The sequence below is a fragment of the Pedobacter sp. UYP1 genome, from assembly GCF_040547305.1.
In the GTDB taxonomy this organism is placed as follows: Bacteria; Bacteroidota; Bacteroidia; order Sphingobacteriales; family Sphingobacteriaceae; genus Pedobacter.
In genome coordinates, this window is record NZ_JBEPPL010000005.1 from 57,672 (window position 1) to 173,014 (window position 115,343).

At 40.1% G+C, this 115,343-nt stretch carries 83 protein-coding genes, 2 tRNA genes and 2 pseudogenes (2 of these 87 cut by a window edge); 39 read left to right on the forward strand and 48 right to left on the reverse strand.

Annotation, left to right across the window (positions count from 1 at the left end):
* On the reverse strand, positions 1-623 hold the 5' portion of the coding sequence (fmt, locus tag ABIB30_RS12320) for a methionyl-tRNA formyltransferase (RefSeq protein WP_354302417.1). Its footprint begins 286 nt before the window's first position; 623 of the gene's 909 nt are visible here — the first part of the coding sequence; the start codon lies at positions 621-623; its stop codon lies off the left edge, out of view.
* A 114-nt stretch (positions 624-737) separates the two neighbouring features.
* Between fmt and ABIB30_RS12325 the strand changes: the two genes are divergently transcribed.
* A complete protein-coding gene (locus ABIB30_RS12325) occupies positions 738-1,787 on the forward strand; it encodes a DNA topoisomerase IB (RefSeq protein ID WP_354302419.1) in 1,050 nt (349 codons plus the stop codon).
* 7 nt (positions 1,788-1,794) lie between these two features.
* Here ABIB30_RS12325 and ABIB30_RS12330 read toward each other — a convergent pair whose 3' ends face one another.
* On the reverse strand, positions 1,795-2,544 hold the full coding sequence (locus ABIB30_RS12330; RefSeq protein WP_354302421.1) for a DeoR/GlpR family DNA-binding transcription regulator: 750 nt from the start codon (positions 2,542-2,544) through the stop codon (positions 1,795-1,797).
* Between the two features lie 88 nt (positions 2,545-2,632).
* Here ABIB30_RS12330 and ABIB30_RS12335 point away from each other — a divergent pair, with 88 nt between their 5' ends.
* Positions 2,633-3,184 carry a 5' nucleotidase, NT5C type gene (locus ABIB30_RS12335; RefSeq protein ID WP_354302422.1) on the forward strand — a complete coding sequence of 184 codons (552 nt, stop codon included), beginning with the start codon at positions 2,633-2,635 and terminating at the stop codon, positions 3,182-3,184.
* A gap of 58 nt (positions 3,185-3,242) precedes the next feature.
* On the opposite strand, the gene ABIB30_RS12340 is transcribed toward ABIB30_RS12335, so the two are convergent.
* Both ABIB30_RS12340 and ABIB30_RS12345 read right to left on the reverse strand, forming a co-directional pair.
* Positions 3,243-3,455: a hypothetical protein gene (locus tag ABIB30_RS12340; RefSeq protein ID WP_068402877.1), complete on the reverse strand. Its 213-nt coding sequence runs from the start codon at positions 3,453-3,455 to the stop codon at positions 3,243-3,245.
* 17 nt (positions 3,456-3,472) lie between these two features.
* A complete protein-coding gene (locus tag ABIB30_RS12345) occupies positions 3,473-4,729 on the reverse strand; it encodes an exo-beta-N-acetylmuramidase NamZ family protein (RefSeq protein WP_354302424.1) in 1,257 nt (418 codons plus the stop codon).
* A gap of 105 nt (positions 4,730-4,834) precedes the next feature.
* Between ABIB30_RS12345 and ABIB30_RS12350 the strand changes: the two genes are divergently transcribed.
* Positions 4,835-6,055 (forward strand): ABC transporter permease, encoded by a 1,221-nt coding sequence (locus ABIB30_RS12350; RefSeq protein WP_354302426.1) that lies wholly within the window; start codon positions 4,835-4,837, stop codon positions 6,053-6,055.
* 75 nt (positions 6,056-6,130) lie between these two features.
* Here the strand turns inward: ABIB30_RS12350 and ABIB30_RS12355 are convergent, their stop codons facing one another.
* Positions 6,131-8,539 (reverse strand): alpha/beta hydrolase family protein, encoded by a 2,409-nt coding sequence (locus ABIB30_RS12355; protein ID WP_354302429.1) that lies wholly within the window; start codon positions 8,537-8,539, stop codon positions 6,131-6,133.
* A 183-nt stretch (positions 8,540-8,722) separates the two neighbouring features.
* Here ABIB30_RS12355 and ABIB30_RS12360 point away from each other — a divergent pair, with 183 nt between their 5' ends.
* The gene (locus ABIB30_RS12360) at positions 8,723-10,027 is read left to right on the forward strand and encodes a DEAD/DEAH box helicase (protein ID WP_354302431.1); all 1,305 of its coding nucleotides are present in this window, start codon (positions 8,723-8,725) and stop codon (positions 10,025-10,027) included.
* 67 nt (positions 10,028-10,094) lie between these two features.
* Here ABIB30_RS12360 and mazG read toward each other — a convergent pair whose 3' ends face one another.
* The 4 genes from mazG to mnmC2 all read right to left on the reverse strand — a co-directional run bounded on the left by mazG (position 10,095) and on the right by mnmC2 (position 13,937).
* The gene (mazG, locus tag ABIB30_RS12365; protein ID WP_354302433.1) at positions 10,095-10,901 is read right to left on the reverse strand and encodes a nucleoside triphosphate pyrophosphohydrolase; all 807 of its coding nucleotides are present in this window, start codon (positions 10,899-10,901) and stop codon (positions 10,095-10,097) included.
* Between the two features lie 86 nt (positions 10,902-10,987).
* Positions 10,988-12,100: an AI-2E family transporter gene (locus ABIB30_RS12370; protein WP_354302435.1), complete on the reverse strand. Its 1,113-nt coding sequence runs from the start codon at positions 12,098-12,100 to the stop codon at positions 10,988-10,990.
* Positions 12,101-12,192: 92 nt separating this feature from the next.
* Entirely contained in the window at positions 12,193-13,149 is a 957-nt protein-coding gene (locus ABIB30_RS12375) for an aldo/keto reductase (protein ID WP_354302437.1), read from the reverse strand.
* 98 nt (positions 13,150-13,247) lie between these two features.
* Positions 13,248-13,937, reverse strand: a complete 690-nt coding sequence (mnmC2, locus tag ABIB30_RS12380; RefSeq protein ID WP_354302439.1) for a tRNA (5-methylaminomethyl-2-thiouridine)(34)-methyltransferase MnmC2 — start codon at positions 13,935-13,937, stop codon at positions 13,248-13,250.
* Positions 13,938-14,012: 75 nt separating this feature from the next.
* On the opposite strand from mnmC2, the gene ABIB30_RS12385 reads away from it, so the two are divergent.
* Positions 14,013-15,029 (forward strand): lipid A deacylase, encoded by a 1,017-nt coding sequence (locus tag ABIB30_RS12385; protein WP_354302441.1) that lies wholly within the window; start codon positions 14,013-14,015, stop codon positions 15,027-15,029.
* A 51-nt stretch (positions 15,030-15,080) separates the two neighbouring features.
* Here the strand turns inward: ABIB30_RS12385 and ABIB30_RS12390 are convergent, their stop codons facing one another.
* Complete coding sequence (locus tag ABIB30_RS12390; RefSeq protein ID WP_354302443.1) at positions 15,081-17,120, reverse strand: M13 family metallopeptidase; 2,040 nt, start codon at positions 17,118-17,120, stop codon at positions 15,081-15,083.
* Between the two features lie 347 nt (positions 17,121-17,467).
* On the opposite strand from ABIB30_RS12390, the gene ABIB30_RS12395 reads away from it, so the two are divergent.
* The 3 genes from ABIB30_RS12395 to ABIB30_RS12405 are packed head-to-tail and all read left to right on the forward strand — an operon-like array spanning position 17,468 to position 22,895.
* The gene (locus tag ABIB30_RS12395; protein WP_354302445.1) at positions 17,468-19,621 is read left to right on the forward strand and encodes a S9 family peptidase; all 2,154 of its coding nucleotides are present in this window, start codon (positions 17,468-17,470) and stop codon (positions 19,619-19,621) included.
* 4 nt (positions 19,622-19,625) lie between these two features.
* Positions 19,626-20,171, forward strand: coding sequence for a GNAT family N-acetyltransferase (locus ABIB30_RS12400; RefSeq protein WP_354302447.1), 546 nt, complete (start codon positions 19,626-19,628; stop codon positions 20,169-20,171).
* A gap of 51 nt (positions 20,172-20,222) precedes the next feature.
* Positions 20,223-22,895, forward strand: coding sequence for a valine--tRNA ligase (locus ABIB30_RS12405; RefSeq protein WP_354302449.1), 2,673 nt, complete (start codon positions 20,223-20,225; stop codon positions 22,893-22,895).
* Positions 22,896-23,481: 586 nt separating this feature from the next.
* Here ABIB30_RS12405 and ABIB30_RS12410 read toward each other — a convergent pair.
* Positions 23,482-23,943 (reverse strand): type I restriction enzyme HsdR N-terminal domain-containing protein, encoded by a 462-nt coding sequence (locus ABIB30_RS12410; RefSeq protein ID WP_354302451.1) that lies wholly within the window; start codon positions 23,941-23,943, stop codon positions 23,482-23,484.
* Between the two features lie 54 nt (positions 23,944-23,997).
* On the opposite strand from ABIB30_RS12410, the gene holA reads away from it, so the two are divergent.
* From holA to ABIB30_RS12425, 3 genes are all read left to right on the forward strand, one after another.
* Positions 23,998-25,023 carry a DNA polymerase III subunit delta gene (gene holA, locus ABIB30_RS12415; protein WP_354302453.1) on the forward strand — a complete coding sequence of 342 codons (1,026 nt, stop codon included), beginning with the start codon at positions 23,998-24,000 and terminating at the stop codon, positions 25,021-25,023.
* Positions 25,024-25,276: 253 nt separating this feature from the next.
* Positions 25,277-25,468 (forward strand): hypothetical protein, encoded by a 192-nt coding sequence (locus tag ABIB30_RS12420; protein ID WP_354302455.1) that lies wholly within the window; start codon positions 25,277-25,279, stop codon positions 25,466-25,468.
* A 145-nt stretch (positions 25,469-25,613) separates the two neighbouring features.
* Positions 25,614-26,018 (forward strand): EVE domain-containing protein, encoded by a 405-nt coding sequence (locus ABIB30_RS12425; protein WP_068402848.1) that lies wholly within the window; start codon positions 25,614-25,616, stop codon positions 26,016-26,018.
* On the opposite strand, the gene ABIB30_RS12430 is transcribed toward ABIB30_RS12425, so the two are convergent.
* Entirely contained in the window at positions 26,015-27,205 is a 1,191-nt protein-coding gene (locus tag ABIB30_RS12430; protein WP_354302457.1) for a cation:proton antiporter, read from the reverse strand. The genes ABIB30_RS12425 and ABIB30_RS12430 overlap by 4 nt on opposite strands.
* Before the next feature lie 23 nt (positions 27,206-27,228).
* Positions 27,229-27,750 carry an acyl-CoA thioesterase gene (locus tag ABIB30_RS12435; RefSeq protein ID WP_111635595.1) on the reverse strand — a complete coding sequence of 174 codons (522 nt, stop codon included), beginning with the start codon at positions 27,748-27,750 and terminating at the stop codon, positions 27,229-27,231.
* Between the two features lie 76 nt (positions 27,751-27,826).
* Here ABIB30_RS12435 and amyA point away from each other — a divergent pair, with 76 nt between their 5' ends.
* Positions 27,827-29,317, forward strand: a complete 1,491-nt coding sequence (amyA, locus tag ABIB30_RS12440; protein ID WP_354302459.1) for an alpha-amylase — start codon at positions 27,827-27,829, stop codon at positions 29,315-29,317.
* 53 nt (positions 29,318-29,370) lie between these two features.
* Here the strand turns inward: amyA and ABIB30_RS12445 are convergent, their stop codons facing one another.
* Positions 29,371-30,639, reverse strand: coding sequence for a type IX secretion system plug protein (locus tag ABIB30_RS12445; protein WP_354302461.1), 1,269 nt, complete (start codon positions 30,637-30,639; stop codon positions 29,371-29,373).
* Positions 30,640-30,644: 5 nt separating this feature from the next.
* Complete coding sequence (locus tag ABIB30_RS12450) at positions 30,645-32,555, reverse strand: ABC-F family ATP-binding cassette domain-containing protein (protein ID WP_354302463.1); 1,911 nt, start codon at positions 32,553-32,555, stop codon at positions 30,645-30,647.
* 157 nt (positions 32,556-32,712) lie between these two features.
* Here ABIB30_RS12450 and ABIB30_RS12455 point away from each other — a divergent pair, with 157 nt between their 5' ends.
* Positions 32,713-33,741 (forward strand): quinone-dependent dihydroorotate dehydrogenase, encoded by a 1,029-nt coding sequence (locus tag ABIB30_RS12455; RefSeq protein ID WP_354302465.1) that lies wholly within the window; start codon positions 32,713-32,715, stop codon positions 33,739-33,741.
* A 104-nt stretch (positions 33,742-33,845) separates the two neighbouring features.
* On the opposite strand, the gene ABIB30_RS12460 is transcribed toward ABIB30_RS12455, so the two are convergent.
* The 3 genes from ABIB30_RS12460 to ABIB30_RS12470 form a co-directional block, all read right to left on the reverse strand.
* The gene (locus ABIB30_RS12460; protein ID WP_068402833.1) at positions 33,846-34,028 is read right to left on the reverse strand and encodes a spore protein; all 183 of its coding nucleotides are present in this window, start codon (positions 34,026-34,028) and stop codon (positions 33,846-33,848) included.
* 38 nt (positions 34,029-34,066) lie between these two features.
* Positions 34,067-34,137 (reverse strand) — tRNA-Cys (locus ABIB30_RS12465).
* Between the two features lie 49 nt (positions 34,138-34,186).
* Positions 34,187-34,936: a TrmH family RNA methyltransferase gene (locus ABIB30_RS12470; RefSeq protein ID WP_354302467.1), complete on the reverse strand. Its 750-nt coding sequence runs from the start codon at positions 34,934-34,936 to the stop codon at positions 34,187-34,189.
* Between ABIB30_RS12470 and tamL the strand changes: the two genes are divergently transcribed.
* Positions 34,927-37,302, forward strand: coding sequence for a translocation and assembly module lipoprotein TamL (tamL, locus tag ABIB30_RS12475; protein WP_354302469.1), 2,376 nt, complete (start codon positions 34,927-34,929; stop codon positions 37,300-37,302). The genes ABIB30_RS12470 and tamL overlap by 10 nt on opposite strands.
* Before the next feature lie 64 nt (positions 37,303-37,366).
* On the opposite strand, the gene ABIB30_RS12480 is transcribed toward tamL, so the two are convergent.
* The 3 genes from ABIB30_RS12480 to ABIB30_RS12490 all read right to left on the reverse strand — a co-directional run bounded on the left by ABIB30_RS12480 (position 37,367) and on the right by ABIB30_RS12490 (position 40,867).
* The gene (locus ABIB30_RS12480; RefSeq protein WP_354302471.1) at positions 37,367-37,897 is read right to left on the reverse strand and encodes a hypothetical protein; all 531 of its coding nucleotides are present in this window, start codon (positions 37,895-37,897) and stop codon (positions 37,367-37,369) included.
* 42 nt (positions 37,898-37,939) lie between these two features.
* Positions 37,940-40,258, reverse strand: a complete 2,319-nt coding sequence (locus tag ABIB30_RS12485) for a patatin-like phospholipase family protein (protein ID WP_354302473.1) — start codon at positions 40,256-40,258, stop codon at positions 37,940-37,942.
* 84 nt (positions 40,259-40,342) lie between these two features.
* Complete coding sequence (locus tag ABIB30_RS12490) at positions 40,343-40,867, reverse strand: TspO/MBR family protein (protein WP_354302475.1); 525 nt, start codon at positions 40,865-40,867, stop codon at positions 40,343-40,345.
* Between the two features lie 56 nt (positions 40,868-40,923).
* On the opposite strand from ABIB30_RS12490, the gene ABIB30_RS12495 reads away from it, so the two are divergent.
* Positions 40,924-41,478, forward strand: a complete 555-nt coding sequence (locus ABIB30_RS12495; RefSeq protein ID WP_183867317.1) for an acyl-CoA thioesterase — start codon at positions 40,924-40,926, stop codon at positions 41,476-41,478.
* A 13-nt stretch (positions 41,479-41,491) separates the two neighbouring features.
* Here the strand turns inward: ABIB30_RS12495 and ABIB30_RS12500 are convergent, their stop codons facing one another.
* Positions 41,492-42,262, reverse strand: coding sequence for a DeoR/GlpR family DNA-binding transcription regulator (locus tag ABIB30_RS12500; protein WP_354302477.1), 771 nt, complete (start codon positions 42,260-42,262; stop codon positions 41,492-41,494).
* Positions 42,263-42,548: 286 nt separating this feature from the next.
* On the opposite strand from ABIB30_RS12500, the gene ABIB30_RS12505 reads away from it, so the two are divergent.
* Genes ABIB30_RS12505 through ABIB30_RS12520 form a run of 4 tightly spaced genes read left to right on the forward strand, consistent with a single transcriptional unit; the run spans position 42,549 to position 47,261 of the window.
* Positions 42,549-44,135, forward strand: a complete 1,587-nt coding sequence (locus ABIB30_RS12505; RefSeq protein WP_354302479.1) for a glycerol-3-phosphate dehydrogenase/oxidase — start codon at positions 42,549-42,551, stop codon at positions 44,133-44,135.
* A 42-nt stretch (positions 44,136-44,177) separates the two neighbouring features.
* Positions 44,178-45,692 (forward strand): glycerol kinase GlpK, encoded by a 1,515-nt coding sequence (gene glpK, locus ABIB30_RS12510; RefSeq protein WP_354302481.1) that lies wholly within the window; start codon positions 44,178-44,180, stop codon positions 45,690-45,692.
* 24 nt (positions 45,693-45,716) lie between these two features.
* Positions 45,717-46,445 (forward strand): MIP/aquaporin family protein, encoded by a 729-nt coding sequence (locus tag ABIB30_RS12515; RefSeq protein WP_354302482.1) that lies wholly within the window; start codon positions 45,717-45,719, stop codon positions 46,443-46,445.
* A 39-nt stretch (positions 46,446-46,484) separates the two neighbouring features.
* A complete protein-coding gene (locus ABIB30_RS12520; RefSeq protein ID WP_354302484.1) occupies positions 46,485-47,261 on the forward strand; it encodes a hypothetical protein in 777 nt (258 codons plus the stop codon).
* A 442-nt stretch (positions 47,262-47,703) separates the two neighbouring features.
* Here ABIB30_RS12520 and ABIB30_RS12525 read toward each other — a convergent pair.
* Positions 47,704-47,778: transfer RNA gene (locus tag ABIB30_RS12525), tRNA-Arg, on the reverse strand.
* 199 nt (positions 47,779-47,977) lie between these two features.
* Here ABIB30_RS12525 and ABIB30_RS12530 point away from each other — a divergent pair.
* From ABIB30_RS12530 to ABIB30_RS12540, 3 genes are read left to right on the forward strand one after another with little or no spacing between them, the layout of a single operon-like run.
* Complete coding sequence (locus ABIB30_RS12530; protein ID WP_354302485.1) at positions 47,978-48,868, forward strand: UbiA family prenyltransferase; 891 nt, start codon at positions 47,978-47,980, stop codon at positions 48,866-48,868.
* A complete protein-coding gene (locus tag ABIB30_RS12535) occupies positions 48,865-51,417 on the forward strand; it encodes a PEP/pyruvate-binding domain-containing protein (RefSeq protein WP_354302487.1) in 2,553 nt (850 codons plus the stop codon). Before ABIB30_RS12530 ends, ABIB30_RS12535 begins: the two co-directional genes overlap by 4 nt.
* Before the next feature lies 1 nt (position 51,418).
* Entirely contained in the window at positions 51,419-52,489 is a 1,071-nt protein-coding gene (locus ABIB30_RS12540) for a hypothetical protein (protein WP_354302489.1), read from the forward strand.
* Here ABIB30_RS12540 and ABIB30_RS12545 read toward each other — a convergent pair.
* Genes ABIB30_RS12545 through ABIB30_RS12560 form a run of 4 tightly spaced genes read right to left on the reverse strand, consistent with a single transcriptional unit; the run spans position 52,482 to position 57,352 of the window.
* Positions 52,482-53,642 (reverse strand): aminoglycoside phosphotransferase family protein, encoded by a 1,161-nt coding sequence (locus tag ABIB30_RS12545; RefSeq protein WP_354302490.1) that lies wholly within the window; start codon positions 53,640-53,642, stop codon positions 52,482-52,484. The two genes, ABIB30_RS12540 and ABIB30_RS12545, sit on opposite strands and share 8 nt — an antisense overlap.
* A 5-nt stretch (positions 53,643-53,647) precedes the next feature.
* Entirely contained in the window at positions 53,648-54,757 is a 1,110-nt protein-coding gene (locus ABIB30_RS12550) for a DUF3419 family protein (RefSeq protein WP_354302492.1), read from the reverse strand.
* Positions 54,738-56,171 (reverse strand): AMP-binding protein, encoded by a 1,434-nt coding sequence (locus ABIB30_RS12555; RefSeq protein WP_354302494.1) that lies wholly within the window; start codon positions 56,169-56,171, stop codon positions 54,738-54,740. Before ABIB30_RS12555 ends, ABIB30_RS12550 begins: the two co-directional genes overlap by 20 nt.
* A complete protein-coding gene (locus ABIB30_RS12560) occupies positions 56,168-57,352 on the reverse strand; it encodes an SDR family oxidoreductase (RefSeq protein ID WP_354302496.1) in 1,185 nt (394 codons plus the stop codon). The genes ABIB30_RS12555 and ABIB30_RS12560 overlap by 4 nt, the downstream gene beginning before the upstream one ends.
* A 701-nt stretch (positions 57,353-58,053) precedes the next feature.
* On the opposite strand from ABIB30_RS12560, the gene ABIB30_RS12565 reads away from it, so the two are divergent.
* Positions 58,054-58,932: a helix-turn-helix domain-containing protein gene (locus ABIB30_RS12565; RefSeq protein ID WP_354302497.1), complete on the forward strand. Its 879-nt coding sequence runs from the start codon at positions 58,054-58,056 to the stop codon at positions 58,930-58,932.
* Here the strand turns inward: ABIB30_RS12565 and ku are convergent.
* A complete protein-coding gene (gene ku, locus ABIB30_RS12570; RefSeq protein WP_354302499.1) occupies positions 58,929-59,699 on the reverse strand; it encodes a non-homologous end joining protein Ku in 771 nt (256 codons plus the stop codon). The genes ABIB30_RS12565 and ku overlap by 4 nt on opposite strands.
* A 120-nt stretch (positions 59,700-59,819) precedes the next feature.
* Here ku and ABIB30_RS12575 point away from each other — a divergent pair, with 120 nt between their 5' ends.
* The 4 genes and pseudogenes from ABIB30_RS12575 (at position 59,820) to ABIB30_RS12590 (ending at position 60,465) form a co-directional block, all read left to right on the forward strand.
* Positions 59,820-59,975, forward strand: a complete 156-nt coding sequence (locus ABIB30_RS12575; protein WP_354302501.1) for a hypothetical protein — start codon at positions 59,820-59,822, stop codon at positions 59,973-59,975.
* Positions 59,954-60,178 (forward strand): annotated as a pseudogene (locus tag ABIB30_RS12580) (DNA polymerase ligase N-terminal domain-containing protein); the annotation flags it as partial. The gene ABIB30_RS12575 and the pseudogene ABIB30_RS12580, both read left to right, overlap by 22 nt.
* Positions 60,179-60,273: 95 nt before the next feature.
* Positions 60,274-60,342, forward strand: a pseudogene (locus tag ABIB30_RS12585) (hypothetical protein); the annotation flags it as partial.
* Positions 60,343-60,465, forward strand: a complete 123-nt coding sequence (locus ABIB30_RS12590; protein WP_354302881.1) for a hypothetical protein — start codon at positions 60,343-60,345, stop codon at positions 60,463-60,465. It begins immediately after the preceding pseudogene.
* 53 nt (positions 60,466-60,518) lie between these two features.
* On the opposite strand, the gene ABIB30_RS12595 is transcribed toward ABIB30_RS12590, so the two are convergent.
* The 4 genes from ABIB30_RS12595 to ABIB30_RS12610 form a co-directional block, all read right to left on the reverse strand.
* The gene (locus tag ABIB30_RS12595; protein ID WP_354302503.1) at positions 60,519-61,094 is read right to left on the reverse strand and encodes a hypothetical protein; all 576 of its coding nucleotides are present in this window, start codon (positions 61,092-61,094) and stop codon (positions 60,519-60,521) included.
* 163 nt (positions 61,095-61,257) lie between these two features.
* Positions 61,258-64,089 carry a lantibiotic dehydratase gene (locus ABIB30_RS12600; protein WP_354302505.1) on the reverse strand — a complete coding sequence of 944 codons (2,832 nt, stop codon included), beginning with the start codon at positions 64,087-64,089 and terminating at the stop codon, positions 61,258-61,260.
* Between the two features lie 67 nt (positions 64,090-64,156).
* A complete protein-coding gene (locus tag ABIB30_RS12605; protein WP_354302507.1) occupies positions 64,157-64,828 on the reverse strand; it encodes a sensor histidine kinase in 672 nt (223 codons plus the stop codon).
* 620 nt (positions 64,829-65,448) lie between these two features.
* Entirely contained in the window at positions 65,449-66,174 is a 726-nt protein-coding gene (locus tag ABIB30_RS12610) for a LytR/AlgR family response regulator transcription factor (RefSeq protein ID WP_354302510.1), read from the reverse strand.
* A gap of 257 nt (positions 66,175-66,431) precedes the next feature.
* Between ABIB30_RS12610 and ABIB30_RS12615 the strand changes: the two genes are divergently transcribed.
* On the forward strand, positions 66,432-67,124 hold the full coding sequence (locus ABIB30_RS12615; RefSeq protein ID WP_354302512.1) for a TetR/AcrR family transcriptional regulator: 693 nt from the start codon (positions 66,432-66,434) through the stop codon (positions 67,122-67,124).
* A 93-nt stretch (positions 67,125-67,217) separates the two neighbouring features.
* Positions 67,218-68,591: a magnesium transporter gene (gene mgtE / locus ABIB30_RS12620; protein ID WP_354302515.1), complete on the forward strand. Its 1,374-nt coding sequence runs from the start codon at positions 67,218-67,220 to the stop codon at positions 68,589-68,591.
* On the opposite strand, the gene ABIB30_RS12625 is transcribed toward mgtE, so the two are convergent.
* Positions 68,546-69,307, reverse strand: coding sequence for a DUF6266 family protein (locus ABIB30_RS12625; protein ID WP_354302517.1), 762 nt, complete (start codon positions 69,305-69,307; stop codon positions 68,546-68,548). The two genes, mgtE and ABIB30_RS12625, sit on opposite strands and share 46 nt — an antisense overlap.
* A gap of 797 nt (positions 69,308-70,104) precedes the next feature.
* Between ABIB30_RS12625 and ABIB30_RS12630 the strand changes: the two genes are divergently transcribed.
* On the forward strand, positions 70,105-70,434 hold the full coding sequence (locus ABIB30_RS12630) for a DUF1493 family protein (RefSeq protein ID WP_354302519.1): 330 nt from the start codon (positions 70,105-70,107) through the stop codon (positions 70,432-70,434).
* A 104-nt stretch (positions 70,435-70,538) separates the two neighbouring features.
* Here the strand turns inward: ABIB30_RS12630 and ychF are convergent, their stop codons facing one another.
* Complete coding sequence (gene ychF / locus ABIB30_RS12635) at positions 70,539-71,633, reverse strand: redox-regulated ATPase YchF (protein ID WP_183867345.1); 1,095 nt, start codon at positions 71,631-71,633, stop codon at positions 70,539-70,541.
* 132 nt (positions 71,634-71,765) lie between these two features.
* Between ychF and ABIB30_RS12640 the strand changes: the two genes are divergently transcribed.
* Positions 71,766-72,248, forward strand: coding sequence for a DUF5362 family protein (locus tag ABIB30_RS12640; RefSeq protein WP_354302521.1), 483 nt, complete (start codon positions 71,766-71,768; stop codon positions 72,246-72,248).
* Positions 72,249-72,274: 26 nt separating this feature from the next.
* Here ABIB30_RS12640 and ABIB30_RS12645 read toward each other — a convergent pair whose 3' ends face one another.
* The 8 genes from ABIB30_RS12645 to tatA all read right to left on the reverse strand — a co-directional run bounded on the left by ABIB30_RS12645 (position 72,275) and on the right by tatA (position 81,328).
* The gene (locus ABIB30_RS12645) at positions 72,275-72,961 is read right to left on the reverse strand and encodes a YgaP-like transmembrane domain (RefSeq protein ID WP_354302523.1); all 687 of its coding nucleotides are present in this window, start codon (positions 72,959-72,961) and stop codon (positions 72,275-72,277) included.
* Between the two features lie 2 nt (positions 72,962-72,963).
* Entirely contained in the window at positions 72,964-73,209 is a 246-nt protein-coding gene (locus ABIB30_RS12650) for a hypothetical protein (RefSeq protein WP_354302526.1), read from the reverse strand.
* A gap of 206 nt (positions 73,210-73,415) precedes the next feature.
* Complete coding sequence (locus tag ABIB30_RS12655; protein WP_354302528.1) at positions 73,416-76,565, reverse strand: efflux RND transporter permease subunit; 3,150 nt, start codon at positions 76,563-76,565, stop codon at positions 73,416-73,418.
* Positions 76,566-76,595: 30 nt separating this feature from the next.
* Positions 76,596-77,699: an efflux RND transporter periplasmic adaptor subunit gene (locus ABIB30_RS12660; RefSeq protein WP_354302530.1), complete on the reverse strand. Its 1,104-nt coding sequence runs from the start codon at positions 77,697-77,699 to the stop codon at positions 76,596-76,598.
* Between the two features lie 7 nt (positions 77,700-77,706).
* A complete protein-coding gene (locus ABIB30_RS12665; RefSeq protein WP_354302532.1) occupies positions 77,707-78,996 on the reverse strand; it encodes a TolC family protein in 1,290 nt (429 codons plus the stop codon).
* Between the two features lie 69 nt (positions 78,997-79,065).
* Positions 79,066-80,430 (reverse strand): sensor histidine kinase, encoded by a 1,365-nt coding sequence (locus tag ABIB30_RS12670; RefSeq protein ID WP_354302534.1) that lies wholly within the window; start codon positions 80,428-80,430, stop codon positions 79,066-79,068.
* An 8-nt stretch (positions 80,431-80,438) separates the two neighbouring features.
* Positions 80,439-81,116 carry a response regulator transcription factor gene (locus ABIB30_RS12675; RefSeq protein WP_111634355.1) on the reverse strand — a complete coding sequence of 226 codons (678 nt, stop codon included), beginning with the start codon at positions 81,114-81,116 and terminating at the stop codon, positions 80,439-80,441.
* A gap of 50 nt (positions 81,117-81,166) precedes the next feature.
* The gene (gene tatA, locus ABIB30_RS12680; RefSeq protein WP_111634333.1) at positions 81,167-81,328 is read right to left on the reverse strand and encodes a twin-arginine translocase TatA/TatE family subunit; all 162 of its coding nucleotides are present in this window, start codon (positions 81,326-81,328) and stop codon (positions 81,167-81,169) included.
* A gap of 399 nt (positions 81,329-81,727) precedes the next feature.
* On the opposite strand from tatA, the gene ABIB30_RS12685 reads away from it, so the two are divergent.
* From ABIB30_RS12685 to ABIB30_RS12715, 7 genes are all read left to right on the forward strand, one after another.
* Positions 81,728-82,174, forward strand: a complete 447-nt coding sequence (locus ABIB30_RS12685) for a KTSC domain-containing protein (protein WP_068402759.1) — start codon at positions 81,728-81,730, stop codon at positions 82,172-82,174.
* Positions 82,175-82,381: 207 nt separating this feature from the next.
* A complete protein-coding gene (locus tag ABIB30_RS12690; RefSeq protein ID WP_354302537.1) occupies positions 82,382-83,008 on the forward strand; it encodes an alpha-ketoglutarate-dependent dioxygenase AlkB family protein in 627 nt (208 codons plus the stop codon).
* A gap of 146 nt (positions 83,009-83,154) precedes the next feature.
* The gene (locus tag ABIB30_RS12695; RefSeq protein ID WP_354302539.1) at positions 83,155-83,757 is read left to right on the forward strand and encodes a TetR/AcrR family transcriptional regulator; all 603 of its coding nucleotides are present in this window, start codon (positions 83,155-83,157) and stop codon (positions 83,755-83,757) included.
* A gap of 72 nt (positions 83,758-83,829) precedes the next feature.
* A complete protein-coding gene (locus tag ABIB30_RS12700; protein WP_354302541.1) occupies positions 83,830-84,267 on the forward strand; it encodes a DoxX family protein in 438 nt (145 codons plus the stop codon).
* 54 nt (positions 84,268-84,321) lie between these two features.
* Positions 84,322-84,924 (forward strand): hypothetical protein, encoded by a 603-nt coding sequence (locus ABIB30_RS12705; protein ID WP_354302543.1) that lies wholly within the window; start codon positions 84,322-84,324, stop codon positions 84,922-84,924.
* 89 nt (positions 84,925-85,013) lie between these two features.
* A complete protein-coding gene (locus tag ABIB30_RS12710) occupies positions 85,014-87,443 on the forward strand; it encodes a PIG-L family deacetylase (protein WP_354302545.1) in 2,430 nt (809 codons plus the stop codon).
* 139 nt (positions 87,444-87,582) lie between these two features.
* Positions 87,583-89,280, forward strand: coding sequence for a sodium:solute symporter family protein (locus tag ABIB30_RS12715; protein ID WP_354302547.1), 1,698 nt, complete (start codon positions 87,583-87,585; stop codon positions 89,278-89,280).
* On the opposite strand, the gene ABIB30_RS12720 is transcribed toward ABIB30_RS12715, so the two are convergent.
* The 5 genes from ABIB30_RS12720 to ABIB30_RS12740 all read right to left on the reverse strand — a co-directional run bounded on the left by ABIB30_RS12720 (position 89,273) and on the right by ABIB30_RS12740 (position 114,435).
* Positions 89,273-91,321 (reverse strand): tetratricopeptide repeat-containing sensor histidine kinase, encoded by a 2,049-nt coding sequence (locus ABIB30_RS12720; protein ID WP_354302549.1) that lies wholly within the window; start codon positions 91,319-91,321, stop codon positions 89,273-89,275. The two genes, ABIB30_RS12715 and ABIB30_RS12720, sit on opposite strands and share 8 nt — an antisense overlap.
* A gap of 121 nt (positions 91,322-91,442) precedes the next feature.
* Positions 91,443-91,790, reverse strand: a complete 348-nt coding sequence (locus ABIB30_RS12725; RefSeq protein WP_354302551.1) for a hypothetical protein — start codon at positions 91,788-91,790, stop codon at positions 91,443-91,445.
* A 145-nt stretch (positions 91,791-91,935) separates the two neighbouring features.
* Positions 91,936-92,961 (reverse strand): PorP/SprF family type IX secretion system membrane protein, encoded by a 1,026-nt coding sequence (locus tag ABIB30_RS12730; protein WP_354302553.1) that lies wholly within the window; start codon positions 92,959-92,961, stop codon positions 91,936-91,938.
* A gap of 55 nt (positions 92,962-93,016) precedes the next feature.
* Positions 93,017-113,071: a T9SS type B sorting domain-containing protein gene (locus ABIB30_RS12735; protein WP_354302555.1), complete on the reverse strand. Its 20,055-nt coding sequence runs from the start codon at positions 113,069-113,071 to the stop codon at positions 93,017-93,019.
* Positions 113,072-113,583: 512 nt separating this feature from the next.
* On the reverse strand, positions 113,584-114,435 hold the full coding sequence (locus ABIB30_RS12740; protein ID WP_354302557.1) for a DUF2911 domain-containing protein: 852 nt from the start codon (positions 114,433-114,435) through the stop codon (positions 113,584-113,586).
* Positions 114,436-114,548: 113 nt separating this feature from the next.
* On the opposite strand from ABIB30_RS12740, the gene ABIB30_RS12745 reads away from it, so the two are divergent.
* Positions 114,549-115,163: a DUF4142 domain-containing protein gene (locus tag ABIB30_RS12745; protein WP_354302559.1), complete on the forward strand. Its 615-nt coding sequence runs from the start codon at positions 114,549-114,551 to the stop codon at positions 115,161-115,163.
* An 85-nt stretch (positions 115,164-115,248) separates the two neighbouring features.
* Here ABIB30_RS12745 and ABIB30_RS12750 read toward each other — a convergent pair whose 3' ends face one another.
* A protein-coding gene (locus tag ABIB30_RS12750; protein ID WP_354302561.1) for a hypothetical protein crosses the window boundary here: on the reverse strand, positions 115,249-115,343 show its final stretch. 1,714 nt of this gene lie beyond the right edge of the window; only the last 95 of its 1,809 coding nucleotides appear in the window; its start codon lies off the right edge, out of view; it ends in the stop codon at positions 115,249-115,251.

The window sequence follows — 115,343 nt, forward strand, 5'->3', positions numbered from 1 at the left end:
AACTCCTTGAATATTTTAGGCGCATGTTTCAGTTCAGCAGAAAAAATCTGAGGCTGTTCTTTATAGTCATTGGCTTCAATTGCTTTTACTGTTTTAACCAATAAACCAGCACCAGCTTCCATCAGATGATCGTGCAAATCGCCAGCTGTATCGTCTTCAGCGATAGGTACAGTCTCTGAGAAAATAACGTCTCCGGTATCAATTTCATGTTTCAGGAAAAACGTGGTCACTCCACTTTCTTTTTCTCCATTAATGATTGCATGATTAATTGGCGCGGCACCGCGGTACTGTGGTAAAAGAGAACCGTGCAAATTAATTGTTCCTTTAGCAGGCATATTCCATACTACTTCAGGTAACATACGGAAAGCAACGACAACGTGCAGATCTGCATTTAAAGCTTTCAGCTCTTCGATGAAATCAGGATCTTTTAATTTTAGTGGCTGCAATACTTTTAAACCTTTTTCTACAGCATATTTTTTAACCGCACTTTCCTGTAATTTCTGTCCTCTTCCTGCTGGTTTATCCGCTGCGGTAACGACTCCCACGATATCAAATCCGGCTTCTGCTAAAGCATTTAAAGAAGCAACGGCAAAATCGGGCGTTCCCATGAAAACTATTTTCATATGTGTTTGTTTGGTTTATTCGTGATCAAATTATTGTAAGGCCAGGATGGTTAAGCATCCTAGCTTTCTTTAGCAAAATAACTAAAAATTTAACGCATATTTTGTTTAATCTATATGGTTCAGACTTCAGAAGAAATTAAAGAAATTGGTTTGGTATATGTTACTGACAGTATGCCTGGTCTTTACCGTAAAGGAAAACCTGGAAAGTTTTATTACGAAGACCATAGCGGTCAGCGGGTAAAAGATGAAGCGCAGCTGGAAAGAATTAAAGCATTGGTATTACCACCTGCCTGGACTGAGGTCTGGATTGCAGCAAAAAAGAATGCTTATTTGCAAGCAACCGGAATGGATGTCGCAAAACGAAAACAATACCGTTACCATACCAAATGGACTTCCCGCAGATCTGATCTCAAATATTACCGGTTACTGGAGTTCGGGAAAGCTTTGCCACAAGCCAGGAAGAGAATCGCAAAAGACCTGAAGAGACCTGTGTACGATGAACAGAAGGTTTTGGCTATCTGTGTACAACTCATGCAAAAGACACTCATTCGCGTTGGCAATGAGGCTTACGCGCAACTTTATGGGAGCTATGGTTTGTCTACACTAAGAAATAAACACGCTAAAATAAATGGAAATGTGCTCCAATTGAAATTTGTAGGTAAAAAAGGGGTAAAGCAAGAAGTTGCCCTTAATGATAAAAACCTCGCCAAAATGGTCAAAAGCTGTATGGAGATTCCTGGACAAGACTTGTTCCAATATTATACAGCTGATTCAGAACGCAGGGCGATAGATTCAGGAATGATTAACAATTATATCAAAGAGATTACCGGAAGTGATTTTACAGCTAAAGATTTTCGTACCTGGGGTGGAACACTAGAAGCTTTAAGGCAGCTGGCCATTTGTACAGGCAATGTGGAAGAAGAACGGCCTAAGAAAAAGATTATTACCGAAGTTATGAAGTGTGTAGCCAGTAAATTAGGCAATACGCCTGCTGTCTGCAAAAGTTCCTACGTATATCCTCTGCTGATCGAAGCTTTTGAACAGGATCAGTTGTTAAAATATATGAAGAAAATACATACAACCAGGCCTGATACTATTCAGGCTATGGAAAATGATGAAAAAGTCCTGATGCGGTTCCTCAAAGCAGTTCAAAAGAAATTATAGCTGGATTTTATTCTAATCTGATGCCCAGATCACGATAGCTTTTAAGGTTTTCATGGTCAGGATCCGTGTCTGTAATAATGATGTCAAGGTCACTTGTACTAGTGATATAATAGGGCTCTGTGGTATCTAGCTTTTCAAATGTAGCAATCGCGATCACTTGTTTGGAAGTTTCCACCATGGCCTTTTTAATCTGGCAGTCTTCATAACTTATGCCTGTAACTCCTGAAATCAGGTCAATACTGCATATTCCAAGAAAACAGATGTCCGGGCGAATACCCCGGATAGTTTGTATGACTTCAAAACCTGTGGTAGAAAAAGATGATTTATTTAATCGGCCACCTAGAAAAATAACTTCAATAAAAGGGTGATCTTCCAGTACAGTAGCTACTGGAAAGCTATTGGTGACTACTGTAATTTGCAGGTCTCTGGGTAAATGTGTTGCAATAGCCAGTACAGAAGTACCTGAATCAAATAAAACAACCTGTCCATTTTTGATTAGTTTTATTGCTTTTTGTGCGATGATTTCTTTATGAGATACGTCATAATGTTCTCTTTCCCTGAAATGCTGGGGTATAGGAGAACGGGAAATAGCTCCGCCACGTACTGCTTTTAATAGTCCCTGATCTGATAATTCTTTAATATCGCGTCTTACGGTATCTTCAGATACCTCTAATAGCGTACTTAAATCCCCTAAAAGTACTTTTCGTTCTTTACGGATATGCTCAATAATAAGTTGTAATCTTTCGGCCTTAATCATCTTAGTTGCAAAGATACAAATAAAAACTATTGTATTGTTGCAATATATTGCAACTTATTGCTATATTTGTTGCAATATATTACGAACTATGAATAGAGACAGAAAAACAATAGCCATCGATATGGATGGAGTAATTGCCGATACAGAAGCACAGTTTATGGATTGGTATGAAAAGGAACACGGGATACGGGTTCCACGAGAAGAAAGACTAGGTGTGCCGGAGCCGGATGGATTTCCTGATAAGACTGCTATCAGAAGATATGTTTATACTCCGGGATTTTTCAGGACGATTCCCGTAATGCCAGGAGCAATTGAGGCAGTGAAAACTTTAATGGAAGCTTATGAGGTTTTCATTGTATCTGCTGCAACAGAATTTCCGCAATGTTTATCAGAGAAGCTGGAATGGTTAAATGAATATTTTCCTTTTATCAGCTGGACAAACATCGTTTTGTGTGGTGACAAGAGTATTATTGATACAGATTACCTGATTGATGATCATTGTAAGAATCTTGACTTTTGTAAAGGAAAGCCTATCATGTTTAACGGATCACATAATGTAAATCAGTTACACCATACACGGGTAATGAATTGGGATGAAGTATTGGATTTGTTTGCGCAAGAAAAGCTATCAGCAGTATAAATCCATTTGATGTACCAGAATAAAGATAAACCTCCTCCCAATTTGGGAAGAGATTTCTTTATGCGTCTTTTTTAGGGGCCTTCTTTATAGATTCAACAGGTTGTTCTTCCCGCTCTCTCTTTTTTGCTGGATTTTTAAACTGAGGTTCATCTTTAGTATAATCTTCGTCCTCTGGTTTTTTTACCGCTTTATTTCCTTCATCAACCTCAGGAATAGGTTCCTGAAAGTTGCTGCTTGGTTTTTCGTTTTTTCTTTTGGGGTCCTTGTTCATCGCTGATCAGTTTAAGGTTAAGGATACAGCAAGTATTTCTTGCGCATCTTTTTATACTGACTTAATCCTGGTTCCCAGCTTGCCCTGATTTCTTTTTCAGATTTGCCTGCAATAATTTGCTCCTTTAAGCTATAAACACCAGCGAGCTTATCAAAATTATTCATTTGCTTGCTGAGCTTGAAGTTGAAAAAATCTGCTTTATCCGGATAAGCCTGGTACAATTCAATAAGCCACTTTAGGTTTAACACCTTATCCTTCCTAAGGTTTGAAATATTATAATTTCTCAGGTCCAGACCGTAGCATTCCTGGTTTTGATGTAAAGGAGTTTCTGCCATTCCTTTGATACTTTTCGGCGTGAAAGAAAAGCTATATTTTCCTTTCAGTGCCGGCGCACCTAAAACTGTAAACGGAAACAGTGTACCACGGCCCTGGCTCAAGTATGTTCCTTCAAAAAGGCATAACGTAGGGTAAAGTAGAATAGATTGCTGTGTATTTAGATTAGGAGAAGGCTTAACAGGTAAATCATAAGGCATATCGTGGTTGTAATTGGCGACTTTAATAATCGTGATTTTACATTGCACTTTATTTTTCAGCCAGGCTTCCCCATTTAACATTTGTGCATATTCTCCAACGGTCAGTCCATGAACAATTGGAATTGGTTTTAATCCGATACCAGATATCAGTCTGGAATCCAGAATCGGGCCGTCAATATAAAAACCATTGGGATTTGGCCTGTCCAGAATGAGCAGTTCTTTTTTATTTTCTGCGCAAGACTGCATCACATATTGCAAGGTATTGATATAAGTATAGAAACGTACACCTACATCCTGAATATCAAATACCATGATATCAACATCGGCTAAATCGGCCGGGGTAGGAATTTCATGTTTACCATATAAGGAGATTGCTTTAATTCCTGTTTTCTGATCTATTGCATCATCTACTTTGATTCCTGCACTGGCATCGCCTCTGAAACCGTGCTCAGGCCCAAAGATTTTGACAATATTTACACCACGTTTTAAGAGACTGTCTACAGATGTAATCTCATTAATGACGGAAGTTGGGTTAACTACCATTCCAACTCGTTTTCCTTTAAGCAGTGGCAAGTATTTTTCAGTTTGTGCAGCTCCGGTCAGGATTTCATGGCTTTCAGTTTTCCGTACTACTGACTTCAGGCTGGAACTATCGCTCTCTGTCACTTTAGCATTAGCACAGGCTTGCAGGCTAAGCATAGCCAGGCAAACCGGGAGTATTATTGAGGAAGTTAGTTTCATAAGACCTTTTTTTACTTATTATGGTTGAATTCAAAATCAAATAACCATTTTTGCTATTGTCTGTTTTTGTTTAACCAGGCCCTAAGTTACAGTTTATTAAAAATTTTGAATACAGAATATTTCATAGCCAGGCGAATTGCCATTAAATCAGAACGTACATTTTCTAAGCTAATCGTCCGTATTGCTATTGCGGGGGTTATGCTGAGTCTTGCCGTTATGATGTTGTCGGTTGCCATTATTAAAGGCTTTAAAACAGAAATACAAGAAAAAGTAAGAGGATTTGTTGGGGACGTAAGGATTTTTAAACTCGATTTAAACAATTCCTTTGAACTCACGCCTTTTGTCCCTACGGCCAAAACTTTAACCGATCTGGAACAAAATAAGGATATTGCTTATTTTCAGTCTTATGCTACAAAACCAGCTATCATTTCGGCGAACGATGAAGTAGAAGGGATTAACTTTAAAGGGATAGAGCGTAATTTTAACTGGGATTATATCAAGAAACATTTGGTTAGCGGCAGGATCATGGACTTTTCCGACAGTACTAAAGCGACTAAAGAAATCCTGATCTCTTCTTTCACTGCCAACCGGCTTAAACTTAAAACCGGAGATAGCTTTATCATGTATTTCGTGCAAAATCCTCCGCGTAAGCGTCCATTTAAGATTGTCGGGATTTATGATATCGGAGTAGAGGAGATTGATAAAAGTTTTGTGCTGGGTGACATTAATATAATCAGGCGTTTAAATAACTGGCAGCCTAATGAGATTGGCGCGATTGAAATCAAGCTTAAAGACTTCTCTCGTCTGCAGCCTGCCTCAGATAAGATTTATTCTTCTATGGAGATTAATCTTAAATCGGAATCCGTCAAAGAATACTTTCCGAATATCTTCACGTGGTTATCGTTATTGGATGTGAATACCAGGGTATTACTTGTTTTAATGATGATTGTTGGAGTAATTAATATGATTACAGCCCTGCTGATCATGATTTTGGAAAGAACTAATATGATTGGGATGTTAAAAGCTTTTGGAATGACTGATTATAGTGTAATGAAGGTCTTTTTATACAATGCTTTATACCTGGTTGGAGTAGGCTTGATACTTGGGAACATCCTGGGTTTAGGTTTGGGCTTTTTACAGCAATATACGCATGTATTCAGGCTGAATCAGGGATCTTATTATTTATCTTACGTACCAATAGAATTCCATTTTATTGATGTACTGCTTCTTAATCTCGCTATAATTGTAATTTGTTTCGTGGTATTGATCCTGCCGTCGTTACTGGTTAGCAGAATATCTCCGCTAAAAGCAATACGTTTTAAATAAAAAGCTGCATTTTGATATAAAAAAAAGGTTGCACCGAAAGATGCAACCTTTTTTTTAAAGGGCTATTTATCTGCTTTACTTTGCGTTTTTCACATATTTATCTAACCAGGAATTCATCTCCCACAGGCAGTGCAAAATGTTTTCTTTACCACGATAACCGTGTGCTTCATAAGGTAAGAAGACCAATCTTGTTGTTCCTCCATGACCTTTGATCGCATTAAATAAACGCTCACTGTTAATTGGGAAAGTACCTGTATTATCATCAGAGTCTCCATGAATCAGTAACAGTGGAGTTTTGATCTTATCCGCATAGCTGAAAGGGCTCATTTCATAATATAATTGTGGAACTTGCCAATAAGTACGGTCTTCATTCTGGAATCCAAAAGGAGTCAGCGTTCTGTTATAAGCACCGCTGCGGGCAATACCAGCTTTAAACAGATTGGTATGCGCTAATAGATTTGCAGTCATAAATGCGCCATAACTATGTCCGCCTACTGCCATTCTGTTCCTATCTCCAACACCAAGATCAGCAAGTTTATTGATCGCAGCTTCTGCATTTAATTTTAACTGCTCAACAAATGTATCGTTCGGTTTTTTTCCTTCTCTGGCTACAATTGGCATTTCTGCATTGTCAAGCACTGCATATCCTTGTGTAACCCAGTAAATTGGAGAACCCCAGCTTAACATCGTGAAACGGTCCTTGGAACCTCTGATTTGCGCTGCATCAGCCGCAGAATTAAATTCGCGAGGATAAGCCCAGATCAATGTAGGTAATGGACCATCTTTAGCCTTGTCATAACCTTTTGGTAAATATAAATTACCAGTCAGATCTATACCGTCAGCACGCTTGTATGTGATTTTTTCTTTAGTAGTTCCTTCCAGACCCGGGTATGGATTGGTAAAATCAGTTACCGGTCTGTCTGCTATTCTAAGTACCAGGTTTTTAATGTAATAGTTAGGCACATCTTTTTGCGACTCTTTTCTGGTTAACAACACCAATTTATCGGCGTCCAGGACATCTGCCACATATTCATAAGAACCTTCTGCACTGCGCCAGATAATCTCGTTCTTTTTAGAAGCCAGGTCAAATTTTGCCAGGAAAGGTAAATCTCCTTTTGGAGACGAGCCTGTCATATTGTTCATTAATAACTTGGTCCCGTTATCTACAGTTTGTACAACCTGACGGCCAAGTGTATTCTTTTCTGTAACTGGATTACCAGGATTATTGTAATTATCAGTCTCATTTAATTCATACAAAGTCTCTATTGTTCCAGTTGTTGGGTTATAGCGACTTAGTTTGATGGTTTGTTTACCACGAAGTTCTTCCTTAACCAAGGCAAGAGTCCCATTTCCCCAGATCGTTTCACGGTAACGTGTAACTGTTTTAAAAAGCTCTTTGGCCTCACCAGAGAATGGTGCGCTTAACGCATAGATCGCATCATGAAATGGGACTTGCTTTTTGATCAGTCCGCTGTCTAATGGCTGTGCCCATGTGATCGTTGCTGCCTGGTCTGCTCTCCAATCATAACCGCGGGGAACATTCTGTGTATTGTCATTTCCGGATGGCGTACTCTCTTTAGAAGGTAATTCTGCCAGAACTTTAATCGATTTACCAGACAGGTCCGTGATTTTAACAATAGTAGGGAAACCATAAGCAGGTACCAGGTAAGAGAAAGGCTTGCTGATTGTTTCTTGCAACAGATATTTTTTGTCTGGAGAAACATTGACATCAGCATACATCGCTGGCTGGCCGATTAAAGTTTGTGTGCCATTTTTATATTGAACCAATTGAGAAGTTGCAAAGAACTCGAATAATTGCTCGTCAAATGGAGTTTTAATTAAATCCTGATAGGTTGGGTTTGGTGCAGCCTTGCCAACATTCTGTTGTATAGATGGGCCTTTAGGCAGTAATGGTTTAACCGGAATTGCACTGGCTGGCTTTGTAGCTACCCGGTATAAAACGGTCTGATCATCTACCCAGGTAATTCCACCACCTAAAGTTACATTTAAAGGTTGTTGATTAATTTTAACCGCTTTTAAGGTTGCGATATCAATGATATATAAATCAACGCCTTTTTGAGTGGTCTGTGTGAATGAAATTTTATTTTGTGAAGGATTCCACGCTGCGTTGGCTGCAGCTAATGGAGCAGGAAGGCCATTAATTTTGGCAATTTTCCCTGTTTTAATATTTTTCAGCGTCAAGTCGTTAATAAATGTCTGTCTGCTTGGAGAGAAATTATTAGGGTTGATGCGTAATCCTGCGATGCGGAATTCTGGCATTGCCAATTCTTCTACAGAAGGGTATGAGTTTCTGGTGCTGAGCAGCATCCATTCTGCTTTACTGTCAAGACTCACTGTAGGTGTGGGTTTGGCTAATAAAAGATCGGTAATTGCTTGAGGTGGCAGTTGGTAATTGACCGCATCTTGTGCAAATACGCCTGTGGCAGCCGTAAATAAAAATAAGGTCAGTAATGATTTCTTCATATTGATGGGAATTTGTTAATCTGGTAAAACTACAAAAAGCAGTCACCTGATCCGCTTTTATCGTATCAAAATATTGATACAATAGCAATTTAAATCTGATATTTTACGGTTTCGTACAGATCATAACAGATATTGTGCTTATTTCCGTAAATTTGGCGAAATATCAATTTTAACTGAAATACTGTGTCGTTAGATAAATTAAAACTAAGTAAGCCCCTGATTACAGCAATGACTGATGCAGGGTACTTAACTCCCAAAGAAATCCAGGCGAAAACTATGTCTAGAATTCTGGGTGGACAAGATATACTTGCTGTAGGTCCGGAAGGATCAGGTAAAACAACAGCCTATATCCTTGGCGTTTTAATGCGTTTGAAGTATACGAAAGATGATGCGCCAAAAGTATTAATATTAGTGGCGGATAAGGATCGCGCAATTGCTGTAATTGATCAGTTTATTTCGTTAAGTAAAAACAGAGACCTGAATATTGTTGGTCTTTATGGTACGGGTGGGGTAGAGGCTGAAGTTAATGAGTTGGTTTTAGGGATCGATATTGTTGTCGCTACACCAACCAGAGCAAGAGCTATCTATTTGAAACTGGGTTTGAACTTAAGTAAACTTCAAACTTTCATTGTAGATGATGCCGCATTGATTGTACAACAGGGAATGCAGTTGCCTGTTTGTGAACTAGCAAGAAGTGCTGGTAAATGTCAGCATTTGGTTTTCACAGAGGTTATCCATGAAAAATTAACAAAAATGACGGATCAGTTCCTGAATTTCCCTACAGTAATTGAAGTAGAGGATTTTGGGGATTCAAAAACTGAGACCGTTACACAAGTACTTTACCAGGTCCCGAATTATAAGACTAAGATAAATCTGCTGCGTCATTTATTACGTGATGATGAAGTATTCAATAAGGTAGTAGTTTTTGTGAATTCAAGACTTACTGCACAGAAGGTGGCTATCAGTATCTCTAGCCCTAAAGAAATGGAATTCTCTATGTTCAGGCCATTACATTTTGATGAAAATGGTTTTGACGATTTTGAAGATTTCAAACAGAGTGAAGAAGCAAGGGTACTTGTAGTAGCCAATCAGGGTGAAGGTCCTTTAAATTTAGATGGCATTCCATTTATCTTCCACTTTGACGTACCTGAAGAAAAGGAAACTTTCTTAAGCCGTATTATTAAAAACAAAGAAAATCCTGAAGAGGTAGTCGCTATTACATTTGCGACAGATATGGAGCTTGTTCAAGTGAAAAAGATTGAGCAGTCAATTGGTCAGAAGCTTGAATTAATGGAGTTACCAGAAGAGCTTTTAATAGAAAAAGCACTGAGACCAAAAGGGTTTGATAAAAACCGCGTGGTCAAGGTCAAAGCTGAAGAACCTGCTGGTGGCGGAGCTTACCATGAGAAAAAAGAAAGCAATTCAAAGAATTATAATTATGGTATCGGCCAGAAGGCAAAGATGACCATGAAGAAAAAACATTCTTAATCCTATACAAAATAAGGGGCCTGTTCATGAAAACAGGCCCCTTATTTTTGCAATAATATCAGGTTATTTATAACTTCTTAGCTTCGTTCCAGTACACATCCATTTCTGCTAAAGTCATATCCTGCAGAGCCTGGCCATTATCTTTTGCTTTGCTTTCTATATATTGGAAACGCTTAATGAATTTTCTGTTTGTTTTCTCTAACGCATTTTCAGGATTGATGCCAATAAATCTTGCATAATTGACCAATGAGAAAATAAGGTCCCCAAACTCTGATTCCGCTTTTTCAATATCTATCGCTTCGTTGTCAACGACATTGTATTCATTTTTAAATTCCTGAAGTTCTTCTTCTACCTTTTCCCAAACCTGAGTTTTATTCTCCCAGTCAAAACCGATTCCTCTAGCTTTTTCCTGAATTCTGCTGGCCTTTACCAAAGCAGGAAGCGAAGCGGGAACACCGCCCAATACTGACTTGTTGCCTTCCTTTAACTTAATTTGTTCCCAATTGCGTTTGACATCATTTTCATCCTTTACTTCCACATCACCATAAATATGAGGATGGCGGTTGATCAGTTTATCGCAAACACTATTCAATACATCTACTATGGTGAAATCATTTGTTTCCGAAGCAATTTTTGCGTAGAAAACCAGGTGCATCATTACATCCCCTAACTCCTTTTTAACCTCAGTTAAATCACCATCCAGAATCGCATCAGACAGCTCATAGGTTTCCTCAATTGTGAGGTGACGTAAAGTTTCCATAGTTTGCTTTCTGTCCCATGGACATTCCGTTCTTAAGGTATCAAGTACAGTTAATAACCTTTGAAACGCAGAAGAAGGATCAGCTGCGGTAATAGGAGGGATATTGTTTGGCATAGGATTTTCTTTAATATAAGCGCTAAAATAATAAACCCATTCTATTTAAAAGAATGGGTTTATTTTAAAAAGATGCTGTAATCCTGTTACTCAGGTTCTTCCAATTTTATTTTCTTTGTAATGCGGTATACCTTTCGTTTCCGCTCCGGTTTTTCCTGCTCACCTAATAAAACACCCCATGGCTTTAGCTCTTCTACACGGTCAAAGATGATTTTCAACATAGCCAGGTAAGGAATACATAGAAACATTCCTGAAATGCCCCATAACATTTCGCCAACAACGATTCCGATAAAAGCAAATAAAGCATTGATTTTTACTTTCGAGCCTACTACCAGCGGCATCAGAATATTGCCATCCAATGTATGTATAGCTACATAGGCGATAAGAACAAACAAAACTTTAGCAGCACCAGCTGTTGCAAAAGTAATCAGCACACTGATGAGTAAAGAAGAGAAAATCCCGATATAAGGTACCAGGTTGAAAATACCCGTAATCAAACCTAAAAGGACCGCATACTTTACGCCTAATAATGACAATACGACAATCGTCAATGTCGTCACGATCAGCATTTGAAGGAATAATCCTAAAATATAACGCTTAATAATGTACTGAATTTGCTCCACTATTTGTTTAACCTTCTCTGCATGTTCCTCTTTAAAAACAGTAATCAGGAAAGTAAACAAGATACGACGGTAATTCAAAATGAAGAAAGTGAACAATAAAAGAAAAGCCAGAAACAATAAAGTTGAAGATAGCGTCATTAATGTGGCACCTAAAACAGTAGCACTGGAAGCTAATGCACTGGTTGCACTATCTTTTAAATAATCAATTTGTTTATGTGCATTGACATTAAAAGTATGGGACACCCACACTTGCAAAGATTCAAATGAATGTACCGCTTGTTGCTTCAATAAAGGCCAGTCCTGACCTAAATCGGTGAGCTGGCTCGCCAGGAAGAGCATAATGCAGGTAATAACCGCAATCATGAGGATAACCGATACAATAGAGGCCAGACTTCTTTTAAACCTCCATTTCCGCTCCAGGAAATTTGCCAGTGGTAATAATAAAAGCGCTAATAAAAAAGAAGCCAGTAACGGTGCCAGCAGGCTATGGCCTAAAATAGCCAGATACCCAAGGCAGATAATTGAAAATAAAACCAAAGCAAGTTTGGCGTAAAATGGAGGGGAGATGTTTTTCATGCTTAGGTGAATTTAATAATAAAGTCTGGCTAAAAACAAATGCCCTGCCAAAATAATTAGCAGGGCATGATAAACAGATCGTTATTAGTTTCTTACTCCCATGCACTGGCCTCATCCAATATAGAAATGACTTCTATATCCAGACGTAAAGCTGCTGCCTTGGTCAGATTCTTTAATTGCTCCAGACTGGTTACACTTGCAATCGGTGAAGTTACCGATGGTCTGGCCATTAGCCAGGCCAAAGCAACGCTTGCCACAGAAGAATTGTATTGCTCTGAAACTTCATCCAATGCCTTTAAAATCCTGAAACCTCTTGGGTTCATAAATTCTTTGACCGCACTGCCTCTCTGACTTTTGCCCAGATCTGCCTCTGAACGATACTTTCCGGTTAGAAAACCACTAGCCAGTGAATAATAATTGATTACTCCGACCTGGTGGTCCAGACAAATCTGTTCCAGCTCTTTTTCAAATCCCTCTCTTTTATATAAATTGTATTCAGGCTGGAAACTCTGATACTTTGGCAGGCTCAAACGCGCACTGGTTTCTAAAGACTCCTTAAATCTTTCAGCACTAAAATTTGAGGCGCCTATCCACCGCACTTTTCCTGCTCTGATCAATTGATCATAAGCTTCCAGTGTTTCCTGTACCGGAGTTTCCAGATCATCGTAATGAGACTGATAAAGATCGATATAGTCAGTTTTTAACCTAAGCAGAGAAGCATCAACAGCTTCCAGTATATATTTTTTTGAAAGGCACTTTTTTCCGTCTGGATCCATATTACTACCTACTTTTGTAGCTAATATGATTTGATTGCGGTTATTCCGTGACTTTATCCAATTCCCGATAATAGTTTCAGATTCGCCACCCTTATTGCCCGGTACCCATCTGGAATATACATCAGCAGTATCAATGAAATTAAACCCCGCTGCTATAAAGCCATCAAGAACTTCAAAAGATTTTTTCTCGTCTAATGTCCATCCAAAAACATTTCCCCCAAAAGTTACTGGCGAAACCAGTAAATCTGTATTACCTAATTTTCTTTTATCCATTGTAAATATTTGTTTTTCTTAGTAAGTTGTCTTATCCAAGGTAGCCCTAAAAACAAATCTAAATGGCAAAAGTTCAAGTTTAGTCCGGAATTTGTAAATTAAAACTCTAATGCTTCACCAGGAATTTTAGTTGCACGCAGCATTTCGCGTTTTCCAGGAGCACCAGGAAGCTTTTCAACCTTCATACCGCAACTTTTTAAGGCACGTTTTAGTTTTCCAGTGATGGCATAGGTCACAAAGATTCCATTTGGTTTTAAGAAAGAACAAACATGGCAAATGATTTCATCCGACCACATTTCCGGTTGATGTTGTACAGAGAAAGCATCAAAATAAACCAGATCAAATAGTTTCTCCGCTTTAAAAGCATCCAGCGTAGTGTGTGCTATGGTCAATTCCTGATGTTGATTTAAAGCAGTTGCCGCGCATAATGCAGCTGCATAAACATTCATCAGGCTATCCCAGATCGGCGCAGGCACGTATTGATTATATTGTGTAGAGATTAATTCCTCTTTGCTCAGTGGATAAGCCTCAATTCCAGTGTAACTCAAGGAAAGCCCATGCTCATCTGCATAAGCAGAAGTCAGCAGGAAATTCAGCCCCGTACCGAAACCAATTTCCAGTATAGCTATAGGCTGATTGGGAAAAGTTATTTCAGCCTGTTTTAGTCCTGCATCTATAAATACATGCTTACTTTCCTGTAATGCACCATGTTTAGAATGGTAGTGTTCACCAATGGTTTCGTTATATAAAGTGTTGGAGCCGTCTGCAGTTTGTGTGATGATATTCATTTCTACAAATTTACCACATAAATTCTAAACAAGCTTTGTAGATTAGCGCCAAATTATTAAGATTAAAATACAATTATGAATAAAAAAATCTACCTGATCATTATTGTCTCAATATTTTCAAGTACTATAGCATTCGCACAAGGGAGCCTTGATATCCATTTCAATGGAATGGGCTTTATGGATAACAGGGAGTATAAGGATTACATTTCCAGATCTAATACTTATTCAGGTACCAGGCTCGCGCTTGACCTTGGTTTAAACCTCGACAGTAACAACCACTTTATTGTAGGGGTAAACGGATTACATGAATTCGGTTCCAGCCGCTTTATGAAGGTAGATCCGGTTGCTTACTACAACTATACTAACAAAAACTGGAATTTTAATATTGGTGCATTCTCTAGGGAAGGACTACTTAGTGATTATCCTCGTGCCTTACTAAATGATACTTTGCGCTATTATCGCCCAAATGTACAAGGGATGTTATTAAAATATCAAAATGAGCATTTTACAGAAACCGTATGGATTGACTGGTTAAGTAAACAATCACCAACCGACAGAGAGCAATTTTTGGTAGGATTATCTGGAAAATATCGTCCGGTAACTACAGGGCCTTTTTATGTGACACATTATTTCCAGCTGATGCATAATGCCTATACCTCCAATGAACAAGCTGGTGACCATATAGAAGATAATGGTGGTTTACAAGTTAAATTAGGATTGGATTTTAGTCATAAGACGATATTGGATTCTTTAACAATTGAAGCCGGAGCCTTGATGTCTATTGAAAGAATCAGGGATGTCACAGACCTGAATACCCCAAAAGGATTTGTGGCCAGCGCTTACCTGGGTTACAAACGTTTTGCCTTATATGATGAGTTTTACAAAGGACAGGGATCACATATCAATTATGGAGATGGTTTTTATCAGAATAAAACCTATAACAGACTTGATCTGATGTATACCCCTTTGATTTTCAAAAATATCAGAGGATCATTTGTCTTTAGTTTGCATAATACTCCTTCAAGAATGAGCAGTCAGCAAGCATTCCGGTTAACCTTCGATTTAGGCAGAAAAGTCTTAACCAGGTTTTAAAGAAAAAAGGCCGCTGCAAATCTTGCAGCGGCCTTTTTGATACTAAGATAATTACCAAAGTCGAATTCTGTCTTCTGGTTTTTTGTATAATTTATCGCCAGGTTTCACATCAAACGCTTTGTACCAGGCATCCATATTTACAGGAGCACCAATAGTTCTGAATTCTCCAGGAGAATGCGGGTCAGTTTTAATCAGTTGTGCAGCATTATCCGGTAAAATATTACCTCTCCACACCTGAGCCCACGAAAGGAAGAAACGCTGATCAGGTGTAAACCCATCAATTTTTTCTTCAGACTGTCCTTGTTTCGTTAATTTAAACGCAGTATAAGCAGCATTTAAACCTCCTAAATCACCAATATTTTCACCCATAGTCAGTTTACCATTCACATGAATAGTATCCAATACCGCATATGAATCATATTGCTCACCTAGTGCTTTTGTTTTAGCTTCAAATTTTGTACGATCTTCATCTGTCCACCAGTTGCGCAGATTGCCATCTTTATCATACTGACTGCCACTATCATCAAAACCATGTGACATCTCATGACCAATTACCGCACCAATACCGCCATAGTTGATTGCATCGTCAGCATTTGCTGCGAAGAAAGGAAACTGTAAAATTCCAGCCGGGAACACAATCTCGTTCATCGTTGGACTATAATAAGCATTTACAGTTGGTGGTGTCATTCCAAAACGAGTACGGTCCACCGGTTTGCCCAATTGAGAAACCATATCATTATATCCCCAGGTGCCTACATTTCTAAGGTTTTGGAAATAAGTTTTGCGGTCAATATTCAATCCATCGTAAGTTTTCCATTTATCAGGATAACCGATTTTAGGGACAAAAGCATTTAGCTTAGCCAGCGCTTTTTCTTTAGTCACATCACTCATCCATTCTAACCCCTTAATTCTGATTTCAAAAGCGGTACGCAGATTTTTGATCATTTCTGTCATCCGGGCTTTAGCCTCAGGCTTAAAATATTTAGCCACATATAGTTGTCCCAATAACTCACCGATAGAACCGTCAGTTTTAGAAGACATCGTCTGCCACCTTGGGGTTTGTACCTTCTGACCTGTTTGTGCCTGATTAAAAGCAAATGCTGCTTTTACAAAAGGAGAACTTAAATTCGATGCTGAATTTTTAAGGATGTTCCATTCCAGATAAGTTTTCCAATCTGAAACAGGCACAGTAGTCAGCATATCATTCAGGCTGACAAAAAACTTAGGCGCACCTACTAAAACAGTATCCTGTCCTTTGACCAAAAGTTTTGGTAAAGTGGCAGTCCAGTTAATATTTGGTGTTGTCTTATCGAAATCAGCAACTATAAATTTATTATAGGTCTTGTAAGGATCACGCATTTCAAGGCGTGACATTTGAGCCTCAGCAAGTTTTTTCTCTATAGAAAGCACTGTATTTGCTTTTTGTTTCGCATCTGTTGCAGAACTACCAGTCAAAGTGAACAAAGTAGTCATATAATTCAGATAAGCTTCACGGATCTTTAAAGTCCGGCTATCATCTTTTAAATAATAATCACGATCTGGTAAAGTCGTTCCACCCTGACCAAGTTGTGCTACATACTTATTTACATTTTTCCTGTCTTGTCCTACATAGAAACTATACATCGGAGATCCGATACCAGAAGTACGCATCAGGATAACTTCATCCAGTATGCCCTTAATATCCTTAAGCTTGTTAATTCTGGCAAGATCAGCTTTAATAGGCGTGTAACCTAATTTTTCAATCGTAACGCTATCCATTGCGGCAGCGTAAAAATCACCCACACGTTTCTTTGGTGATCCAGCCGGTGCAGAACGATCTGCAGCAGCCTCTTCAACAATGCCTTTGACCGCATTAATGTTAAAATCTCTTAGTTCATTGAAACTTCCCCAGCGTGTTTCCTTGGCAGGAACAGGGTTATTTTTAATCCAGGTTCCACTGGCATATTCATAAAAATCGTCTCCCGGTTTTACGGTCAGATCCATATTTGCAGGATCAATAAACTTTGTGGGAACCTTTTGTGCATAAGAAGAGTAGCTTGCTGCTAATATTCCTAAGACTGCAAAATAGTTTTTCAGGTGTTTTGTATTCATCAGTTTTTTTAATAAGGCTTGCCTAATCCGCTCAAAATAACAAATGGGATTTACAAAAGCTTATTCTAATGAAAATATTACTGAGCAGCCGGATGCTTGTTCCGCTATCTGTTGAACCAATAATAGAGTTTGGTCAGTCCCAGTTTTTTGATGATTAATCCCGGAAGGAGGAATACTTTGATCGCTTTCATAAAATATAACCAGATGAATTAATTACAGTATTAACATAATTTAACATTTATTATTGTGCTGATACGAAATATTAGTTTATTAAGGTATTTTCCAAATTGGGTAAAATTCATCCCAGTAAGCCATAATTGCTATATTTGGCCATCAAATTTAAATCAATGAAGAAACTAGTTTTATTCGCCGTATTGCTTTCTGCCTCCGTAATTGTGAACGGTCAGCAGAAAAACCTGAGCATGACAGATGCCATGTTCAACGCACGTACGACGCTTGCCCCTCAAAAATTGAAGAATCTGCAATTCCTTTACGGAAAAGAAGATTACGTATATAGTAAAACTGTAAATGGTGGAATAGTTTGGTTTACAGGGAGTGCGGCAGCGAAAGAAGAAAAACTATTACTAAGCTTAACTCAACTCAATCAAAAATTACGTGCTGCAAAACTGGATACACTAAAAACGATGCCCGATATTTCCTTTAATCAGGGAGCAGACTGGATTATTCCTGTTCATGGCGCATCTTTAGCTTATAATCCAGTAAAAAACAGCTTTACCACTTTGATGGACAGTAAACTGGCTGGTCAAAGTAAAGCCGAAAGAAGCGTTTCCGGATATACCGCTTACCTTGATCATTACAATTTATTTGTGGACAATGGCAAAACAGCTAAACAAGTAACCACCGACGGAACGGAGAATATCGTTTACGCGTCTTCAGTACACCGTGATGAATTTGGTATTTCAAAAGGAACTTTCTGGAGTAACCAGGGCAAAAAGCTGGCCTTTTACCGGATGGATCAAAGCATGGTTTCGGATTATCCAATCATTGACTGGACAACCCGCCCGGCAAAAAACATCAATATCAAATATCCTATGGCGGGAGATAAAATCCATGAAGTAACCGTAGGTGTTTATAATGCAGAAACACAAACTGTCGTTTATCTTCAAACAGGAGAACCGGCAGAACAGTATCTAACCAATATTGCCTGGAGTCCTGACGACAAGTTTATTTATATCGCCGTTTTAAATCGCGGACAAAATCATATGGAATTTAAACAGTTTGATGCACAAACTGGTCAATATGTAAAAACACTTTTCGAAGAGCGGGATGAGAAATATGTAGAACCACTTGTGCCTGCATTGTTCCTTAAAAAGGATCCTCAGCAATTTATCTGGCAAAGTAACCGTGATGGATGGAATCAATTATACTTATACCATACAAACGGTAAATTGGTTAAACAGCTGACTAAAGGAAATTGGGAAGTCACCGAAGTCAAAGGCTTCGATGCAACAGGTGAAAATTTATTTTATGTTTCCACCGCAGAATCTCCGATCACCAGGAACTTATATGTCGTAAACATCAAATCTGGTCAGTCTAAAAGAATCACTTCGGGTTTTGCAGTGCATAAAACAGAAGTAAGTACTTCGGGGAATACTGTCCTTGATAATTTCAGCTCTACTAAAAATCCAGGCACTGTCGAACTGCTGGACGTTAAAAAAGGAGCTAAAAAACAAATTTTCCAATCGGCAGATCCACTGGCGAACTATGCTTTAGGTGCGTCATCTATTTTTACGATTAAAGGAAAAAGTGGCGATCCTATCTATTGTAATTTATTTAAGCCTGTAGCGCTCGACAGTACTAAAAAACATCCGGTTGTAGTTTACTGGTATGGTGGTTCACATGCACAATTAATTCTTGACCAGTGGAATGGAGGAGGAAGTAATTACTGGTTCCAATATCTTGCAGAGCAGGGCTTTGTAGTAATGGTCATTGACACCAGAGGAAGTGATAACCGTGGTAAGGCATTTGAGCAGGCGATGTTTAGAAAAGTAGGTGATGTGCAGATGGAAGATATGATGTCTGCAGTAGACTATTTGAAAGGGCTGTCTTATACTGATGAGAAAAACATGGGCTTATTTGGCTGGAGCTTTGGCGGGTTCAATACGGTAGATTTTATGGTGAACCATCCTGGTGTTTTCAAAGCAGCAGTAGCTGGTGGAGCAGTGACGAACTGGAATTTTTATGAGGCTATGTATACAGAACGCTATATGGATACACCGAAAGAAAATCCTGAAGGTTATGCCGCAACCGACCTGACCAACCAGATTCAAAAACTAAAAGGCAAATTATTGCTTATTCATGGATTACAGGATAATGTAGTGCTGCAGCAACATACCGTTGAATTGGTAAAAAAAGCTGTAGATGATAATATACAATTAGATTATATGATTTATCCGGGGCACGAACACAATGTATTAGGTAAAGACAGAACACATCTTTACCAGAAAGTAACAGATTATTTTATGCAAAATCTTAAATAGGAGCATGGTAGTATTGAAATTTTTTACGGAAAGACTAAAACTGAGATTAGTAGAAATGGCTGATCTTGAGGCGATTCATGTATTGCACCATTTAGCTGAAACAGATCAGTATAATACTTTGGGTATTCCTAAAGATCTGGAAGAGACTAATATAATTGTAGATGGCTGGATTAATGACCATCAGAAAAAAACGATCAAGAATTACACTTTTGCTGTAGAGTTTGAGAAAGGTGGTTTTGTTGGACTAGTGTCTCTTAAACTATCCTCTTCTAAATTCAACAGTGCAGAAATATGGTATAAAATCAATGTAGATTTCTGGAATCAGGGCTATGCTACAGAGGCAATCAAAGCGGTAATCCGGTTTGGATTTGACCGTTTGAAATTACACCGTATTGAAGCTGGATGCGCGGTAGAAAACTTAGCCTCTATCCGTGTATTGGAAAAAGCGGGGATGACCCAGGAAGGTAGGAAACGACAAATTTTACCTTTAGTAACCGGCTGGATGGATAGTTTTGAATACGCCATTCTGGACGAAGAGTGGAAAGCCTAAATATTTTCCGCTAAAAACCTTATTTTTGCATTTTAATCAGCAACCCTATAAATGAGCATTTCGACTAAATACGATCCCGCCGAAACCGAAGACAAGTGGTACAGCTACTGGCTGTCAAAAAAGTTCTTTCATTCTGAACCAGATGAACGTGAACCCTATACAATTGTAATTCCTCCACCAAACGTCACTGGAGTATTACACATGGGCCACATGCTCAACAATACAATTCAGGATGTCATGATTCGCCGCGCACGTATGCAGGGTAAAAATGCATGCTGGGTTCCTGGAACTGATCATGCTTCTATTGCTACTGAAGCAAAGGTAGTTGCCATGCTGAAAGAGAGAGGTATCAGTAAAAAAGATCTGACCAGGGAAGAATTCATGGCTTATGCGTGGGAGTGGAAAGAAAAATACGGTGGTATTATTCTGGATCAGCTGAAGAAACTGGGCGCAAGCTGCGACTGGGACCGGACGCGTTTCACGATGGAAGATGATCTTTCGGAATCTGTAATTGATTGTTTTATTGACCTGTATAAAAAAGGAAAAATTTACCGTGGTGTCCGTATGGTCAACTGGGACCCGGCTGGTAAAACTGCAGTTTCTGATGAAGAAGTAATCCGTAAGGAAGTAAATCAGAAATTGTATTATATTAAATATTCTATCGCTCCTGCTACAGGCGCAGATACGGAGTTTTTAACGATCGCAACTACACGTCCCGAAACGATTATGGCTGATGCAGCAATCTGTATCAATCCGAATGATGAGCGTTATACACATCTTAAAGGTAAAAAAGTATTCGTTCCTTTAATCAATCGCGAGATTCCGATTATTGAGGATGAGTACGTAACAATGGATTTTGGTACTGGCTGTTTGAAGGTAACACCTGCGCATGATCTGAATGATTATGAACTGGGTGTGAAACATAAACTCCCGGTAATCGATATCTTAAATGATGATGGTACTTTAAATGAACTTGCTGTTATTCTGGTAGGTGAAGACCGTTTTATTGCTCGTAAAAAGATTGCAGTGTTGCTGGATGAAGCCGGTCATCTGGAGAAAGTAGAAGACTATAAATCGCAGGTTGGGTTCTCTGAACGTACTGACGCTGCGATTGAGCCTAAGCTTTCTTTACAATGGTTCTGTAAAATGGACGAAATGGCAAAGCCAGCTTTAGCTGATGTACTGAATGGTGATGTGAAGCTTATTCCTGAGAAATTTGTGAATACTTACCGCCATTGGATGGAGAATGTAAGAGATTGGAATATCAGCCGCCAGTTATGGTGGGGACAACGTATTCCTGCCTGGTTTGATGATAAAGGAGACTGGGTAGTTGCGAAAACCAAAGAAGATGCCTTAAATGAATTTTTAAAACTTAAAGATATTGATGGCAAGTTTACTGAAGAAGAAGCGAATGGATTTAAACACCAGCTGGCTGCTTTTATCAGACAAGATGATGACGTATTAGATACTTGGTTTTCTTCATGGTTATGGCCGATTTCGGTGTTTAATGGATTGAAGGATCCTGGAAATAAGGATATTAATTATTATTATCCTACAAATGATTTGGTTACTGCTCCTGAAATTTTATTCTTCTGGGTAGCGCGTATGATTATGGCTGGTCATGAGTTTATGGGTAAAAAGCCATTTACTAATGTTTACCTGACTGGTATTGTACGTGATAAGTTAGGCCGTAAAATGTCTAAATCTTTAGGTAATTCTCCTGATCCGATTGGGTTAATCGAGAAGTACGGAGCAGATGGGGTTAGAGTAGGGATGTTATTATGTTCTCCTGCTGGTAATGACTTGATGTTCGATGAGAGTTACTGTGAGCAGGGAAGGAATTTTGCGAATAAAATCTGGAATGCTTTCCGTCTGGTAAAAGGATGGGAGGTTGATGAGACTTTGGCGAATCCTAATGCGCAGGCGATTTTGTGGTTTGAGAATCGCTTTAATGAAGCGTTAGCTGAAATTGAAGATAATTATAAGCAGTACCGTTTGTCAGAGGCTTTAATGACTACTTACAAATTGGTGTGGGATGATTTCTGTGCATGGTACCTGGAAATGGTAAAGCCAGTTTATCAGCATCCGATTGATCCGGTTTCTTTGAAAGCAACGATCGGTTTCTTTGAAAATATTTTGAGTTTACTGCACCCGTTTATGCCATTTATCACCGAAGAATTATGGCACGATGAGCTATTTGGCACAAAAGGGGAGATGGATTGCATTATTGTAGCGCCTTATCCAGTTGTGGGGTCTGCTGATTTACCGTTATTGAAAGATGTTGAAGTTGTCAAAGGGATTGTTGCTGAGGTACGTAATATCAGGAATACAAAACAGATTTCTCCAAAAGAGGGTTTGCCCTTGAGCGTGAAGGTTAATTCTTCTTTAGCTTATACGCAATGGTTGACTATTATTTCTAAACTGGCAAATATTACTGAGATAGATTTTGTAAGTGATAAGGTAGCTGGTGCTGCTGGTTTCATGGTTGGAAATGATGAGTTTTTTATACAGCTGAATGAGACGATTGATGTGGATGCGGAGCGGGAAAGGTTGAATGGAGAGCTTGTGTATTTGCAAGGGTTTTTGAAGTCAGTTGATGCGAAGCTAAGCAATGAAAGGTTTGTACAGAATGCGAAGCCAGAGATTATTCAGAACGAAAGGAATAAGAAGGCTGATGCGGAGGCTAAAGTGAAGATTATTCAGGAGTCTCTTCTGAGTTTGTAAAATAAAAAAGAAGGGGCGTTTTCCTTGCTTACGGTGTGAAGAGCATCCGAAGCAAGGAAAACGCCCTTTTTTTTTATTTTACTACCTGCAATTTAATATGGACCATAGATGGGGGTTACATGTTTGATGTTTAGGTATAAACATGTATAGATGTCTTTGTTTGTTTTTTGATCAGACCCTTTTTAGGATTTGATGTTATATGTAAAGGTTTTTAGGTATTTATATATTTAGGTGTATAGATATCTTTATACTATTGATATCAGGTTTGGTTTAGTGATTATACTTACAAGTGAGTTTCATTGATTCTTAATATTGTTGTTTTAATCTTGTTCTGATGCTTATTTATTCAAGATGCATAGATATCTGTATATATAGATGTATAAATATTTTTATGTGTTTATATCTTTAATCTTAAGCGTTTTTAAGTCTATATTTCTTTAGGTCTATATTTTTAGATATAAAGATTTCAGTGTATTTAGATATCTCTGTATATTGATATGTATTGTTCGTGGCGTTATCAAACGAATATATCTTCTAATGATCGGGCGTATTATAACAGATATACGGTAAGATGGGAGCGAGAAACTTATAGCAAGGAATATTCAGGGAGTTCTTCAATAAATAGAAACTGAGCAGCGACATGATCGATTTGTGCATAACAATGCTTCAAACCATTGGTTACTACAAGCCATTTAGCTTTATGTACGGAGTTATATCTTGCGGCCTGGTCAAATACGCTCTGAGAAATTTTAATTGACGGAGCTTTGCATTCTATGACCATTATTCTTTCTCCACTGGTATTGAAAATAACAATATCAGTTCTTTTCTGAAGCTGGTTCAGATTCAGTCCGCCTTCAATTTGTATCAGAGACTTCGGAAACTTCTTATCTTTTATCAAATAATGAATAAAATGCTGCCTTACCCACTCTTCAGGTGTTAAAACCAAATGTTTCTTCCGCACTTCATCAAATATAAAATACTGTTCTTCCCTCTGGGTTATCCGGAAAGGATGCTGCGGTAAATTCAATGCTGTAGGTGTAAATGCCATTTGTGCAAAAATAACCTTTAAAAATTAGTAATTAGCCGTTACATTTGGATAATTATGACTGCTGCTGATATTATCAAAGACCTCAAAGCTAAAAAATTCAAGCCTGTTTATCTTTTGCATGGTGAAGAACCCTATTATATCGACCAGATTATTCATTATATGGAAGATCATATATTGAATGATATGGAGAAAGGTTTCAACCAGACTGTATTATATGGTAAAGATACAGATATGGCCACGATTTTAAATGCAGCAAAACGCTATCCGATGATGTCAGACTATCAATTGATAGTTGTGAAAGAAGCACAAGACCTGAAATGGTCTAAAGAAACAGAAGGAAGCAGTAAAGAAGCTGAGTTTATTCAGAACTATTTTGAGAAACCACTGGATAGTACTATCCTCGTGCTGGGTTATAAATATGCGAATTTTGATAAACGTAAAAAGATATTCAAATCAATTACTAAAAGCGGTGTGGTCTTCCAGTCGGATCCGGTAAGAGACTACAAGCTGGCACAGTGGATTGAAGAGCTTGTAAAGGGAATGGGTGCAAAAATTGCCCCGCAGGCTTCAGCTCTGATGGCAGAATATCTGGGTGCTGATTTATCTAAAATATCAAATGAGCTGGAAAAATTATTACTGAATATCAGTAAAGAAACTGTCATTGATACTGATCTGGTACAGCGTAATATCGGTATTAGTAAGGAGTACAATGTTTTTGAATTGCAGAAAGCACTGGCTTCGCGCAATGTGCTGAAATGTAATCAGATTATTAACTACTTTGCTGACAATCCTAAAGCCAACCCAATGGTAATGGTGATGGCAAACCTGAACAGCTATTTTTCAAAAATCCTGAAATACCATTACTTGCAGAATAAAGGAGATGCAGCCAAAGAGTTAGGTGTGAACCCATATTTTGTAAAGGACTATGAGACTGCAGCCAGAAATTATAACCTCAATAAAACATTTGATATTATCAGCTTGCTCAGAGAATATGATTTGAAGAGTAAAGGTGTGGATAGCACAGGAAATATTACAGACGGGGAATTACTCAAAGAATTGTTATTTAAGATGATTCATTAGTCTATCAGGGCTGGTTGACGCATGAAAGCCGATCATTAGCCCACGGAATTTATTTTATAAGGCTGAATCTTAAAGGCGTAGCAAATAGATTGGATGATTGTCTTATATTCGGTTGTAAACCAGTTTGTTATGAGGGTGTTTGCCCGGTCTGAGACTAGAAATAATCTTCACTCATTTTTATGCCTCATTTTTCTTCTGTTGCTTGTTGCATCAGCAAAAAACTCAATCGCACAACAGCAGATTATCCGGATCGATGGTACAAAAATCACTACTGATTCCCTCAATAATTATCTGCCCGAACTCATTCGCAGAGCTAATGTTGCTGGATTGGGGGATTACAATTTTCAACCAGAACCGCATCGTCTATAAAAATGCATTTGGTTATTGCCGGGCAGATCAGTATACGCCCTGGAAATGGCAGCGCTATTTTCCTTATAAAAATTAGAAGCCCGCTTTTGATTTTGTATTATTTATTTAACCACATATCCTTTCTCTTTTATTAGTTTTGAATACGAATATACAAGCTCAGGGAAATTGGCATTTGAATGGAAGGCCCCTTTTCCTGTCAGCGCTAATAAAGAATATACAAAATGAATTATTTCTTAGTCAAATCAGAACCTTTTAAATATAGCTGGGAACAGTTTAATAAAGACGGAAGAACCTTTTGGGACGGTGTACGTAACTATCAGGCCCGCAATAATCTCAAATTAATGAAGGAGGGGGATCTTGTCCTTTTTTATCATAGTAATGAAGGCAAACATGTGGTTGGGATAGCCAAAGTAGTGAGAGAGTTTTATCAGGATCCAACTACTGATGATGCAAACTGGGTAGTAGTAGACCTTGTTCCTGTAGAAACACTTAAAAACCCAGTTACCCTGGAGCAGGTTAAAGCTGAAGAAAGCCTTAAAGATATTTCCTTAGTCAGACAAGGGCGTTTGTCAGTGATGGAGCTTAAAGCTACTGAATTCGATAAGATTCTGGAAATGGGCAGCTAAGCAGGTATTTCTGCTTTCGCCATTTTTTTGCTGGCCAAAAGGCCTATACTCATCACTAAACTTGAACCTAATACCACAAGGAACAAGAAAGAAGTACCGATCTCCGGTAGTCTTAATGACGGAGGTAAATTATAATATAATAAAATACTGATCAGTCCGCGGGGAGCAATGACGCTCTCCGTACCACTGTTCTCTTTTCTGAACAGCTTTAAGTAGATGATTCTGATCAGGTAAATGGTCATCAGGATGAAGACACCGTTCATCAGGATGATCCCATTGTTCAGCTCATAGATATTCATTGTAAAGCCAAAAATTACAAAGAAAAAAGTACGGATAATAAAGGCTGTCTCAGCCGATAATTGATGCAGCTGTTCCAGATCCTTTGAGAGGTTCTTGTAAATAAACATACTTCTGAAATAGAAATGTTCAATCGCGTCGGCATTATTTAAAAACAATCCGAAAGAAAGTACCAGTACCAATGACGATAAATGATAAGACTGACCTACTGCATATACCAGGATCAGGATAGAAATAATCAGGAAAAACTTGATATGATGAGAAATCTTACCCATCAAATACAACAGTAAGATGCAGGAAATGATGGATAATATGATAATTAATAATGTGCTTAGGCCCAATCCTGTAAAAGAAGAAATAGAGATATGCGGGTTGGTCACCGCAAAATTGAATAATATAATGCCCAGAATATCTGAGAAGGAAGACTCATAGATAATAAATTCCTTGCTTTTACCTGTTAGCGCAGCGGCGGAAGGAATTGCAATCGCTGAACTTATGACACTAAAAGGGATGGCATTCGTGAAGCAGCGATAAAAATCTTCTCCAGTGATCTGATAAATGATGAGCGTGATTGCGGAAACGGTTGCAGCCAGAATAAAGAAAGCTGAGAGAAAAGCCCCTTTGATCAGCTTATTCTTTTCCCGCTCATACTTTAATTCCAATGCACCCTCAAAAACAATTAAGATCAGCCCCACTGTACCCAGCGTCGGTAATACCTTTAAGAAATCGAAAGTCTGGATATGCAGCTGATCTACCAAAACATGTAAACCGATCCCCAGTAAAAGGAGCAGTAATACTGAAGGTAATTTTGTTTTGCTGGCTACTAAATCAAAGAGATAAGAAAATATGACCAGTCCGCTCAGAATAATCAAGGTAGTGTACGTGGTCATACTATTCGTTTAATTGCTTTTGGTTACTCGTTGAAGAATAAAGCCTTTAGTTCAATGGCATCATTTGCTTTCATTTTGCCGGCTAAAATCAAACGTAATTGTCTTCTTCTTAATGCACCTGCATATAATTCAATCTCATCTTCCGTTTCAGGTAACAATTCAGGAACAGGAATTGTCCGGCCGCTCTGGTCAACTGCTACGAAAGTATAATAAGCCTCATTTGATTTAACACGGGTTCCTGAAGGAATGTTTTCTGCCCATACGTCCATACGTACTTCTACAGAAGTATGAAAAGCACGGGTTACTTTCGCCTCAATGGTAATCACATCACCTAATTTAATAGGCTGTTTGAATGATACATTGTCTACTGAAGCAGTAACAACAATCCGGTTACAGTGTTTTTGTGCTGAAATTGCTGCCGCAATATCCATCCAGTGCAGTAACCTGCCACCCATTAAATTGTTTAGCGTATTGGTATCATTGGGTAGGACCAATTCGTTCATAATCGTGAACGAATTTTTAGGATTTTTTACTATTGTGCTCATATTACTGCAAAAGTAAACAAAATGTGAGACTTCATGTTATCCTATTATTTCCACCCAATTAATAAGCTGTTTATATATGAGTAACCAAACACTGATCCAGTACTTTCACTGGTACTATGACGAAGAACAAAAATTATGGCAAAAAGCTACAGAACAAGCACCTGCACTAAAAGAAATCGGAATTACCGGAGTCTGGTTTCCTCCATCTTATAAATCTACAGAAGGTGCAGATTCTGTTGGTTATGATTGCTATGATTTGTTTGACTTAGGTGAATTTGATCAGAAAAACAGTGTGCCTACCAAGTATGGGACGAAAGATGAATATCTGCAAGCTGTTAAGGCGCTGCAAGAACAGGAGCTTATGGTACTTGCAGATGTAGTTTTTAACCATAAAGCAGGTGCCGATGAACTGGAAAAGATACCTGTACGCAGAGTCGCTGAAGATAACAGAGAAGAATATACTTCTGACGTCTTTGAAATTGAAGCCTGGACAAAGTTCACTTTCCCAGGCAGAAAAGGAAAATATTCTGAATTTATTTGGGATAAAAGCTGTTTCAGCGGAATAGACTGGGCTGAAGATTTACAGGAAACCTCGATATTCTCTATACAAAATGAATACGGAGAAGGTTGGGAAGATGTGCCCTCAGATGAATTGGGTAACTATGATTACCTGATGTTTAATGATATTGAATTCAGAAACAAGGCTGTTCGTGAAGAGTTGAAGCGTTGGGGAGAATGGTATTATGAAACCACAGGGGTAGATGGATTCCGGTTAGATGCTGTGAAGCATATCGCGACAGATTACCTGAAGGAGTGGCTCGACCACATGAATGCGAAGTTTGATAAACAATTCTTTATTATTGCTGAAAACTGGGTAGTCGATGATGTGATGAAGCTGAGGAGTTACATTGACCTCACCGAAGGCAGGATGCAATTATTTGATTCGATGTTACATCTTAATTTTCACACTGCAGCTGATGCCGGCGATACTTATGATCTGAGCAAAATATTTGAAAATACATTAGTAGAATCTCATCCGCAACTGTCAATTACATTTGTAGATAACCATGATTCACAACCGCTGCAAGATCTGGAGACTTATGTTGATTTTTGGTTTCGCCCATTAGCTTATGCCTTAATCCTTTTAAGAGAACAGGGGATACCTTGTGTGTTTTACACAGATTTATATGGTGCGAAATATAATGATCACGATGATGAAGGGAATGAAGCTGAGGTTGAACTGGTTGCATTAGAAAGCCTTCCTTTAATGACTAAACTCCGCAGAGATCTGGCTTATGGTTTTCAACGTGATTACCTGGATCATCCGAACTGTATTGGATGGACAAGAGAAGGAATACCGGAAGTTGAAAATTCAGGCATTGCTGTAGTGCTAAGCAATGGAGAGCAAGGGACTAAGAAAATGGAAATGGGGATGGGACATGCCGGTAAAACATTGATCGATGTGCTGGGTTACAGAAAAGAAGAAGTGACGATCGATGAAAATGGCTGGGCTGAATTCTTTTGTGAAGCCGGAAGTGTTTCTGTCTGGATTATAAAAGGAATTTAAACTTTCGTAAAAAAGGGTTAAAGCTTTAACGAAAAGGGATTTAGACGCGTATATTATTTTTTCTGCAGATTATTAAACAGGCTGTATCCGATGAGTTCATCCCATCTGCTGCCTGGTCTGCGGAAATATACAAAAGCCTGGTAAGTGTTCTCTGTTTCAAAGAAAGAACCTTCCAGAACCGTATAATCTACATTTCCTGTAGTATTGTCTTTCCATACATATTGATAATCGTATAGACCCTGTTTCAAATAGAGACTGCCATAATATTTCTTTTTAGCAGCGACATAACTCAGTTTATTCTCTTCAGTAAGCGTAAAATTATTAAATCTTCCGACTACATAAATATCACCATCCTTACCCGGAGCAACCGTATTTAAACTAAACTGAATATGGCCGTAATCGCTATCGGTGTCATTGTCTATATTATCCTGATTACGGATAAAGAACGCGCCGTTCTCGTCAATTTGCTGGGTATATTTTAATGCAGAACCATTTAGGTCTGTGAATAAAACTACGTTGTTTGTACTATCCGTAAACAGATCCTGCACATGTTCACCTTTATAACGTACACTACGGAAATCAAACTTCCTGAATTCATTGCTCCCCATGAAATTATTGCCATCCAGATCATTATAAATCAGTGAGCCAGGCTTAACATAAGTAGGTTTAGTATTCAACTTTGCCGTCAGCGGATTGCCGTTCTGCATCAGCACCAGTTTAATATCCTGATATGGATTTTGAATTGTATTGGTATAAAGAATGTTAATATTCACCTTCTGATGACTGAATCTTAAAGCCACATCATTACTGGGAATCAGCTCAGACTGAATATTTACCTGTGGATCAGTGATATAAAAACGATGTGATATCACTGGCCTGTTCACATCACCATTTTCATAAACTTTTAACAGGTAATTGCCTGAAATCTTAGGCTTTACCTGGTCATTAGGGAAAGTAAGAGAATAATGGGTGAATTTTTGAAGTGTTTTAGAGGAGTAAGCGTAATCAATAATACGGTCTTCATTCATTCCATCCAGATAATCCAGGACAGATAAATTCGAAGATTTCCAGTCATAGGTGCAATGTTCTACCGTATACCAGTAGTTTTTGCTTCCACCTCTCAGGTCATCAAAAGAAAAGCTCAGCTTTTCTGAACTTCCTAAAGCAATCACCGGGATAGATTGCTCTTTTTGTGTATTGTAAAGCTGTACAGTTTTAATTTGCGAAGAATAAACGTGGTTATCGTAAGTAAATTTCTGCTGCGCCTGCAAAGTTTGCAGACTAAACAAACATAAAAAGAGCAATATTCCGGTTCTGATCATTTTTATTATTCTAATTCCATGATTTCTGCTGCAAGGTTTTCCCATTTATTCTGGGCAGTGTCTAACAGCTGTTTTGCACTCTGATATTTTTTGTTGGCTTCAGCAAGTTTAGCCTGATCTCCATAAACTGCTTCATCAGCAAGTTCAGTTTCAATGGCTTTTACATTATTTTCTAACTCCACAGTTTCCAGTTCGACTTTCTGTAACTGATCATTTAGTTTTTTCAATTGCTGCTGGCTGCTTACCGTAACAGGTTTCGGTTCTGCTTTAGGTTTTACTTCTTTCTCCTGTTTTACAGGGATGCTTTTTGCAACAGGAATCTCTCTTTTACTGTTCCAAACTTCATACTCTGCGTAAGTTCCAGGATATTGTTTGATTTGCTCTTCTTCGATAAACCATATTTTGTTGGCTACGTTATCTAAGAAATACCTATCATGGGATACTGCAATGAATGTTCCCTCAAACTGTTTCAAGGCCTGGATCAGGATATTTACCGATTGGATGTCCAGGTGATTCGTTGGCTCATCCAGAATCAGGAAGTTGGAGTCAGTCGTTAACGACTTCGCCAAAGCAACCCTTGATTTCTCACCTCCTGAAAGGACTTTAATTTTCTTAAATACATCATCTCCGGTAAAAAGGAAACAACCCAGAATAGAACGAAGCTCAGTGTCTGTATGTTTAGGAGCAAAAGCCTGTAACTCTTCCAGTATCGTGTTGCCAAGGTGTAAAGACTCCAGCTGATGCTGTGCAAAGAAAGTAGTCGTTACATTATGTCCTGTTTCACAAGATCCTTCAAAAGCTTCTACGCCAGCAACCATTCTTAATAAGGTAGACTTTCCCTTACCATTGGCACCAATTAAAGCAATTTTATCTCCCTTTTCTATGACAGCTTCTGCATTTTCCAGAATGTCAATATTAGGATATCTCTTCGTTGCATTTTCAATGCGGATTACGTGACGGCCAGAAGGCTTGGTAAATTTAAAGCTGAAGTTTACGGTTGGATTATCATCATCCACATCGTCTACACGCTCCATTTTATCCAGTGCTTTCATACGGGACTGCGCCATTTTAGCTTTACTCGCTTTAGCTCTGAAACGTTCAATCAGTTTTTCTTCCTGTTTGATTTTAGCCTGCTGATTCTTAAATTCTCCTTTTTGGATCTCTCCGCGTAGAGATTTCTCCTCCAGATAATACGTATAATTACCAGCATAGGTCGTTAATTTTCCTTTGCGGGATTCCACTGTACGGTTTACAATCTTGTCCAGAAAGTATCTATCGTGAGATACAATTACAATTGCACCTTCAAATCCTGCTAAATAAGTCTCTAACCATTTAATGGAAGGTAAATCCATGTGGTTGGTTGGCTCATCCAGCAATAGAATGTCGGGAGTCTGTAAAAGGATTTTCGCAAGCATTACACGCATTCTCCATCCTCCGGAGAAAGTATTCAGCGGACGATGCTGATCGGCCGTGCTGAATCCTAAACCTGCAAGGATCTCGTTTGCTTTATATTCAATGTTATAACCATCCAATGCTTCAAACTCCTGTTGCTTATCGCTCAGTTTGTTTAATACATCTTCGGAATAATCAGTTTCTATCTTTTTTAAAAGTTCTTCAATCTCATCATGTATCTGGTTCTGGCGTTCAAAGGCCTCCATCGCAACATGTAAAATGGTATGGTGAGATTCATACGAAAGTAAATCCTGGTTCAAATAGCCTATTTTTAAATCTTTAGACATTGAAATTGACCCGGATGAGGGTGCGTATTCTCCTACTATTATTTTTAAGAGTGTGGATTTTCCCGTTCCATTGGCACCAATAAGGCCAATTCTCTCTCCCGGTTTGATATGCCAGTTCGCCTCGTCGTATAAAGCCCGGGAACCTATAAGGAATGTTAAGTCGTTTATCGAAATCATGTTGGGTGCAAAAATACAATTTTTAGGCGCATATTGTTTGAACACAGTACATATAGCAGTAGATTTCTACGTTTTTATTACAAGTTCATGCGATTTTTGTCTCAAAAGATGAATACAGCAATTGTAATCCTATGAAAACGTTCCTATCTTCGCACTCATGTATCGTTTAATCAAGCCTTTATTTTTCAAATTTGACCCGGAGAAAGTTCATTATTTCGTAGTCCAGCGACTCAAATGGTTTCATGAACACTTTCCTTTAGGTAAAACTATCATCAGAAGTAGTTTTGATGTCCATATCAAAGGATTGGAACGTGAAGTTTTTGGTATCAAATTCAGGAACCCCGTAGGTCTTGCCGCGGGTTTTGATAAAAACGGAGAATACATCGAAGCATTGAGCGACCTTGGGTTTGGATTTATCGAGGTAGGGACAGTAACACCCTTGCCTCAGCCGGGAAATGATCAGCCCAGGATGTTCAGGCTTACTGAAGATGAGGCGATCATTAATAGAATGGGCTTCAACAACAAAGGAGTAGATACGCTGGCAGAACGTCTTCGCGTATTGAAATTGAAAGATAAAAGTATTGTGATTGGCGGGAATATCGGTAAAAATAAAAATACACCGAATGAAGATGCTGTTTCTGATTATGTGAAATGTTTCGATCGCTTATTCGATGTGGTAGATTATTTTGTAGTTAATGTCAGCTCTCCAAATACACCGGGTTTAAGAGCTTTGCAAGAAAAAGAGCCGCTTACCTTATTGCTTAAAACTTTACAGGAACGTAACCATAAAGATGGAATATCCAGACCGATCTTATTAAAGATTGCGCCTGATCTGACCAATGAACAACTGGATGATATTGTGGAGATCGTGATGGAATCTGGTATTGCCGGTGTAATTGCTACCAATACGACTATTGACCGGTCGGGCTTAACTACAGCAGCAGCATTAGCGAACGAAGCAGGCGGGCTAAGTGGCAAGCCTTTAACGGTACGCTCTACTGAGGTGATCAGGTATTTATCTCAGAAATCAAATAAAGCATTTCCTATTATCGGAGTGGGAGGGATTCATTCTCCACAGGATGCTAAAGATAAAATTGAAGCAGGTGCTTCACTGGTGCAATTATATACCGGGTTCATTTATGAAGGTCCTGGTATTGTGAAAAGAATCTGTAAAGCATTGGTATAACAACCAATGCCTTTAAAAAAAATAAGGTATATGCAGAAATATCAGGCATAAAAAAAACCTTTCTGATCTCAGAAAGGTTTTTTTTATGCTTTTAACTTTAGAACTTATGCTCTTAAAGCTGCAGAAAGTTGATCTAATAAAAGATTGTTTTTAGCTAACTGATCTTTTTTAGGTTGTTGTGAACGACTACCTAATTCAATGTTTGTAGCTAGTTTCAAAGTTTTAACTTCTAAACGTGAAGTTGTTTTATTCTTTCTGTCTTTTCTTTTTAGTCTTGTAACTGCCATGGTCTTAACCTTTAGTTTTTTTATTTAATATAAATCTGAGGTCGAGAGCGGATTCGAACCGCTGTACGAGGTTTTGCAGACCTCTGCCTAGCCACTCGGCCACTCGACCTGTTTTGAATTCAGGTTGCAAAAATAGCAATTAATAATTAACCTGCAATTTATTTCTGCAAATTTCTACTAATATCTGCACAAAAGATTGCTGCCGACACCGCAACGTTCAATGACTCAGCTTCTCCAACTCTTGGAATCGTTACCGGATTATTAATTAAAATATTCACTTCATCACTCACACCTTGTCCTTCGTTGCCTAAAATGACAAGACCCTCATTTCCCCATTTTGTTTCGTAAAGACTATTTCCATTCAGCATTGCACCAAAAACAGGAAGCTTAATGTCTTTTAACCATACCGGCAAATCCTGATAACTTACATTTACTCTGCATAAAGAACCCATAGTTGCCTGTACAGTTTTCGGATTATAAATTTCTACAGTGTTCAAAGAACAAATTACATTTTTAAACCCAAACCAATCTGCTGTTCTGATAATGGTACCCAGGTTGCCGGGATCTTGTATACCATCCAGGACAAGGGAAAAATTATTTTGCAGTGTGCTTTTATCGAATGCCGTAGTTTCAGGAATATGAACCAGTGCCAGAATGCCTTGTGGAGCCTGTAAAGTACTAATCTTCTCTAATTCGGCGTTGTTTACTTCAAATAACTTTATATTTGAAGGTAATTTAGGTAGTAAAGACTCATATTGGGCCAGAAAATAGATACTATGGATCTGGTAAGCTGAAGGAATGAATTCTACTATTGATTTTATTCCTTCAATAATAAATAGCCCATGCGCTTTGCGGTACTTTTTTTGATGTAACGATTTTATAAAACTTATCTGAGACTTTGAAAGCATATTCTATTTGTAAAAAGAAATTCCAGTTTCCCGCAATATTACTATTTATTATTCTTTTTGCTGCTGCCTGTTCCTCTACAAAATTTATTGAGAGCAATCAATCAATAGTAAAAGTAGTTGAAATAGACAGCATTCCTTCCAGATATAAAGAAGAAGCAATGAATTATATTCAGAAAGATATTCGTCCTGCATCCCGCCTTGGGATCAATGTAGGGTTGTATAATATATTTTACACTTTGTTTAAAACTAAAGCGGTAGGAAAAAAGGCGCCTGTACTAGATAGCACCCTGGTCGAGATTTCCAGAGGTCAGATTGAAAAATACCTGATGAGCAAAGGGTATTTTATGGCGAAGGTCAAATCTGAGATCAAAGTGAAAAACCAGCGTGCACAAGTTGATTTCATTGCAACACCCGGACCGGCCTTTTTTATAGGGAAAGTAACGACTACTATTCCAGATCCGGCTGTCAGTAAGTTGTATAAAGAGGATAAATCGTTTAATACTCATTTGCATGAAGGCGTTCAATACGATGATGATTCACTTTCAGTTGAACGGGAGCAGATTTATACCATGATGAAAGAACATGGCTATTATGACTTCTCCAGGCCTTATGTGAGATTTGAGGTGGATTCCACCCTGAATAAGAGTCGGGCCAATGTAGCGCTCTTTATTGATACTCCTGCAAATAAAGGAAGTCATACGCAATATATGATTGGTGAAACCAATATATTGGTTGCGCCTTCGACCGAAGGTTTCACGGATTCAATTACTTTAAATCCACGTATTTTCAGAGGTATCCGTTACACGGATCTGTCTAAACGTTTCAGGAGAAACCCAATTGTCAGGTACGATTTCTTAAAACAAGGTGAGGTTTATGATATCAATAAAGAGACATTAACCTATGACCGCTTATATGAGCTGAATGTTTTTAAAAACGTGAAGATCGAATATGTAAAATCTAAAGACAGTGCAAATATTCTGAATCCGCTGATTCAGTTAACGCCGCAAAAGCGGATGAGCAACAGGGTAGAAGGAGAGGTTCCTTTTAATGCTGGTACAGTAGGGTTTACCCTGAGTAATACTTATACAAATAATAATATCTTCAGAGGAGCAGAACGTTTTGAATTCCAGGTAAAAGGCGGCCTTCAATCCAGGATCGGACAGGGAGGTTCATTATTCAGTGATATTTACCAACGTGATTTTTCTGTGAGTGCCAACCTGGCGGTGCCCAGGCTGATGGTTCCATTCAGTATTCCGCTGATGGGAAAAAATGGAATGCCAACAACCACTTTTTCTACAAGTTATATCTACTCTCTGCAGAAAGATTTCTTTGTACGCAGGGCATTATTAAATTCTATCACCTATGAATGGGTAGAGACAAAGTCGAAGCTTCACTCTTTTACACCGCTCAATTTTGAATACAGATTTGGAGGGTTATTAATTGATACGACTACCATAGATGGCAGAACTACTTTCCTGAACAATATTTACAATATCAACCTGCTGACCAGAAAAGATCTGACCATTGGGATGAAATATGCTTATTCCCTGAATGCCAATAAGCTACTGCTCGACAAAAGCTTTATTTATTTCCGTGGAAATATAGATATCGCTGGTAATATGCTGGATGGGATTTCCAGAATTATTGATACGAAGCATGATCCTTCTAAGGGAGATTACGCGAAGATTCTGGGTTTACCTTTTAATCAGTATGTGCGTCCCGAAGTCGATATACGCTGGTATAAAAGCTTAGGTTTAGACAGGCAGTTTATTGCGCGTATTAATGGCGGTGTCGGAGTCGCTTATGGTAATTCTGTAGCAGTTCCTTTTGAGAAATTATTCTTTGCTGGTGGTGCCAGTGGGGTTAGAGCCTGGCAAGCCAGAACTTTAGGTCCTGGTAATTATAACCGCGGGATCAGTCTGCCTACAGAACAACAGCGGAGAATCTCTTATGGTATAGATCAATTGGGCCAGATGCACATTGAAGCTAACCTGGAATACCGTTATAAATTAATTGATAACTTCTTTGGCGCGAAGCTTAAAGGTGCCGTATTCCTGGATGCTGGTAACGTATGGAATATATCTCCGGGCAACCCAAATCCTGAAACCTATTTTAATTTTAAAAACCTGGGCAATCAGATTGGTGTAGGTACTGGTGTAGGGTTCAGATATGATTTACAATATTTTGTCTTTAGGTTTGATGTCGGTCTGAAGTTGAGAGATCCTCAGTTTGAACCTAAAAACCAGTGGGTGATTGAGAAGTTATTTAGCGGAAGGAAAGAGTTTCAGGACGCTTATAAACTGGCTAACAGTCCAGATAGTTACCGGTTTTTCCAATACAATTTTGGGATAGGATTGCCGTTCTAAAAAACACAAAAAAAGAGGGGTATATCAAATGATATACCCCTCTTTTTTTGTGTTTTAAATTAGCTTAAAATGCCCTTTTTAAAGTGTCAAATGTAGTTTCAAAGAAGGTAGAGAGATCCAGGCCATTGCTATGGTTAAAATAGATAAAGATCAGAAAGATAACTACTGCATAAATAATAAGTTTCCGGAATGCAAAAGCAATGAAAACCAGTAGCACAGGAAAAAGAATCAACCAGATACTATTGATTGTGAATGGATTAAGGCTTCCTTCTTTTTTATAGATATAAAGCAATTTGCTATGCGTGCCTTTATCATTCTGATGCTTTACATAAACAAAAGCTGATTTGTCAATTTGCAAAGGCAAAATAGCTACCCCATCATTGAACTTTAAGGTTTGGGTAAAACCACTTACTGTAAAGGTATACAGGCCATTGATTTTTTCTAGCGGACGATCCAGTGAATCGGCAGCTATAATGGCAAGTTTACTATTTTTAAGTAAGCTTTCTTTAACGATGAAATTGTTGATATCTGACTTTTGGGCATAGCCAGCGCTGGAAATCAGCAGGAATAATAAACAGTAATATATTGTCTTCATTGTTTTTTATGTGGTTTATTCATGAGCAGGCGCCTTATGGTCTTACTCGATGGAGCGTTTATTATAAATGAGATACCCCAAATGTAGTAAAACGCCGTTTCTTTTTATCGGATCATCATATAAATTATAGCTCAGGCTAACCGGGCCAACCGGCGTATGATAAACCAGGCCTGCGGTTCCTGCATAATGAATATGATTAAATGTCGGACTGTTCTTTACATCCTGAAACCCATTTTGAGCAATTTCCTGATAAGGAAGGAATAAAAATGCTTCTACCCTGAGGTCTAAATTCTTACGGATATTGTAAATGTTTTTTAGTCCTCCGGCCAGATAAGTACTTGCTCTGAATTTCTCCAGGAATAGAGATCTGCTGTCCTGTAATGGATAGAATGCGGGAGCTACCAGCAGCGTAGAATAATAGTTTGAAAACAATGGCTGATTCGATACTACACCTTCAACCAGGTATCCAAGGGTGTATTTGCCTTTATGAAAGAAATAATTCTCATCACTCAGCTTGGCATTAAACCAGGCTCTGTGCTTTTCGTTTTCTTCAATATCGGTAGAAACACCGCTATTCCTGGAAATATTACCTGGTGTATAGGTTTCTACACCATTAAAATAATTGACACTAAGCAGGAAGTTTCTGCCACGTGTAGCATACTGTTTCCGGTTAAAAGTATTCTGTTCAAAAGCTACCGTAGTTCTGGATCCGTTAAAAATAGTTTTATCCAGAATATCACCAATATTAAAGGAGTTGGTTGGGCTATAATGATCGTTATTATTGATGAATGAAGTACTGAGCGTAATCCTGGTATTGCGGTTCAGCGGAATACCAGCTTTAATTTCAATTTTCCGGTCTGACTGCTCGATATAGGTTGGGTGTGGATTTTCAATGAAAATCTGGCTGGTATTGTAGAAATTGAAGTGATTATAAGTCATTTCCCCACTTAAAAAGAAGGGCAGTTTTGAAGGGTAATCAATACGGCCATTGAGTTGGATAGATTCATAAAAACGACCTGAATAAAAATTAGTACCGAAGGTATAGGCTTTGCGGTCGAGGTAATTATACTGCAGGCCAAGGAATACATTGCTGATTGGCCTACTGGAAATATTACCGCCAAAGTCAAGTTTAAAACTCCTTTTGGGTTTAGCGATAATACCGAAAATATAGCTGTCAGACTCAGGGTTATAGGTTATCTTCGGATAAATAGTTTCAAAAGTCTCATCCGCTACCAGTTTATAGTAGCCCTGTTTAATGTCTGCCAGGTTAAAGGTTGGTTTATCACTTTTAAATAAGCGTTCGATATAACGCTTCTGCTGGCTATTTACGCCTGTTACTTTGACATCGCTAAAAACCAGCTGCGGCTTCTTGTTGTTAAAGATACTTCTTTTAAGGGCAAGCTCTTCTGAGCTGACTCTGCGCTGTACCGATTTGAGTATTCTGGGCATATCTGCCATCGTTGCATCATATCCCTGCTTAATAAGGTCAGCAACCGGGCTGAAATTACTGGAACTAAAGTCCTGCAGATCTGGCTGGATATAGATCCCGTTTTTACCAACTAAGGTAGAGTCTGATTTAGATAAGAACATGAATAACATGAGCCTGTTGATCAGCCGTTCATCACCTGTTTTAGGATATTCTTTGAAATTTTTGGAAGATACATTTGCCCCGATAATATAATCAGGCTTGAACTCTTTTTGCATCACATCGGCGGGGAAATTATTATATAACCCACCATCAAATACATATTTATTATCCAGTTTAATAGGTCTGTAGATCATTGGGACAGTCATTGTTGCGCGGACAGCCTCGGCCAGACTGCCGCTTTTGACCGTAATACTGGTTTGTGAGAATATATCCGACACCATGCAGCGGTAAGGCACAAAGAGGTTATTGAAATTATCTTTGGCTATGGCCGAAGCCTGTGACAGCAATTCAATTAATGCGAAGTTTAATGGAATGTCATTGACCAGGTTAGACCGGAAGTTTACCCGTAAAGCAGTGTCAACAGAAAGTTTAGCAGTAATCAAAGAGGCATTGATACTCCCTTTCTGAAAAAAGAAGCTGTAGTCACTTTTAAACCTGCCACTTACCCAATCCTGGAAATCAGTAGTGAGCGCTATTTTTTCAATTTGTTCCGGAGAATAGCCCGATGCATAAAGTGCACCAACAATCCCACCCATAGATGTTCCTGTAATATAGTCAATAGGAATGTGGTTTTCTTCCAGTGCTTTCAGTGTTCCGATATGAGCCAGACCTTTAGCCCCGCCCCCACTGAGGACTAATCCAACCTTTTGCGCATTAGCCTGAAATGTGCAAAAACAGAGTACACCAAGAAAGATTTTCTTTAAGCAGATCACTTTCCTAAATTACAGGTTTTCTTTTAGAAGCAGTTTATATTTAGGGCGTAAAATGGATTTTAACTTAAAAGAAGCATCAGCAGACTAGTTTAGTACGTAAATATTGTAAGTTAACAACGTTGCGAAACTCACCCATAAAAAATAAGGAATATAGAGTAAGCCTGCAGTTTTGTCAATTTTATAGAAAACTATGCCATTCACTACGATTGCTGCAAGTAAAAAGATAATCTCAATTAGTGCAGCACCAATCAGTTGATGATAAAAGAACAAATAAGACCAGCATAAATTCAGGATAAGCTGAATAAAATAGAATGCTATCGTTCTTGGCAGATGTTTAATCTGTGCTCTTTTATTCCAGACCAGGTAAGCAGAAACTCCGATCAGAATAAATAATAGAGACCATACCGGAGGAAATAGCCAGTTAGGAGGATTAAATGACGGCTTTTCCAAAAAAGGATACCATGTTTTGATTGTCTTTTGAGTAATGAACCCACCAATAGCACCAAAAGAAAGCGGAATCAGCATAGTAATCAGGAACGGAACGAATTTAAAGCGGCTTTGGGCAATGGTCATATACAAGTATTTATTTTCTTTGCGCTCAATAATCATGCCCACCAGATTTGTCTGTTTTACAAAAAAAGCTAAATTGCAATCAAAAAAATAGCATGTCAGAATATAAGCCAGTTGCAAGTTCCCAGGTTACTTTAACAGAACTGATGATTCCCTCTTACTCCAATTTCGGGGGTAAAATACATGGCGGAATTATTTTGGGCTTAATGGATAAGGTAGCTTATGTTTGTGCTGCAAAACATGCTGATGGATACTGTATTACGGCTTCTATTGATGTGGTTGATTTTCTCGCTCCGGTAGAAGTAGGGGAGATTGTTTCTTTAATGGCTTCGGTAAACTACGTAGGAAGCAGTTCTATGATCATTGGTATCCGGGTTATTTCAGAAAATCTTAAAACACATGTCATTAAACATACCAATACCAGCTACTTCACTATGGTCGCTATCGGCGAAGATAATAAACCAAAACAAGTCCCGGCATTGCTTTTAAAAAACAGAGAAGATATCAGGCGTTTCTTTCAGGCGATGAACAGAAAAGAGCTGAAGAACACCTATAAGAAGGATGAAGCAATGTTGAAGCAAACGGCTTATGAACACCATAGCTTTATGGATGCCTTAAGCAGAGAGCGTTGTAAAGTTGAACTGGAATAAATTTAACAGCATTTTATTCTCTGACAATAGTCACACTGATTCCTTTGTTTTCCATTAATTTAACCAGGGCCGGCGATATTCCGTCGTCGGTAATTATATGCTGAATCTGGTCAAGAGAGCAAATCTTTCCTAATCCTCTTTTTCCCATTTTAGAGCTGTCTGCCAATACTACTGTAATTTGTGCCGCATTGATCATCTTTTGGTTTAAACGTGCTTCCATCAAGCTGGTTGTTGTTAACCCAGTCTCAATATCAATCCCGTCTACCCCCAGAAATAACATACTACAAGACACGTCTTCTAAAATCTGTTCCGCATAAGGGCCCATTACTGAAGATGAGTTTTGCCTTAACTGACCGCCAAGCTGTAAAACCTCCACATGTAAATGATGTGATAATTCCAGGGCAACATTTAATGCTGAAGTCACAACGGTCAGGTGTTTTTCCGGATGTATAGCTCTGGCTAAGGCAAGCATAGAGGTGCCTGAAGCAATGATAATAGAATCATTGTGACCAATCATATCTGCTGCAGCTTTAGCAATCTGCCTTTTTTTATCTGCATGAATCTGCTCCTTTTCAGCAACCGGTTTGTCGTTAGTATAAGGGTTTGTTTTGGAACCTCCGCCATGTGTGCGGAAAAGCAATTTCTTGTCTTCCAGAAGCTTCAAATCCTTTCGGATGGTAACATCAGAAACTCTCATTTGTGTACTGAGTTCCTGTACATTAACAAATCCTGTTTCCTGAAGTTTTTTTAAAATCAACTGATGTCTTTCGGTAATACTCTTCATCCCGGTTTTTGTTATTTGTGAGGTTGCGTTAACCAAAAATAAGTAAAAACCGGAAGTTTTTTCAGTTTACGGACTTATATATTTCATCTGATGTTTCGTTTTGTTTCGTTTTCGGGTTATTGTTTTCTTCTTTTTGTAGATAAACGTTCTTTATATGGTGTTTTGACTGGTTTTTGAAATAAATAAAGGTTCTTATTGATTTTTATTTGTTTTGAAATGTTTTATTTTATAAATTTGATATAGAAAGCGAAACAAATCGTTAGCTCAAATAAGGAGGTCGTTACACATGAACACAAATAGAAAAGAACTCATAGGAAATATTGTTGATCCGGAAAAGGTTTGGGATGTAATTGTAGTTGGTGGTGGAGCAACAGGCTTAGGTGCTGCACTTGATGCGGCCAGCCGTGGTTATCAGACCTTATTGTTAGAACAGGCTGATTTTGCAAAAGGTACATCCAGCCGGAGTACCAAATTAGTCCATGGAGGTGTGCGTTATTTAGCGCAGGGCGATATCGGGCTGGTAAGAGAAGCTTTATATGAACGTGGATTGCTTTTAAAAAACGCGGCCCACTTAGTGAAAAATGAATCATTCATTATTCCAAATTATGAATGGTGGGGCGGTGCTTTTTATACTATAGGATTAACATTATATGATTTGCTTGCTGGTAAACTGGGCTTCGGCCGTGCCAGACATATCTCTAAAAAAGAGGTAATCAGCAAACTTTCTACTATACAGCCTAACCATTTATATGGGGGCGTAGTTTACCATGACGGACAATTTGATGATTCCCGTCTGGCAGTCAACCTTGCGCAGACCAGTCTGGAACAAGGGGCCACAATCTTAAATTATATCCGTGTAACAAGCTTAATTAAAGATACGCAGGATAAAGTAGCCGGTGTAGTGGCGACTGATGTAGAATCGGGCGTTACCTATCAGCTGAAAGGTAAAACGGTAATTAATGCGACCGGAGTATTTGTAGATGATCTTTTACAAATGGATAAACCAGGTAAAAAGCCATTGGTAAGATCAAGTCAGGGTGTCCATTTGGTTATTGAGCGTTCATTTATGCCTGGCGAAGATGCGATCATGATACCCAAAACGGATGATGGCAGGGTTTTATTTGTGGTACCATGGCATGATAAACTGGTAGTGGGAACTACAGATACGCCATTAGATCAGCATAGCCTGGAGCCGGTAGCACTGGAAGAGGAAATCGAATTCATTATGCGTACAGCAGCAAAATATCTGGTTAAAGCACCTACGCGAAAAGATGTGCTGAGTGTATTTGCTGGTTTACGTCCTTTAGCTGCGCCAGAAGACGGTTCTTCTAAAACGAAAGAAATTTCAAGAAGTCATAAACTGATCGTTACTACATCGGGACTGATTACAATTACCGGTGGTAAGTGGACAACTTATCGCAGAATGGGGGAGGATACCATTAATAAAGCGATAGAAGTTGGTAAATTACCAGCCCGTCCTACAAAAACAAAAGAGCTTTCTATTCACGGTAGTAAAGCAGATGTAAACCGCAACGATCACTTGTATGTTTACGGAAGTGATGAAGCCGGGGTATTAGCTTTAGGCGATGAAAACCCAGCCTGGAAAGAAAAACTGCATGTACGTTTACCTTATCTTAAAGCCGAAGTAATCTGGGGTGTGAGACATGAAATGGCCCGTACAGTAGAAGATATTTTAGCCAGAAGAGTGAGAGCATTGTTCTTAGACGCGCGTGCTGCGATTGATATGGCACCGGTTGTCGCTAAATTAGTAGCAACAGAACTTCAGTATGATCAAGCCTGGGAAAATGAACAGGTTAAAACCTTCAGAAAACTAGCTCAATCTTATTTATTAGAACCTTATACGCCTGAGTAGAATAATTCAGCGTCAATTAAACCAATATAAATCAATAAAGTTATGGAAGATTACATTTTGGCTCTGGACCAGGGCACAACGAGCTCTCGTGCAATTATTTTTGATCATAAAGGACAAATTAAATCTACTGCACAGAAGGAATTTACCCAGATTTTTCCACAATCAGGATGGGTAGAGCATGACCCAAACGAGATTTGGTCTACCCAGGCCAGTGTAGCGGCAGAAGCAACTGTGAAAATGGGGATCAATGGTTCTAATATCAAAGCAATCGGAATTACTAATCAGCGTGAAACTACTATCGTCTGGGATCGTGAAACAGGTGATCCTGTTTACAATGCGATTGTCTGGCAAGACAGACGTACCGCAGAATTCTGCGATAAGCTAAAAAAAGACGGTAAAACTGATATGGTCCGTGCTAAAACGGGACTGGTAATTGACTCTTATTTTTCGGGGACTAAAATAAAATGGATTCTTGATAATGTAGAAGGAGCCCGGGACAGAGCAAATAAAGGTGAGCTGGCCTTTGGAACGGTCGATAGCTGGCTGGTCTGGAAATTCACAAGAGGCCATGTACACGTGACTGACATCACCAATGCAAGCCGTACTATGTTGTTTAACATCCGTACAGAGCAATGGGATGATGAATTATTGGAAATGCTTGATATTCCTAAAAGCATGCTTCCTGAAGTCAAACAATCCAGTGAAATCTACGGAGAAACGACCACTACTATTTTCGCTTCAAAAATACCAATTGCCGGAATTGCCGGAGATCAGCATGCTGCGCTTTTCGGACAGATGTGTATTGAAAAAGCCATGGTTAAAAACACGTATGGCACCGGCTGTTTTATGCTGATGAACATTGGTGATAAATTCATGGAATCAAAAAATAACTTATTAACTACTGTTGCCTGGAAAATTAACGGTAAAATACAATATGCCTTTGAAGGAAGTATTTTTATCGGGGGGGCTGTAGTACAATGGCTTCGTGATGGTTTAGGCGTTATTAAAAAATCTGCTGATGTAGAAAAGCTTGCTGCAAGTGTTAAGGATACGCAAGGTGTTTATTTTGTACCTGCTTTTGCTGGTCTGGGTGCACCTTACTGGAAACCTGATGCGAGAGGTACAATTGTAGGATTGAGCAGAGGAAGTACGTCTGCACATATAGCGCTCGCTGCACTTGAATCTATAGCATATCAGACCAGAGATGTTTTAAAAGCGATGGAAGCTGATGCAGGAATGGAAATTAAAGAACTGAGAGTCGATGGCGGAGCAACAGCGAATGATTTGCTGATGCAATTTCAATCCGATTTGCTGAACTGTAAAGTGATCCGTCCGAATGTAGTAGAAACTACTGCTTTAGGGGCTGCCTATTTAGCGGGGTTAGCAGTTGGTTTCTGGGATAGTGTAGAAGAGATTCAGCAGCTATGGAAATCTGAAAAAGAGTTTGTTCCTACAGGAGATCAGACGGTGATAAAAAAGGGAATTAAGGATTGGAAGAGAGCTATTCATGCCGCACAAAGCTGGAATGAAGAATTACCTGATACAGATTCAAACTAATTATTCACCTTTAATTTTACCAGAATGACTCCATTCATAGCAGAACTTATAGGTACGATGTTACTTATACTTTTAGGCGATGGCGTAGTAGCCAACGTCGTATTAAATGATACTAAAGGAAATAATAGCGGGTGGATGGTGATTACCACTGCCTGGGGGCTGGCAGTTTTTGTAGGAGTGACGGTTGCAGGGCCTTACAGTGGTGCGCATTTAAATCCTGCAGTCACTATCGGTCTTGCGATAGCCGGAAAATTTGCCTGGGCGAGTGTGCTTCCTTATATAGCTGCGCAGTTGATAGGAGCGGGGATGGGTGCATTCCTGGTTTGGGTCATGTATAAAGACCATTTTAACAAGGACAATGATCCGGCAGCTATGCTGGCCTGTTTTTGTACCGGCCCTGCTATCCGTAATTACACTTCGAATATAACCAGTGAAATTATCGGTGCATTCGTATTGGTATTTACGGTTTTCTATATCACCGGAGCTGAAATTACACCAACTAAAATACCTGTTGGTTTAGGCTCTGTCGGCGCTGTTCCTGTTGCCTTTCTGGTTTGGGTAATTGGACTTTCACTCGGAGGAACTACTGGATATGCAATTAACCCGGCGCGTGATTTAGCGCCCAGGATTATTCATGCCTTAGTGCCTATCAAAGGGAAGGGTACCAGTGACTGGGCTTATGCCTGGATTCCTGTTTTGGGTCCGATTGCAGGAGCGGCGATAGCAGCATTTCTGTACTTACAACTTCACTAATCATCAGTTAAAAAAACAGAATTTCTTAAACAGATTGTTATGAAAACTATTTATAAAGGTAGCCTTTGGGCTATACTAGGGCTATGCCTTTGCCTTTCTGCGGAGGCTCAGGATCTGACAACGCCAAAAACTGACACAGTCGCAGTGAAAAAATATAGACCCTTTAATGTGAACCTGCAAGTACGTAATTTATACTTGTGGCGTGGATTTAAAGTATCAAATAGCCCGATCACTGATGTGGATATGCATTATACTACTAAAGACGGAAGTTTTTCTGCTGGTTTTTGGGGTGGTGCGGGTTTTAATGGAGAGTACAAGGAATTCGATTACTATGTGAGTTATGTTAAGAAGGGATTTAACTTCTCGGTTTGGGATATTAACAACGTAACGGATTTCCCTAATGCTAACCTGTTTGATTATAAAAGAGCTACTACCTCCCACTTTATCGACGTAACTGCCGGATATCAATTCGGAGATGCCTTCCCAATCAGTATTAACTGGAGTACGATTGTACAGGGAAGGGATACGCATGTGAAGAGTAACGGAGATCTGGCAAATAATTATTCCAATTATGTGGTACTTGATTATAGGGTATGGAAAGAAGGAGGAACAAACGTCCATCTTTTTGCAGGTGGGGGATTTGCATTTGGCAGAGACGAGAACTTTTATGGTTCTAAACCAAATGTTGTCAATGCAGGAGTTACCTTAAATAAAGACCTGGTAGTTTTTACGCATCATATGCCAATCGCAGCAACTGCAATGTTCAGTCCTGAACACAATTATGGAGCGATCCAGTTAATCATCAACGCATTCTGAAAAAGTATTTAGTTCTTCCTGTAAACGCAAAAAACCAGCCGGAAGGCTGGTTTTTTTGTAGTGTAAAAATATATACATTACTGTTGTGTGTGTTCATAGGTAGATGATTCACAATTCAATATTAAGCTTCTCAATTGACTTATCATTTCATTATTACACCAACGCCCGTTTTCCTTACGTGAATGCGCTAAATAATTGATATTTATGCTAATAAATCGATATTTTTAGCTTTAAAGTGGTAACATTCGTTGGTTTTGTTACATGAAATGTTTGGAAGATTCAAAAGCTGCTTTAAGAAGGTAAGACCGGACTAGATGGCTAATATAAAATTTTTAATAGTATCTTCTCATCCATAAGTAATAGCTAAATTTAAAGCTATTAGAAGGTAAGCTTCAGTTTTGCTAAAAAAAAAGGCCCTTAACAAGATTGTTAAGGGCCTTTTTGGTGTTCCCGAAGGGATTCGAACCCCCATCTTTGGTACCGGAAACCAAAATTCTATCCATTGAACTACAGGAACATTTCGGCAAATATATCAATTTGATTCATTTATTCTGAATTCTCCTGAAAAATAGACGCTCAATTTGTTTGAATCACAAGAAATAAATTATAAACGATATCAAAAACAACATTTGAAATATCAGTTTCTACATTTTCTGTCCGGCTCCCAAAATTAACTTTACATCAATAGCTTATTATTCATCTTAACAATTCAGAAATTGAAAGTAAAAAATGTACTTGCTTATTTCAAGCAAAGGTTCCCCCCGGTAAATATGGTATTGTTTGCTATTCTATTTATAAATGTATACTCCATAGCTTCCTATTTTTCTTCCCAGCCTATAAATTTCAGCATTAAAATTGGTCTGGGTATTATCGCTTTTATTTCTTTCTTTTTCAGGCTGCGGGTATTCGATGAGGTCAAAGATTATAAGATTGATCAGGTCAACCACCCGGACAGGGTATTGCAATCTGGCCGTGTAACCTTAAACCAGTTATTCCTGCTCTCTGCCATACTCACAGTCTCAGAACTGGTTTGGAGCTACTGGAATGGTCCTTTAACTTTAATCTGCTGGCTGATTGCCGTAGGTTATAGTTTATTGATGCGTTATGAGTTTTTTATTGGTTCATTTTTGAGCAAAAGACTATTGCTATACGCCTGTACTCACATGGTGATTATGCCATTTGTGATGGTCTGGGTATGGTCTGCGTTTAATCCTGATCTGCATCATCCGGCATTGTATCTATTAGCTGGTATAAGTTTGCTGTGTGGATTTAGTTTTGAACTCGCCCGTAAAATCCATGCTCCGGCAGCAGAAAGAGAGACCGTAGATTCTTATTCCAAATCTCTGGGTTATGTGACTTCGATAGTTTGTGTCTTGTTGGTTCTGCTCATTGGCGTAGTCGTGCAATGCCGCATATTATACACTATACAATCAAATTTATGGACCTACATCACCATTTGTTTATTATATGTGGCAATAGGCTTCCTCTTTATTAAAGTTGTTAAACGGCCGGACGAAAAGAAACTTCGTCTGGCTGAACTGCTGGTCTCTTTATTTATGGTGATCAGCTATATCTCTGTAATCATAGAAATACATCTCAAATCATGATAATCTACCCTGTTAAAAATGTGCCCGGATATACGATCGGAGGTAAAGCAAAAGGCTTGCTTAAATTATTGGAAGCTCAGGTCACTGTACCCGATTTTTTAGTACTCCCTGCAGAGAACTTTGATACTATCGTTAAAGCAAAGGATGCCACTACGGTGTCCATATCAGATCAGCTGCTACGTTTTACACTCAGCAAACCTGAAGAAGAAAAATTGCGTCAGATTTTATCCGGATGGGATTTTCCAAACCGAAGTATAATTGTCCGTTCTTCAATTGCTGATGAGGATGGAACACACGACGCCTTTGCCGGTATCATGAGCTCCTATATGAATTTAAGGAATTATGATGATGTCATTGAAGCAGTAGGCAAATGTGCTGCCAGTGCCTACTCAGCTGAGGCTGTAGCTTACAGGCAATACAAACAATTATCTGCTGTAGCAAGACCAGCAGTAATCTTGCAGCAGCAGATTGATGCGGACGCCAGTGGAGTTGTTTTTTCAACCTATCCACAATATCCACAGGAAATGGCTGTTCATGCCTTATGGGGCCTGGGAGAAGGCCTGGTTAACGGAGAACTGGATCCTGATGAATTCTATCTTTCCAAGAAAGACGGAACCGTAGTTCATCAAAAGATAGCATTGAAAGACAAGCACTATCAGATGCACGAAGAAAAGGGTATTCAACTGCTGGATGTAGAAGAAGACAGACAGCAAATACACAGTTTGACTGAAGAACATCTACGGGAAATATTTACGATTTCAACACGCCTTGAAAAAAGAAACGGTCATCCGCAGGATATAGAATACGTCATCTCAAATAACAAACTTTACTTCGTTCAATCCCGTCATATTACCCAGGAAATCCCGGATGTGATTGTCTATGACAATTCAAATATCCAGGAAAGCTATTGTGGAGTAACTACGCCATTAACTTTCAGCTTTGCCCAGCACGCTTATGCAACTGTTTATTTCCAAACCATTATTCTGCTGGCTATTCCTGAACAGGTCATGACTACTTACACCCCTGTTGTCAACAATTTGCTTGGACTGGTTCAGGGCAGAATTTATTACAATATCAATAACTGGTACCGTTGTTTACAGCTATTTCCTTCTTTTAAACAGAATAAAGAAGATATGGAGCGTATGATGGGCCTGGAAGAACCTGTTGACTTTATCACCGATACAGAGAAATCTTTCCGTGAAAAACTCAGCATGATCTTTCCAACCTTTTTTAATTTATTGAGGTTGTTCTCTGCATTTAGAAAACTGGAGAAAAGTGTGGCTGAATTTCATAGTCATATCACCAAACACTATGAGCGGTTTTATAAATTGCAGGATGCATTTGCTAATCCTGTACAATTGCTGGAACAAAAATATCTGCTGGATAAAGAGCTGATGGGCAACTGGACTACCCCGATTATCAATGATCTGTATGTGATGATGATGAACGGGAAAGTAAGGCGTAAATTACTTAAAGCTGGTATTCTGGATACCGATGAATTTCTAAGCAGATATTTAGCGGGTAACCAGGAAATCGAAAGTGCCCAGCCAGCCATATTGATGCAAAAACTTTCTCTGAAAGCGATGGAACAGGATGAACTGAAAGCGCTGATCATCCTTTTGCCGGATGATGTACACACGCAAATTAAGGCTCAGTTTCCAGCATTTTACAAAGAAGTGGAAGGTTTTATCCATGTCTATGGTGACCGTACCGTAGGAGAATTAAAACTGGAAACGATTACAATGCGTTTGTCGCCTAAAATCTTTTATAGTTACCTGCGCAATTACCTGACTACCTCTAACTCATTTCAAACGTCAGCTTTGTCTCATTTACACGAATCGGCAGTAAAAGATCTGGAAGAGAAATTGAAAGATCATTCTGTGTTCTTTAAAAAGACAGTTTATAAAAGCCTGGGTAAACTGCAAAAGTCAATTCAATATCGCGAAGCCCTGCGTTTAGAAAGAACGAGACTTTTCGGGATGTACCGTACTTTATACCTCGCTGCCGGTGAATTACTGAAGGAGAAAAACGTATTGATGGAGGTACGTGATATCTTTTATCTGACTCAGGATGAAATAGAAATATTGTTACTGGACAAACCGGGATTTGAAATTGAGGGCGTAATTGATGAGCGGGTAGCTACATTTGAGCAATATAAAAAGGAAGAAGTAGCTGCTCAGGTAACTATTCCACCTTTACGCAGTACTAAACCAGAACTGGTAGATGAAGATCCTTCTGTTTTACGCGGTACAGGCTGTGTTCCTGGTCAGCTTACTGCAGAGATCATTGTTATAGACGGGCCGGATAGTGACCTGGATGTGAGCGGTAAAATTGTTTGCGCTTTACGTACAGATCCTGGTTGGGTCGCACTTTTCCCAACCTGTAAGGGAGTGCTGATTGAAAAGGGGTCTGCTTTATCTCATTCGGTTATTTTGCTGAGAGAATTTGGAATTCCTGCGATCATTAATATCCCGGGGCTGACCAAAAAGTTAAGCAGCGGACAGCAAATTAGTATGGATGGTTCAACTGGGGAGATTAAATTACTGTAAAATGGGAATAGTCGAACGTATCCTCTACAAAGATTCAATTCCTGATAGCTTTTTCACCATACCTGGAAAAATCTACGCGGGCTTAACCGTTGAACTCACAGAAGACAGGTCAATGATTGCTGCCCTGTTTAAAATAGAAGCAGAAAAAAACGAAATCATTATTTATACAGACCACGAACATATCCGGCTTGTAGGTATATTTCCTCACCACGAAGATGCAGCTTATTTTGGGTTCTGGGAGTCTGTTGATGATGAAGTACTCAATAAGGCAGCATTTAGTTTATTGGAAAGTGATGCCAGTGTAAGAAAAAGAGCGAGTATGACCGGGCCAATTAACTTTAACACATATAACCGTTACCGTATCCGGGCAGGTAATTTGCCAAGCTGGAACAGATTTGATAGTGAACCGGTTAATCCGGTTTATTATGCTTCGCTTTTAGCGCAGGTAAGTTTTAAAGAAAAATTGACTTTTGAAAGCAGGTATATTACTCAACACACGCTTCCGGAACTTTATGCTGATTATGCTGCCCTGATGGATGAGCAAAGCAAAATTCCTTTTGAAGTTATCCCTTTGAATGAAGAAAGCTGGATACGGTATGAAAAGGAATTATTTGAGCTGATTGAGATTGTCTTTAACCAGAATCCTTTTTATAAAGCAATCTCTTTTGAACAATTCCGCTTGCTGTATAACGCTAAATTCTTGCGTAAGATCTGTCCACACAGCTCGGTTATATTGATTGATCCGCAGACTGGAAGACTGGCTGCAATGAGCATCTGTTATCCGGATTATCAGTCCTTGCCTGCAACAGCGGCAGGGTATGATTTTAACAGAGATTATCCGCTGCTCAAAAAGAGAAGATTATTAGGGAAAACAGTTGGAGTACACCCTGATTTCAGAAGACAGGGCTTAATGAACTATATCTGTACGCATTACATAAGGGCGGCTAACCAATATTATGAAGACACTATTTTCTGTCTGATGCGTTCAGACAATTATTCAGTACATTTTACTGACCATACACCGTACGAATCAGTAAAATATATCCTGTATGAGAAAGAATTGGTTAGTTAAGGCTATGTCCTGAAATTGCATCAAAAAAGCTATTCACTACGCGGGGGAGAAATGGATAAGGACTCACTGTATGTCCCATCATATACAAACCCACGCGGTGGATACCAAAATCTAAAGTGGCCATATACAGCTCCTGATGAAAAGAGGGAGCTGAATTATACTTTCCTGTTAATCTGGCCAGTTCTTCGCGGTAATATTCGATATACTCATAGCGTTTATCGTACCGGTCCTGATCCAGAATGAAACATAAAAATTCTGCAAGATCATATTGAGGGATGTGAAAAGTAGCCAGTTCCCAGTCATATAAACAGAATTCAATCTCCCCGTTTTGAGTTTTAAAACAACTGTTTCTTGGATTAAAATCATTATGAACCAGTGTTTTTGGTAGTTTTTCAAGCTGTTGCCAGTAGTTTGGGATTTCCTGTATAGCGGTGCGCATGGTTTTTACCCTTAAAGGATCGTAAAGTTCCGGGAACTTATCAGCAGCATTGTTTAGTAAAGCATTCCATAAAGGGAGCAGGTCTGTCATTTGCTGTAAAGAAGGCGCATCTTTCCATATTTCGAGGTCTACATTTTCTACTTTATTCAGCATGGTACTATGCCAGGCTGCCATCTGTTTTAATGCAGATTTGATATGCTGATCACTCCATTTTTCGGGCGCCATAACTGTATTCAGCAGGTCAACATCATCCAGATATTCCATTAAGATGATGTAAATATTCTCTTGTTGATTGGTATACAGACCGTAAATGACCGGTGTAAATAGTGGATGCAGCTTTTCGTAAATTTCCTGCTCTTTTAAATGGGTGTAATAAAAGCCTGTTAAATGTTTAAATTGTTCGTAAACGCTGTTGAGTTCGCCTCCGCATAATTGCGAAAGCATATTCAGCATGTTAACAATCTCCTGACCATGTGGCTTGATCTTCATCACCATTCTCTTTTTCTGCGGTAATCTGTCTATGGTGTAACTAACTTCCAGACCGAAGTGGCCAATACTGCTTTCTGTTTGCGTAGCTGTGAGCGCTACCAGTATACTTGCTGAATTATCTACGTCTAGCAAGGCAATATCCTGAACCGAAATAATCTGGCTCTTAAAGTGATCCTGCATGATTTGCTGAACAAAGGTGGTGTTAAGATAATCGGTGGTTTTCATGGTTTTTAGGTTAGATGTAGTGACATGACCGGAACAAATTGTATCTGTACCTGATTCTTGAAATAGAAACAGCTTTCCTGCGCCAGGCTTTGGCTTTTCAGCTTGATCCGGCTTTCTGATTGCAGTAAGTTTTCTCCTTGTATGTTGAGCAGATTCCAGAAGATGAGCTTTAAATCGCGGTCTGGATGTTTAGCTAGTGACAAACAGACTTCTTCAAATTCCTGATGACTGATGTATTCAAAAATATTAGAAAGACTGGCTTTGGTTATTTTCAAACCAGGTGCCGATAAAAGATATTCCACTGCCTCACCCTGAATAACCTGCAGCTTGTCCATGTTCTCTTTCAGGCTGCTGTAATTTTCCTGCCTGTAGCACGGTGGTAATACATGATGTGGAAGGTCTTGTAAACCAAAAAAGATAAAACGGAAGTAAAAGTTCTCTTTCAATAAACTTGAACTTGCTTGTAAAAGAAGGCGCTTATAAAAGACTATTCCACCCGATTCATCTACATGTTTTAATAATTTGGGATCTCTGCCATTGCTTAAATTTTCATCACTGTAATAGGTGATGAACGTTTGCTTGAAACTGCTGTTATCCAGTTTGTCCAGGAAAAATTTATACTGTGCATCAATCGTATCAAAGGCGATTAACTGATGAATCAATTCTTGTTGCTCCTGATTAAGCGTGCGATGAAAGCCCATCATAAATTTTTCCAGTTTTCCTGACAGTAGCAGGCCGCCGGGATTTTCTTCCAGAAAGGCTGTCCAGAAAGCTTGGTCTGCTGCCGGTAAAGTAGGCAGGATTCTTTGTTTCGCTTCGTTGACTGCTGTTTCTCCTGCGAGTCCTAGTATGGCGTGGTAAAGCTCATAATCGAAATTCATAATGATGTGCTGTTTGAATAGCAGCATCTTATTCTGAACGGGATTTAAATCAGCTGCAGTGACGCTTGCTGGATTCTTAAGCAACATATTTAAAGCATTACACCCTGCCGAAGTGATCACCAGTAAGTGATCATTCGTACCGATCTTAAGCGACCTGTAAAGGGTTTGACTGTCTTCCCACACCAGCGAATAACGGATGCGGTCAAGATCTAGGTTATAAAACTCTGAGTTCATTTATTTTGTGGTATAAAATTTTTGAATGATGTCTGTTGTCAACCTGAATTTCGGTCTGGAACTGTATGTTGTTAATAAGCGCAGCAGGGAAGTTCTTCGTTAAAATCCGTTTAGCTCCTTCTTGCGTTATACTGCCTTGAATAAAAATGTCGAAACCATCCTCAGCTGCTATTGCAGCAACCTGGACAACTTGATGATGCAGGGTAAGCAAATGTTCAATCTGGTAATGTTGTATGCCCAGATGCGCTTTTTCATTTCCTATTCTGGCAGTGAGGTAGAGTTCCTGATCGGCTGATAAATAACCGATATCACCCGTCCTGAGCCAGCCATCTGGATGTATAGTAGCTACATGCGGTCCTCTGACTTCTATTTCGCCTGCATTAAATGTTCCTGATGTGGTATGAATAACCGCGGCTTCGTTGATCCGGAGTTCCAGTGTTTGAACTGGTTTGCCTACACAATAGCCATTGATTGGATTTTTAGCTGTTCCGTTTATCTTTCTCACAGCAATAGGTTCTGCTTCAGATGAACCATAAATAATGTGGCTCTCTGCTTCAGGAAAATAAAGGCGAAGTTCGGGTAAGAGGTCCTCAGGTACAGGAGAGCCGCCGACTCCAATTTGCATCACTTTTGGGAAAACTTGTGGATCAGCTTTTAAACAAGCCAGAAGGGTTTTGAAATAAAACACATTGCCCATCATTGTACCGATGTTTTGAGCTGACAATTGTTGAATAATATACTCAGGATTTAATTGCCCCATCTGAAAACCAGGAATAGCGGGTACTACAGTTGTGATTCCTGCCGCGATGTTATGCAGGATAACGTTAGGGAATATGGGGAAGTCGCGCAGATTTACTTGTGGCGGGAATACTGTTTTGAGGATCAGATGTTGCGCGGCAATGACGCGGTGACTTCTGAGCACACTCTTTGGCTCTCCGGTTGTTCCGGAACTAAAAGTGACCAGTGCCGGCTGATCCGGATCTACTAAAACAGCTTCCCAATTGGTTTCTCTTTGAGTTTCCTGCTTAAGGAATAAGCATTGAATGCCGGCCGCTGCTAATTCGGATCCCATTTGCAACTGCATTTGCTCTTTTGCAATAATTACCTTGATCTTTTGCGATTTCAACAGCTTAAGCATTGCAGACAGCTCTGATTTTGCAGGTGGCAGTACCGGGATTGCACCCACACTTTGTATGGCCAGCAATGCGCTGATAGATTCTGCACTTACCGGGATTGCCAATAATACAGCGGCGCCAGGCAATACGTGCTGCTGAAGTAAATATCTGTAGTTGGAGATACTTTGCAATAGCTGTTGATTTGTAATTGCTGGCTGATGAGGATCGGCAGGAATGATTAGCTCCTGGATACCTGGTTTGGTGAGTGCGGTATGGATGACGTTGTAGAAGTTGATCACAGGGCAGAAGTACTTAGTGAAAGTTCAGGATTTTCGAAATTATGTTGTAAGGCATAATCGTATAGTTCTTCAAAGCTGTTTCGAATATCCGGTTCAGGAATGTGCGGGATAAGTTTGCGGAGTGGAGCGGCATCAAAGTTATAAGAGGTCGTATTCAGATAGCGTGAAAGCCATTTTCCGGCTCTTTTATAATACCATTCTTCCAGCAGGTTCATGTTATCGGGTACTGAATCCACGAGTTTACACTCAAGCCCTAGTTTATGGATTGAATGTTTAATCAGGTAGGCATTGCTCAATGGTGCTGAATTTACAATACTTAGCTGCTTAACCTCATCATTACGGAATACTGCTAAAATCGTTTTGGCTACATAATCAACAGGAACAATGTTTAAAGTACTTTTATTGTCCCCCATGATCCTGATCTTTTTAATATCATGCTCTTTGTAACGTTGTAAGCCCTTGTTGATAATCCGGCCTACTTCATAAAATACATTGAATAAAGGAAGGTAGTATAATGGCTCATCCAGCAGTCTGCCGCAAATCACAGAAGGACGTAAAATCTGCCAGGCAATCTGATTAGCCTCACAATGTTTGATAACCTGGTACTCTGCCATTGCTTTATAGAATTCATAATGATTCCGGTAAGGTGATAAACTACTGAAAGGCAGCAACTCTCCATTCTGTCCAAAGCGGCGGTAATTACTATCAATTAATCCGGTTTGTATACCACATGAAAATGCAGAACTGATAAAAATGAATTTGTGTGGTATATTTTTTAATTGTTCCAATAACTCCAGTGTGGTTGCATAGTTGAAATCGTGAACGTCTTGTAAAGCTGAATCGGCAGTGTTCAAGTTGGTGATGGCCGCAATATGGATCACGTGGAGATAATCGCCCAATCTTGACTTCAGCAACGGACTTTTCTTGAGATCTCTTAAATCAGAATCAATGATCTCAATAAATGATAGCAATTCTTCTACAGGGTAAATATCCAGATAGGCTGGTTTGAACGGATTTGTTAATAAAGAACTGATCCGTTCGCTCGCACTTTCTTTAGCATTGGACCTGACCACAAGAAATAATCTGCCCCTTTTTATTCCGCTGGCATACTCAGCCAATAATTCATACAGTACATGACGGCCAAGTATGCCGGTAACACCAGTAATCAGTAAATTTTCCATAGATGATATTTGTATAGATAGGTTGTATTTGTTCAGTCGCTATTCAGTTAACTGGCTGCTATCCAAATTTATTTATCTAATACTGCTGGTAAATAGATGATTTGATATTTACAATGTACTTTTTGATTTTATCAGGTGTATAACACTTTCTTTAAAGAGATATTTTGTGTCATTGATGTTCTTTTTTAGTTGAAATCTGTAATTCTTGATGTGTATAATATTTATAGTCAAATTAGTTATGTGATCAGAGATTAAAACTATAATCTGTTTTTATGAAATCCGGGATTTAGCCGGGCCGGTTTATAGGACTGCCAAAAAAGACCTTGAAATTTAACTGTATTTTAATTCGGGTTGGCTATTTTTAAATTTTTATCAGATAATCGGACTGTGAATACTGTTATTTTAATGTAAAATGTTTAAAAATAAAAGGTTTGTGATTATTTATTAAGCAGTTTTTCAACAAAAGAAATTTTTCGTGAATTAATCGATTTATCTGGATTATCATGCTTTATCCAGCCAAAACACTTACAAATTGATTTATAGGAGTTGGAACACTCAATTCGATTTTGCAGGAAAAAATCTATTTCTTAGTAAAGATAACAGCGTATCCATTTTTGTTTAATTTAATATTTTTAATAAAACTTTCTAATCATAACCTAGTCCGTGGCCTTCATCAGGTACGTACTGAATATCAAAGCCGCATGAAAAACGAATATTACAAATATTTGTGTGTGAGTGAGGAGGATGCAAACTGGGGCCTGTATGTTTTATACGTTGGCTATACCAGTGTCGCTGCCCATGCTCAATATCCACAGGAATATTATCCATCACACCATTATTTTACCTGGAAATCGGGTCGCATACTCGATGAGTACCAAATTTTATACATTACCCGTGGTGAGGGTTATTTTGAGTCTGACAGCCATAAGCAAAAGGTAACCGCAGGCACAATAATAATTCTGTTCCCTGGCGAAAAACACCGGTATATACCCGATCCGGATATTGGCTGGGATGAATACTGGATCGGGATCAGAGGCAGTATTATTGATAACCATGTACAACACAAGTTTTTTAACCGTGAAAACCCATGTATCAATATTGGGGTCAACGAAAAAGTGGTAGATCTTTTTAACCTGATCATTGATAAAACCAGAGGTAAAAATAAAGAAGATCAGCCGATGATGTCTGGGGTTGCTTTGCATCTGCTGGGCATCCTTTATTATATGGTGAAACAGAAAAGCCAGGAGAATGAACAGAAAGATTTGATTATGAACCAGGCGAGAGACTTATTCAGTTCTAATATTTCAAAAGATTTTTCTCCTAAAATGGCCGCAGAGCAATTAAAAATAGGCTACTCTTTATTTCGTAAACTCTTTAAAAACTACACAGGTTTATCACCTGGACAGTATTTTATCCAGGTAAAAATAGAAAAAGCTAAAAACCTTCTGGAAGATCAAAGTTTATCAATCAAAGAAATTGCCTATGATTTGAAATTCGACTCTTGTTTTTATTTCTCTAAATTATTTAAACAGAAAACCGGCATGAGCCCAACCATCTATAGAAAAAGAGCGGCCTGCTAAGCCCCTTTTCTGCCTTCCAGGCTTTGCATCAGCTGGCTGTAAAGGTCATCATTATTACTTTCACGGGGTTTCAATTTTTTAACAGTAGCTCTTTTGCCCCTGGCTTTCGCCTTGATAATTTTCAAAAGTTCTTTACTGTATTCATCTTTGAAACCCCTGATATCAAATGCTGAACTATATTGTTTAATCAGTGCCATACCCACCTCAAGTTCTTTTTTTGTGATGGTATCAGTCTCTGGTATTTTTAGCTCTTCTTCTGATCTTATTTCTTCAGCAAACCTGATTTTTGTAACAACCAGTACTTCATTTAAGGGGTGGATGATACATAGATTCTCTGTATTTCTCAGCACAAATCTGGCTACACCAGCTTTTTTAGACTTCACTAAGGCTTTCAATAGTAGGGCATAAGCTTTCTTCCCTTGTTTCTCTGGTTGGGCATAATAAGAAGTCTCATAATAAATGGGATTGATTTCCTGTAAATCCACAAAATTCTCCAGGGAGATCATCTTGTTTTTATCCGGAGCTGCATCTTCAAAATCCTGCTCATCGAGTACTACATAATTTTCATTCAGCAGATATCCTTTTACAATTTTATCAAAAGGGACTTCTTTTCTTGTCTTTTCATTGATCCGTTGAAATTTAATCCTGGAATGATCTTTACTGTCCAGCATGTCTAAATCCAGATGACTCTGCTGTACCGCAGAGAAAAGTTTAACCGGGATATTTACCAGTCCAAATCCAATAGCTCCATTCCAAAGTGATCTCATCCTAAATGCTTTAATTATTAATTTAACAACGCGCCATTTCTTTTGTTTTCTCTTCCTGAAAACTTTGAATCTTTCTTGTTGTTATCATCCGGAATCTGGTTATCATTTAAAACCTTTGTGATGAGTTTAAAAGCCTATAAAAAGAAACGCTCCTTTACACAGACTCCTGAGCCTGAAGGCGGTAAAGGAAGTGGAAAAGAATTGCGCTTGTCATTCAGAAACACGATGCTTCACATCTTCATTATGATTTCAGATTGGAGATGGGCGGGGTATTGAAAAGCTGGGCAGTTCCAAAAGGACCTTCCACAGATCCTGAAGTGAAGCGGCTTGCCATGATGGTTGAAGACCACCCTTACGACTATAAAGATTTTGAAGGTCTTATTCCTAAAGGCGAATATGGTGGAGGAACTGTTATTGTCTGGGATGAGGGAACTTATGAACCGGACGAGCCAGTGGATGGAACTATTGAAGACCAAAACCGAAACCTGAGACATCAGCTGCATAGTGGTAAAATCAGTTTCACCCTGCATTTCTGCAGAACCGTCCTCAGTCCACTATTGCTGCTCCATATTCTTTGCGTCCTAAACCTGGTACTACGGTCTCTATGCCTTTACATTGGGACGAAGTGAAAAAGGGATTGGAAATGAAAGACTTTACAATTTCCAATGCTTTTTCCAGAGTCAAAGAAACGGGGGACATTTTTAAGCCAGTATTAGGAAAAGGAATTGATCTTAAGAAAATTATTAAAGGCAGGCAATTGAAATAACCAGACTACTCAATAGAAATTGAATAGCCTGGTATTGGTGTGTTTGGTTGTTTTTAAGATTGTTTGCCCAGATTTCCTGTAATTGATAAAATCTCAAAAGTATAAGTGAGCTGCGTTTTATTCTTCTCGTAACATTGCAATGCATCCCATAAGCTCTTAAATTTTATAGGATTGAGATTGTTCTTTACATCCCTGCAAAAAGCGACTACACCATGATCTTTCCATTCATTATTACTCGTAGAGAGTTCTATAAATGGATAAGATTCCCCTTTAGATAACAATGATATTTTGAAACTATCCAAAATATCTTTTAGCAGTCTGAAAGAGGACTCACTGTCTCTGTATAAGTCGGGGTAAAGACCATCTTTATGAATATCATCAATATTTTGTTCCAGTGCAATGACCTGTTTTAAAAAAGCTATCCTGATATCGTCGGCAGACTCGTCAGGAGCAGATAACTCATCTTGCAATTGCTTGACTGTTTGCAGTGATTGGGCCATTGATTTTCTGGAATCCTCCGTATTTTTTTTAAGAAAAACCTTGTGTGCAGACTGAAAACTTTCGATAGCTTCAAGGCTTTTTACCAATACTGAAGGAGCGTTATAATAATTTTTAATTGAAGGTTTCATAGATTATCTATTAATAGAGCTTCATTTGAATTTTTACAGAGAAAACACTCATGTTACCACTAACGTAAAAATAGTAATTTTGTTCAATGCATAGCTTGTTTTTTAAATTATTTTTTGGCAGAACTTATTGCTTTTGAGTCGTCTAGCGTAATTGCTGCGGAAATTAAACGGGCTGTGGCAAACTTTTATTCTGTAACCTGCCAATTTTCATCTTGATGCGTTTAGTCAGGAAATTATAGACAATCATTTCATGCATACGCTGGTTGTCATGAAAAATCCTGTTGACATGCATATGGAATAAATCTGAGAGCATATTATTTTTTTCGGTTTCCATACATGCCTTTAAACTATTCAAAAAAGCTTGCTCAGTCTGTGCAGCTTTTTTCTGTTGTAATTTTGTTGGAACTATACTCAGCCCGTCAAAATTAAAGTCTTTATAACTCTGATTAATTTTTTTGGTCGCATCAGACTGGACATTAAATTCAGCTGCAAAGCTAGTATGCATTCTTTCTGCGAACAGCAACTGTTCCCCGAGTGTAAACATTGCGCTATGCATCACATTTTCAATTAAACTAATAGATAGAATATAGAGATCATTAATTTCAACAGGTTTGGCAATAATCGTTAATATGTAGTCACTATCTGCCCTGAAACATTTTTCTACCAGATCCATTCTTTTCAAACCGTATCTTTCGGTCTCCTGCCGGTAGGTTTTAAGTTGCAAATCTGCCACAGTTCCAGAGGTGATATAGGGTGAGATCAGGCGGGAAAGACCAGCCGTGAGCTCATACCCATCTTTAACTTCCTTTAATTGAAATCTTAAACGGATATGATCGGCAGGATCATTATACCGGATGAAGAACCATTTCTTGATCTTCTTCTTTAAAGGATGAATGAATTGCTTCTTAATTTCAAGAAGAATAGCATTGGATTTAGTAGAGTGACAGTAGATTTCAAAATAAAGCCATTCTTCTCCCGGTAAATATAGATTAGAAAAATATTGCTCATTGTTCCAGGTACCTCTAAATGGATAAGGCGGATAAAGTTGTGCTGTGTGTTCCAGGTTGACGATGAATTCTGGTAAATAGGGGGCGTTGTTTTCATCAATGACCTGTGACAAGGCAGGAATAAAAGCTTCTTCAATATATAAGTCTGGTTTATTCTTGCAGAACAGTACAAATGAACTCATATCTTCCTGTATTTCGGGATTGAAAACTAAGGTTTGATCACCATCACCACCTTTAAAAGGTTTATTAAAATTAATTGTGTTCAGCCAATTGTATAATTCATCTAATGACTTATTTATATTGTTTTCCTGGCAGACAGATTTGGGAACCAGCCATTTTTCAGGGCATAGAATCACATTTTTATATTGTACCCTTGGATAATGTATCAGACCTGGGAAGATATTAGAAAGATTGATACTTAGACTGGAATGTAGTCCCTGGTGTTGTAAGTCGGAAAGAAACCGGTAAACTGCCAGATCTGAACGGCCATAATTATAAGCGGAAGCTAGTTTCGGTATGAGCCGTTTACCATATTTTACGGAATGAAGTATCAATTCTTCACCTCGCACACTGACCATAATATCATTGAGGGCTAAAATGTGTTTACTTTCAGGCCAGCTTAAAATGGGCAATTCATAATTATAAATGGCCTTTCTCCGGTTGATATTATCTGCATGTTTTTCTAGCTGATAGCCGATATCAAAAAATAGGATTTCTGGATTGGCTTGCTGTTCAATCTGAACAAACCGGTGGCCTATTGCAGTAATTTCTTCACTAGCTAAAGAAAATCTTCCTAAAAGCGAATTTGCTGTACATCCGCCAATATTTTCTATTATGATATAATCTTCTGTGCATTGCAGCAAGACGCTGATCGTATTGGCAACGGGCTGTGGTGAGTTTTTCCCCTGCTCCTTAAAATCATATAACTGAATAGTTTGATGTTGTATCATTTGATTCAGCATAAACTGATATAAAGGCGTGTAGGCTATTTGATTGATCTGTTTGTAGGCTCTGTTCTTTTTTAAATCCTGAATGAGCTGACCTTCGTCTTTGTTCAGGTTCATCGACCGGTAGCCTATACCAATTTCGGGATCAAGGGCAATCTGGAGCGGAACTTCTTTGTGTTCAAACTTTTTAACGAAGTTGCTCCTGAAATCATCCAGAGAAGAGTTTTTACTGGGCTCTGTATGTTTAGAGAGAAAACCGGTCAGTTCTGCCAATACTTGAAGCCTCCTTTCCGATAGCTGACCTTTTATCCTTTTTCTTTCCGAAATAATGTAATCGTTTTTCTTTTCTTGCTGAGCATAGCCAATCCGGCCATAGTAATCCGGGCCGATAATATTGGGTTGAAAATTGGTGATTAAAAGTTGAAAAGTAACAAGCTGCTCCAAAAAGTAGGTAGTCATTGCCTTGCTTAAATTATACTCGGTACGCAGGAAGTTTTGTATCTCTTCCACAGTACGTTTGGTGCGGCAAAAATCCAGGGTCAGTTGCGTGGTTTCTTCCGCATCGATGGCTGATAATTCAAAGGAGCCATTCTCGGCATTTAAATAGCGTAACTCTCCACCTCCAATATAGGCGGTTGTATTGGTAGTAAGGAAACGCGCATGGTTGATTAACCATTTCGGATCAGTATTGAAGTTTTCCTTTTCCTGCCAGTTGATAAAACGATGGACAATATGTTTTTTTGACAGCGTTACTGGTTCGGTACTGTTTTCATTATCGATAGGGACGATCGAAAATGCTGCGAAATTCCCATATGGCGTAGCCCTGAATTTTGCACGGTTAAAATACTTCCAGATGGTAAATTTGATTTTTGGATCGAGAGTTTTCAGATCGGAATACTCATGATCTCTGATCATTTCAAAAAAGGAGGGGGAAGACTCATGGATATAGTCTTTAAGTTCATCCCAGACGTTACACAGTTCTTCTACATGAGAAAATACTGGCGTACGGGTAATACTAACAGGGGAGATCGTTAATTTCATACACTAATGTTTAGATATTTAAATAAATAATTAAACAATAAGATACTGGTTTAACGCAAAGGTTTAGCTAGTTTTTCAGCTTTAGCGCAAGCTCCACTTTGAATAAATTTCCGGCCATTTCGTGACTGAATTTGTAATTGTTTTTATAGAACTGATCCAACCGGGAGGTAATATTTGCCAGTCCGGTTTTACCACTTTCTACGTTGCTGTCATAATTTGGAAGGTTGCTGGTCTGAATAGTTAGATATTCATCTGTTGATTCTACCTTGATTTCTGCCGGATATTCTTTATCGAGCAGGTTTCCGTGTTTAAAGATATTTTCTACCAGGGTCAGTAAAATGATGGGTATAATTGTAACCTGAGCATTATTGAGTTGGGTAACGTAATTGATATGTAAGGTATGATTGAACCGCAGTTGATTCAGCTTGATAATATTTTCAACTTGTTCGAGCTCTTTGGAGACGAGAATAGTTTGGCTGTTGTTTTCCAAAGCAAATCCCATAATACTGGATAATCTCATAATGGCTTCATTCGCTTCTTCCGGTTTTTTCTTAGCCGCGTATTTGATAAAACTTAAAGTATTGAAAAGTAAATGAGGGTTGATTTGCGCACGCAGGAAATCTTGTTCTGCACGCAGGAGTTCGTTTTGTAGTTGCTCGTTTTCTATGGTTTGGACGAGTTCTTTTCTCCTTTTATCATTATAACTGAATAATAAGTAATAGGCAGAGGAATATATCATGAAATATACGCCTCTCCAAATTGTAGTTGCAATTGGTTTTAGCTGAAATAAAACTTCGGAGGTTTCAGCAAAACTTAATTCTGTAACACTGAAACCAATTATTAATGAGATAAAATAATAAGTAATTAATTCTAAAATGAAAAATACTGGAAGACGCCATAGATCTATTTGGGTATTTGTAACCCCACGCTTTAATACGATTAAAGCATGAAAATAAAATATGGAAATATTTAATATATAGAAGGAGAGATAAAATAGAAAGGGCCGGGCACCCGGAGCGACAAATTGGAGAATGATCATTTCATATGCTATGAATATGAACCAGCATATAATGTGAATTCTAACTGCTTTTGAAGGCTTTAACAGGCCTTTATATAATAATTTTAGCATGTAATATAATAAAGGTGTATCACTTTTTTTTTGGGGATAACATTGGCTATAAACTAATCATAAATAGCCATGAGTTTGACAAAAAAAAAGCTGACATTGACAAAAAAAACATTGTTTTTGTACAAGAAACCATCAATTGGTCGCCCAACCTATCCACCAGTCGACCCAACTAGTAGTTTATCTGGAGGACCTAACTGGCCTTAATTTTTTAACCCCAAAACTCAATCGACTTAAGATTTCAAAGTGTGTTTCCTTAGAAAATCAAGGAACACGCTTTTGTACTTGTCACCGATCTGATAACTCTGTCCCGGAGCTAATCTTGCAATATTTCCATCTACACGATCGAGATAATTCAAGGAGATAATTATCGACTTGTTAATCCTGAAAAAGATATCCATAATCTGCAATTTATCCTCCATTGCTTTAAGACCAATATAAGTGATTTCATGACCGGTAGTGGTATGGATCATGATATAATTCAACATCGCCTCGATGTAAACAATGTCACTATATTTTATCTTGATAAAACTGCTCTTCTGTCCACCTTTAATAAACAGGAATTGCTGTTCATCTCTTTGCAGCTTGATAATATCCTGATGCTTAAGCGTCAGATCTTCTACTTTCTGAGTGAAAGAAACGTAACTGACAGGTTTAAGCAGGTAGCCATCAGCCTTAGCTTGAAAAGCTTCCGGAGCATAACCTCTGTGTGCTGTAACATAAACCAGGAAATGGCAGTAATTATTTAATATTTCAGCAGCATCTATTCCATTAAGAACAGCCATACTGATATCCGAAAAGATAATATCAACATGTTCCGCTTCCTGCAAATAGGCAATCGCCTGCCTGGCATCCGGGAAACTCTCTACTAAGTTCAGATGAGGCACCAGTGCAATCAACTCACTTAACTCATCAATTGCATGAGGTTCGTCGTCAATAACAATACAACTCATTATCATAAGCTATTATTTTTATTGTTTAAGTTCTTAATCAAAGCACATAAATATACAAGCATTAATGTAATGATAGATGCTTTTTGATGAAAAATGACCCTTTTATATAAAATTCTGCCGGCTTTATATAAAATTTTCCCCTCCCGTAAGTCTTCCACATATCTTGTAGTTAAACAGCTAAATCAATTGCACAATGCTATTGCGACAGATCTTTGTAATATCCGCATGAAATATAACTCGCCTGGTTATATAGATAAATACTAATGAAGAACAATAAATGGAACTGCATGAGTATGCAAATTGCTACGCTCATGCACATTTCATTTATGTATGATGAAGCGAGACTGAATCATGAAAATAATATCCGACCTATGAAAAACAAAGAGAATACAAAAAGAAAGTTATTAGATGCGGTAGGTGTGATCCTTAAAAAGGATGGCTTTGGCGGATTGGGTGTTAATAAAGTAGCTAAATTAGCAGGGGTTTCAAAAATCCTTATTTACCGCTATTTTGGAGATTTCAATGAACTAGTGAAATCTTGCGTAGTAGAAAATAACTTTTGGACAAACAATCTGACAGAGCCAGCTGCATCTGAAGATGCTACCGTTTCTATGCAGCAATTGATCAATACACTTTTAAAAGAGAGGTTTGGTTATTTTTATAACCACTGCCAGATGCAGGCTGCGTTATTAAATGATACTTGCAATTATAATCTAAACATTAAAAAAAGATCAGGCAGTAACCGTTTACGCAAAAGAAAATTACAGCCAGCAAAAGAACAGGGATTCGATAATTGCATTACTTATTTTAATATAGTTTCTACACTACTCGTAGCAGGCACTAACCATCTTGTTTTAGGAAGCCATAGTGAAACTAAAAATGAATTGCAGCATTCTATGGAAAAGATTGTAGAATGGACATTCGGAGATGTTATAAACGATAAGGATTACAATTAATTATAGTTTAGGTAATGCGTTTTTAAAAATAAAACATCACTTTTGCAATCTTGGTAAAGCAAAAGAAACATGTAAATAATAAAAGCGCTATTTATGGAAGAAAAGGTTGTTGAAGAAGTTGTTGAACTAATTGAGCGTGAAGGCGATGAACAGTTAAGGGAATATTTAGACGCGCTTAATATCTCGGACGTTGAACATCTTATAGACGAACTTCCTCAATATGCGGTTAAATTCATAGATACACTGTCTATTAAAAGGGCAGTTAATGTTTTTAGAATTCTGGATTTTCCTACTCAGGAAAAAATCATCAAGAAACTTCCCGGAGAAAAACTTGCACAGCTTATTAATTTGCTGCCTCCTGATGATAGAACGTCATTGTTCTCTGAACTTAAAGGAGATGCGGTAAAGAAATTAATCATTTTGTTGCCAGCCAAAGACAGGGTAGAAGCCCTATCTCTGCTTGGTTATAAAGAAGATAGTGTCGGACGATTAATGACACCCGATTATATAGCTGTCAAAACTGACTGGACTGTGAAAAGAGTCCTGGAACATATCAGGAAATACGGAAAAGATTCGGAAACGATTGATGTGATCTACGTCATAGATGAAAATGGTATTTTACTGGATGATATCAGGATCAGAGAGATTTTACTCGCTAATCCTGAAGTCCCTGTAGGCGAACTTACCGATAACAGATCTATCGCACTGAATGCAAATGATCCGCAGGAAGAAGCAATTAATGTGTTCAGGATGAATAACAGGGTGGCTTTGCCGGTAACAGATGATAATCATGTGCTGCTTGGTATTGTAACTGTTGATGATATTTTGTGGATTGCGAATGAGGAATACACTGAAGATATGCACAAAATAGGGGGTACCCAGGCACTGGATGAACCTTATCTTGATATGCCTATTTTTGGCCTGTTTAAAAGACGTATCGGCTGGTTGGTTGTACTTTTTCTTGGAGAAATGTTAACAGCAACAGCGATGGCCCATTTTGAGGCCGATATCGCTAAAGCGGTTGTGCTTGCGATGTTCGTTCCATTGATTATTTCCAGTGGTGGTAACAGCGGTTCTCAGGCTTCAACGCTGATTATTCAGGCGATGGCATTAGGAGAAATTACGATTGGAGACTGGTGGCGTGTTATGCGCAGAGAGATTATCTCAGGGTTAATGCTGGGGCTTGTACTGGGCTCGATAGGTTTCCTGAGAATTTTTGTCTGGACACTCTTCTCTAATTTATATGGACCGCATTGGGCATTGATAGGTGTTACCGTTGGTGTAGCTCTTGTTGGTGTTGTATTATGGGGATCTCTTGCAGGTTCCATGCTACCTCTACTACTTAAAAAGCTGGGTGCTGACCCTGCAACTTCATCGGCTCCTTTTGTAGCTACATTGGTTGACGTTACCGGACTGATTATCTATTTCTCAGTGGCGGTGATGTTCCTGACCGGAGTCTTATTGTAAATAAAGACTGATTTTACTAAAAAATACTTTTCTGATAACTGCATCAATTTTTTTGATGCAGTTATCAGAAAAGTATTTTTTAGTAAAATCTGCCCCACATACACACTGTTAGATACACTTTTTCGGCTTTCAGAGATAAATGAAATGTAAGTTTCCAGTAGTAATGGCTTTTTCTTTTTTCGAATACTTAAAAGTGCCTCCCCTTCACTTCTTCTGCCAGCATTCAGCTGAAATTGTGTTCCTCGCTTCTTCGGATCGTACGCCATCAGCATAACCTGATCATTGTGGTGTATACCTTTTGCAGTGAAGCTGGTATCCCATTTAAAAGTTAAACCTTTCTCAGCCCTGTTTACCAGAACACCAGGAGTAACCGGCATTTTACCCTGGCTGAATAAAACTTTTGTAAAATCTATTTGCTGGTCGGGATAATTACCAGAAATCGCATATAATCTATTGTAAGAACTAGCTATGGCATAATAACTTTTAGAGTTAAGTTTCCCTTCCAGTCCAAACCCAATAGTAAGAAACCCTTTAACAGGCTTCAGAAACGCTGTAGTCAACGCTGTTACCTGCCTGCTTATCAAAACGGGGACTGTAGGTTTATCCGTACGTAAACCAATTGTTCGCTTTACCAATTTTCCATAAAGCAGATAAGTTACAGTATTACCTGTTCTCCCGGTAGAACCATCATTCGAACCTTTTCTAAATATCGCCATAACTATAAAATTTACATAATTAATAAGTTTATATAGTAACAAGATACTAGTTTAATTCAATTGTAAGATAATTACTTTAAAATAAGGTTTCCGGCAAGTTCTGGTTACCGTTTAATGCGCACTTCAAGCGTAGTTGATACGGGGTTGATACGGGTCGAAGCGTTTCAACCCCGTATCAACTACGCTTCAGATACGTATCAAACTGCTGGAGAACATAGCCAGTAACTAGCTCACCACCTGCCTTAAAAGCGCGTGAACCAGTAACTGAATACTGCAGAAATACAGCTGAACAAGCGTAATAGACAGGAATGCTGCATGTCTCATTTAAAGGCTTGCATAGGGAAGAAATTGAGAAAATAGAAACAAAAGAGATGTTGTTGAAAGTAAATAATTAATCAGCGCGAAATCCCAGGTTGGGTAGGTGCTGGTTTCCTGTTGAATGCTGGCGGGGCGATCGTGCGCGTGGTGCGTGGTTTGCCAGATGGCATGGAATCTTATGAGATGAGTGCCTTAATACCAACTGGTTCTTGCCAATGGAAGATGCTATAGAAAAAATTGAAGCATAGAAAGCAGAATATAATACTTTTAGATCACATAGTTCCTTAGGAGGTTTAACGACTCAGGAGATGTGGCAAAAAAACAATTAACACCCTGATTTTCGAATTTAGCGTGTCCTAAAATTGGGGGACATCAAACTTTAACAGTAGCCATGAACTTACAATACTGGATATTACCAGGAAAAAACTTTATATTATAGTTGAAACTGTGTAAAAAAAAACTTGTTTAAAATTAACCCGATGGACAAAGACATTCTTTATAGCTTTTTAATAAAACAGGCTGGTGTAACCATAGAAGAATTATCAGATGAAGCTTTATTAGAAGATGATCTGGGTATCTCTGGTGATGATGCATTTGAACTTATCGTTGCGTTTGGCAAAGAATTTAGCGTCGATGTGTCAAATTTTATGGTTGCAGATTATTTTAGTGGAGAAGGGGATTCTATTCTGCCAGCTATTGTCAATTTCTTCACAGGAAGGAAAGAGAAAAAACGTTTGGAATTAAGATTAAAACATCTTGAAAAAGCGATGATCGCAGGTCGTCTTGATGAAGAAGTCATAAACTCTTAGAGAGTAAGAAACTATAGCATGCTCTTAAGCCGGCATTATAACTCCTTAGGGTCTAATAACTCCGGTCTGCCTGAACAACAGGCCGGAGTTCATTTGTAAATTGATTATACGTTGAAACGGAAGTGCATAATATCACCATCCTCAACTACGTAAGTTTTACCTTCAACACCAAGTTTTCCAGCATCCTTACAAGCATTTTCTGACCCTAAAGTAATGAAGTCATTATATTTAATTACCTCAGCACGGATAAACCCTTTTTCAAAATCTGTGTGGATTACACCAGCAGCCTGAGGCGCAGTAAAACCTTTAGTAATTGTCCATGCTCTTACTTCCTGAACACCTGAAGTGAAATAAGTATATAAATTCAGTAAACGGTAAGCCGCAAGGATCAGTTTATTTACACCAGATTCAGTTAATCCCAAATCAGATAAAAACTCCTGACGTTCTTCATAGCTTTCCAGTTCAGCAATTTCAGATTCAATTTTAGCAGAGATAATTAATACTTCTGCGTTTTCGCCTTTTACATTTTCCTTTACCAGGTCAACATAAGCGTTTCCATTAATTACAGAATTCTCATCTACATTACAAACGTACATGACAGGTTTCTGAGTTAATAAACCTAAATCCTGGATAAAGTCGAAATCTTCTTCAGTCAAAGCTGCCGAACGAACAGATTGTCCGCTTTCCAGATGAGGTTTGATCACGCTTAGAATTTCGAAAGTCTTTTTAGCTTCTTTATCTGTTTTAGCCAGTTTCTCCACTTTCTGAATACGTTTTTCTACTGTATCCAAATCCTTAAGTTGTAATTCAGTATCGATAATCTCTTTATCACGGATAGGATCAACAGAACCATCCACATGGATTACATTTCCATCGTCAAAACAACGAAGAACGTGAATGATTGCGTTGGTAGCTCTGATGTTTCCTAAGAACTGGTTTCCCAATCCTTCACCTTTGGATGCACCTTTTACCAAACCAGCGATGTCAACAATTTCGATTGTATTCGGAACTACGCGATTTGGTTTTACCAGCTCAGCAAGCTTGGTTAAACGCTCATCAGGAACCGTAATGATACCAATATTAGGTTCTATTGTACAGAAAGGAAAATTTGCAGCCTGAGCTTTTGCGTTTGATAAACAGTTAAATAAGGTGGATTTTCCAACATTTGGTAAACCAACTATCCCACATTGTAATGCCATGAATGATTTTTTTCTTGATTTGGCGCAAAGGTATCAATTTTTTTAAATCCATCCCGCAATAAACTTGTGGTACACCCAAATATTCTTTATGTTTAAAAAATTAAAATACATTTTTCAATACAATAGAAGATCATGGACAACTTTGAGGAAATAACACCAGAATTGCAGAAGGATGCGGAGGTAGATGCATTATGGATTACGGAGGATATACGCAGTTATATCTATCAGGCCGCGAAATGGACAAGATTTCTATCAATTGTAGGCTTTGTACTTTCTACGATGTTTGTGATGTCTGCATTTAGCGTTGGTGCAATGTTATCCGCTTTAAGCACGACAATGCCAGGCAGTCCAATGTTGAAATTAGGATCTAGTGTATGGACAATAATTTATTTACTGTTTGCATTATTGCAGTTCTATCCGAGCTTTTTACTTTATAAATTCTCTACTTCGGCCACTAAAGCTGTGTTATTTGCCGATCAACCAAGTTTAGGGGAAGCGATAAACAAGTTGAAATCATTCTTTAAATTCTGGGGAATACTAACTATTGTAATCATCGTACTTTATATATTGATGATCGTTTTATTTGTCACAACAGGAGGACAAGCACCAGCTTAATCATTGACAAAATTACCTGTATAATATTATACAGGTAATTCTACCTGGTGTTTGAAAGTTTTAATCTCCTTAGTCAGCAAATGCTCTAAGTAAGGATTTAATAACCTGGCAACACCTATTCCAAGACCTCCTGCAGGTGGATGATAAGAAATAACAATCTTAAGAACAGTACCCAATCCATCCGGAGTCTCTTCAAACTCTACTCTTCCAACATGACGCAGTACAGAATCAGCGGTTGATTTCCAGCCGATCAAATGTCCCGGTTCATCTTTTACAATCTCTGCCTTCCAGTCAACCGGGATTAAATTTCCTAGTACCTTACTCTTCCAAAGTGATAAATGCTCATCGATCATCTTCACGTCCATCAGGTAATTCAAACTTCCCGGCAGGTTTTTCAGATTTCTCCAGTAACTATATACTTCGGCAGCAGGTCTGTCGATCACAAATTCACCACGTACATTGATGGCTTGCGGTCTCCTGGCGTCGATACCTAATTGCTCGTAGAACAAACAATGTCCTGTAAAACCTCTGTAGGTAAGATATGCGCCATATAAAAATCTTGGCCTGAATGGATTACTCAGACTCTTGCTTAATAAGATAGCTCCGGCAAATACAGAGACAAAACGTTCTGTTAAACCTACATTTGAATATTCATGTTTTTCAATAGAGAACTTACCAGAACGTAGTTTAAGATGTGTCTTTGGCGCTTCCATAATTACGATTTATTTTCAATTTTATGTCCAATGCTGTCAATATCTTCCTGACTCAGTTCCCCCCATATTTGCTCCCATTTACTATCCTCGTCTTTTCTGATCTGGGTGAGTTGCTGACCTTCCAATTTACAGATAAAATACTCAACGCCGTCGCTCGTTTCATCGGGTTGTACCTGGATGGTTTGATTTGCTCCATTTATTGCTGCTGTAATTTCAAATTCCGGATTGTGTAATTCTAAATCTGCCATAGTTTAATTGCTTATTCTAATTACTTAACACCTTAACCGCGGGACTGTTTCACAAAAGATGCATAAAAATTAAAAAGGGGTAGCCGCTTTCGCGGTACCCCTTTAAAGTGTTTGCACAATTAAGCTTCAAAAATCTGCCAATTCTATGGCTTAATGCAAACACAACCCTAACCAACTGAAAAAAAAGTTTTTAGGATTGCGCATTCTTAATGATGCGCTACTCCTGCCGTATCCCTGGTTTCTGTCAGGTGTCTGGCTTTTTTATGATAAGCCCAATAAAATACAATCGGGTAGACAAACAAACTAAATAAGGTATTCGTAATTAAGCCTCCGATCACTACAATCGCTAAAGGTTTTGAAGCCTCAGAACCAATTCCTGTTGATAATGCAGCAGGCATCAGGCCGATTGCAGCCATCATGGCGGTCATAATTACGGGTCTTAACCTGGTCGCAATACCATCCTTTAAAGCATCTGGAAATGACCAGGTAGGGTGGTACTTCAGCTCTGCTATATTTGACTTGAACTTGGTTAGTAAAATTACCCCGTTCTGCACGCAAATCCCGAATAAAGCTATAAAACCAATACCTGCCGAGATGTTAAAGTTGACGCCAGAGGCAAGCAGGGCTAAAACACCTCCAACCATGGCGAAAGGAACATTGTTCAGGACCAGCAATGAATCTTTAATATTCCCGAATAAAATAAAAAGGATAAAGAAGATTAGCAGTAAACTGATTGGAACTGCCTGAGATAATCTCGCTGTCGCACGCTGCTGATTTTCAAAATCTCCTGCCCATTGCAATTTGTATTCTTTAGGCAATTTGATTGCTGCATTTACTTTCGCTTGTGCTTCTGCAATGGTACTTCCCATATCTCTTCCTCTGATTGAAAATTTAATCGCACCATACCGCTGGTGTTTATCCCGGTATATAATACTTGGGCCAGTTACTTTTTTAATTGTGGAAATTTCACTCAGTGGTACTTTTGCACCCGAAAGACTTTGGATTCTCAGGTTACCAATAGATTCCTCATTTTGTCTGAAGGAATCAGGATACCTGATCCTCAGGTCAAACTTACGTTCACCTTCATAAATCTGGGTCGCTGCTTTTCCACCAATCGCCATCTCAATAACTGCATTCGCATCTTCAGTTCTTACCCCGTAAAGTGCCATTTTAGTCTGATCGAGGTTGATCTGCAATTCAGGCTGTCCTAAGTTTCTTAAGATTCCTAAATCTTCAATTCCCTTCACTGTTTTCAGGATGTTTTCGATCTTCTCTTCCTGTTTCTCAATGAAATGGAAGTCATTTCCAAACATCTTCACTACAATCGATCCTTTGACGCCTGATACTGCTTCTTCTACGTTGTCAGAGATCGGCTGAGAAAAGTTAAGACTAATCCCCGGATATCCTTTTAACCGCTCTTGCATGCGCTCAATCAGCTGCTCCTTACTCTCTTTGCGTTTCCATTCATCCTTCGGATAAATGTCAACCAGGAATTCCATATTGTAAAATCCTGTCGCATCTGTACCATCATTAGGTCTTCCGGTTTGAGAGACTACTTGTTTGACCTCATCAAAGTGAAGGAAGATCTTGCGGATCTCGTTTGATAGCTTTTTAGTTTCATCTAAGGATATACTCAGCGGCGCACTTGCGCGGACATAAATAGAGCCTTCATCAAGCGATGGTAAAAACTCTGTACCCAGGAATTTGAAACTGAATAAACCTAAGACCAGGATAACCAATGAAATTCCGAATACCAGTTTTCTCGCTTTGAAACAAGCATTGTAAAACCGGATTGTTCCGTTGGTAATTGCACGCAGAAAGAAATTGTGTTTCTCTTTTACATTTTTATTTAACAGGACACTTGCCAGTGCAGGTACCAGAGTAAAAGTGAGGATCAATGCACCCAGTAAGGCAAAACTTAATGTCCATGCCAGTGGTGAGAACATTTTCCCCTCAACTTTCTCAAAGGTAAAAATAGGTAGTAACCCTGTAATGATAATCAGTTTGGCAAAGAATATACCTTTACCATTCTCTAAACAAGCTCTTTTAATGATCCCGAGTTTACTCAGACCATTGAATCTTTGCATTCCGGTAGCCTGTGCACGGTGATCCAGGGCAACAAAAATCCCCTCGACCATCACCACGGCCCCGTCTATAATAATACCGAAGTCAATCGCCCCCATCGACAATAAGTTGGCAGACATTCCCTTTAATTTCAAACAAATAAAGGCGAACAGTAAGGCCAGGGGAATGATAATAGACACAATCAGCGTAGTCCGCCAGTCTGCCATGAATAAGAACACAATAACGGTAACGAAGATAATTCCCTCCATCATATTGTGCATTACCGTGTGGATTGCGAAATTTACCAGGTTCTCTCTGTCATAGAAAGTACTGATCTTCACATCTGGCGGCAGGATATTATCATTGATATCTTTAATCTTCTCTTTTAACCTGGTCAGTACCTCGCTCGGGTTTTCGCCTTTACGCATGACTACAATCCCTTCAACAACATCGGGGTCATTGTCCCTGCCCACTTGTCCTAATCTTGGTAAAGCACTCTCTGTAACGTCGGCAATGGTTTTTACATAAACTGGTGTTCCGTTTACATTGTCTACAATCACATTATTGATTTCATCAATATTATTAAGTACACCAATTCCGCGGACAACATAAGCTTGACCGCCCTGGTTGATCACATCACCACCTACGTTAATGTTACTTTTGGATACTGCCTCGAAAAGTTCAGATGCAGTTACGCCATATTGTATAGATTTCTGTGGGTCGACGGTGATCTGATAAGTTTTAACCTCTCCACCAAAGCTTACTACATCGGCGATGCCGGGTACAGAAAGCAGTTCTCTTTGAACTACCCAGTCTTGCAGTGTTTTTAATTCCCGGATTGATTTCTTATCACTTTTTAAAGTATACCGGAAAATCTCACCTGTTGGTCCGTATGGAGGCTCAACCTCAGGGTTTACACCTGCCGGGATATCTGCTTCAGCAATGTGATTGTTAACCTGAACTCTCGCAAAGGCATAATCTACATCATCTTCAAAGGTTATTTTAACAATAGATAAACCGAATAATGAAGAAGAACGGATACTGGTTCTTTTCTCGGTTGGGTTCATCGCTATTTCCAGCGGTCTGGTCACAAACTTTTCTACCTCTTCGGCACTACGGCCCGGCCATTGTGTAATGATCGTAACATTCGTATTGGTTACGTCTGGAAAAGCCTCGATGGTGGTGTGCTTAAAGCTCAGGTAACCAGCCACGATCATCACCAGGGTAGCAAAGAAAATGAAGATCTTATTTTTTAGGGAAAAACCTATGATCGTCTTAATGAATTTATTCATTATAGTGGATTTTTATCTGGTGTAAGAAAATTAGTCTTTAAGGCTTTCATAAAGGAATACTTGTTTAGAGGCAACAATACGGTCACCTGGTTGAAGTCCTTTGCTGATATAAGCTTTATCTCCCGATTTTCTCCCTATTTCTACTTCTTGTATCCGTACTTTTTTTACCTTATCCAGTACCAGGACATAATTTTTATTCTCGTCAAAAATGATGTTGTTTGCATTGATAGACGGCAAGTTCACATCAGATTTTGAAGCGATTTGTACCGTGGCCATCATGCCTGGTTTTAATAAATAACCAGGATTCGGGATGCTTACTCTGGCATGCATCACTTTACTGTCTTCATCAAGGATGTTATAAATCTTATCAATCTTTCCTGTGAAAACTTTATCAGGATAGGAGAGTATAGAAATTTTTACTTCATCACCTTGTTTAACACTGGAAATATCAGATTCATAGATATTGATCAGGCCCCATACGGTCGATAAATCAGCTACGGTAAATAAACTCTGACTATTGTCAGGTCTGAGCTGCATATTGCTGTTTACATTTTTCTCGATGACAAATCCTGAGATCGGTGATTTTAAAGTATAAGTCCCATTGGTACTTCCGCCATTCAGATTCAGCACTGCTTTACTACGTTTTTCTTCTGCTTGTTTAACCAGGTAATTGTTTTTAGCTTCTTCCATATCTCTGGCAGAGGATAAGCCACTTTTATATAAATCTTCAGCAAGTTTCATGCTTCTTGCAGCGTTTCTCAACTCGGCAGAAGAGCTGATAGCTTCTTTATCAAATCCAGCCATTTCCGCACTTCCCATAGTGGCTAATACTTGTCCTTTGCTCACCCGGTCTCCGAGTTTAACAGGAACTGAACGTACATTACCACTTACCATGGGAAATATTTTTGCAGTGGTTTCATCGTTTGGAGCTATCTTGGCAGAGAAGCTTAAGTCGGTTTCGCTGTTTGGATTTCTAACGGTATCAATCAGTAACCTGTTGATCAGGGAATCAGTAACAACGAATTGTTCATCTTTAGGCGGTTCTTTAACGTGTTCTGTACAACTTTGTAAAAATACTAAAGCGGCTATTACGCCAATGGTCAGCCTGGTAAATTGTTTGGTTTGGGTTTGCATGTTTGTATTATTTGAAAATTGTAGTACCAGTTACATAATTGATTTCTTCCTTAGCATTCATTCGCTGATATTTCAGGTCATTCATTTGCAGGGTGCTTTCTTTATAGGAATCATAGAAGTCCATAAATTCAAGCAGGCTCAGGTTTCTGCTTTTGAAGTTCTTAATCACTTCGCCAATCAGTTTATCAAAGTCACTGCTAAAGTCCTTATCGAAACCTTTATACAGACTCTCTGTCCTTAAAGCTGATTTATAGCTGTTGAAGACTTCATTTTGTAAAGCAGATTCTTGCTGGTTCAATTGGTTTTTTCCAGCATCAATAGCAATTTTCGCTTTTTTAATCTCTCCCTGGTTTCTGTTAAATAAAGGCAGTGGGATATGCATGCCTAATCCGGTATAGTTGTTCGGATAACTTCCTTGTAAATCGTAGGTTAACGAGAATTGTACGTCAGGGACTGCATTCGCTTTTTGTACGCTGAGTGCTTTTTGTGCATAATCAATTCCGGTTTGGGTCATTTTTAAATCTGCACGGTTCGTACGGGCAGAATCCAGCAAGCTGGTATAAACTGCTTTATCTAATTGATAAGCTTGTTCTTCTGCAGGGTCTACAGTCAGCTCAAGATTTGCATCTGGTTTAAGATTGGTCATCAGTTTAAGGTCTGTTTCCATATCCTCAATGCTGTTTTCCAGGTTATTATATTCTGTTTGCAAACTATATACCAGCGATTTGATCCGGATAATATCTTTCATCGCGATATTTCCCATTTTCAATTGCTGCTCTGAGGCAGAAAGCAATTTTTTTAAGGAGCCAATTTGTTGTTGATAAAGCTTGGCAGACTGCTGTGCGTAATAAGTTTTGTAGAAGTTAGAGCGCAGGTTAAATCTTAACGTACGCATCAGGTCGAAATATTGGTATTCTGCTAATTTTACGCCTGATTTAGCGAGCTGGATGTTTTTATTTCTTTTTCCGGCAAGTTTAATCAGTTGAGAAATAGAGGCCTGATATTCTCCGTTTGTTTTAGAAGTTTCGAAGAATCTTTTGGTTTTAGAGTTGTATAACTGGGTCTCTACATTGAGTTCCGGGTTGTCAAATAATTTGGCGGTAATGATTTCTGCCCTTGCCTGATCTGTCTGATAGTTTTGGGCGATTAATTGATAATTGTTCTGTATAAATAGCTTTTCTGCTTCGGGCAGACTGATTTTTAGGGTGTCAGTTGCCTGAGCTGCTGCATTTTCGGAGAAGCCTAGCAGAGCGAAGCCGAAGATTAACAGTTGATATTTCAGGAAGTTAGAGGTCATTTGCTTAATATTTTAAACAAATCTAATTTCGAGAAATTAAAGGTGAATTAAAGTGATATTAAAAACTGATTAAAATGAATGAAATTCAATACGGAAAGTAGTGCCGATAGCATTTGATGACGTTACTGTGATTTTTCCTTTAAACAGGGTGATGATTTTATGTGCCATATATAACCCCATACCATTACCTGCATGTTCTACTTTGTGTGAAGAACTGTAAAATGGTTTGAAGATTTCTTTCAATTTATTTTCAGCTATGCCTACGCCATGATCACTGATCGTTACCGTCATTCCAGCAGATGAGATATCCAGATTACAGCTAACTTGCTGGTCATCTGAGAATTTAAAAGCATTGCTGATGATGTTGTCAAGCGCGATTTGCAGCAAGGTGGGATTTGCAGTAATGATTAACGGAGCATCATCTGTCATAGGGAGATTTGTCATTTCTACCAGTAGTTTGTTCGGGCCTTTACGCTTGTTCCATTCTGCTTGCAATTGCCAGATCAGTTCATCCATACGGATTTTCTCAGCGAGTGAAGAACTGTATTCCAGGTCGGCCTGTGCGAGATTAAAAAGAGCAGTAATGATATTTTCTAACTTTTCCGCATCTTCCAGTACCGAGTGCAATGCTTTTTCATAATCCTGTTTCTGCCTGTCTTTAGAAAGCGCGATTTCAGTACCGATAATCATCCGGGTAACGGGCGTTCGCAATTCATGAGAAGCATTGGCAACAAATGTCTTTTGCAGAATAAAAGAGTGTTCCAGATGTTCCATCAGGTTGTTGAAATTTTGTGCCAGTAAAGTAATTTCGTCTTTATTGGTTCCTTCTGCTACCCTGAAATGGAGATTATTTGACTTGATCAATTTGACCTGCTCAATGAATACATCAAGCGGAGCTAATATTCTTTTAGCGATCCATCTGCCGGAAAGCAGTAAGCCAAGAAAGATGACGATGAACACGCCAATCATTACTTTTAATAATTTATGGATTCTTAGCGTTGTACTTTGATCTATTGCAGAGGCCAGAATCACAAAATCACCCTGGTTATCTTTATAGAAAATTCCGACTACCTGTCTTTCTCCCTCTTTGAAACGGACTTTTCCCAGTTCTCTTACTTTGTCAATAGTCTGACTGCTCCAGAATTGCTGGTCATCACCAATAAAAGCGGCACTATTACGCTCATTGTAAATGCGAATGACTTCTCCGTTCAGCTTTTCCAGATATTGGGTTCTTACTTTGTTTAAAGCATCATCCGAAATTTCATCTGCTTCAAGGTATAGCTTGGCCGTTACCATAGTCCGGTCTGTCAGGCGATCAAAAAACTCTGACTCCATCACTTTTTTAAAGGTGAAGTAGGTAACTGATAATACACATAACAGTGTAATTGTACTGATCAGCGTGAAATATAAAGCCAGGCGGTCTTTGATCTTCATGGAATTGTTTACTTCATGATATAACCCATACCAATTTTCGTATGGATTATTTTCTTATCAAATCCTTTTTCGATCTTATTGCGCAGGAAGTTTACATAAACGTCAATTACATTGGTGCCGGTATCAAAACTGATATCCCAAGCATTCTCGGCGATGTATTGTCTGGATAAAAGGCGGTTAGGGTTTTTGAGGAAGAGTTCAAGCAGCGTAAATTCTTTCGCGGTAAGTGTAATGTCTTTACCTGCACGCTGAACAGTTTTAGAGTAGGTATCCATCAGGATATCTTCAAAACTAAGGGTGTGTTTAAGCTGGCTTTGTACGGTTTGCTGTCTTCTGAGCATAGCCTCAATACGGGCTAGTAATTCTTTGAAGTGGAAAGGTTTAACCAGGTAATCATCAGCACCGGAATTAAGGCCCAGCACTTTATCATCAATGGAGCCTAATGCGGTTAACATCAGGATCGGAACTTCTTTATTGGTTTGTCTGATTTGGCGGCAAACTTCAATCCCGTTCATTCCGGGCATCATCACATCCAGGATTAGCAGATCAAATTGCTCTTCCTGAAAGGTATAAAGGGCCATTATGCCATCAGGGATAGTAGTGACATTATAATTATGTTCTTCCAGTCCGGTTTTAACCAGGCTGGCGATTTTTACATCATCTTCTGCTAATCCGATATTAAACATTTGCTGCTCGGGGTTTGTTGAGCTACAAAGATAACTATCTAAATCCAAACTCATTCATTCCCTTTTTGACCGTCTTTAAACTCTTTGACGCCCTGGCCCAGGCCTTTCATCAGTTCAGGGATTTTTTTGCCTCCAAAAAGGAGTAATACAACGACCAGGATAACAAGGATTTCTGGTGTGCCCAATGCGGCTAAAATAGGGTGCTGAAGCATATTATTTTGGTTAGTGGTTTAATTTAAAGCCTGTCCGGGTTTTATAAACATGGCCCGGACAGGCTTATGGTGTGTTTTGTTGAAGCAAATGTAAAATGGGGTAATTAAAGTCTTGTTAAAACTGGATTAAAATGGGGTTAAAATATTGTAAACTAGGGAATTTATGAAATTCTAAACAAGTGCATAGGTTTCATTGAGGCTAATAACAAACCTATTCAGTGCATTTAATCAAATTGCTACACACTTTGAAGCAATTTGATTATTAATTTAATGATAATCAAACCTTAATCTTTCTTTCCCATATAAAATTGTACCTTTGCAAAATTGTTAGCCATTATTATGGGTTGATCCTGAATTTCAGCCTGTTAAATGTTGACAATAATTGCATTAAATATATTTATGAAGAAGATTGTCGATTACAGAAAATTGTTAGGTGTTCAAAAAGATGCCGAGTTAAAAGAGCTTAAAACTATTTACAGAAATTTAATGAAGGAATATCATCCTGATAAATTTCAGGAAAGTGATGAAGCTAAATTAGCTGCTGAAACAAAAAGTAAAGAAATTATTGAAGCCTATCATTTCCTGGTTAGTATTGCTCCTGAAACACTTGCTGGCTCAATTGAAGAATATACAAGTACAATCACTTCATGTGGTATTGCTGATTATAACTGGGCTGGCCTGGTACTTACAGTTCATTTCCTTGATGGAAGCGGATATGAGTATTTTGAAGTTCCAAAAGCAATTTATGTGAAATTGGTAAATGCAGATTCTCCAGGAAGATTTGCACGTCGTCATATCTTCAATTCTTTTCCTTACAGAAACATAGTAAAATTAGAAACAGCTTAATCCCCTGTTCTGATTTAACGAATAGATTCACTTATCCTGTTTTAACAGGGTAAGCTATACCCGTCGGTCAGCGTGCTTTTTGTAGCCTCCTATAAAGAACATACTGGCCGATATTTTTTTCAGTATTTCTCTCAACAATATAAGCTGCATGATTGTTCAGCATAAAAGACGTTATTTGATCCTGCAAAGTATCTCAATTCGTACCTTATGCAACATCTGATTGACGCAGATCACCACAATATCCTTCCATCACATGGAGAAGCATTGTTGTTCCCCAACTTCTTTACCACACAAGAGAGTGATACTTATTTTGACCACTTTAAGAATGATGTTTCATGGATACAGGAGCCTGTTGTTCAATTTGGTAAAAAAAGATTGCAGCCCCGTTTAACAGCTTTTTTGGGAGATGAACATACCGGATATCATGCTGATGGCTTAACCCTGAAAGCCCAATACTGGACAGTGCCTTTGCTAAGCATCAAAGCGAAGCTTGAAGCTAAATTTGAGACCTCATTTAACGAATGTTTACTGAATTATTATCGGGACGGCAAAGATTACATGGGATGGCACAGGAATAATGAACATGCATTAGGCGAATACCCTGTTATTATTACGGTGAGTTTTGGGGCAACAAGAATTTTCCAGTTCAGGGATTATAAAGAAAAGATGCCGGTCGTCTCTTTAGAATTGGAGCATGGCAGCATTTTATTCGTAAAAGGACAAACTCAGGAATTTTGGGAGCAGCGCTTACCAAAAACTTCAGTCCTGGTAGGGCCAAGGATTAGTTTAACTTTTAAGCTGACCCTGAAAAAGGGATCTTCTGATACCCTTTAATCTATTCAATCACATAATCTATTCAATCACAAATCACCCCGGTCATTTATAATCGATTGTTGCAGCTAAGTCAAAATTCCGCCTCCATTCTGAATGATTAAATAATAGGCTTACATTTGCTAACAGTGTTAACTTAGGTAGATTAAATGGGAATAGTGGAACGCAAAATGCGTCATAAAGAAGAAATCCGTACTGGAATTCTGGGAGCCGCGTGGCATATGGTAGTAACTGATGGCTGGCAATCACTTTCCATCCGGAAGATTGCTGATGCAATAGAATACAGTATTCCGGTTATCTACAATCACTTTGAAAATAAGGAAGCAATATTACTTGAATTCTCCAAAGAAGGTTATCAGAAATTGGCTTTAGCCTTACAGGAAGCAAAAAACTCGGTGGTTTTACCCGCAGATCAGCTCGAAGTGATGGCAATTGCCTATTGGGATTTTGCTTTTGGAAATAAAGAATACTATCAATTGATGTTTGGTCTGGGCATTCCAGCTTGTGAAATGGTCAATCAGATCACAGAAATCAAAGAAATGACCAGTATCCTGGTTTCTACGATACGGGAAGCTTTAATCCAGAACAAGAATGAAGAAGCTGATTATTTCTTAAAATATCATGGCTACTGGTCAATCCTGCATGGCCTTGTTTCTATACAAATGATTGAAAATAGCGGTAAAACCGATGCCTTTAAAAAGATGATTTTAAAGGATGCCATCAGCGGGTTCTGTAAATCCCTGGCACTATAAGAAGCGGCAGGATTGTTGTTGGTTCAGAGAAAAATATTAAGTTTACGCTTAAATTAAAACTCATACAGACCGATGAACAGACTATTTAATACCAATTACAATCACAGAGGCCTTGATTTTGTTTTACTGATCTTAAGGATTGGTATCGCTGGCCTGATGCTTTCTCATGGTTTACCTAAACTTGAAACGCTTCTTGCTGGTGGTGAAATTAAATTTATGGACCCTATTGGCCTTGGTGATACTGCAACTTTAGCTTTAGCTGTTTTTGCCGAAGTAATCTGTTCTGTACTGGTTCTTCTGGGGCTTGCGGTACGTTTAGCTGTAATACCTTTAATGGTCACCATGTTAATGGCTATTTTTGTCATTCATGGTAATGATGGACTGAGCGAAAAAGAGCCGGCTATTCATTATCTGCTGACTTACATTGTATTACTATTTGCCGGCGGCGGCAGATTGAGCATCGATAGCCTGATCAGCCAGAAGTCTGCCAGATCAAGAAGAGGTTACTAACTGGACAATAATTCCCGGTTAAACCGTTATTAGTAGATTATTAAAGAAATATATATGAAGAAGATACTATTGATTTGCCTGACGGTAATGACAGTGATGGGATGCGGCGTGAATAAACAAGCTCAGCAAATCAAAGCACTTGAAAATTGTAAATACAGAATCGTTTCTGCTGAAAACCTTTCAGTGGCCGGCGCAGATGTGAAAAAAATAGTAAGTGGTCAGGATATCAATCTGGCGAGCTTGCCAGGTTTGGCATTTGGCCTGCTTCGAAGAGATGTTCCTTTCCGCGCCAGATTAAATATGGAAATTTCTAATCCATCGGGCAATCTTGCTGCAATCAATCAGTTTGAATATAAAGTGCTGATTAATAAACAAGAACTGGCTAATGGCTTCGTGAATCAGCAGGTAAGTATTCCTGCAGGTCAGTCTGTAGTGGTGCCAGTAGATTTGAATGTAAACGTTTACCAATTTATTTCTAACCAGAAAGTGATGTCTGAAATCTCAGACTTTTTGCGTGGTGGTGCGAATGGTGGTTCAGAAAGAAAAGGATTAGTGACACTCAAAATCAGACCTAGCATTATGGTAGGAGGGGTTTTAGTGAAATATCCTGGCTTTATTAGCATTGATAAAGAAGTTAGCAGTAAAATCCTGCTATAATTTGACAACATTGTTACCAATATTTATTTCCAAATAAACGGATAGACAGGGTTATTTTAATTATTTTCGACAATTGATCTAACCCTGTTATGCGGAATCGTCTGTTTTTTCTTTGTTTACTATCCTATGCCCCATTTTTTGGAAAAGCCCAGCAAGTTGAATTGAATGCTGCGGAAATCAGGCAAGGATTAGCTAGCCTAAACGTTACTGGAAGTGTTTTATACATCGCGGCACACCCTGATGACGAAAATACCCGGCTATTGGCCTATCTCGCTAAGGAGAGAAAAGTACGGACAGGTTACTTATCATTAACCAGAGGCGATGGCGGACAAAATCTGATTGGTACTGAACAAGGAGAGTTATTAGGACTAATCCGTACACAGGAACTCTTAGCTGCAAGGCGGATGGACGGTGCAGAACAGTTTTTTACCCGGGCAAACGACTTCGGTTTCTCTAAAAACTCAGCAGAAAGCTTTAAGATCTGGAATAAAGAACAAATCCTTTCGGACGTGGTCTGGGTAATCCGTAAGTTTCAACCGGATGTGATTATTACCCGTTTCCCGGAAGATGCACGTGCGGGGCACGGCCATCATGCGGCTTCAGCAATTCTTGCAAGAGAAGCTTTTACTGCCGCGGCAGACCCCAATCGTTTTCCTGAACAGTTGAAAAAAGTTAAAGTCTGGCAAGCGAAACGCATTCTATGGAATACCTTCAACTTCGGTTCTACCAATACCACTGCCGATGATCAGCTGAAAATAGATGTTGGTGTTTTTAATCCCTTATTAGGCAAAAGTTATGGGGAAATTGCAGCCGAAAGCCGTTCCAATCATAAAAGCCAAGGTTTCGGATCAGCAAAACAGCGTGGCTCAGCTATAGAGTTTTTTAGCCCGGTAGATGGACAGGCAGCCAAAACAGACCTGTTTGACGGAGTGAACCTGAATCTTGACAGAAATAAAGGGACGGAAAAAGCACAACAAATACTTAATACATTGATTGCTGACTATGATTCTTCAGATCCTTCAAAATCGATCAATGCCTTATTACAACTAAGAGAAGAAGTCAGGAATTTACCTTTTAAACATGAGCAGCTTGATGAATTGATCCTGGCCTGTGCAGGTATCTGGATAGAGACATCTGTTCCTGAACCATCTTATGCTATTAACGATTCAATTCCTGTCACTATTAATGCAATATCAAGAGTAAGAAAATATTTTCCGATAAGAATCTCTTTACAGGAACTAAATCCGGAACATACCGAAGAACTGATCCCCGACCGGATGCTGACTGCTGAATTCAAAATTTCAGCCCGTCAAATCGGTTTGACTCAACCTTATTGGTTGGAGAAAAAGCACCCAATAGGCAGCTATATTATTGATTCTTTAAAGAACTTAAGTTTACCAGAAGCTATAGCTCCTGCGGCCGGAGTATTCAGGGTATTATTTGGCAATCAGTCTATTGAAGTTACCCGACCACTAGTGTATAAACATACGGACCCGGTAAAAGGGGAACTCTACCAACCTTTAGTGGTTGCGCCTCCCGTTACAGCTACACTGGCCGAACATTCTTTTGTATTTACCAATAATTCTCCTAAAACTATTACTGTACAACTGAAGAGTTTTGAAGCAAATGCTAAAGGTGTACTTCAGCCTGTTATTCCTTCCGGATGGAAAGTTACTCCGGAAAAGCTTGATTTTGAACTTCATGGAAAAGGAGAGGAGCGAAACGTTGAATTCACGGTAACACCTGCTGGTCAGGTTTCTGGTGGTCAATTCTCTTTATCCGTAAAGGTGGATGGAGAAACCTATCAAAAAGGGCTGAAGGTGATTGGATATGATCATATTCCTGTACAGACTTTGTTTCCTGTAGCAGAAGCCCGCGTAGAAAGAGTTGATTTGAAATTTGCCGGTAAGAGAATTGGTTACATTGCAGGTGCCGGAGATTTAATTCCGGAGTCACTGACGCAAATCGGTTACCAGGTGACCAGGTTAACTGAAAACCAGGTTATCAACGGTAACCTTTCTGGTTATGATGCGATCATTACCGGTGTACGGTTATATAATATCAATGATAAAATAGCACTCATGCAGCCAAAGCTAATGAGTTATGTTAAAGAGGGTGGAGTTTTGTTGGTACAGTACAATGTAAATTCTCCGCTCAAAATTACAGACCTGGGGCCTTATCCTTTTCAGCTTAGCCGCGACAGAGTTACCGAGGAAGATGCGAAAGTTACTTTCCTGAAGCCTGCTCATCCTGCATTAAACTTCCCTAATCAAATTACAGCTAAAGATTTTGAAGGTTGGGTTCAGGAACGCGGTTTATATTTTGCCACAGGCATTGATGCACATTATACCCCGATTTTACAGATGAATGATACCGGAGAACAGGCAAGTAATGGTTCATTACTCGTCACTGATTTTGGAAAAGGTAAGTTTGTTTATACTTCTCTCGCCTTTTTCAGAGAGCTGCCTGCTGGTGTTCCCGGGGCATACAGATTATTTGTAAACCTGATCTCTAAATAATACAGCATAAAATGAAAACAGAAAAACGCAGCACTGAATTGCCACCTTTTGTAAAAAGCTGGAAACAGTTTTACTGGTTGCTTGCAGGTTGGCTGGTTTTCCTGATCCTGTGCTTTTACCTATTTACCCGATATTTTGAATGAGTTATATTGACTGGGCAGTTTTATGCTGTACACTAATTGCAATTGTCGCTTACGGCGTTTACAAAAGCAGGGGTGCAAAAGACATTGATGGATATTTATTGGGGAACCGGTCTTTGCCATGGTATAGCGTATGTTTATCAGTGATGGCTACTCAGGCCAGTGCGATTACTTTTCTATCTGCTCCAGGACTGGCCTATTCTTCAGGAATGAGCTTTGTGCAATTTTACTTTGGTTTGCCACTGGCTATGATTGTGCTTTGCGTAACCTTTGTTCCTATATTTCACCGGCTAAAAGTGTATACAGCTTACGAATATCTGGAACAGCGATTTGACTTAAAGACCCGGGCATTGACTGCTTTTTTGTTTTTAATACAAAGAGGCTTGTCTACGGGGATTACCATTTATGCTCCCTCAATTATCTTGTCTACTATCCTGGATATCAATACCACTTATACCACTTTAGTTATTGGCGGTATTGTCGTTGCCTACACAGTTTATGGAGGAACTAAGGCTGTTTCTTATACGCAAATGTTGCAAATGAGTATTATCTTTTGTGGACTGTTTGCTGCCGGGATCATGGTTGTGCACTTACTCCCGGGAGATATCGGGTTTGGTAAGGCCATCAGTATTGCCGGAAAGATGGGCAGGACCAATGCCATTGATTTTAAGTTTGACTGGAATAATCCCTATACGGTTTGGAGTGGGTTAATAGGTGGCTTTTTTCTCCAGCTATCTTACTTTGGAACAGATCAGAGCCAGGTAGGCAGGTATTTAACTGGTGCATCGGTAAGTGAAAGCAGGCTGGGACTACTTATGAACGGCCTGGTGAAAATACCAATGCAGTTTTTGATACTTTTAATTGGCGTATTGGTTTTTACCTTCTATCAGTATAATAAGCCGCCAGTATTCTTCAATAGTTTTGAGCTGAATAAACTGGAGAAAAGTAAATATAATCCTCAGTTGAATCAGCTGAAAAAGGATTATGAGAAAGCCTTTGAAGAGAAACAAACTGAAGTTAATAAATTAAACGATGCTTTAGATCAGCAGAACAAGCCTGTAATTGATCAGCAAAGGATTGCATTGAAGAAAGCCGATGAGCAAACAAAGGTTGTTCGTAAACAGGTGACGGACCTGATGTTGCAGAATGACCCCGGTGCTGATGTCAATGATAATAACTATATCTTTCTAAGCTTTGTTACTAAGTATCTGCCTAAGGGGCTGATAGGATTGCTCATTGCAATTATATTCCTGGCCTCTATGGGATCTACAGCAAGTGCTTTAAATTCATTGGCTTCGACCAGTGTGATTGATATTTATAAACGACTGATCAATAAGGATGCAACTGAAGAAAACTATTTAAAAGCGTCGAGATGGTCAACGGTCATCTGGGGCCTGGTTTGTATCGCAATGGCTTTGTACGCCAGTAAAATAGGGAACCTGATTGAAGCTGTTAATATTCTGGGTTCTTACATTTATGGAACTATCCTTGGCGTATTCTTAGTCGCTTTTTACTTGAAAAATGTCAATGGCAGAGCGGTGTTTTACGCTGCAATTGCCACTGAGGCTGTAGTTTGTATTTGTGGTTATCAGAAAGTAGTAGCTTATTTATGGTTAAACGTGATAGGCTGTTTACTTGTGGTATTGCTTTCTTTGTTTTTTCAGACTGTATTAAAGAAAAAACAGCCCACTAGTTAAGCGGAAGTTCTACGTAAAATACAGAGCCCTGACCCACTTCACTTTCCACCCATATTCTTCCACCATGCGTCTCAATAATTTGTTTCGAAATCGCTAGTCCCAATCCAAAGGGTTGCTCGCCTGCTGTACCAGATCTTTTGGCTTGACCAAACATGTCAAAGATCTTGTTTTGAATAGCTGCTGGTACGCCTATACCATGATCCTTCACGGCAATTAATACCGAGTCTGGTTTTTCTTCCATACTGACTGTAATCGTAGCCCCTTCGGGACTGAATTTAATTGCATTTCCGATCAGGTTACTCATTACCCGCCACATTTTCTCCATATTTAGTAAAGTGGTTACTTGTATGGCATGTAAAATCAATTGCTGATTTTTCTCCTTTGCCTTGTGCCGGAGCAGGTTCACGCAGTAATTCAGCAGTACATATAAATCAACAGGTTCTTTCTGAAGATTTTCTATTTTACTATTTGATTTTAACAGGTCATTCACTAGAAAAAGAGAGTTCTGTCCTGAAGTCTTTATCATATCCAGCATTTGCAGATCATCTTTAGAACGCCCCTGTTCTGTGAGCATTAAATTAGCAATTGAAGTAATGTTTCCAATCGGGTTTCGCAGATCATGCGCCACGATCATCATCACCCTCACATTTTCCTCCTGGCTTTGCTCAAGTGAGTCCAGGGTCTGCTGCATGTTTATATTTTGTTCACTGATTTGTTTATTCAATTTTCTGGAACGCTTCAGGTTATGCCAAATAAAAAAGAGAATAATCATGACCATCAGCATACAAATAATTGCAGCAGAGAGATAGGCTGTTTTTAACTGGTTGTCTTTATTGAGCAAAGTCATCCGATACTTTTGTGCAGTATCTTTGAATGCCTGGTCTATATCAATATTTTTTTGATGTTTATCAATCTTATAAATGGAATCGCGGCCTTTGTGATACTTTTTCAGGTAAGGATAAGCGGTTAATGGCTCTTTTCTTTTATCATGATATTCATATCTGAGCCTGAACCAATTTAACCTGGTTCCAAAGTTTACCTGATTTGTACCTGATTTACTGGATAAATAAACTTGCAATTCATTTAAAAGACGATCTGCATCCTTAAAATTTGAATACCTGATATACAATTCTGCTAATTTAAGTTTGGCAGTTTGTGCGTCCTGAATATCATAGCCCTGATGATCATTGATCAAAATGCTTTGTGTCAGGTGTTTTTCGGCCTGATCATAATTGTTGTTTTTAGCATAGATACCTCCAAGGTTTCCATAAATCACCCCATTGGCAGAAGAAATGAATGATTCCCTCCCTGGAAAATGACCTTTTTTACCTGCGATAAATGTGAGGGCCTTTTGATAATAAAAAATAGCACTATCGGGTTGACCTGAGCGTTCAAAACACATGGCTATTGTATTCATGCAGGTTTGTGGAAAGATAAAGAGATAATCAAATCCCATGTTCGGTTTACACTCCTTATTTTCTTTAATGGCCTCTTTCAAATAGGGGATAGCTTTACGATATTGTTCCTGTGAGAACCTGACTAATCCCAATTTATTGCTGAAAATAGAAAGAGAACAATCTTCCAGGTTCTTTTCCGCAAAGGATCTTCCGTCGTAATAACTTTTGAATGCTTCAGTATATCTTTTTTCTGCCATCAGCACTTCCCCAAGAAAAAAAAATCCATTTGTATATTCTTCTTTATACAGTGTTTCTTTGCCCTTTACGAGTTGAAAGATACTATCAGTATAGAGTCTGGCTTTATCTGTATCGAAGTCATAGTGCAGGTAAATGTTAATCATATTCTCATATTTTCTATAAGAATCTTTGACCCCCGGTTTTACAAACGCGTGATAAGCCGAATCAAGATAAGTTGCGGCTTGCTTAGGCTTACCGTTTCCAATAAAGGTAGAAGCCTGGTTGATTACCGTATCAAAATGTGCTTTATGGTTTTGTGATGGCTCAGGTACAGAATTGCAGGATACAGCGATTAGGGCATAAGTTAAACACAGTAATAAAGTAATGTTTTTACATATTCCTTGCATACGGTTGGTAGATTGGAAGAACATGATGTAGGTAGGGTAGTTAATGTATAGGGAAGTTATACATTAATCATTCCATTTGATAAGAATCTCTGAAAGAGTTTATCTCTTCCAGAGATTCAGGTTAATTAAATTCTAATAATGGTTGTTGATAGATATTCAGCGTTGTGTTTGTCCCATTGTCAGAATAAGTAATCGCAAGTGTTGCCAGACCTGAAGAAACGAAGCCATTGGAAACGGTTGCGGGAAGAGATTTCTGCTGAGCAAAATCATACAGTTGAATTACTTCTATCTTCCCTGTGCGTCTTTCTCCATAGAGTGCAATTCTAAACTGCCCATATTCTAGATCGCCGAAATAAACCCTTTCTCTTTTTGATTCTGTAAAGGATATGGTTTTAGCGTTTGCGGTTTGTATGGAAAGAGATCCAAGCATACTGCAAACGAATACTGATAATAAAATTAATCTTTTCATATATTCTTCTTTATATATACTGAAGGTAATGAATTTTAATTATTGTTAAAAATATCTATTTTTTTTACATTGAAAAAGCCAGATTATATTTAATCTGGCTTTTATATTTAATTCTATGTTAATATGGTCTGACTAGTTATCTTAATTAAAAATAACGGGGGTTGCTTGTCCTTTCTCCTCTTCTTTTGTTGAATAACAAGTACCCAATAGAGATTTCATGTGTGCCACTTTGATAATTAGCCAGTTTACTTGTTGTAAAGTCATAAGCATAACCTAAACGTAATCTGTCAGTTGCCATAACTTCTGCCATTATACTCATCGCATCTGCATTTTCTAAACTACTTTGCAAGGCACTTTTGCTCCATAATTTAACACCTGTACGATAAGAGCCCCCTAACCAGAAGCGGTCAGCATATAAAAAGAAAACATTGAAATCAAGATTGGTTGGCCCTTTAAAATCGTCTTTAATCATAATTGAAGGTTTCATCTTGATATCTTCTCTTAAAGTCAGCATAGTACCCGCTGTAAAATAATAGTGCCTGGTTTTCTTAATGGAAAGGTTGCCATAGTCATTGCTTCCTATAAATATATTGTCGTACATATTGTTTGGAAACAGATCCAGTACCGATAAACCGGCATAGAATGTTGGATTATAATAGTAAATACCAAAATTGGCATTGGGTTTCAGTGTACTCACTTTACCAACCGGGATATTCGGGTCATTCTGGTCAATAGGTGAGAATTTGTTTCCATCAATAGAATATTGATTGATCCCAAGACCCAGTCCCAGAGATAACCTGCTATCATCTTCATCATTCAATCTTATTCTATAAGCGTAGGAGCCATAGAATGATAAAGACTGTTGCGGTCCTAATTTATCCCATAATACCTGGGCGCCCAGGCCTACAGTTTTACTACCGGATAAGTTTGCAACTCCGTCTATTGAGGCCGTTCCGGTTTCAGGTGCTCCTGGGAAACTGACCCACTGTTTCCGGTAGGTGGTATTCAGATACATGTCTTCTTTGTAGCCCGCATAAGCAGGGTTGACGCTTAAACCGTTAAATATATACTGGCTGAACTGTATGTCCTGTTGCGCAGTAGCTACCAGACTGGAAGTTGTAAAGAACAACAGCAAAAATAGTTTCGATCTCATTAATCTAACCTTTCTCATAATATAAGTCTTTTATAAGAGTCCCGGTAAGCCCGGGACTCAATCTATCGTTCTGTTATTTTAATAATTCAATCCAACCTTTATAGCTTTTGGTATTCTGGCCTGTTTTCAACTGAAGTACATAGTAGTAAGTACCTCCGCTTAAGCCTTCGCCCGTCCAGCTGTTATCGTAATTTGTAGCCCTGTAAACCTGGTTACCCCATCTATTATAAATCAGCAGTACAGAGCCTGGATAATGTTCAATTCCAGGAATGACAAGCCTGTCATTTTTACCATCACCATCTGGTGTGATTACGTTTGGAATGATGATATCAGGCAGAACTGAACTCAGTGGGTTAGTGGTACAGTTAGGACAATTAGAAGAATTAGGATTATTCGTTCTGCTATTGACCACTACTGTATTAATTAAACTACCTGTAAAGGTTACCGGCGTTTGAACGGTTACCTCGTAAACTGCTGTTAATCCGTTTGGCAGAACAGCTATAGTTTCATTGAGATCGGTCGTTCCGCCAATGTTAGGGTAGGTTAATCCGGTTACTGGTATGGCTGCCCATTTGGTAATCCTGGTTCCTGTTGGCGCCACATCCTTGATATTCACATCAAGCGCATCATTTGGTCCGTTGTTAGTCACTTTGATGGTGTAGATCACCGCATCTCCTGTAACAAAGTTTTGCTGTGCAGGATCTTTCAGTGTTTTAACCACCACAAGTGTTGCTTGCGGACTAGAGCTGATCGGTGCAGTAGTACAAGTGGTACAAGGTGCTGGTGTAGGGTCAGGGGTTGTACTGGTTGCAGTTACCGAGTTACTCAGGTTACCTGTAAAGGTTGCCGGTGTTTGAACATTAACTTCGTAAGTGGCAGTTTTCCCATTAGCCAAAGTAACCAGCGTTTCATTCAGATTTCCTGTACCCGATGTATTCGGATAAGTTACACCCGCAGCAGTTATTGCTGTCCAGTTACTGATCGTTGTTCCTGCTGGTGCGATATCCGTAATGTTTACTGCAGCTGCATCACTCGGGCCGTTATTGGTCACATTAATTCTGTAAACGACTGCCTGACCTGGAACAAAGCTGGTTTGTGTTGGGTCTTTCAGTGTTTTAACAGTATTCAGGTGGGCCTGGCCACTTGCTGGTAATCCCGGGGTTGTACAAGTAGTACAAGGTGCCGGATTAAGATCAGGTGTGGTACTGGTTGCGGTTACCGAATTACTCAATGTACCGGTGAAGCTGGCTGGTGTCTGAACAGTTACTTCATAAGCCGCAATCTGGCCGTTGCCTAAAGTTGCAATGGTTTCGTTCAGGTTACCTGTGCCCGATGCATTCGGATAAGTTACCCCCGCAGAGGCTATAGCAGTCCAGCTACTAATTGTCGTTCCTGCCGGAGCAGTATCGGTAATAGTTACCGCTGTTGCACTACTTGGGCCGTTGTTAGTCACATTGATTCTGTAAACGACTGCCTGACCTGCAACAAAGCTGGTTTGTGTTGGGTCTTTCAGTGTTTTAACAGTATTCAAATGTGCCATTCCGTTCGCAGGAAGTGGTGTTGTGGTGCAAGTGGTACAAGGTCCTGGTGTAGGATCGGTTGTTGTACTGGTAGCTGTTACCGAATTACTTAATGTACCGGTGAAACTGGCTGGTGTCTGAACAATTACCTCGTAAGTTGCAATCTGGCCGTTGCCTAAAGTTGCAATGGTTTCGTTCAGGTTACCTGTACCAGACGCATTCGGATAGGTAACTCCTGTAGAAGCTATAGCAGTCCAGCTACTGATTGTCGTTCCTGCCGGAGCTGTATCAGTAATAGTCACTGCCGCTGTGCTGCTTGGACCGTTGTTGGTCACATTGATTCTGTAAACGACTGCCTGACCAGGAACAAAGCTGGTTTGTGCTGGGTCTTTCAGTGTTTTAACAGTATTCAGGTGAGCCATTCCGCTACCAGGTAGTGGTGTCGTGGTACAAGTAGTACAAGGTGCTGGATTAGGATCAGTTGTTGTACTGGTAGCTGTTACCGAGTTACTCAGGTTACCTGTGAAGCTGGCTGGTGTTTGAACTGTTACTTCATAAGTTGCAGTCAGGCCGTTGCCTAATGTTGCTACCGTTTCGTTCAGGTTACCTGTACCCGAAGCATTCGGATAAGTAACTCCCGCAGAAGCTATAGCAGTCCAGCTACTGATTGTTGTTCCTGCCGGAGCCGTATCAGTAATGGTTACTGCAGCAGCATCACTTGGGCCATTATTAGTCACATTGATTCTGTAAACGACTGCCTGACCAGGAACAAAGCTGGTTTGTGCTGGGTCTTTCAGTGTTTTAACAGTATTCAGGTGAGCCATTCCGCTACCAGGTAGTGGTATCGTGGTACAAGTAGTACAAGGGCCCGGAGCAGGGTCGGTTGTTGTGCTTATAGCCGTTACTGAATTGCTCAGATTACCTGTGAAGCTGGCCGGTGTCTGAACAGTTACTTCATAGGTTGCGGTCAGTCCGTTAGCTAAGGTAGTCAGCGTTTCATTCAGGTTACCAGTACCCGAAGCATTCGGATAAGTTACCCCTGTTGAAGTTACAGCAGTCCAGCTGCCGATTGTCGTTCCTGCCGGAGCCGTATCAGCAATGGTTACTGCAGCAGCATCACTTGGGCCATTATTGGTTACATTAATCGTATAAACGACTTCCTGTCCCGGAACAAAGTTAGTTTGCGCTGGATTTTTCAACGCTTTCACTACGTTCAGATGTGCTCTTGTTCCCGGTGTTGTTGTTGCTGTTGAGGTATTGTTACCCGTGGCCGGATCGTTTTCGTTACCGGTAATGTTAGCAGTATTGGCATAAGAACCAGCTGCATTTACGGTAGCGGTAATGGTCAGGGTAGAGGTAGCGGCATTTGTTAAAGTACCGATTGTCCACAGACCCGTTGAAGGAACATAAGTCGTACCTGCTGGTGGCGTAGAACTCACGTAAGTGTAACCAGAAGGAAGCAGATCAGTAACCACGATACCTGTACCGTCACTTGGGCCATTGTTAGTAGCAACCAATGTAAACACAACGTTGTTTCCAACAGCAGGAGTAGGATTGTCTACGGTTTTTACCAGGTCTAAATTGGTCGTTGCTGTAGGCGTTGTTGTTGCCGTTGAAGTATTGTTGCCCGGCGTCGGATCATTCTCATTACCGGTAATGGTTGCCGTATTGGCATAAGATCCAGTTCCATTTACAGTGGCGGTAATGGTCAGGGTAGAGGTAGCGGTATTTGTTAAAGCACCGATTGTCCACAGACCAGTTGCAGGAACATAAGTCGTGCCCGCTGGAGGCGTTGAACTTACATAGGTGTAACCAGAAGGAAGCAGATCAGTAACCACGATACCGGTACCGTTACTTGGCCCATTGTTAGTGGCAACCAGTGTAAACACAACGTTGCTGCCAACAGCAGGGGTAGGATTATCTACCGTTTTCACCAGGTCTAAATTGGTGGTTGCTGTAGGTGTTGTTGTGGCCGTTGAGGTATTGTTACCTGGAGCCGGATCATTCTCGTTACCGGTAATGGTTGCCGTATTGGCATAAGAGCCAGTTGCATTGACAGTAGCGGTTATGGTCAATGTTGAGGTTGCAGCATTCGTTAGCGTACCGATTGTCCACAGACCAGTTGCAGGAACATAAGTGGTACCCGCTGGTGGAGTAGAACTTACATAAGTGTAACCTGCCGGAAGCAGATCTGTTACGACAATACCTGTACCATCACTCGGGCCATTGTTGGTGGCAACTAAGGTGAAGATTACATCTGTGCCTACTACAGGAGTGGTGTTGTTTACCGTTTTCACCAGTGCTAAATTGGTGATCGCTGTCGGTGTTGGCGTCGCAGTAGAGGTATTGTTACCTGGTGTCGGATCATTCTCGTTACCTGTTATCGTTGCGGTATTGGCATAAGAACCGGCTGCATTTACGGTAGCGGTAATGGTCAGTGTCGAGGTTGCAGCATTCGTTAAAGTACCGATTGTCCACAGACCAGTTGCAGGAACATAAGTGGTACCCGCTGGTGGAGTAGAACTCACATAAGTGTAACCTGCCGGAAGCAGATCTGTTACGACAATACCTGTACCATCACTTGGGCCATTGTTAGTAGCAACCAGCGTAAACACGACGTTATTTCCAACAGCAGGGGTAGGATTATCTACCGTTTTTACCAATACTAAATTAGTCGTTGCTGTAGGAGCTGGTGTTGCTGTCGAGGTATTGTTGCCTGGAGCCGGATCATTCTCGTTACCCGTAATGGTTGCCGTATTGGCATAAAGGCCAGTTGCATTTACGGTAGCGGTAATGGTCATTGTCGAGGTCGCAGCATTCGTTAAAGTACCGATTGTCCACAGTCCTGTTGCAGGAACATAAGAGGTACCCACTGGTGGCGTAGAACTCACGTAAGTGTAACCAGAAGGAAGCAGATCAGTAACCACGATACCTGTACCATGACTTGGGCCATTGTTAGTAGCAACCAGTGTAAACACGACGTTGCTACCTACTGTTGGTGTAAGGTTATCTACCGTTTTCACCAGGTCTAAATTGGTGGTTGCTGTAGGAGCCGGTGTTGCTGTCGAGGTATTGTTACCCGGAATCGGATCATTCTCGTTACCGGTAATGGTTGCCGTATTGGCATAAAGGCCAGTTGCATTTACGGTAGCGGTAATGGTCATTGTTGAGGTAGCAGCATTCGTTAGCGTACCGATTGTCCACAGACCAGTTGCAGGAACATAAGTCGTACCCGCTGGTGGCGTTGAACTCACATAAGTGTAACCAGCCGGAAGCAGATCCGTAACCACGATACCTGTACCGTCACTTGGGCCATTGTTGGTGGCAACCAGTGTAAAGACTACATTATTTCCAACAGCAGGAGTAGGATTATCTACCGTTTTCACCAGGTCTAAATTGGTGGTTGCTGTCGGTGTTGGCGTCGCAGTAGAGGTATTGTTACCTGGAGTCGGATCATTCTCGTTACCTGTTATCGTTGCCGTATTGGCATAAGAACCAGTTGCATTTACGGTAGCGGTAATGGTCAGGGTAGAGGTAGCGGCATTCGTTAGCGTACCGATTGTCCACAGACCAGTTGCAGGAACATAAGTGGTACCAGCTGGCGGCGTAGAGCTCACGTAGGTATAACCAGCCGGAAGCAGATCAGTAACCACGATACCTGTACCGTCACTTGGGCCATTGTTGGTGGCAACCAGTGTAAAGACTACATTATTTCCAACAGCAGGAGTAGGATTATCTACCGTTTTCACCAGGGCTAAATTAGTGGTCGCTGTAGGAGTAGTGATGGCTGTTGAAGTATTGTTACCCGGCGTCGGATCATTCTCATTACCAGTAATGGTTGCAGTATTGGCATAAGAACCAGCTGCGTTTACGGTAGCGGTAATGGTCATTGTCGAGGTTGTAGCATTCGTTAGCGTACCGATTGTCCACAGACCAGTTGCAGGAACATAAGTGGTACCCGCTGGCGGCGTAGAGCTCACGTAGGTATAACCAGCCGGAAGCAGATCCGTAACTACGATACCTGTACCATCACTTGGGCCATTGTTGGTGGCAACCAGTGTGAAGACTACATTATTTCCGACAGCAGGGGTAGGATTATCCACCGTTTTCACCAGTACTAAATTGGTGGTTGCTGTAGGCGTAGGAGTTGCTGTCGAGGTATTGTTACCCGGAATCGGATCATTTTCGTTACCGGTAATCGTAGCAGTATTGGCATAAGGGCCAGTTGCATTTACGGTAGCGGTAATAGTCATTGTCGAGGTCGCAGCATTCGTTAAAGTACCGATTGTCCACAGTCCTGTTGCAGGAACATAAGTTGTACCCGCTGGTGGCGTAGAACTTACATAAGTGTAACCAGCCGGAAGCAGATCCGTAACCACGATACCTGTACCATCACTTGGGCCATTGTTGGTGGCAACCAGTGTAAACACGACGTTACTACCTACTGTAGGTGTAAGGTTATCTACCGTTTTCACAAGGTCTAAATTGGTGGTTGCTGTAGGAGCTGGTGTTGCCGTAGAAGTATTGTTACCAGGAGTCGGATCATTCTCGTTACCCGTAATCGTAGCAGTATTGGCATAAGAACCAGTTGCATTTACGGTAGCGGTAATGGTCATTGTTGAGGTTGCAGCATTCGTTAAAGTACCGATTGTCCACAGACCACTTGCAGGAACATAAGTCGTACCCGCTGGCGGCGTTGAACTCACGTAAGTGTAACCAGCCGGAAGCAGATCAGTTACGACAATTCCTGTACCGTCACTTGGACCATTGTTAGTAGCAACCAGTGTAAACACAACGTTATTTCCAACAGCAGGAGCAGGGTTATCTACTGTTTTTACCAGTGCTAAATTAGTCGTTGCTGTAGGAGCTGGTGTCGCAGTAGAAGTATTGTTACCCGGCGTCGGATCATTCTCATTACCCGTAATCGTAGCAGTATTGGCATAAGGGCCAGTCGCATTTACGGTAGCGGTAATGGTCATTGTTGAGGTTGCAGCATTCGTTAGCGTACCGATTGTCCACAGACCACTTGCAGGAACATAAGTCGTACCCGCTGGCGGCGTAGAACTCACGTAAGTGTAACCAGCCGGAAGCAGATCCGTTACGACAATTCCTGTACCGTCACTTGGACCATTGTTAGTGGCAACCAGTGTGAAGACTACATTATTTCCAACAGCAGGGGTAGGATTATCTACCGTTTTCACCAGGTCTAAATTGGTGGTTGCTGTAGGAACTGGTGTCGAAGTAGAGGTATTGTTACCTGGAGTCGGATCATTCTCGTTACCGGTAATGGTTGCCGTATTGGCATAAAGGCCAGTCGCATTTACGGTAGCGGTAATGGTCAGGGTAGAGGTCGCAGCATTCGTTAAAGTACCGATTGTCCATAGTCCAGTCGCAGGAACATAAGAGGTACCCGCTGGTGGCGTAGAACTTACATAAGTGTAACCAGCCGGAAGCAGATCCGTAACCACGATACCTGTACCATCACTTGGGCCATTGTTAGTGGTAACCAGCGTGAAGACTACATTATTTCCAACAGCAGGAGTAGAATTATCTACCGTTTTCACCAGGTCTAAATTGGTGGTTGCTGTAGGAACTGGTGTCGCAGTAGAAGTATTGTTACCAGGAGTCGGATCATTCTCGTTACCCGTAATCGTAGCAGTATTGGCATAAGGGCCAGTCGCATTTACGGTAGCGGTAATGGTCATTGTTGAGGTTGCAGCATTCGTTAAAGTACCGATTGTCCACAGACCAGTTGCAGGAACATAAGAGGTGCCCGCTGGCGGCGTTGAACTCACGTAAGTGTAACCAGCCGGAAGCAGGTCAGTAACCACGATACCTGTACCATCACTTGGGCCATTGTTGGTGGCAACCAGTGTGAAGACTACATTATTTCCAACAGCAGGGGTAGGATTATCCACCGTTTTCACCAGTACTAAATTGGTGGTTGCTGTAGGCGTAGGAGTTGCAGTCGAGGTATTGTTACCTGGAGTCGGATCATTTTCGTTACCGGTGATACTAGCTGTATTTGCATAAGAACCAGCTGCATTCACGGTAGCGGTAATAGTCAGTGTCGAAGTAACGCCATTAGTCAGTGTCCCAATTGTCCACAGACCAGTCGCAGGAACATAAGTTGTACCCGCTGGTGGCGTTGAACTCAAGTAAGTGTAACCAGCCGGAAGCAGATCCGTAACTACGATACCTGTACCGTCACTTGGGCCATTATTAATGGCAACCAGTGTGAAGACTACATTATTTCCAACAGCAGGAGCAGGGTTATCTACTGTTTTTACCAGTGCTAAATTGGTGGTTGCTGTAGGAGCAGGTGTCGCAGTAGAAGTATTGTTGCCCGGAGTCGGATCATTTTCGTTACCTGTTATGGTTGCCGTATTGGCATAAGGGCCAGTCGCATTTACGGTAGCGGTAATGGTCATTGTTGAGGTCGCAGCATTCGTTAAAGTACCGATTGTCCACAGACCACTTGCAGGAACATAAGTCGTACCCGCTGGCGGCGTTGAACTCACGTAAGTGTAACCAGCCGGAAGCAGATCAGTTACGACAATTCCTGTACCGTCACTTGGACCATTGTTAGTAGCAACCAGTGTAAACACAACGTTATTTCCAACAGCAGGAGCAGGGTTATCTACTGTTTTTACCAGTGCTAAATTAGTCGTTGCTGTAGGAGCTGGTGTCGCAGTAGAAGTATTGTTACCTGGCGTCGGATCATTCTCATTACCCGTAATCGTAGCAGTATTGGCATAAGGGCCAGTCGCATTTACGGTAGCGGTAATGGTCATTGTTGAGGTTGCAGCATTCGTTAAAGTACCGATTGTCCACAGACCAGTTGCAGGAACATAAGTGGTACCCACTGGTGGAGTAGAACTCACATAAGTGTAACCAGCCGGAAGCAGATCAGTTACGACAATTCCTGTACCGTCACTTGGGCCATTGTTAGTGGCAACCAGTGTAAACACAACGTTGTTTCCAACAGCAGGAGTAGGGTTATCTACTGTTTTTACCAGTGCTAAATTAGTCGTTGCTGTAGGAGCTGGTGTCGCAGTAGAAGTATTGTTGCCTGGAGTCGGATCATTCTCGTTACCGGTAATGGTTGCAGTATTGGCATAAGAACCAGTTGCATTCACGGTAGCGGTAATGGTCAGGGTAGAAGTAACGCCGTTATTCAGTGTACCGATTGTCCACAGTCCTGTTGCAGGAACATAAGTTGTACCCGCTGGCGGCGTAGAACTCACGTAAGTGTAACCAGCCGGAAGCAAATCTGTTACTACGATACCTGTACCGTCACTTGGGCCATTGTTGTTGGCAACCAGTGTAAACACGACGTTGTTTCCAACAGCAGGGGTAGGATTGTCTACCGTTTTCACCAGTGCTAAATTGGTGGTTGCTGTAGGAGCAGGTGTCGCAGTAGAAGTATTGTTGCCCGGAGTCGGATCATTCTCGTTACCTGTTATCGTTGCGGTATTGGCATAAGAACCAGCTGCATTTACGGTAGCGGTAATGGTCAATGTCGAGGTCACAGCATTAGCCAGTGTACCGATTGTCCAAAGACCAGTTGCAGGAACATAAGTCGTACCCGCTGGTGGCGTAGAACTTACGTAAGTGTAACCAGCCGGAAGCAGGTCAGTAACCACAATACCTGTACCGTCACTTGGGCCATTATTCGTAGCAACCAAGGTGAAGACTACATTATTTCCAACAGCAGGGGTAGGATTATCTACCGTTTTCACCAGTGCTAAATTGGTGGTTGCTGTAGGAGCTGGTGTTGACGTAGAAGTATTGTTACCAGGAGTCGGATCATTCTCGTTACCCGTAATCGTAGCAGTATTGGCGTAAGGGCCAGTCGCATTTACGGTAGCGGTAATGGTCATTGTTGAGGTTGCAGCATTCGTTAAAGTACCGATTGTCCACAGACCAGTTGCAGGAACATAAGAGGTACCCGCTGGTGGCGTTGAACTCAAGTAAGTGTAACCAGCCGGAAGCAGATCCGTAACTACGATACCTGTACCGTCACTTGGGCCATTATTGGTGGCAACCAGTGTGAAGACTACACTATTTCCAACAGCAGGAGTAGGATTATCCACCGTTTTCACCAGTGCTAAATTGGTGGTTGCTGTAGGAGCCGGTGTTGCTGTTGAAGTATTGTTGCCCGATGTCGGATCATTTTCGTTACCTATTATGGTTGCCGTATTGGCATAAGGGCCAGTTGCATTTACGGTAGCAGTAATGGTCATTGTCGAGGTCGCAGCATTCGTTAGCGTACCGATTGTCCAAAGACCAGTTGCAGGAACATAAGTCGTACCCGCTGGTGGCGTAGAACTCACGTAGGTATAACCAGCCGGAAGCAGGTCAGTAACCACGATACCTGTACCATCACTTGGGCCATTGTTAGTAGCAACCAATGTAAACACAACGTTGTTTCCAACAGCAGGAGTAAGGTTATCTACCGTTTTCGCCAAGCTTAAATTGGTAGTTGCTGTAGGAGTAGTTGTTACTGTAGCTGTATTATTTCCAGGAACAGGATCGCTTTCTGTTCCTGTGATGGTTGCAGTATTTGCATACGACCCGGCAGCATTAACTGAAGCCGTAATTGTCATACTTTTTCCTGTACCTGTTGGTAGTGAACCAATAGTCCATAAGCCAGTTCTAGGAGCATAAGTTGTCCCTGCCGCAGGCGTTGAGCTCACATAAGTATAACCCGCAGGCAATAAGTCAGTGACCGAGATACCAGTGCCATCACTTGGCCCTTTGTTGTTGGCAACTAATGTAAATACAACATTGCTACCTACAGCCGGAGCAGAATTATCCACAGTTTTTAAAATTTCAAAATCTGCTTGTTTTCCAACAGACGTTGTCGCTGTGCTTGTATTATTGGCCAGATTGAAATCGACTACTGTACCAGAAGAGGCGACAGTGGCTGTATTACTTATTGTTGCTGCACCAGGTGAAGCGCTTACAGTTCCATTTACTGTAATCAGCACGTAATTTGCTGCGCCAGCTGCAATATCTCCTGTCAGAGCAATATTACCAGCTCCTGAAAGTGGGACAACGTTAGCGTCACCAACTGTTACTGCTGACCAGGTTACACCTTGTACATCTGTTGGGATTATATCATTAATTGTCAATCCGGTAACAGCTCTCGGGCCAGTATTACTTACTTTAATTGTGTATGCAATTGGTGAGCCTGCTGTTGCTGTTTGAGGGCCACTTTTTTCAATAACCAAATCAGTAGACTGGTTAACAGCTGTCGTTACAGAACTTGTAGGTGCAGACGTTGGCGTTGTTACGGTAACCGTATTTGTGAACGAAGGTAAAGCACCTGAATTGATCGTTCCCTGGATAACAAGGGTTAAAGTTCCCGGTACAGGAATGTCTCCTGTAATATTTATAACAGGACTTGTTCCCGTATTCGGGCCCAGGAATGTTGCTCCGCCTGCGGCAGTAATTGTCCAATTGCTTACCGTTACAGAAGTTGGGACATTATCGCTAATCGAAGCACCGGTTATATCTCCCGCGCCTCCATTGGAAACTACAATGGTGTAAGTGATCGGGTCACCAATATTAACAGTAGTAGGACCATTTTTAGATACCCTTACATCTGCTGAGTTGTTCACTGTTGTACCAACTGAACTGGTATTTGAACTTCCGTCAGGATCGGTAACCGGACTGCCCGCAGGGAAAGTTGCGGTAGCAGTATTAGAGAACGTAGCCCCATCTGCTATAGCAGGATTAACCGTTCCGCTAACCACTATATCAATCACACCATTTCCAGATGGAATATCTCCGGTGATATTAATATTACCTGTTCCGCTTGGAGCACTTACAGTGGCCAGATTTTGTGTAGTTGCTGTCCAGGTTGGGGTTAAGATTTGTGTAGGAATTACATCCTGAATAATTACTCCGGGAGCATCACTCGGACCATCATTGATAATATGCAGCGTGTAAGAAATGGCCTGACCAGCTGCAATATTTGCAGGGCCGGATTTAGTAATACGAACATTTGCTTGTCTGGAAACCGTTGAGGTAACTGTACTCGTTGCTGGTACTGGATTATTAACCCCAGGCTCAGGAGTTGCCGTTGCTGTATTTAACAGAGTACCTCCAGTATAAGTAGAACTAAGCACACCAGTTACTGCTACCTGAACAGCAGCTGTTCCTGAAGGGATCTGAGCAAACAGATTCACATTTCCTGTTCCCGAAGCAGCACCATTAATCACCGCTCCGTTTGATGGGGTGGCTGTCCAGGTTACGCCATTTAAGCCGGCCGGGATGTTATCAATAATATTCACATTGTTGACATCCGAAGATCCGGTATTCGTTACATTAAGCAGGTAACTCACATTATTTCCTGCGGTTAATGTTGCAGGTCCTGTTTTTTGGATTTGTACATTGGCATCTTTGGTGATCGTGGTGGTTACCGTATTGGAATTGATAACAGGACTTCCAGCAGTATTTACACTGGCTGTATTAGTTACCGAAGTTGCTGCAGATGAAGAAAGGATGGTTCCGGTAATATTGATGCGAATCTGATTACCACCACCGGCAGGAATATTACCGGTTACAGCAACATTGTTACTTGAACCGGTTGCACCTGTAATTACAGTCGCAGCGCCCATTCCGGTCGCCGTCCAGCTTACACCTGTCAGCGTAGCTGAAACATTATCAATAATAGATTGTGCCAGTGCATCTCCTGTGCCATTATTACTCACAGTAACAACATAATTAACTACACCTCCTGCACTTACTGTTGCAGGTCCTGTTTTTGCAATTTGAAGACTTATTGGGGTTGTGATTGCAGTAGAGGTATTATTTCCTGATTCAGGATCACTCTGTCCACCAGTTATATTAGCTGTATTGGCATAGTTTCCTGTTGGATTTACAGTAGCTGTAATCGCTAGAGAAGCATTGCCGCCATTAGCCAGATTACCAATATTCCATAATCCGGTTCCACTGTTATAGGTTCCTGTTGATGAAGCAGCAGATACAAAAGTATATCCTGAAGGCAACTGATCATTTACAGTAACTCCTGTAGCATTACTTGGCCCTGCATTGCTTGCTGCTAAAGTGAAAATCACCTGATTTCCAGCATAAGGGGCAGGATTATTCACTGTTTTAACAATACTCAGGTTGGTCGTTGCAATTGGAGTTGGTGTTACCGTTGCAATATTGTTTCCAGGGGTACCATCGATTTCAAGACCAGTGATAACCGCAGTATTGGTATAAGGGCCAACCGGATTTACAGTAGCAGTAATAGTCATGGTAGCAGATGCTCCGCTGGCTAAAGCACCGATTGTCCATGATCCGGTTAGTGGAGTGTAAGTTGTGCCCGCTGGTGGGGTAGAGCTTACATACGTATAACCGATTGGCAGCAGATCAGTCACTACAGTTGCTGTACTCGGGCTTGGGCCATTGTTTGTAGCCACCAGTGTAAATACAACGTTGCTTCCAACTGCCGGAGCAGGGTTGTTCACTGTTTTGACAATTGATTTGTCCGCGTTCGGAACTGGTATTGGTAAAATGGTAGCTGTATTATTTAGTGTAACCGGGTCAGTTTCCGTACCGGTAATGGTCGCCGTATTGGCATAAGGTCCTGTGGCATTCACAGTAGCGGTAATAGTCAAGGTCGCGTTAGCACCATTGGCTAAAGCCCCGATTGTCCAGATACCACTTACAGGTACATAAGTTGTACCAGCCGGAGGCGTAGAACTCACATAGGTATAACCCGCAGGGAGCAAATCAGTGACGGTAATTCCAGTACCCGGGCTTAAGCCGTTATTCGTTGCTACCAGTGTAAATACTACGTTACTGCCTACTGGCGGTGTTAAGTTATCCACTGTTTTAACAATTGATCTGTCGGTAACGGCTACCGGAACTGGTGTGTTTGTTGAAGTATTATTACCCGGAGTCGGGTCATTCTCATTTCCTGTAATGGTTGCGGTATTGGCATAAGGGCCGGTTGCATTGACGGTAGCAGTAATCGCTAAAGTTGAGCTTAGTCCTGCTGGTAAAGTACCAATAGTCCACAAGCCTGTTGCCGGAGCATAAGTTGTACCGATAGCAGGAAGAGAACTTACATAGGTATAACCTGCCGGAAGTAAATCAGTAACGGTAATTCCGGTACTCGTACTTGGCCCATTGTTAGTGGCAACGAGTGTAAACACCACGTTGGTTCCTACAACAGGATTTGGATTACTCACTGTTTTCACGATCGACCTGTCTGAGGTAGGTATTGGAACAGGTGTACTGGTTGACGTATTATTTCCGGGAACCCCGTCAATTTCCAGACCTGTGATAACCGCTGTGTTGGCATATGGGCCAACCGGGTTTACAGTAGCAGTAATAGTCATGGTTGCAGAAGCTCCGCTGGCTAAAGCACCTATGGTCCATGAACCGGTTAATGGAATGTAGGCTGTACCAGCCGGTGGCGTAGAACTTACATAAGTATAGCCAATTGGCAGCAGGTCGGTAACCACAGTTGCGTTACTGGTACTTGGGCCATTGTTGGTTGCCACTAAAGTAAATACGACATTGCTTCCAACTGCCGGAGTTGGATTATCAACTGTTTTGACAACCGACCTGTCAGTCGTCGGAACAGGTATTGGTAAAATTGTAGACGTATTATTTAGTGTAACAGGATCAGTTTCATTTCCTGTAATCGTAGCAGTATTGGCATACGGGCCATTTGGATTAACCGTTGCGGTAATCGTCAGCGTGGCATTACTGCCTGCCGCTAAAGCCCCGATTGTCCACAGGCCCGTTGCCGGAACATAACTTGTACCAGCCGGAGGAGTTGAACTCACATAAGTATAACCTGCCGGAAGTAAGTCTGTAACTGTAATTCCTGTACCTGGGCTTAACCCGTTATTTGCTGCAACCAACGTAAACATCACATTGCTGCCTACAGGAGGGGTTAAGTTATCAACTGTTTTTACAATTGCCCGGTCTGTAACTGGTAATGGGATTGGAGTTACAGTTGAAATACTGTTTCCGGGAACCGCATCAATTTCAAGACCTGTAATGACAGCAGTATTGGCATAAGGGCCAACTGGGTTTACAGTAGCAGTAATGGTCATGGTTGCAGAAGCTCCACTGGCTAAAGTACCGATTGCCCATGATCCTGTTAACGGAACATAAGTTGTGCCTGCTGGCGGAGTAGAACTTACATAGGTATAACCTATTGGAAGTAAGTCGGTCATTACGGTTGCCGTACTCGGACTTGGGCCATTGTTTGTCGCAACTAAGGTAAACACGACATTACTTCCTACAGCAGGAGCAGGGTTGTTTACAGTTTTGACAACTGACCTGTCTGTAGTCGGAACAGGTATTGGTAAAATTGTAGCCGTATTGTTCAGGGTAACCGGGTCAGTTTCCGTACCGGTAATAGTCGCTGTATTGGCATAAGGGCCTGTTGCATTGACTTTAGCGGTAATGGTCATGGTTGCATTAGCCCCATTTGCTAAAGCCCCGATTGTCCAGGTGCCGCTTGCAGGAACATAAGTTGTACCCACAGGAGGCGTAGAACTCACATAGGTATAACCCGCAGGAAGTAAATCTGTAACTGTAATTCCTGTACCTGCGCTTAATCCGTTATTAGTAGCAACCAGTGTAAATACTACGTTACTGCCTACTGGCGGTGTTAAGTTATCCACTGTTTTAACAATTGATCTGTCGGTAACGGCTACCGGAACTGGTGTGTTTGTTGAAGTATTATTACCCGGAGTCGGGTCATTCTCATTTCCTGTAATGGTTGCGGTATTGGCATAAGGGCCAGTTGCATTGACGGTAGCAGTAATCGCTAAAGTTGAGCTTAGTCCTGCTGGTAAAGTACCAATAGTCCACAAGCCTGTTGCCGGAGCATAAGTTGTACCGATAGCGGGAAGGGAGGCTACATAAGTGTAACCTGCAGGAAGTAAATCAGTAACAGTAATTCCTGTGCCTGTACTCGGCCCATTGTTCGTTGCAACGAGTGTGAACACGACATTGGTTCCTACAACAGGATTTGGATTACTCACTGTTTTCACGATAGACCTGTCTGAGGTAGGAACAGGAACAGGTGTACTGGTTGACGTATTATTTCCGGGAACCCCGTCAACTTCAAGGCCAGTGATTACCGCTGTATTGGTATAAGGGCCAACCGGGTTTACGGTAGCGGTAATAGTCATGGTCGAAGAAGCTCCGCTGGCTAAAGCACCTATGGTCCATGAACCGGTTAATGGAATGTAAGCTGTACCAGCCGGAGGTGTAGAACTTACATAAGTATAGCCAATTGGCAGCAGGTCGGTAACCACAGTTGCGTTACTGGTACTCGGGCCATTGTTGGTTGCCACTAAAGTAAATACGACATTGCTTCCAACTGCCGGAGTTGGATTATCAACTGTTTTGACAACTGACCTGTCAGTCGTCGGAACAGGTATCGGTAAAATTGTAGAAGTATTATTTAGTGTAACAGGATCACTTTCAGTTCCGGTAATGGTCGCTGTATTGGCATAAGGGCCAACCGGGTTTACGGTAGCGGTAATCGTCAGCGTGGCATTACTGCCTGCCGCTAAAGCACCGATTGTCCATAAACCTGTTGCCGGAGTATAAGTTGTACCTGCTGGTGGAGTTGAACTCACATAAGTATAACCTGCCGGAAGTAAATCTGTCACTATAATTCCTGTACCATCACTTAACCCATTGTTTGCGGCAACCAATGTAAACACCACGTTGCTGCCTACAGGTGGAGTTAAGTTATTCACTGTTTTGACAATTGCCCGGTCTGTAACTGGTAATGGAACAGGAGTGATAGTTGAAATATTGTTTCCAGGAACTGCGTCTATCTCAAGACCAGTGATGACCGCAGTATTGATATAAAGGCCAACTGGATTTACAGTAGCAGTAATAGTCATGGTTGCAGAAGCTCCACTTGCTAAAGTACCGATTGCCCATGATCCGGTTAACGGAACAAAAGTAGTACCTGCCGGAGGAGTAGAGCTCACATAAGTATAGCCAATTGGAAGTAAGTCAGTTACGACAGTTGCCGTACTCGGACTTGGGCCATTATTAGTCGCCACTAAGGTAAACACGACATTGCTTCCAACTGCCGGAGCAGGGTTGTTCACTGTTTTGACAACTGACCTGTCTGTAGTCGGAACCGGTATTGGTAAAATTGTAGAAGTGTTGTTCAGCGTAACCGGGTCAGTTTCGTTGCCGGTAATTGTAGCTGTATTGGCATAAGGGCCGGTTGCATTGACTTTAGCAGTAATGGTCATTGTAGCATTTGCACCGTTTGCTAAAGCCCCGATTGTCCATAAACCTGTACCAGGGATATAAGTAGTACCTGCAGGTGGAGTAGAACTCACATAAGTATAACCCGCAGGGAGTAAATCGGTAACCGTAATTCCTGTACCTGCACTTAACCCGTTATTAGCGGCAACGAGTGTAAACACCACATTGCTACCTACTGCTGGCGTTAAGTTATCGACAGTTTTAACAATAGCTCTGTCGGTAACTGCTACTGGAACAGGTGTGCTGGTTGCTATGTTATTCCCAGCAGCCGGATCATTCTCGTTTCCTGTAATGGTAGCCGTATTGACATATGGGCCAGTCGCATTGACGGTAGCAGTAATCGTTAAGGTAGAACTTAGTCCAGCTGGTAAAGTACCAATAGTCCATAAACCTGTTACCGGAACATAAGTTGTACCGATAGCTGGAATGGAGGCCACATAAGTATAACCTGCCGGAAGCAAATCAGTGACCGTGGTTCCAGTGCTTGCACTTGGTCCATTGTTCGTTGCAATGAGTGTAAACACCACGTTGGTTCCTACTATAGGATTGGGTGTGTCGACTGTTTTTACAATCGATCTGTCGGTAACTGGTATTGGAACAGGTGTACTGGTTGAAGTATTGTTTCCAGGAATACCATCAATCTCAAGACCTGTGATTACCGCTGTATTGGTATAAGGGCCAACCGGGTTTACGGTAGCGGTAATAGTCATGGTCGCAGAAGCTCCGCTGGCCAGAGTACCAATTGCCCATGATCCGGTTAACGGAATATAAGTTGTACCTGCCGGAGGCGTAGAACTTACATAAGTATAGCCAATTGGCAGCAAGTCAGTGACCAGAGTCGCCGTACTCGGACTCGGTCCATTGTTAGTCGCCACCAATGTAAATACCACATTGCTTCCTACAGCAGGAGCTGGGTTGTTCACAGTTTTGACAACTGACCTGTCAGTAGTCGGAACAGGTACTGGTAAAATTGTAGCTGTATTATTCAGTATAACCGGATCCGTTTCCGTACCTGTAATAGTCGCTGTATTGGCATAAGGGCCGGTTGGATTGACCGTTGCGGTGATGGTCAGCGTGGCATTACTGCCAGCCGCTAAAGCCCCGATTGTCCATAAACCTGTCGCAGGAACATAAGTTGTACCAGCCGGAGGAGTTGAACTCACGTAGGTATAACCTGCCGGAAGCAAATCTGTCACTGTAATTCCAGTACCCGGGCTTATTCCGTTATTTGTTGCAACCAGTGTAAAGACTACATTGCTACCTACTGCTGGCGTTAAATTATCGACAGTTTTGACAATAGCCCTGTCGGTAACAGCTACTGGTACTGGTGTGCTCGTTGCAGTGTTATTACCTGCAGCCGGGTCAACTTCGGTTCCTGTGATCGTTGCAGTATTGGCATAGGGGCCAGTAGGATTTACCGTAGCAGTAATCGTTAATACCGCGCTTGCTCCATTCGGTAAAGTACCAATTGTCCATAAACCTGTGCCCGGAACATAAGTTGTTCCCAGAGAAGGAAGAGAAGCCACATAAGTATAACCAGCCGGAAGTAAATCTGTGACCGTGGTTCCTGTACTTGCACTTGGCCCGTTATTGGTCGCAGTCACTGTAAATATGACATTGGTTCCTACCGTTGGGGTTGGGTTACTGACCGTTTTTACGATAGCCCGGTCTGCTACAGCAGATGGAACTATCGTGACGGAAGAGGTATTATTGGGGACTACAGGATCGGGTTCGACACCTGTAACTACAGCGGTGTTTGTATAAGGTCCCGTTGCATTGACCTTGGCAGTAATGGTCATTGACGCACCAGCCGTGCTTGCCAGGTTGCCAATAGCCCATAAACCAGTCAGGTTAACATAGGTACCCGCAGTAGGGGTTGTATTGCTGACATAGGTAAAACCTGCCGGAAGCAGATCTGTTACTAAAACTCCTGTGGTCGGACTTGGACCGTTATTCAATGCATTTAAGGTAAAAACTACATTGCTGCCTACTACTGGTGTTGAATTATCTACAGTTTTAGTGATTTGGCGATCCGTTACCAATACCGGTACCGGATTCACTGTTGATGTATTATTTGCGGCGACCGGATCATCCTGGTTTCCACTAATCGTAGCTGTATTTGAATAGGTACCAGTCGGGTTAACTTTGGCCACAATATTTAAAGTGGCCGTCCCCGTACTTGCAGTAAGATTACCTACAGTCCAGACGCCGGTGACGGAATTATAGGTTCCGATGGATGGTGTTGCACTTACAAATGTATAACCGGCGGGGAGCAAATCATTGACTGTAACTCCCGTTGCATTATTATTTCCTAAATTACTTGCAGTCAATGTAAAAGTTGTATTGCTGCCAATTGCAGGTGTTGCACTGCTTTGCGTTTTGACAATAGATAGATCTACCGGTGAATCAAGTGAAATCCCTATTACAGCGGCATCACCTGCACTCTGTGGATTACCTGCCCATATTACTCCGGGACCTGTTGACCTTAAGAATACCCTTAAGGTGATCGTCGTAATATTTCTACCACTAAATAACACACTTCCGCAAGCTCCACCGCCACCACAAGCCGCATTAGGAGCCGTTGAACCATTATTAATCTGCGTTCCGCTTACCGTTAATTCTGTAGAACCAGATAGCTTAGACATGGTAATGCCAGTGGTCAGTAAATTATATTCCTGAGTTAAGGAAGTAACAGCGGTACCTGAAGTAACAGAGCCCCCCATTCCACCAAAATGTAATACAGGATTACTAACTGCCCTGCTAAAAGTAATCGTTAAATCTGCCATCTGTACCCTTCCTGGAACTGCTAAACCAGCGTTCCTGATTACAGTTGAAGAAGCGAAAAGTGCTATCCCGTAATTATTAGCAGCACTAATCCCATTAGCAGGTCCACCTGTATTTATCGGACTTGAAGTAAAAGTGGCATCCGTTGAACCCCCAAAAGCCCCTATTGTTTGATACAAGGGGCTTGCCGCGTATTGGTCACTTCCGGTTGTTGTTGTCCCTCCAAAGAAAAGACCCGGGTTAACCGCTAATGGAACCAGCGGCCAGGACGCAGTGTTAAACTGCTGATTGCTGAGACTATAGGTGACCGTGACGGGGGAGCCGCCTGCATTATAAGCTGCAGAAGTTGTTCCGGTTGGATTGTTCGTGTTCTCTAATAACGTAAACGTTTGAGGAAGAACAGAAGGGCCGGTCGTTGTGGTGCTGCCTGAGCCAGCAAATAACTCAAGTGTCTTCGGATTTTGAGCTAAACTCAAAAATGGGAAGAAGAAAAGAGAGAGCGCAAATAACTTTGCAGACAGAGGTGAGGAGAGTAGTCTTTTCATCGCAGAAGAGCTTAATACTGCTATGGCGGTATTACCATATAGTAATGTCTACGCTTAATTTTATATCACCCTCCTGATTTTTTAGAGAAAAACCTGCCTTACCGTAAAATTTTTTGACGTAGCTTTTTAATATTTAAAAGGAAATAAATTATGATTTGGTGATTGTGCTTTTAAAAAGAACACAACTCAGACCTGAAGCAATTGGAATATCAATTGAATAATGAACAAGCTTCAGGTTTCTTTTGAAAAGGAGAGTAACGTTTTTTCATAGATATAGATTTAGTAGTTAATGGGGCTGAAATTGGTTTAACCTGACATTATTTTTCAATTGTGTAATGTTAAGTATGGTCTAATACTTTTAAAATTAGAAATAAATAATTAATTGATTATCTGATATTTCTGTTCAGTTTGTTCATTATAGTTAATGTAAAACTTCCAGGAATAAAGGCAAAAAAAAGAGGGTGTGCCTTAAACTAGTTAAGACACACCCTCTTTTTTTAAATTCGTAAAAACTATTTCTTCGCGTCAGCCAATAAAGCTGTGTTTAAACGTATGTATTCAGGGTTTTTAATTTCAGTAGCTATTTTAATACCAGCCGCTGCACTTTCCGCTGCACCTTTCTTATCGCCCATTTTAAGCTGAACACGGCCTTTCCATAATTTTACCCATGGACTTTTGCCAGCATCTGCTGCGTCTGCTGCATTCATCCATCCCATTGCTTTGTTCAGGTCTTTTCCATTTTCCAAATAGTAAATAGCTGACTGGAAGTATGGTTTCTTATCACCTTTCATCGCTTCGTCAATACTAGCCATCACTTTTGCATCAATATCTGTGGTCATATTGATCGGTACTACAACGTTATCCCAAGTTAATTGCAGCACTGCTTTTGTTGGCATTACATCAGTAAATCCGATGGTAAATGTTTCCGCTTTATCTTTTGCAGTACCTGGTTTAACTTTGAACCTTAAAAAATCTTCTGATTCTTTGTAATCATAAGCACCCCATTGTTTGGTGGTCTTGTTTAGAATTATTGTCCATTCAGTTTTGCCTGGAATAGTAAATAAAGCGTAGTCACCCGCAGGTACTGCCTGACCTTCTAAAGTCACGTTATCAGTAAATGTAATTGTTGTTGCACTGTTTGCACCAGTACGCCAAACTGATCCATAAGGTTCAAGTTCTCCGAATACTTTACGTCCTTTAGTATTTGGGCGGGAATATTTAACAGTTATTTTTCCAAGGCCGAAATCCTGTATTAAAGTCTGGCCAGAGCTTGGTTGGGGGATACTGATTCCCTGGGCTTTCAAGTCTGCATTTAAGCTGATAGCCAGTGCAACCAAAAGCGTTGTTTTGAGTATTGTGTTCATTAGAATAAGTTTTGTTTATGCGAAATTACAGTTATGTTTTGATTTATAATAGAAACCTTTTCCACCCATAACTGTTAATTGGTGTAAACAAAACTTATTTTAATAACACGATTATGAAACAATTAAGTTTATTTGGCTTGTTAGTTATTGGTGCCTGCTCTATTCAGGCCTGTACAAGTCCGGAGAACCGTGGCACTAAAGGCGATTCTACCGCCATGGATTCCAGCAAATCAGATAGTTCTAAAATGGGCTCAAAAATGAGCGGTACCACACCATCTGATCCAACCAATCAATCCAAAGTTGCCGGCGATGAAGCAACCTTTATGGAAAAAGCTGCTCTTGGTGGAATGATGGAAGTTGATTTAGGCAAGATCGCTCAGAAATCTACTAACCCGGATGTGAAAGCTTTTGCAGAAGAAATGGTTAAAGACCATTCTAAAGCAAATGCAGAACTTAAAGCGATAGCAGAGAAAGAGAAAATTATTTTGCCTTCAGCATTTCCTGCAGACGATAAAGCACATATGGATATGATGAAAACCATGACTGGTTCGGCCTTTGATCATCACTATATTGATATGATGGTGACCGATCATGATAAAACCATTACCTTATTTAAAGGAGCTTCGGCATCCACCTCAAAAGAAGTTAGTGAATTTGCTAAAAAGATGCTGCCAATTATTACCGGCCATTATGAAAAAGCAAAAGCTATTCAGGCGAAGCTGAAATAATAATTCTGTTTGGATCTCTGCTTTCGCAGGATTAAAACCGGAAATTAAAAGGGCATTTTGTAATTCAACAAAATGCCCTTCCTTCTTAGCCCTGAACTTTAACGGGGTCAAGTACCTGTGTAATTAATCTTAACTTTTCTTCTGCCTTTTGTAATTGCTGATGCAATTCTTGCGTGGCTA

Coding starts and splice junctions, on each gene's coding strand:
- tatA (WP_111634333.1), bottom strand. CDS start 81,328: ATGCTTCAGCACCCTATTTTAGCCGCATTGGGCACACCAGAAATCCTT.
- ABIB30_RS12430 (WP_354302457.1), bottom strand. CDS start 27,205: ATGACCACGTACACTACCTTGATTATTCTGAGCGGACTGGTCATATTT.
- ychF (WP_183867345.1), bottom strand. CDS start 71,633: ATGGCATTACAATGTGGGATAGTTGGTTTACCAAATGTTGGAAAATCC.
- ABIB30_RS12470 (WP_354302467.1), bottom strand. CDS start 34,936: ATGCTTTCAAAGTCTCAGATAAGTTTTATAAAATCGTTACATCAAAAA.
- ABIB30_RS12740 (WP_354302557.1), bottom strand. CDS start 114,435: ATGAACACAATACTCAAAACAACGCTTTTGGTTGCACTGGCTATCAGC.
- ABIB30_RS12480 (WP_354302471.1), bottom strand. CDS start 37,897: ATGAAGACAATATATTACTGTTTATTATTCCTGCTGATTTCCAGCGCT.
- ABIB30_RS12520 (WP_354302484.1), top strand. CDS start 46,485: ATGAAAACTATTTATAAAGGTAGCCTTTGGGCTATACTAGGGCTATGC.
- ABIB30_RS12700 (WP_354302541.1), top strand. CDS start 83,830: ATGAACAGACTATTTAATACCAATTACAATCACAGAGGCCTTGATTTT.
- ABIB30_RS12660 (WP_354302530.1), bottom strand. CDS start 77,699: ATGCAAACCCAAACCAAACAATTTACCAGGCTGACCATTGGCGTAATA.
- ABIB30_RS12505 (WP_354302479.1), top strand. CDS start 42,549: ATGAACACAAATAGAAAAGAACTCATAGGAAATATTGTTGATCCGGAA.
- ABIB30_RS12610 (WP_354302510.1), bottom strand. CDS start 66,174: ATGATAATGAGTTGTATTGTTATTGACGACGAACCTCATGCAATTGAT.
- ABIB30_RS12675 (WP_111634355.1), bottom strand. CDS start 81,116: ATGTTTAATATCGGATTAGCAGAAGATGATGTAAAAATCGCCAGCCTG.
- ABIB30_RS12335 (WP_354302422.1), top strand. CDS start 2,633: ATGAATAGAGACAGAAAAACAATAGCCATCGATATGGATGGAGTAATT.
- ABIB30_RS12495 (WP_183867317.1), top strand. CDS start 40,924: ATGTCAGAATATAAGCCAGTTGCAAGTTCCCAGGTTACTTTAACAGAA.
- ABIB30_RS12625 (WP_354302517.1), bottom strand. CDS start 69,307: ATGGCGATATTTAGAAAAGGTTCGAATGATGGTTCTACCGGGAGAACA.
- ABIB30_RS12565 (WP_354302497.1), top strand. CDS start 58,054: ATGAAAAACGAATATTACAAATATTTGTGTGTGAGTGAGGAGGATGCA.
- glpK (WP_354302481.1), top strand. CDS start 44,178: ATGGAAGATTACATTTTGGCTCTGGACCAGGGCACAACGAGCTCTCGT.
- ABIB30_RS12655 (WP_354302528.1), bottom strand. CDS start 76,565: ATGAATAAATTCATTAAGACGATCATAGGTTTTTCCCTAAAAAATAAG.
- ABIB30_RS12460 (WP_068402833.1), bottom strand. CDS start 34,028: ATGGCAGTTACAAGACTAAAAAGAAAAGACAGAAAGAATAAAACAACT.
- ABIB30_RS12405 (WP_354302449.1), top strand. CDS start 20,223: ATGAGCATTTCGACTAAATACGATCCCGCCGAAACCGAAGACAAGTGG.
- ABIB30_RS12345 (WP_354302424.1), bottom strand. CDS start 4,729: ATGAAACTAACTTCCTCAATAATACTCCCGGTTTGCCTGGCTATGCTT.
- ABIB30_RS12540 (WP_354302489.1), top strand. CDS start 51,419: ATGGGAATAGTCGAACGTATCCTCTACAAAGATTCAATTCCTGATAGC.
- ABIB30_RS12560 (WP_354302496.1), bottom strand. CDS start 57,352: ATGGAAAATTTACTGATTACTGGTGTTACCGGCATACTTGGCCGTCAT.
- ku (WP_354302499.1), bottom strand. CDS start 59,699: ATGAGATCACTTTGGAATGGAGCTATTGGATTTGGACTGGTAAATATC.
- mgtE (WP_354302515.1), top strand. CDS start 67,218: ATGGAAGAAAAGGTTGTTGAAGAAGTTGTTGAACTAATTGAGCGTGAA.
- ABIB30_RS12640 (WP_354302521.1), top strand. CDS start 71,766: ATGGACAACTTTGAGGAAATAACACCAGAATTGCAGAAGGATGCGGAG.
- ABIB30_RS12650 (WP_354302526.1), bottom strand. CDS start 73,209: ATGGCAGATTTAGAATTACACAATCCGGAATTTGAAATTACAGCAGCA.
- ABIB30_RS12375 (WP_354302437.1), bottom strand. CDS start 13,149: ATGGATAAAAGAAAATTAGGTAATACAGATTTACTGGTTTCGCCAGTA.
- ABIB30_RS12745 (WP_354302559.1), top strand. CDS start 114,549: ATGAAACAATTAAGTTTATTTGGCTTGTTAGTTATTGGTGCCTGCTCT.
- mazG (WP_354302433.1), bottom strand. CDS start 10,901: ATGCCAAACAATATCCCTCCTATTACCGCAGCTGATCCTTCTTCTGCG.
- mnmC2 (WP_354302439.1), bottom strand. CDS start 13,937: ATGAATATCATCACACAAACTGCAGACGGCTCCAACACTTTATATAAC.
- ABIB30_RS12615 (WP_354302512.1), top strand. CDS start 66,432: ATGAAGAACAATAAATGGAACTGCATGAGTATGCAAATTGCTACGCTC.
- ABIB30_RS12400 (WP_354302447.1), top strand. CDS start 19,626: ATGGTAGTATTGAAATTTTTTACGGAAAGACTAAAACTGAGATTAGTA.
- ABIB30_RS12715 (WP_354302547.1), top strand. CDS start 87,583: ATGAGTTATATTGACTGGGCAGTTTTATGCTGTACACTAATTGCAATT.
- ABIB30_RS12670 (WP_354302534.1), bottom strand. CDS start 80,430: ATGAAGATCAAAGACCGCCTGGCTTTATATTTCACGCTGATCAGTACA.
- ABIB30_RS12710 (WP_354302545.1), top strand. CDS start 85,014: ATGCGGAATCGTCTGTTTTTTCTTTGTTTACTATCCTATGCCCCATTT.
- ABIB30_RS12425 (WP_068402848.1), top strand. CDS start 25,614: ATGAATTATTTCTTAGTCAAATCAGAACCTTTTAAATATAGCTGGGAA.
- ABIB30_RS12370 (WP_354302435.1), bottom strand. CDS start 12,100: ATGAAAAACATCTCCCCTCCATTTTACGCCAAACTTGCTTTGGTTTTA.
- ABIB30_RS12340 (WP_068402877.1), bottom strand. CDS start 3,455: ATGAACAAGGACCCCAAAAGAAAAAACGAAAAACCAAGCAGCAACTTT.
- ABIB30_RS12455 (WP_354302465.1), top strand. CDS start 32,713: ATGTATCGTTTAATCAAGCCTTTATTTTTCAAATTTGACCCGGAGAAA.
- ABIB30_RS12395 (WP_354302445.1), top strand. CDS start 17,468: ATGAAGAAACTAGTTTTATTCGCCGTATTGCTTTCTGCCTCCGTAATT.
- ABIB30_RS12735 (WP_354302555.1), bottom strand. CDS start 113,071: ATGAAAAGACTACTCTCCTCACCTCTGTCTGCAAAGTTATTTGCGCTC.
- ABIB30_RS12665 (WP_354302532.1), bottom strand. CDS start 78,996: ATGACCTCTAACTTCCTGAAATATCAACTGTTAATCTTCGGCTTCGCT.
- ABIB30_RS12730 (WP_354302553.1), bottom strand. CDS start 92,961: ATGAGAAAGGTTAGATTAATGAGATCGAAACTATTTTTGCTGTTGTTC.
- ABIB30_RS12330 (WP_354302421.1), bottom strand. CDS start 2,544: ATGATTAAGGCCGAAAGATTACAACTTATTATTGAGCATATCCGTAAA.
- ABIB30_RS12645 (WP_354302523.1), bottom strand. CDS start 72,961: ATGGAAGCGCCAAAGACACATCTTAAACTACGTTCTGGTAAGTTCTCT.
- ABIB30_RS12690 (WP_354302537.1), top strand. CDS start 82,382: ATGCAACATCTGATTGACGCAGATCACCACAATATCCTTCCATCACAT.
- ABIB30_RS12445 (WP_354302461.1), bottom strand. CDS start 30,639: ATGATCAGAACCGGAATATTGCTCTTTTTATGTTTGTTTAGTCTGCAA.
- ABIB30_RS12695 (WP_354302539.1), top strand. CDS start 83,155: ATGGGAATAGTGGAACGCAAAATGCGTCATAAAGAAGAAATCCGTACT.
- ABIB30_RS12720 (WP_354302549.1), bottom strand. CDS start 91,321: ATGCAAGGAATATGTAAAAACATTACTTTATTACTGTGTTTAACTTAT.
- ABIB30_RS12545 (WP_354302490.1), bottom strand. CDS start 53,642: ATGAAAACCACCGATTATCTTAACACCACCTTTGTTCAGCAAATCATG.
- ABIB30_RS12575 (WP_354302501.1), top strand. CDS start 59,820: ATGAGTTTAAAAGCCTATAAAAAGAAACGCTCCTTTACACAGACTCCT.
- ABIB30_RS12515 (WP_354302482.1), top strand. CDS start 45,717: ATGACTCCATTCATAGCAGAACTTATAGGTACGATGTTACTTATACTT.
- ABIB30_RS12410 (WP_354302451.1), bottom strand. CDS start 23,943: ATGGCATTTACACCTACAGCATTGAATTTACCGCAGCATCCTTTCCGG.
- ABIB30_RS12595 (WP_354302503.1), bottom strand. CDS start 61,094: ATGAAACCTTCAATTAAAAATTATTATAACGCTCCTTCAGTATTGGTA.
- ABIB30_RS12630 (WP_354302519.1), top strand. CDS start 70,105: ATGGACAAAGACATTCTTTATAGCTTTTTAATAAAACAGGCTGGTGTA.
- ABIB30_RS12390 (WP_354302443.1), bottom strand. CDS start 17,120: ATGAATACAAAACACCTGAAAAACTATTTTGCAGTCTTAGGAATATTA.
- ABIB30_RS12550 (WP_354302492.1), bottom strand. CDS start 54,757: ATGAACTCAGAGTTTTATAACCTAGATCTTGACCGCATCCGTTATTCG.
- ABIB30_RS12490 (WP_354302475.1), bottom strand. CDS start 40,867: ATGATTATTGAGCGCAAAGAAAATAAATACTTGTATATGACCATTGCC.
- ABIB30_RS12685 (WP_068402759.1), top strand. CDS start 81,728: ATGAAGAAGATTGTCGATTACAGAAAATTGTTAGGTGTTCAAAAAGAT.
- ABIB30_RS12325 (WP_354302419.1), top strand. CDS start 738: ATGGTTCAGACTTCAGAAGAAATTAAAGAAATTGGTTTGGTATATGTT.
- ABIB30_RS12500 (WP_354302477.1), bottom strand. CDS start 42,262: ATGAAGAGTATTACCGAAAGACATCAGTTGATTTTAAAAAAACTTCAG.
- ABIB30_RS12590 (WP_354302881.1), top strand. CDS start 60,343: ATGAAAGACTTTACAATTTCCAATGCTTTTTCCAGAGTCAAAGAAACG.
- ABIB30_RS12450 (WP_354302463.1), bottom strand. CDS start 32,555: ATGATTTCGATAAACGACTTAACATTCCTTATAGGTTCCCGGGCTTTA.
- ABIB30_RS12420 (WP_354302455.1), top strand. CDS start 25,277: ATGGTACAAAAATCACTACTGATTCCCTCAATAATTATCTGCCCGAAC.
- holA (WP_354302453.1), top strand. CDS start 23,998: ATGACTGCTGCTGATATTATCAAAGACCTCAAAGCTAAAAAATTCAAG.
- ABIB30_RS12385 (WP_354302441.1), top strand. CDS start 14,013: ATGAATAAAAAAATCTACCTGATCATTATTGTCTCAATATTTTCAAGT.
- ABIB30_RS12600 (WP_354302505.1), bottom strand. CDS start 64,089: ATGAAATTAACGATCTCCCCTGTTAGTATTACCCGTACGCCAGTATTT.
- ABIB30_RS12435 (WP_111635595.1), bottom strand. CDS start 27,750: ATGAGCACAATAGTAAAAAATCCTAAAAATTCGTTCACGATTATGAAC.
- ABIB30_RS12605 (WP_354302507.1), bottom strand. CDS start 64,828: ATGATATATTCCTCTGCCTATTACTTATTATTCAGTTATAATGATAAA.
- ABIB30_RS12705 (WP_354302543.1), top strand. CDS start 84,322: ATGAAGAAGATACTATTGATTTGCCTGACGGTAATGACAGTGATGGGA.
- ABIB30_RS12725 (WP_354302551.1), bottom strand. CDS start 91,790: ATGAAAAGATTAATTTTATTATCAGTATTCGTTTGCAGTATGCTTGGA.
- ABIB30_RS12535 (WP_354302487.1), top strand. CDS start 48,865: ATGATAATCTACCCTGTTAAAAATGTGCCCGGATATACGATCGGAGGT.
- ABIB30_RS12355 (WP_354302429.1), bottom strand. CDS start 8,539: ATGAAGAAATCATTACTGACCTTATTTTTATTTACGGCTGCCACAGGC.
- amyA (WP_354302459.1), top strand. CDS start 27,827: ATGAGTAACCAAACACTGATCCAGTACTTTCACTGGTACTATGACGAA.